At 60.6% G+C, this 111,471-nt stretch carries 114 protein-coding genes, 2 tRNA genes and 2 pseudogenes (2 of these 118 running past the window's edge); 43 read left to right on the plus strand and 75 right to left on the minus strand.

The window, feature by feature from the left end:
* The 6 genes in view from TM49_RS17010 to TM49_RS17035 are tightly spaced (at most 22 nt apart) and all read right to left on the minus strand, a layout consistent with a single transcriptional unit that may run on beyond the window.
* Positions 1 to 137 carry the 5' portion of an anhydro-N-acetylmuramic acid kinase gene (locus TM49_RS17010; protein ID WP_045685392.1) on the minus strand. It extends 991 nt beyond the left edge of the window, so the window shows 137 of its 1,128 coding nt (coding positions 1-137); it begins with the start codon at positions 135 to 137; the stop codon falls past the left edge of the window.
* Positions 137 to 1,138, minus strand: a complete 1,002-nt coding sequence (locus tag TM49_RS17015) for a serine hydrolase domain-containing protein (protein WP_425283255.1) — start codon at positions 1,136 to 1,138, stop codon at positions 137 to 139. The genes TM49_RS17010 and TM49_RS17015 overlap by 1 nt, the downstream gene beginning before the upstream one ends.
* A complete protein-coding gene (locus TM49_RS17020; protein ID WP_045683016.1) occupies positions 1,138 to 2,877 on the minus strand; it encodes an ABC transporter ATP-binding protein in 1,740 nt (579 codons plus the stop codon). Before TM49_RS17020 ends, TM49_RS17015 begins: the two co-directional genes overlap by 1 nt.
* A complete protein-coding gene (locus TM49_RS17025; RefSeq protein WP_045683019.1) occupies positions 2,874 to 3,713 on the minus strand; it encodes an ABC transporter permease in 840 nt (279 codons plus the stop codon). Before TM49_RS17025 ends, TM49_RS17020 begins: the two co-directional genes overlap by 4 nt.
* A complete protein-coding gene (locus TM49_RS17030) occupies positions 3,713 to 4,672 on the minus strand; it encodes an ABC transporter permease (RefSeq protein ID WP_045683020.1) in 960 nt (319 codons plus the stop codon). The genes TM49_RS17025 and TM49_RS17030 overlap by 1 nt, the downstream gene beginning before the upstream one ends.
* A 22-nt stretch (positions 4,673 to 4,694) precedes the next feature.
* Entirely contained in the window at positions 4,695 to 6,218 is a 1,524-nt protein-coding gene (locus TM49_RS17035) for an ABC transporter substrate-binding protein (RefSeq protein ID WP_045683022.1), read from the minus strand.
* Between the two features lie 404 nt (positions 6,219 to 6,622).
* On the opposite strand from TM49_RS17035, the gene TM49_RS17040 reads away from it, so the two are divergent.
* Positions 6,623 to 7,480, plus strand: coding sequence for a MurR/RpiR family transcriptional regulator (locus TM49_RS17040; RefSeq protein ID WP_045683024.1), 858 nt, complete (start codon positions 6,623 to 6,625; stop codon positions 7,478 to 7,480).
* A gap of 4 nt (positions 7,481 to 7,484) precedes the next feature.
* Here TM49_RS17040 and TM49_RS17045 read toward each other — a convergent pair whose 3' ends face one another.
* Complete coding sequence (locus TM49_RS17045) at positions 7,485 to 8,378, minus strand: LysR family transcriptional regulator (protein WP_045683027.1); 894 nt, start codon at positions 8,376 to 8,378, stop codon at positions 7,485 to 7,487.
* Between the two features lie 199 nt (positions 8,379 to 8,577).
* Here TM49_RS17045 and TM49_RS17050 point away from each other — a divergent pair, with 199 nt between their 5' ends.
* A complete protein-coding gene (locus TM49_RS17050; protein ID WP_244464745.1) occupies positions 8,578 to 9,318 on the plus strand; it encodes an SDR family NAD(P)-dependent oxidoreductase in 741 nt (246 codons plus the stop codon).
* A 48-nt stretch (positions 9,319 to 9,366) separates the two neighbouring features.
* On the opposite strand, the gene TM49_RS17055 is transcribed toward TM49_RS17050, so the two are convergent.
* Positions 9,367 to 10,215, minus strand: a complete 849-nt coding sequence (locus TM49_RS17055; RefSeq protein WP_045683028.1) for an AraC family transcriptional regulator — start codon at positions 10,213 to 10,215, stop codon at positions 9,367 to 9,369.
* Positions 10,216 to 10,383: 168 nt separating this feature from the next.
* Here TM49_RS17055 and TM49_RS17060 point away from each other — a divergent pair, with 168 nt between their 5' ends.
* The 3 genes from TM49_RS17060 (at position 10,384) to alaS (ending at position 16,136) form a co-directional block, all read left to right on the plus strand.
* Positions 10,384 to 12,036 (plus strand): SulP family inorganic anion transporter, encoded by a 1,653-nt coding sequence (locus TM49_RS17060; RefSeq protein ID WP_045683036.1) that lies wholly within the window; start codon positions 10,384 to 10,386, stop codon positions 12,034 to 12,036.
* 187 nt (positions 12,037 to 12,223) lie between these two features.
* Complete coding sequence (gene recA, locus TM49_RS17065; RefSeq protein WP_045683038.1) at positions 12,224 to 13,315, plus strand: recombinase RecA; 1,092 nt, start codon at positions 12,224 to 12,226, stop codon at positions 13,313 to 13,315.
* A gap of 163 nt (positions 13,316 to 13,478) precedes the next feature.
* Positions 13,479 to 16,136: an alanine--tRNA ligase gene (gene alaS, locus TM49_RS17070; RefSeq protein ID WP_045683040.1), complete on the plus strand. Its 2,658-nt coding sequence runs from the start codon at positions 13,479 to 13,481 to the stop codon at positions 16,134 to 16,136.
* A gap of 112 nt (positions 16,137 to 16,248) precedes the next feature.
* Here the strand turns inward: alaS and dusA are convergent, their stop codons facing one another.
* Together dusA and TM49_RS23685 are read right to left on the minus strand one after the other, a co-directional pair.
* Positions 16,249 to 17,268 carry a tRNA dihydrouridine(20/20a) synthase DusA gene (gene dusA / locus TM49_RS17075; RefSeq protein ID WP_045683042.1) on the minus strand — a complete coding sequence of 340 codons (1,020 nt, stop codon included), beginning with the start codon at positions 17,266 to 17,268 and terminating at the stop codon, positions 16,249 to 16,251.
* A gap of 360 nt (positions 17,269 to 17,628) precedes the next feature.
* A complete protein-coding gene (locus tag TM49_RS23685) occupies positions 17,629 to 17,805 on the minus strand; it encodes a hypothetical protein (protein ID WP_158498654.1) in 177 nt (58 codons plus the stop codon).
* Positions 17,806 to 18,050: 245 nt separating this feature from the next.
* Between TM49_RS23685 and TM49_RS17080 the strand changes: the two genes are divergently transcribed.
* Entirely contained in the window at positions 18,051 to 18,929 is an 879-nt protein-coding gene (locus tag TM49_RS17080) for a formate/nitrite transporter family protein (protein WP_045683044.1), read from the plus strand.
* Between the two features lie 77 nt (positions 18,930 to 19,006).
* Positions 19,007 to 19,576, plus strand: coding sequence for a hypothetical protein (locus TM49_RS17085; protein WP_045683046.1), 570 nt, complete (start codon positions 19,007 to 19,009; stop codon positions 19,574 to 19,576).
* Between the two features lie 5 nt (positions 19,577 to 19,581).
* Here TM49_RS17085 and TM49_RS17090 read toward each other — a convergent pair whose 3' ends face one another.
* The gene (locus TM49_RS17090) at positions 19,582 to 21,267 is read right to left on the minus strand and encodes a putative bifunctional diguanylate cyclase/phosphodiesterase (protein WP_158498655.1); all 1,686 of its coding nucleotides are present in this window, start codon (positions 21,265 to 21,267) and stop codon (positions 19,582 to 19,584) included.
* Positions 21,268 to 21,527: 260 nt separating this feature from the next.
* Here TM49_RS17090 and TM49_RS17095 point away from each other — a divergent pair, with 260 nt between their 5' ends.
* Entirely contained in the window at positions 21,528 to 21,791 is a 264-nt protein-coding gene (locus tag TM49_RS17095) for a DUF4031 domain-containing protein (RefSeq protein ID WP_045685396.1), read from the plus strand.
* A 21-nt stretch (positions 21,792 to 21,812) separates the two neighbouring features.
* Here TM49_RS17095 and TM49_RS17100 read toward each other — a convergent pair whose 3' ends face one another.
* From TM49_RS17100 to TM49_RS17110, 3 genes are all read right to left on the minus strand, one after another.
* The gene (locus tag TM49_RS17100) at positions 21,813 to 22,253 is read right to left on the minus strand and encodes a hypothetical protein (RefSeq protein WP_045683047.1); all 441 of its coding nucleotides are present in this window, start codon (positions 22,251 to 22,253) and stop codon (positions 21,813 to 21,815) included.
* A gap of 107 nt (positions 22,254 to 22,360) precedes the next feature.
* The gene (gene dgt, locus TM49_RS17105; protein ID WP_045685397.1) at positions 22,361 to 23,683 is read right to left on the minus strand and encodes a dGTP triphosphohydrolase; all 1,323 of its coding nucleotides are present in this window, start codon (positions 23,681 to 23,683) and stop codon (positions 22,361 to 22,363) included.
* A 39-nt stretch (positions 23,684 to 23,722) separates the two neighbouring features.
* A complete protein-coding gene (locus TM49_RS17110; protein WP_045683049.1) occupies positions 23,723 to 24,358 on the minus strand; it encodes a J domain-containing protein in 636 nt (211 codons plus the stop codon).
* A gap of 427 nt (positions 24,359 to 24,785) precedes the next feature.
* Between TM49_RS17110 and TM49_RS17115 the strand changes: the two genes are divergently transcribed.
* From TM49_RS17115 to proX (TM49_RS17130), 4 genes are all read left to right on the plus strand, one after another.
* A complete protein-coding gene (locus tag TM49_RS17115) occupies positions 24,786 to 26,012 on the plus strand; it encodes a quaternary amine ABC transporter ATP-binding protein (RefSeq protein WP_045683051.1) in 1,227 nt (408 codons plus the stop codon).
* 20 nt (positions 26,013 to 26,032) lie between these two features.
* On the plus strand, positions 26,033 to 26,944 hold the full coding sequence (locus TM49_RS17120) for an ABC transporter permease (RefSeq protein WP_045683053.1): 912 nt from the start codon (positions 26,033 to 26,035) through the stop codon (positions 26,942 to 26,944).
* Between the two features lie 101 nt (positions 26,945 to 27,045).
* Entirely contained in the window at positions 27,046 to 28,053 is a 1,008-nt protein-coding gene (gene proX / locus TM49_RS17125; protein ID WP_045683056.1) for a glycine betaine/L-proline ABC transporter substrate-binding protein ProX, read from the plus strand.
* Positions 28,054 to 28,198: 145 nt separating this feature from the next.
* Positions 28,199 to 29,200, plus strand: coding sequence for a glycine betaine/L-proline ABC transporter substrate-binding protein ProX (gene proX / locus TM49_RS17130; protein ID WP_052699904.1), 1,002 nt, complete (start codon positions 28,199 to 28,201; stop codon positions 29,198 to 29,200).
* Positions 29,201 to 29,286: 86 nt separating this feature from the next.
* On the opposite strand, the gene TM49_RS17135 is transcribed toward proX (TM49_RS17130), so the two are convergent.
* On the minus strand, positions 29,287 to 30,702 hold the full coding sequence (locus tag TM49_RS17135) for a hypothetical protein (RefSeq protein WP_045683058.1): 1,416 nt from the start codon (positions 30,700 to 30,702) through the stop codon (positions 29,287 to 29,289).
* 323 nt (positions 30,703 to 31,025) lie between these two features.
* On the opposite strand from TM49_RS17135, the gene TM49_RS17140 reads away from it, so the two are divergent.
* A complete protein-coding gene (locus TM49_RS17140) occupies positions 31,026 to 31,517 on the plus strand; it encodes a hemerythrin domain-containing protein (RefSeq protein ID WP_082074789.1) in 492 nt (163 codons plus the stop codon).
* Between the two features lie 57 nt (positions 31,518 to 31,574).
* Here TM49_RS17140 and TM49_RS17145 read toward each other — a convergent pair whose 3' ends face one another.
* The 7 genes from TM49_RS17145 to hemN all read right to left on the minus strand — a co-directional run bounded on the left by TM49_RS17145 (position 31,575) and on the right by hemN (position 38,553).
* Positions 31,575 to 32,552, minus strand: coding sequence for a lipid A biosynthesis lauroyl acyltransferase (locus TM49_RS17145; RefSeq protein WP_045683061.1), 978 nt, complete (start codon positions 32,550 to 32,552; stop codon positions 31,575 to 31,577).
* Entirely contained in the window at positions 32,549 to 33,586 is a 1,038-nt protein-coding gene (locus tag TM49_RS17150) for a zinc-binding dehydrogenase (protein ID WP_045683063.1), read from the minus strand. Before TM49_RS17150 ends, TM49_RS17145 begins: the two co-directional genes overlap by 4 nt.
* Positions 33,587 to 33,766: 180 nt before the next feature.
* Positions 33,767 to 35,050 (minus strand): beta-ketoacyl-ACP synthase, encoded by a 1,284-nt coding sequence (locus tag TM49_RS17155; protein ID WP_045683065.1) that lies wholly within the window; start codon positions 35,048 to 35,050, stop codon positions 33,767 to 33,769.
* An 11-nt stretch (positions 35,051 to 35,061) separates the two neighbouring features.
* On the minus strand, positions 35,062 to 36,270 hold the full coding sequence (locus TM49_RS17160) for a beta-ketoacyl-ACP synthase (RefSeq protein WP_045683067.1): 1,209 nt from the start codon (positions 36,268 to 36,270) through the stop codon (positions 35,062 to 35,064).
* 1 nt (position 36,271) lies between these two features.
* Complete coding sequence (locus tag TM49_RS17165) at positions 36,272 to 36,760, minus strand: ApeI family dehydratase (protein WP_045683071.1); 489 nt, start codon at positions 36,758 to 36,760, stop codon at positions 36,272 to 36,274.
* Positions 36,761 to 36,813: 53 nt separating this feature from the next.
* Positions 36,814 to 37,101 (minus strand): acyl carrier protein, encoded by a 288-nt coding sequence (locus TM49_RS17170; RefSeq protein WP_144409593.1) that lies wholly within the window; start codon positions 37,099 to 37,101, stop codon positions 36,814 to 36,816.
* A 96-nt stretch (positions 37,102 to 37,197) separates the two neighbouring features.
* Positions 37,198 to 38,553 carry an oxygen-independent coproporphyrinogen III oxidase gene (gene hemN / locus TM49_RS17175; protein ID WP_045683072.1) on the minus strand — a complete coding sequence of 452 codons (1,356 nt, stop codon included), beginning with the start codon at positions 38,551 to 38,553 and terminating at the stop codon, positions 37,198 to 37,200.
* A 198-nt stretch (positions 38,554 to 38,751) separates the two neighbouring features.
* Between hemN and TM49_RS17180 the strand changes: the two genes are divergently transcribed.
* Entirely contained in the window at positions 38,752 to 39,480 is a 729-nt protein-coding gene (locus tag TM49_RS17180; RefSeq protein WP_045683073.1) for a Crp/Fnr family transcriptional regulator, read from the plus strand.
* Between the two features lie 188 nt (positions 39,481 to 39,668).
* Here the strand turns inward: TM49_RS17180 and TM49_RS17185 are convergent, their stop codons facing one another.
* From TM49_RS17185 to TM49_RS17205, 3 genes are all read right to left on the minus strand, one after another.
* Positions 39,669 to 46,379 (minus strand): autotransporter outer membrane beta-barrel domain-containing protein, encoded by a 6,711-nt coding sequence (locus tag TM49_RS17185; RefSeq protein WP_052699905.1) that lies wholly within the window; start codon positions 46,377 to 46,379, stop codon positions 39,669 to 39,671.
* A gap of 869 nt (positions 46,380 to 47,248) precedes the next feature.
* Positions 47,249 to 47,325 (minus strand) — tRNA-Pro (locus tag TM49_RS17200).
* A gap of 107 nt (positions 47,326 to 47,432) precedes the next feature.
* Positions 47,433 to 48,863 carry a sensor domain-containing diguanylate cyclase gene (locus TM49_RS17205; protein WP_045683080.1) on the minus strand — a complete coding sequence of 477 codons (1,431 nt, stop codon included), beginning with the start codon at positions 48,861 to 48,863 and terminating at the stop codon, positions 47,433 to 47,435.
* Between the two features lie 385 nt (positions 48,864 to 49,248).
* Here TM49_RS17205 and TM49_RS17210 point away from each other — a divergent pair, with 385 nt between their 5' ends.
* The 4 genes from TM49_RS17210 (at position 49,249) to TM49_RS17225 (ending at position 51,807) form a co-directional block, all read left to right on the plus strand.
* Entirely contained in the window at positions 49,249 to 49,554 is a 306-nt protein-coding gene (locus TM49_RS17210; protein ID WP_045683081.1) for an ETC complex I subunit, read from the plus strand.
* 61 nt (positions 49,555 to 49,615) lie between these two features.
* A tRNA-Arg gene (locus tag TM49_RS17215) sits at positions 49,616 to 49,692 on the plus strand.
* A 600-nt stretch (positions 49,693 to 50,292) separates the two neighbouring features.
* Positions 50,293 to 50,634, plus strand: coding sequence for a hypothetical protein (locus TM49_RS17220; RefSeq protein ID WP_045683082.1), 342 nt, complete (start codon positions 50,293 to 50,295; stop codon positions 50,632 to 50,634).
* A gap of 984 nt (positions 50,635 to 51,618) precedes the next feature.
* Positions 51,619 to 51,807 carry a hypothetical protein gene (locus tag TM49_RS17225; RefSeq protein WP_045683084.1) on the plus strand — a complete coding sequence of 63 codons (189 nt, stop codon included), beginning with the start codon at positions 51,619 to 51,621 and terminating at the stop codon, positions 51,805 to 51,807.
* Between the two features lie 987 nt (positions 51,808 to 52,794).
* On the opposite strand, the gene TM49_RS17235 is transcribed toward TM49_RS17225, so the two are convergent.
* From TM49_RS17235 to TM49_RS17280, 10 genes are read right to left on the minus strand one after another with little or no spacing between them, the layout of a single operon-like run.
* Positions 52,795 to 53,118 carry a hypothetical protein gene (locus tag TM49_RS17235; RefSeq protein WP_045683086.1) on the minus strand — a complete coding sequence of 108 codons (324 nt, stop codon included), beginning with the start codon at positions 53,116 to 53,118 and terminating at the stop codon, positions 52,795 to 52,797.
* A 10-nt stretch (positions 53,119 to 53,128) separates the two neighbouring features.
* Positions 53,129 to 53,551 carry a hypothetical protein gene (locus tag TM49_RS17240; RefSeq protein WP_244464747.1) on the minus strand — a complete coding sequence of 141 codons (423 nt, stop codon included), beginning with the start codon at positions 53,549 to 53,551 and terminating at the stop codon, positions 53,129 to 53,131.
* On the minus strand, positions 53,548 to 54,489 hold the full coding sequence (locus TM49_RS17245; protein WP_045683087.1) for a glycoside hydrolase family protein: 942 nt from the start codon (positions 54,487 to 54,489) through the stop codon (positions 53,548 to 53,550). Before TM49_RS17245 ends, TM49_RS17240 begins: the two co-directional genes overlap by 4 nt.
* Before the next feature lie 44 nt (positions 54,490 to 54,533).
* Positions 54,534 to 54,890 carry a hypothetical protein gene (locus tag TM49_RS17250; protein ID WP_045683088.1) on the minus strand — a complete coding sequence of 119 codons (357 nt, stop codon included), beginning with the start codon at positions 54,888 to 54,890 and terminating at the stop codon, positions 54,534 to 54,536.
* A complete protein-coding gene (locus tag TM49_RS17255; RefSeq protein WP_045683090.1) occupies positions 54,883 to 56,034 on the minus strand; it encodes a phage head spike fiber domain-containing protein in 1,152 nt (383 codons plus the stop codon). Before TM49_RS17255 ends, TM49_RS17250 begins: the two co-directional genes overlap by 8 nt.
* Positions 56,035 to 56,037: 3 nt before the next feature.
* A complete protein-coding gene (locus tag TM49_RS17260) occupies positions 56,038 to 56,304 on the minus strand; it encodes a hypothetical protein (protein ID WP_045683092.1) in 267 nt (88 codons plus the stop codon).
* Positions 56,305 to 56,308: 4 nt separating this feature from the next.
* The gene (locus TM49_RS17265) at positions 56,309 to 56,953 is read right to left on the minus strand and encodes an XkdW family protein (protein ID WP_045683093.1); all 645 of its coding nucleotides are present in this window, start codon (positions 56,951 to 56,953) and stop codon (positions 56,309 to 56,311) included.
* Entirely contained in the window at positions 56,953 to 57,810 is an 858-nt protein-coding gene (locus TM49_RS17270) for a hypothetical protein (protein ID WP_045683094.1), read from the minus strand. Before TM49_RS17270 ends, TM49_RS17265 begins: the two co-directional genes overlap by 1 nt.
* Complete coding sequence (locus tag TM49_RS17275) at positions 57,807 to 61,004, minus strand: TipJ family phage tail tip protein (RefSeq protein ID WP_052699906.1); 3,198 nt, start codon at positions 61,002 to 61,004, stop codon at positions 57,807 to 57,809. The genes TM49_RS17270 and TM49_RS17275 overlap by 4 nt, the downstream gene beginning before the upstream one ends.
* Positions 61,005 to 61,019: 15 nt before the next feature.
* On the minus strand, positions 61,020 to 61,616 hold the full coding sequence (locus tag TM49_RS17280; protein WP_045683095.1) for a tail assembly protein: 597 nt from the start codon (positions 61,614 to 61,616) through the stop codon (positions 61,020 to 61,022).
* An 82-nt stretch (positions 61,617 to 61,698) separates the two neighbouring features.
* On the opposite strand from TM49_RS17280, the gene TM49_RS17285 reads away from it, so the two are divergent.
* From TM49_RS17285 to TM49_RS23130, 3 genes are all read left to right on the plus strand, one after another.
* Positions 61,699 to 61,926 carry a DUF4160 domain-containing protein gene (locus TM49_RS17285; RefSeq protein ID WP_045683097.1) on the plus strand — a complete coding sequence of 76 codons (228 nt, stop codon included), beginning with the start codon at positions 61,699 to 61,701 and terminating at the stop codon, positions 61,924 to 61,926.
* Positions 61,901 to 62,374: a DUF2442 domain-containing protein gene (locus TM49_RS17290; protein WP_045683099.1), complete on the plus strand. Its 474-nt coding sequence runs from the start codon at positions 61,901 to 61,903 to the stop codon at positions 62,372 to 62,374. Before TM49_RS17285 ends, TM49_RS17290 begins: the two co-directional genes overlap by 26 nt.
* A gap of 135 nt (positions 62,375 to 62,509) precedes the next feature.
* Positions 62,510 to 62,860 carry a HigA family addiction module antitoxin gene (locus TM49_RS23130; RefSeq protein WP_244464873.1) on the plus strand — a complete coding sequence of 117 codons (351 nt, stop codon included), beginning with the start codon at positions 62,510 to 62,512 and terminating at the stop codon, positions 62,858 to 62,860.
* Here TM49_RS23130 and TM49_RS17295 read toward each other — a convergent pair.
* The 9 genes from TM49_RS17295 to TM49_RS17335 are packed head-to-tail and all read right to left on the minus strand — an operon-like array spanning position 62,795 to position 68,279.
* On the minus strand, positions 62,795 to 63,490 hold the full coding sequence (locus TM49_RS17295) for an NlpC/P60 family protein (RefSeq protein WP_045683101.1): 696 nt from the start codon (positions 63,488 to 63,490) through the stop codon (positions 62,795 to 62,797). The genes TM49_RS23130 and TM49_RS17295 overlap by 66 nt on opposite strands.
* Positions 63,491 to 63,503: 13 nt before the next feature.
* Positions 63,504 to 64,259 carry a phage minor tail protein L gene (locus tag TM49_RS17300; protein WP_052699908.1) on the minus strand — a complete coding sequence of 252 codons (756 nt, stop codon included), beginning with the start codon at positions 64,257 to 64,259 and terminating at the stop codon, positions 63,504 to 63,506.
* Positions 64,256 to 64,624 (minus strand): spike base protein, RCAP_Rcc01079 family, encoded by a 369-nt coding sequence (locus TM49_RS17305; RefSeq protein ID WP_052699909.1) that lies wholly within the window; start codon positions 64,622 to 64,624, stop codon positions 64,256 to 64,258. Before TM49_RS17305 ends, TM49_RS17300 begins: the two co-directional genes overlap by 4 nt.
* Positions 64,621 to 64,968, minus strand: coding sequence for a phage tail protein (locus tag TM49_RS17310; RefSeq protein ID WP_045683103.1), 348 nt, complete (start codon positions 64,966 to 64,968; stop codon positions 64,621 to 64,623). Before TM49_RS17310 ends, TM49_RS17305 begins: the two co-directional genes overlap by 4 nt.
* Entirely contained in the window at positions 64,968 to 66,953 is a 1,986-nt protein-coding gene (locus TM49_RS22720) for a phage tail tape measure protein (RefSeq protein ID WP_052699910.1), read from the minus strand. The genes TM49_RS17310 and TM49_RS22720 overlap by 1 nt, the downstream gene beginning before the upstream one ends.
* Positions 66,950 to 67,180 (minus strand): phage tail assembly chaperone, encoded by a 231-nt coding sequence (locus TM49_RS24075; protein ID WP_082074791.1) that lies wholly within the window; start codon positions 67,178 to 67,180, stop codon positions 66,950 to 66,952. The genes TM49_RS22720 and TM49_RS24075 overlap by 4 nt, the downstream gene beginning before the upstream one ends.
* Complete coding sequence (locus TM49_RS17325) at positions 67,177 to 67,584, minus strand: hypothetical protein (RefSeq protein WP_045683109.1); 408 nt, start codon at positions 67,582 to 67,584, stop codon at positions 67,177 to 67,179. Before TM49_RS17325 ends, TM49_RS24075 begins: the two co-directional genes overlap by 4 nt.
* Complete coding sequence (locus TM49_RS17330; protein WP_045683110.1) at positions 67,584 to 68,000, minus strand: phage tail tube protein; 417 nt, start codon at positions 67,998 to 68,000, stop codon at positions 67,584 to 67,586. The genes TM49_RS17325 and TM49_RS17330 overlap by 1 nt, the downstream gene beginning before the upstream one ends.
* Before the next feature lie 27 nt (positions 68,001 to 68,027).
* Entirely contained in the window at positions 68,028 to 68,279 is a 252-nt protein-coding gene (locus TM49_RS17335; RefSeq protein WP_045683112.1) for a spike base protein, RCAP_Rcc01079 family, read from the minus strand.
* A 391-nt stretch (positions 68,280 to 68,670) separates the two neighbouring features.
* Between TM49_RS17335 and rnk the strand changes: the two genes are divergently transcribed.
* Both rnk and TM49_RS17345 read left to right on the plus strand, forming a co-directional pair.
* On the plus strand, positions 68,671 to 69,090 hold the full coding sequence (rnk, locus tag TM49_RS23140) for a nucleoside diphosphate kinase regulator (protein WP_082074793.1): 420 nt from the start codon (positions 68,671 to 68,673) through the stop codon (positions 69,088 to 69,090).
* Between the two features lie 133 nt (positions 69,091 to 69,223).
* The gene (locus tag TM49_RS17345; protein ID WP_045683117.1) at positions 69,224 to 70,120 is read left to right on the plus strand and encodes a DMT family transporter; all 897 of its coding nucleotides are present in this window, start codon (positions 69,224 to 69,226) and stop codon (positions 70,118 to 70,120) included.
* 125 nt (positions 70,121 to 70,245) lie between these two features.
* Here TM49_RS17345 and TM49_RS17350 read toward each other — a convergent pair whose 3' ends face one another.
* From TM49_RS17350 to TM49_RS23145, 21 genes are all read right to left on the minus strand, one after another.
* Positions 70,246 to 70,710 (minus strand): hypothetical protein, encoded by a 465-nt coding sequence (locus tag TM49_RS17350; RefSeq protein WP_045683118.1) that lies wholly within the window; start codon positions 70,708 to 70,710, stop codon positions 70,246 to 70,248.
* On the minus strand, positions 70,710 to 71,045 hold the full coding sequence (locus TM49_RS17355) for a head-tail joining protein (RefSeq protein ID WP_045683121.1): 336 nt from the start codon (positions 71,043 to 71,045) through the stop codon (positions 70,710 to 70,712). The genes TM49_RS17350 and TM49_RS17355 overlap by 1 nt, the downstream gene beginning before the upstream one ends.
* Entirely contained in the window at positions 71,042 to 71,491 is a 450-nt protein-coding gene (locus tag TM49_RS17360; RefSeq protein WP_045683123.1) for a hypothetical protein, read from the minus strand. Before TM49_RS17360 ends, TM49_RS17355 begins: the two co-directional genes overlap by 4 nt.
* Before the next feature lie 60 nt (positions 71,492 to 71,551).
* Positions 71,552 to 72,583, minus strand: a complete 1,032-nt coding sequence (locus tag TM49_RS17365; protein ID WP_045683125.1) for a major capsid protein — start codon at positions 72,581 to 72,583, stop codon at positions 71,552 to 71,554.
* A 40-nt stretch (positions 72,584 to 72,623) separates the two neighbouring features.
* Positions 72,624 to 72,980, minus strand: coding sequence for a head decoration protein (locus tag TM49_RS17370; protein WP_045683126.1), 357 nt, complete (start codon positions 72,978 to 72,980; stop codon positions 72,624 to 72,626).
* Between the two features lie 4 nt (positions 72,981 to 72,984).
* On the minus strand, positions 72,985 to 73,530 hold the full coding sequence (locus tag TM49_RS17375; RefSeq protein WP_045685408.1) for a hypothetical protein: 546 nt from the start codon (positions 73,528 to 73,530) through the stop codon (positions 72,985 to 72,987).
* A gap of 25 nt (positions 73,531 to 73,555) precedes the next feature.
* Positions 73,556 to 74,440, minus strand: a complete 885-nt coding sequence (locus TM49_RS17380) for a S49 family peptidase (RefSeq protein WP_045683129.1) — start codon at positions 74,438 to 74,440, stop codon at positions 73,556 to 73,558.
* A 4-nt stretch (positions 74,441 to 74,444) separates the two neighbouring features.
* Positions 74,445 to 76,202 carry a phage portal protein gene (locus TM49_RS17385; protein WP_045683130.1) on the minus strand — a complete coding sequence of 586 codons (1,758 nt, stop codon included), beginning with the start codon at positions 76,200 to 76,202 and terminating at the stop codon, positions 74,445 to 74,447.
* On the minus strand, positions 76,199 to 76,432 hold the full coding sequence (gene gpW / locus TM49_RS17390) for a gpW family head-tail joining protein (protein WP_144409596.1): 234 nt from the start codon (positions 76,430 to 76,432) through the stop codon (positions 76,199 to 76,201). The genes TM49_RS17385 and gpW overlap by 4 nt, the downstream gene beginning before the upstream one ends.
* 15 nt (positions 76,433 to 76,447) lie before the next feature.
* Positions 76,448 to 78,502 carry a phage terminase large subunit family protein gene (locus TM49_RS17395; RefSeq protein WP_045683132.1) on the minus strand — a complete coding sequence of 685 codons (2,055 nt, stop codon included), beginning with the start codon at positions 78,500 to 78,502 and terminating at the stop codon, positions 76,448 to 76,450.
* Entirely contained in the window at positions 78,499 to 79,161 is a 663-nt protein-coding gene (locus TM49_RS17400; protein WP_045683133.1) for a hypothetical protein, read from the minus strand. The genes TM49_RS17395 and TM49_RS17400 overlap by 4 nt, the downstream gene beginning before the upstream one ends.
* Positions 79,162 to 79,302: 141 nt before the next feature.
* Positions 79,303 to 80,043 carry a hypothetical protein gene (locus tag TM49_RS17405; RefSeq protein ID WP_052699912.1) on the minus strand — a complete coding sequence of 247 codons (741 nt, stop codon included), beginning with the start codon at positions 80,041 to 80,043 and terminating at the stop codon, positions 79,303 to 79,305.
* A 240-nt stretch (positions 80,044 to 80,283) separates the two neighbouring features.
* Positions 80,284 to 80,919, minus strand: coding sequence for a transcription termination/antitermination protein NusG (gene nusG, locus TM49_RS17410; protein ID WP_045683134.1), 636 nt, complete (start codon positions 80,917 to 80,919; stop codon positions 80,284 to 80,286).
* Positions 80,916 to 81,647 (minus strand): hypothetical protein, encoded by a 732-nt coding sequence (locus TM49_RS17415; RefSeq protein WP_045683135.1) that lies wholly within the window; start codon positions 81,645 to 81,647, stop codon positions 80,916 to 80,918. The genes nusG and TM49_RS17415 overlap by 4 nt, the downstream gene beginning before the upstream one ends.
* Positions 81,640 to 82,080: a hypothetical protein gene (locus TM49_RS17420; RefSeq protein ID WP_045683136.1), complete on the minus strand. Its 441-nt coding sequence runs from the start codon at positions 82,078 to 82,080 to the stop codon at positions 81,640 to 81,642. Before TM49_RS17420 ends, TM49_RS17415 begins: the two co-directional genes overlap by 8 nt.
* Complete coding sequence (locus TM49_RS22725) at positions 82,064 to 82,894, minus strand: YdaU family protein (RefSeq protein WP_052699913.1); 831 nt, start codon at positions 82,892 to 82,894, stop codon at positions 82,064 to 82,066. The genes TM49_RS17420 and TM49_RS22725 overlap by 17 nt, the downstream gene beginning before the upstream one ends.
* The gene (locus TM49_RS17430) at positions 82,891 to 83,631 is read right to left on the minus strand and encodes a hypothetical protein (protein ID WP_045683138.1); all 741 of its coding nucleotides are present in this window, start codon (positions 83,629 to 83,631) and stop codon (positions 82,891 to 82,893) included. Before TM49_RS17430 ends, TM49_RS22725 begins: the two co-directional genes overlap by 4 nt.
* Complete coding sequence (locus tag TM49_RS23505; protein ID WP_144409599.1) at positions 83,628 to 83,909, minus strand: hypothetical protein; 282 nt, start codon at positions 83,907 to 83,909, stop codon at positions 83,628 to 83,630. Before TM49_RS23505 ends, TM49_RS17430 begins: the two co-directional genes overlap by 4 nt.
* Positions 83,906 to 84,475: a hypothetical protein gene (locus TM49_RS22730; protein WP_144409600.1), complete on the minus strand. Its 570-nt coding sequence runs from the start codon at positions 84,473 to 84,475 to the stop codon at positions 83,906 to 83,908. Before TM49_RS22730 ends, TM49_RS23505 begins: the two co-directional genes overlap by 4 nt.
* Before the next feature lies 1 nt (position 84,476).
* Positions 84,477 to 84,959: a hypothetical protein gene (locus tag TM49_RS17440; RefSeq protein WP_045683140.1), complete on the minus strand. Its 483-nt coding sequence runs from the start codon at positions 84,957 to 84,959 to the stop codon at positions 84,477 to 84,479.
* 172 nt (positions 84,960 to 85,131) lie between these two features.
* Entirely contained in the window at positions 85,132 to 85,344 is a 213-nt protein-coding gene (locus tag TM49_RS23145) for a transcriptional regulator (protein ID WP_045683141.1), read from the minus strand.
* An 83-nt stretch (positions 85,345 to 85,427) separates the two neighbouring features.
* Here TM49_RS23145 and TM49_RS17450 point away from each other — a divergent pair, with 83 nt between their 5' ends.
* Both TM49_RS17450 and TM49_RS23150 read left to right on the plus strand, forming a co-directional pair.
* A complete protein-coding gene (locus TM49_RS17450; protein WP_082074794.1) occupies positions 85,428 to 86,219 on the plus strand; it encodes an XRE family transcriptional regulator in 792 nt (263 codons plus the stop codon).
* 386 nt (positions 86,220 to 86,605) lie between these two features.
* A protein-coding gene (locus tag TM49_RS23150) for an IS5 family transposase (protein WP_144409601.1) occupies positions 86,606 to 87,366 on the plus strand; the annotation gives its coding sequence in 2 pieces (ribosomal slippage) (positions 86,606 to 86,933 and positions 86,933 to 87,366; 762 coding nt in all).
* Between the two features lie 13 nt (positions 87,367 to 87,379).
* Here the strand turns inward: TM49_RS23150 and TM49_RS23510 are convergent.
* Complete coding sequence (locus TM49_RS23510) at positions 87,380 to 88,048, minus strand: hypothetical protein (RefSeq protein ID WP_144409602.1); 669 nt, start codon at positions 88,046 to 88,048, stop codon at positions 87,380 to 87,382.
* A 698-nt stretch (positions 88,049 to 88,746) separates the two neighbouring features.
* Between TM49_RS23510 and TM49_RS17465 the strand changes: the two genes are divergently transcribed.
* The 10 genes from TM49_RS17465 to TM49_RS17510 all read left to right on the plus strand — a co-directional run bounded on the left by TM49_RS17465 (position 88,747) and on the right by TM49_RS17510 (position 96,639).
* Positions 88,747 to 89,172: a hypothetical protein gene (locus TM49_RS17465; protein ID WP_052699917.1), complete on the plus strand. Its 426-nt coding sequence runs from the start codon at positions 88,747 to 88,749 to the stop codon at positions 89,170 to 89,172.
* A gap of 2 nt (positions 89,173 to 89,174) precedes the next feature.
* Positions 89,175 to 89,417 carry a hypothetical protein gene (locus TM49_RS17470; RefSeq protein WP_052699918.1) on the plus strand — a complete coding sequence of 81 codons (243 nt, stop codon included), beginning with the start codon at positions 89,175 to 89,177 and terminating at the stop codon, positions 89,415 to 89,417.
* Positions 89,404 to 89,907, plus strand: a complete 504-nt coding sequence (locus tag TM49_RS23810; protein WP_201777011.1) for a hypothetical protein — start codon at positions 89,404 to 89,406, stop codon at positions 89,905 to 89,907. Before TM49_RS17470 ends, TM49_RS23810 begins: the two co-directional genes overlap by 14 nt.
* 114 nt (positions 89,908 to 90,021) lie before the next feature.
* A complete protein-coding gene (gene istA, locus TM49_RS17480; RefSeq protein ID WP_045684868.1) occupies positions 90,022 to 91,281 on the plus strand; it encodes an IS21 family transposase in 1,260 nt (419 codons plus the stop codon).
* Positions 91,278 to 92,156: an IS21-like element ISRel3 family helper ATPase IstB gene (istB, locus tag TM49_RS17485; protein ID WP_045680329.1), complete on the plus strand. Its 879-nt coding sequence runs from the start codon at positions 91,278 to 91,280 to the stop codon at positions 92,154 to 92,156. The genes istA (TM49_RS17480) and istB overlap by 4 nt, the downstream gene beginning before the upstream one ends.
* A 113-nt stretch (positions 92,157 to 92,269) precedes the next feature.
* Positions 92,270 to 92,800, plus strand: coding sequence for a tyrosine-type recombinase/integrase (locus TM49_RS17490; protein ID WP_052699920.1), 531 nt, complete (start codon positions 92,270 to 92,272; stop codon positions 92,798 to 92,800).
* A 276-nt stretch (positions 92,801 to 93,076) separates the two neighbouring features.
* Positions 93,077 to 93,283: a helix-turn-helix domain-containing protein gene (locus TM49_RS24080; protein ID WP_425283257.1), complete on the plus strand. Its 207-nt coding sequence runs from the start codon at positions 93,077 to 93,079 to the stop codon at positions 93,281 to 93,283.
* Positions 93,276 to 94,610: a DNA cytosine methyltransferase gene (locus TM49_RS23155; RefSeq protein ID WP_082074795.1), complete on the plus strand. Its 1,335-nt coding sequence runs from the start codon at positions 93,276 to 93,278 to the stop codon at positions 94,608 to 94,610. Before TM49_RS24080 ends, TM49_RS23155 begins: the two co-directional genes overlap by 8 nt.
* Before the next feature lie 11 nt (positions 94,611 to 94,621).
* Positions 94,622 to 95,698 carry a hypothetical protein gene (locus TM49_RS17505; protein WP_144409603.1) on the plus strand — a complete coding sequence of 359 codons (1,077 nt, stop codon included), beginning with the start codon at positions 94,622 to 94,624 and terminating at the stop codon, positions 95,696 to 95,698.
* 5 nt (positions 95,699 to 95,703) lie between these two features.
* A complete protein-coding gene (locus TM49_RS17510) occupies positions 95,704 to 96,639 on the plus strand; it encodes a hypothetical protein (protein ID WP_045683148.1) in 936 nt (311 codons plus the stop codon).
* Positions 96,640 to 97,178: 539 nt separating this feature from the next.
* Here TM49_RS17510 and TM49_RS23160 read toward each other — a convergent pair.
* Both TM49_RS23160 and istA (TM49_RS17515) read right to left on the minus strand, forming a co-directional pair.
* Positions 97,179 to 97,298, minus strand: a pseudogene (locus TM49_RS23160) (ATP-binding protein); the annotation flags it as partial.
* Positions 97,291 to 98,405 (minus strand): annotated as a pseudogene (gene istA, locus TM49_RS17515) (IS21 family transposase); the annotation flags it as partial. The pseudogenes TM49_RS23160 and istA (TM49_RS17515), both read right to left, overlap by 8 nt.
* A 172-nt stretch (positions 98,406 to 98,577) precedes the next feature.
* Between istA (TM49_RS17515) and TM49_RS17520 the strand changes: the two are divergent.
* Positions 98,578 to 99,057 (plus strand): hypothetical protein, encoded by a 480-nt coding sequence (locus TM49_RS17520; RefSeq protein WP_052699921.1) that lies wholly within the window; start codon positions 98,578 to 98,580, stop codon positions 99,055 to 99,057.
* A gap of 128 nt (positions 99,058 to 99,185) precedes the next feature.
* On the opposite strand, the gene TM49_RS17525 is transcribed toward TM49_RS17520, so the two are convergent.
* From TM49_RS17525 to TM49_RS17545, 4 genes are all read right to left on the minus strand, one after another.
* Positions 99,186 to 99,770, minus strand: a complete 585-nt coding sequence (locus TM49_RS17525; RefSeq protein WP_201777013.1) for a 3'-5' exonuclease — start codon at positions 99,768 to 99,770, stop codon at positions 99,186 to 99,188.
* A gap of 607 nt (positions 99,771 to 100,377) precedes the next feature.
* Entirely contained in the window at positions 100,378 to 101,349 is a 972-nt protein-coding gene (locus TM49_RS17535; protein ID WP_045683151.1) for a SphA family protein, read from the minus strand.
* 47 nt (positions 101,350 to 101,396) lie between these two features.
* On the minus strand, positions 101,397 to 102,203 hold the full coding sequence (locus tag TM49_RS17540; protein WP_144409604.1) for a transporter: 807 nt from the start codon (positions 102,201 to 102,203) through the stop codon (positions 101,397 to 101,399).
* Between the two features lie 89 nt (positions 102,204 to 102,292).
* On the minus strand, positions 102,293 to 103,828 hold the full coding sequence (locus TM49_RS17545) for an arylsulfatase (protein WP_052699922.1): 1,536 nt from the start codon (positions 103,826 to 103,828) through the stop codon (positions 102,293 to 102,295).
* 429 nt (positions 103,829 to 104,257) lie between these two features.
* On the opposite strand from TM49_RS17545, the gene TM49_RS17550 reads away from it, so the two are divergent.
* Positions 104,258 to 105,433: an anaerobic sulfatase maturase gene (locus tag TM49_RS17550; RefSeq protein ID WP_201777014.1), complete on the plus strand. Its 1,176-nt coding sequence runs from the start codon at positions 104,258 to 104,260 to the stop codon at positions 105,431 to 105,433.
* A 32-nt stretch (positions 105,434 to 105,465) separates the two neighbouring features.
* On the opposite strand, the gene TM49_RS17555 is transcribed toward TM49_RS17550, so the two are convergent.
* From TM49_RS17555 to TM49_RS17565, 3 genes are read right to left on the minus strand one after another with little or no spacing between them, the layout of a single operon-like run.
* A complete protein-coding gene (locus tag TM49_RS17555) occupies positions 105,466 to 105,681 on the minus strand; it encodes a hypothetical protein (protein WP_045683157.1) in 216 nt (71 codons plus the stop codon).
* Positions 105,682 to 106,521 carry an anti-sigma factor family protein gene (locus TM49_RS17560; protein WP_045683158.1) on the minus strand — a complete coding sequence of 280 codons (840 nt, stop codon included), beginning with the start codon at positions 106,519 to 106,521 and terminating at the stop codon, positions 105,682 to 105,684.
* Positions 106,518 to 107,033: an RNA polymerase sigma factor gene (locus TM49_RS17565; protein ID WP_045683160.1), complete on the minus strand. Its 516-nt coding sequence runs from the start codon at positions 107,031 to 107,033 to the stop codon at positions 106,518 to 106,520. Before TM49_RS17565 ends, TM49_RS17560 begins: the two co-directional genes overlap by 4 nt.
* 187 nt (positions 107,034 to 107,220) lie before the next feature.
* Between TM49_RS17565 and TM49_RS17570 the strand changes: the two genes are divergently transcribed.
* The 6 genes from TM49_RS17570 to cobU form a co-directional block, all read left to right on the plus strand.
* Positions 107,221 to 107,619 (plus strand): DUF4168 domain-containing protein, encoded by a 399-nt coding sequence (locus TM49_RS17570; protein ID WP_158498657.1) that lies wholly within the window; start codon positions 107,221 to 107,223, stop codon positions 107,617 to 107,619.
* A 78-nt stretch (positions 107,620 to 107,697) separates the two neighbouring features.
* Entirely contained in the window at positions 107,698 to 107,895 is a 198-nt protein-coding gene (locus tag TM49_RS23165) for a DcrB/PsbP domain-containing protein (RefSeq protein WP_045683163.1), read from the plus strand.
* Positions 107,896 to 108,076: 181 nt separating this feature from the next.
* Positions 108,077 to 108,247, plus strand: a complete 171-nt coding sequence (locus TM49_RS23690) for a hypothetical protein (protein WP_158498658.1) — start codon at positions 108,077 to 108,079, stop codon at positions 108,245 to 108,247.
* A 336-nt stretch (positions 108,248 to 108,583) separates the two neighbouring features.
* Positions 108,584 to 109,897: a GGDEF domain-containing protein gene (locus tag TM49_RS22745; protein ID WP_052699923.1), complete on the plus strand. Its 1,314-nt coding sequence runs from the start codon at positions 108,584 to 108,586 to the stop codon at positions 109,895 to 109,897.
* A gap of 352 nt (positions 109,898 to 110,249) precedes the next feature.
* Entirely contained in the window at positions 110,250 to 111,254 is a 1,005-nt protein-coding gene (locus TM49_RS17585; protein ID WP_045683165.1) for a glycine betaine ABC transporter substrate-binding protein, read from the plus strand.
* Positions 111,255 to 111,455: 201 nt separating this feature from the next.
* On the plus strand, positions 111,456 to 111,471 hold the 5' portion of the coding sequence (gene cobU / locus TM49_RS17590; RefSeq protein WP_045685428.1) for a bifunctional adenosylcobinamide kinase/adenosylcobinamide-phosphate guanylyltransferase. Its footprint extends 518 nt past the window's final position; the window shows 16 of its 534 coding nt (coding positions 1-16); it begins with the start codon at positions 111,456 to 111,458; its stop codon lies beyond the right edge, outside the window.

Genomic DNA, 111,471 nt, shown 5'->3' on the forward strand with positions numbered 1-111,471 from the left:
TAAGGCGCCAACGTATAGGCACCGAAGGCCTCGACGCTGACGCCGTCGGTCTTCAGCAGCGCAACATCGATATTGCCGTCGAGCACGGTGCCCGTCATCAGGCCCACCGCCCAGACCGGCTTGAAATCCTCCGCCATCATTCTGCTCCGTTTATGAAATCGCTGACGGCGCGGCGCAGCGCCATGATGCCGCTGTCGAAATGGCGGCTGGGGTGAACGCGGTTGGTCAGCAGCGTCCACGCATAGCCGCGCTCGAAATCGATGCAGAGCGAGGTGCCGGTGAAACCCGTATGGCCAATCGTGGAGGCCGAGCACAGCCCACCGCCATGCCAGCCCTCATAGGGCCGCTCCCAGCCATGAGTACGACGCTCGGACAGCGGCTCCTGCATCAGCTTCACAGCCGGATCGCCGGCGAAATCGCGTTCCATGAGGCGCCCCGCGAAGCCGAGAACGGCATCGACCGTGCCGAACAGACCGGCATGACCGGACCCCTGAAGCGCGTAGCAGTTCTCGTCATGCACCTCGCCGCACATGACCCGCCCGCGCCAGTGGCAACGCTCGGTCGCGGCCGTCTCGTCCGGATCGCCGGAAAAGGCAAAGCCCCGGCCGGGATCGAGTTCGCGGAGCGGCCGGCCGGAAAGGCGCTCCAGCACAATGCCGAGGAGGATGAAATTGATGTCGGAATAGACGGGCGTTTCGACCTTCTGCCATTCGCGCTGAAGGATGAAGGCGCGCAGGCGCTCCGGGTCGTCGCCATAGGTATAGATCGGCTCGACGCCGGGAAAATGCGTCTGGTGGCCGAGGCACTGGCGGAAGGTCACCTGCCTTTCCCAGCAATTCGGGTCGTACTGGCGGAAATCCGGGATGACGCTGGTCAGAGGGGCGTCGAGATCGATGAAGCCTTCGCTCGCGAGCGCCAGAATGCGGCTGGTCGTGAAGATGACCTTGGAGAGCGAGGCGAGGTCGAACCATGTGTCGACGCTCATCGGCCGGCGTTCCGGCACGATCGCGGCGGAGCCCACGGCGCGGGTCATCCGGTTGCCCTCGAAATCGACGACACCGAGAACGCCGCCCGGAATGCGACGGGATGCAACCGCTTTGTCCAGTGCATCAAACGCGCGCTCGAACCGGCCCTCCATCATCCCTCCGCCCTCGCCTTGTGATCATCGCCAAAGGTCAGCCATTCGGCCTTCGGCGGTTCGTAGCCCGCCGGGCGCACCAGCGACGGCACGTCGGTGGTGTCGATCCGGTAATCCTGCCGGCGGCGATCGATGTTCGGCACAGCCGATATCAACCGCTTCGTATAGGAATGCTTCGGCGAGGATAGCACGGAAGCGGCATCGCCGATCTCGACGATCTGGCCGGCATAGACGACGGCGATGCGATGGGCGATGCGCTCGACCACGGCCATGTCGTGGGTGACGAACAGATAGGAGAGGTTCATGTCGCGCTGCAGCTCGGTCAGGAGCTCCAGCACCATGGCCTGCACCGAGACATCGAGCGCGGAGACCGCCTCGTCCAGCACCACGACGGAGGGTTTCAGCATCAGCGCGCGGGCGATGCAAAGCCGCTGGCGCTGCCCGCCGGAGAACTCGTGCGGATAGCGCATCAGCGCGTTTTCGGGCAGACCGACGCGCTTCAGAAGTTCGGTCATGCGGGCGCGGGTTTCGGCATTCAGCCGCCCGCCGGTTGCAATCACCGGTTCGGCAAGGATGCTGTCGACGCGAAGGCGCGGATTGAGCGAGGCATAGGGGTTCTGGAACACCATCTGGATCGGGTCGCCATGGCCGGTGACGCGACCACCCTCGCCCAGCGAGAACGTGCCGCGTGTTGGCTTCGTCAGTCCCATGATGGCGCGCGCCGTCGTGGACTTTCCGGAGCCGCTTTCGCCGACGATGCCCAGCGTCTCGCCCGGCATCAGGTCGAAATCGATACCATCGACGGCGTGGACGGCACCCGACTGCTTCTTGAACAGCCCGGATGTAACCGGGAAGCGCACCGTCAGGTTTTCGACCGCCAGGGCTGGTGCCGCCGCTGGCCTGCGGGAAAAATCGCTGCGCACGGCGCGGCCGTCGGCGAAATGCGGCACGGCCTTCAAGAGGTGCCGGGTATAGGCATGCTGCGGATTGTCGAGCACATCGTCCGTCGCGCCCTGCTCCACCACCTCACCCTGCTGCATCACCATCACCTTGTCGGCGATGCCGGCGACGAGGCCGATGTCATGGGTGATGAAGATCAGGCCCATGTCGCTTTCGCGCTTCAGCTCGGTGAGCAATGCCAGGATTTGCGCCTGGACGGTAACGTCGAGCGCAGTCGTCGGCTCGTCGGCGATCAGCAGGCGCGGATTGCAGGAAAGCGCGGTCGCGATCATCACCCGCTGCAGCATGCCGCCGGAAAGCTGGTGCGGATGGTATTTCAGCCGTCTTGCGGCATCCGGGATGCGGACCCGCTCGAGCGCGTCCTTCGCGGCATTCATCGCCTGCTTGCCGGTCAGGCCGTGATGCAGCCGGAAACTTTCCGCAATCTGCTCGCCGATGGTGTGCACCGGGTTCAGCGAGGTCATCGGCTCCTGGAAGATCATGCCGATCTCGCGGCCGCGAATGCCTGTCAGCCGCTTTTCCGGGAGGCTTGCGAGATCGACCGTGCTGCCATCGGCAAGCGTGTAGTCGATCCGCCCGCCGGTAATCCTGCCACCGCCGAAATCGACCAGACGGTTGAGGCAGAGCGAGGTGACCGACTTTCCGGAGCCGCTTTCCCCGACGATGGCGAGCGTTTCGCCGGCCTCAAGATCGAAGCTGACGCCGCGGACAACCTCATTCTTTTCCGGGGCCTTTCCGAAGCCGACGCGGAGATCGGAAACTGAAACAAGCTTCTTCATGCCTCTGCCCTCCTCGAACGCGGGTCGAGAATGTCGCGCAGCGCATCGCCCAGAAGATTGAAGCCGAGAATGCCGAGCATGATGGCGAGCGCCGGGAAGATCAGCAGCCAAGGCGCCATTTCCATCAGGTTGCGGGCATCGCTCAGCATCAGGCCGAGCGAGGCCATCGGCGGCTGGGTGCCGAGGCCGAGGAAGGAAAGCCCCGCCTCCGTCAGCAGTGCCCAGGCAAGCGCCAGCGTCACCTGCACGGTGAGCGGTGCCACCAGATTGAGCAGCATGTGGCGAGACAGGATGTAGGAGCGCGACGAACCGAAGGTGCGGGCCGCATCGACGAATTCGCGGGTCTTCAGCGACAGCGCCGGGCCGCGCACGACGCGGGTGAAGATCGGCGTGTAGACGAAGGCGATCGCCATCACGCTGGTCCAGGTGCCGGGGCCGACAATGGTGATGATCAAAAGTGCGAGCAGGATCGCCGGAAAGGCGAGCAGCACATCCATCAAGCGCATGATCGTGCCGTCCCAGCCCGCGCCGAACCATGCGGCGGCAAGGCCGAGCACGATGCCGGCAATGGTCGCAAGCGCCACGGAAGCGAAAGCAACAATGAACGACTGCGCGATGCCGATCATCAGCCGGCTCGCGACATCGCGGCCAAGAAGGTCGGTGCCCATCCAGTAGGTGGCGGAGGGCGCGTGCAGCCGGTCGATGCGGAACTGCATCAGCGGATCATGCGGGGTGATGCCGACGAGGCCGAGGATCGCGATCACGATATAAAGCCCGACGATGGCGCCGCCGATGCGGCCGCTCGGATGAGCGAAGATGGAGCGGATGAGAGCCATCAGTTGCCTCCCAGCCGGATACGCGGGTCGAGCGCGGCATAGGCGAGGTCGACCAGAAGGTTCACGATCATGAAATTCAGCGCGATGAAAAGCACGCTCCCCTGCACCAGCGGATAGTCGCGCTGCAGGATGGCATCGAGCACGGTGCGACCGAGGCCCGGAAGCGCAAAGACCTGTTCGACGATGACGGCGCCGCCGAGGAGATAGCCGAACTCGACGCCCGAGACGGTCACCACCGGGATCAGCGCATTCGGCAGCGCATGGTGCCAGATCACCTTGCGCGCTGGCACGCCCTTGGCGCGGGCGGTGCGGACATAATCATCGGAAAGGATATCGAGCATGGCCGAACGCGAAATGCGGGTGACGGCGGCGGCAAAGGCAAAGCCCAGCGTCAGCGCCGGCAATATCATCTGCGCGAGGTTCTGCAGCGGATCCTGCCAGAGCGGCGTGAAGCTTCCCATCGCCGGCAGAATGCCGAACCAGACCGACAGCGCATAGATCGCGAGAAGGGCCACGACGAAACTCGGCGTCGACTGGCCGATCATCGCGACGATGCGGACGATGAGGTCGGAGGGCTTTTCCGCATGGGTGGCCGCGTAAATGCCGGCCGGAAGCCCGACGGCGAGCGCGACGATCATGGACAGCAGTGCCAGCTCCAGCGTCAGCGGAAACACCCGGAGAATAACCTCCAACACGGGTTTACCATAGGTGACGGAGATGCCGAGATTGCCATGCAGCGCGCCGCCAAGCCATTGCCAGTACTGGGTGAACCAGCTCTGATCCATGCCGAAATAGGTTTCGAGCGAAGCGCGCTGGGCCGGTGTCAGCAACCCGGCCTCGGTTCCCAGCATCGCCGTTATGGCGTCGCCGGGAACCAGCCGGATCGAGATGAACACGAGGACGGATACCCCGAGCATGACCAGAGGAAAGGTCACCAGTCTTCGGGTCAGGTAATTCATGGGGTATGCGCCTCCTGTCGGCTTATTCGCCGACGGTCACTGCGGAAAGACCGAAGAGCGAACCGGTCGGGTCGGCCGTGAAGCCCTGCACCTTGTCGCTCGAAGCGGTGTAGCTGTAGCCGGTGTAGAGCCAGATCCACGGCGACATCTCGGTGATGTGCTTGGAGAACTCGGCGAAGATTGCCTTGCGCTTGGCCGGATCGGTCTCGACGCGACCTTCCTGCATCAGCGTGTCCAGCGTGTCGTCGCCATAATGGGCGACATGGGCAAGATTGCCGTCCTTGGTCCAGTAACGATTGTACATGGTATAGGGATCGGTGCGGCCGCCGTTCAGCGCCACGGCCATGTCGAAATCGCCCTTCAGCCAGCGGTCGACATAGACGTTCAGCTCCATCATCTCGATATCGAGCTTGATGCCGATCTCGGCAAGCTCAGACTGGATGACCTGCGCTTCGGAGGCTGCCGTCGGCGGCTCGCCGGTGGCGGCGATCACCTTGGCGGAGAAGCCGTTCTCGTAACCGGCTTCCTTCATCAGTTCCTTGGCCTTGTCGAGGTCCTGGGTGTAGCAGAACAGCTCGGACGGATCGGTGGCGTAGGCCGGCATCGTCAGCGGACCGGTCACCTTGCCTTCGCCGAGAAGTGCGGCGTCAAGCACATCCTGACGGTCGATGGCGCAGGAAATCGCCTGGCGGACCTTGAGTTCCTTCATCGCGCCTTCATCGGCGTTGAGCTGGAGGACGTGATAGGACAGCACGGGTTCGCGGTTCAGCGTCAGGTTCGGATTGTTCGGAACAAGCGTCGCCACCAGCGGATCGTTGATCAGCGCGAAGTCGACCTGGCCGGTGCGCAGCGATGCCAGAATGGCGGTCTCGTCAGGCAGGACGGAAATATCGATGCCGTCGACCCCGACTGTGCCACCGGCCCACTCCGGGTTTGCCTCGAGCACTTCCTTGGAATTCGGATCCCAGCTCTTCAGCGTGAAGGGACCGGAGCCGATCGCTTCAGTGCCGATCGTGCCGGCCTCGATGGCGCTTTCGGGAACGATCGCGGCATTGATGGAAGACATTGCCGTTAGCAGCGGCACATCGGGCTGCGACAGGTTGAAGACGACGGTTTCGTCGTCCGGCGTGTCGATGCTTTCGATGGAGAGAAAGTTGGAGCGCGCCGCGGCACTCGTTGCCTCATCCAGAATGCGCTCGAACGATGCCTTCACATCCGACGGCATCACCTTGTCGCCATTGGAGAATTTTGCATTCGGATCTAGCTTGAAGGTGAGCGTCTTGCCGTCCTCGGAAAATTCCCAGGACGATGCAATCGCGGGCGCCAGATTGAGCTCGCTGTCGGTGCGCAGCAGCGGTTCGTAAACGAGTTCCAGAAGGCGGATCGAGGAGAAGGCCGTCTGCTTGTGCGGATCGAGGCCGGTGGCGTCCTGCGACCATGCCATCTTCAGCGTGGCGGCCGCTGCCGGCATCGCCATGCCCGTGAGACCGAGTGCCGTGGCAACGGCGAGCGCCGAAACCAGATGCTTTCCGAAATGTCTGACCATCATATCACCCTCTGATAAACGCCGGCGCGCCGCCGGTCTCTGGTTGGATACTCAGTATTGTCTGCCGGGATCGCAAAACGCGCACGCAAGTGAGCGCGAACGGACCGCGCCGCTACGCTTCGCCAAAACGTCACTATCGTGTTCGATGACTCGGTGTGCCACTGTGCGTTCCCCTGCAGCGACAGGTGTTTTTATGGTTAAGAAGTCGCCGCGAATTATGCTCTGCGATCAAAGTTATAATTGCAAATTCCATCTGTCAAATGGATTTAAGAATAATTTATTCCAAGCAAGCATGCCCGTTTCGAGCCTGCGTCGGCCCTATGGCTTTTCCAAAAATTCCATTGTATTCCTGAATTCAGGAATTTATTATTCTGAAGCCATCCCGGCTCCGCGAAAGGAAACCCGTGTCCGTTCTCAAGGTGATCGAAGCCCAGCTTGAAAGTCTGGCACCGGCCGACCGGCAGATCGGCCATTTCATTCTCGAGCACCCGAACGACGTGCTGCGCCTTTCGTCTGCAAGACTGGCGGAAAAGACCGGCCGCAGCCAGTCGAGCGTGGTTAAATTCGCCCAGAAGCTCGGCTTTTCCGGCTATCAGGACATGAAATTTGCCGTCAGCAAGGCCCAGGCTCAGGAATGGCGGGCGCCGGGCGCGCTGCACAGCACGATCGAGCTTGGCGACAGCCACGCGACGATCGCGCAGAAGCTCCTGTCTGGCAAGATGCAGGCCATGCAGCAAACGCTTTCGGCCAACGACGAGCGCGACATTGCCCGTGCGCTGGAGCTGACGGCTGATGCCAACCGCATCCATATTGCCGGCGTCGGTGCCTCCTCACTGGTCGCGCGCGACTTCGGTTACAAGCTGCAGAAGCTCGGCCGCTATGCGCTGCATGATTCCGACAGCCACGTACAGATGGCGAATGTGTCGGCGGCCAGGCCCGGCGACGTGCTGTTCGCGCTTTCCCACTCCGGCGTCAGCATCGAGACGGTGCGGATCGCGGAACTGGCGAAGGATCGCGGCGCCTCGGTGATCTCCATCACAGGCCCGCAACAGAACCCTGTCGCCCGCGTCTCCGACGTCAACCTCTACACCATCGCCGACGAAGACCGCGTCCGCTCTTCGGCCATCACCGCACGTGACGCGCAGCTGATGCTCACCGACTTCATCTTCATCCTCCTGATTCAGCGTCAGTCGGATGCCACTGATTATATTGACAATAGTGGTGACGCGGTATCCGCGCTGAAGCTCGGCGGCGACAAATAGCCTTTCAGTTCCGGCCCGAGCGGCGGAGTGCGGCAACGAAGGCCTTGAGTGCGGCGGATGGCTGCCGGCTGGAGGGATAATAGAGGCACAGACCGCCGAAAGGCAGGCACCATTCACCAAGAACCTCGATAAGGCGTCCGGCCTTCAGTCCATCTTCGGCAACCGGTTGATGGACATAGGCGACCCCGAGCCCGTCCATGGCGGCCATTGCCGCCTGTTGCGAACCGCCGACGATGAGACGACCGCCAACCCGCACGGTCAGCATGTCGCCGCCCCGCTCGAATTCCCAGTCGATCAGCGCGCCGCCCGGAAGCCGCGCACGAATGCATTCGTGGCTCTTAAGCTCCTCGGGGTTCTGCGGAGTGCCATGGCGCGCCAGATAATCCGGCGAAGCCGCGACGACAAAGCGCTCCTGGCCGCCGAAGGGCACCGCGATCATACCCTTCGGGACGGATTCGGCGAGCCGCACCCCGGCGTCGAAACCGGCGGCGACGATATCGACGAAGCCGCCGTCGTTCACGAGATCGATCCGGATATCCGGATAGCGCTTCATGAAGGCGAGGACGAAAGGCATCAGCCGCTCTGCCCCGCCCTCCGAAGCGTTGATGCGCAGCAAGCCGGAGGGCGTGTCGCGGAAGCGCGCTGCCTCCGATACCGCATCATCGATATCCCTCAGAGCCGGCCGCACCCGTGCCAGAAACGCCTCGCCGGCGGCAGTGACCGAGACGCTGCGTGTCGTGCGGTTCAACAGCCTGACGCCGATGCGGCGTTCCAGCGCGGAAATCTGGTGGCTAAGGGAGGACGGCGAGATATCGAGCTCTACGGCGGCTGCGCGGAAGCTCGCGCGCTCGGCAACCGTCGCCAGCGCCTGGAGTTCGCCAAGGGTCATGCCGGACATTATACGGTTTCCATCAATAGAGCATACGGCATTGTGCCAGTTATCGTCATAACGCTCCTAACCTATCTCGTGGCCGGACAACAGGTCCGAACGAACGAAAGGAACAGGACATGACGAAAACCGTCCTTATCACCGGCTGCTCCAGCGGCTTCGGCGCCGCGTTCTCTTCGCCGAGCATGGCTTCAACGTCGTCGCCACGATGCGCCGGCCGGAAAAATCGCCCGACTTCTCGGCCTATCCCAACATCGCCGTCGAGCGTCTCGACGTTCAGGATCGTGGCTCGATCGAAACCGCCGTCGCCGCGACCATCGCACGTTTCGGCGCCATCGATGTCCTGGTCAACAATGCGGGCTATGGCCTTTATGGCGTCTTCGAGGGCCTCACGCGGGCGGAGATCGACGACCAGCTCTCCGTCAATCTCATCGGCGTGATGGACCTGACGCGCGAAGTCCTGCCGCACATGCGCAAGGCCGGCTCCGGCGTCATCGTCAACATTTCATCCGGCGCCGGCGTCTTCGGCCTGCCGCTGACCTCGCTCTACAATGCCTCGAAATTCGCGCTGGAAGGCTTTTCCGAAGCGCTGACTTATGAGCTGGAAGGTCTCGGCATTACGGTGAAGCTGGTCGAGCCCGGCGGCGTGCACGACACCAATTTCGTCGCCCGCGCCGGTGTCGGAGACTTTGCGGCCAACTATCCGGACGACTACGCGCCCTTCGTGGAGCGCACCAAGGCAACCTTCGCCGCCCTATCGCAAAGCCGAGCCGGTGCAACGAGCCGCGATGTCGCGGAAGTGATCTTCGAGGCCGCCACCGATGGAACCGACCGGCTGCGTTATCTCGGAACCTCGCAGATCAAGCCGCTGGTCGATGCCCGCCGCTCGACATCCGAAGAGGAATACATGGCGCTGATGCGCGCCTCGATGCGCCCGAAGGCCGACTGACAGGATCCGGCCCCGCGATCCATGGCCGGGGTCGGCTCTTCCACGCCTTCAGCCTTTCAGCGGAACGCAGATTTCGGTCAGCAGCGCCTCCGGCGCCACCTCGCGCGGATTGTTAAGGTAGACCTCCATCGGCGGCGCATCGCCGGGTTCGTGGCCCTTCACCGGCAGCCAGCTTCCGTAGAACCAGCTATAGGCCTTGTGAAGCTCGGCATAGGGGCCCTTGTGGGTCAGGACGGCATAGAGCCCGGCCGGGGCTTCATACCGCTCCAGACCCTGCGGCAGATCGGCATCGGCCGGAACTGTGAGGCCGGCAAAGGAGCGCAGTTCCTTTTCGGCGACGATGCTCGGATCATCGAAATAGACGCCCGTCATCTGCATGTCTGGGGTGAATTTCCCACTCGCCATCATCAGGCCGACAGCCTGTCCGAAGGCCTTGTCGACCTCCATATAAGAGCCGCGGTGGGCCACCCCGCCAAGCACCCGACCCTTCATGTTGCGCAATTCGATATCATACATGTCACGTGTCTCCTTCGACGCCGGCAGGTCGAACCGTGTGTGGCGCCCGTCGTGCCGGTAAGCGGCCGGCGCCATGCCATAGGTCGACTTGAACTGGCGCGTGAAGGCGGCAACGCTTCCATAGCCGGCACGTCCTGCAATGTCGGCGATCGGCCCTCGTGAATTGACGAGTTCGCCAGCCGCCCGGTGAAGCCTGAGTCGTTTCACCGTCGCATGGATGGTCTCGCCGTAGACACCGCGATAGATGCGATGCCAGTGCCATGGCGAAAGGCACGCAATATCCGCCAACGTCGCAAAATCCAGTTCATCATCGAGGTGGGCATTGATATGATCGCTGACACGCATCAGGCGTTGCTGATAGGTTTCGAAAGCGGCTGTCATCGTGTCACCTCATCTCCTGTTGGCAGCCCGTTGAAGCACGGGCCGGATTGACAAATCTTGCTGACTTGCGGCCGGTGCGACATTTCTTCCGGCGCGCGGCGCTTGCCGCATGCCATCCATCTGTTATGCCCGGACCATTGCTGCCCACACTCGCCAGGTATCGCCGCCATGCCAACCCGCCTCGTTCCCAAGACCATCAGCGTCCTTCAGGAAGGATATTCGCTTTCTCGCCTCAGATCCGATGCGATCTCCGGCCTGACCGTCGCCATCGTCGCGCTGCCGTTATCGATGGCGATTGCGATCGCCTCCGGCGTCTCGCCCGACCGCGGGCTTTTCGCGGCGATCATCGGTGGCTTTTTCGTATCACTGCTTGGCGGCAGCCGCCATCAGATCGGCGGGCCGGCCGGCGCCTTCATCGTGCTGGTGGCCGCCTCCGTCGAGCGCAACGGCATTGACGGGCTGCTGATTGCCGTCATGCTTTCCGGCCTGATCATGATCGCGGCCGGCTATCTGAAGCTCGGCGCCTATATCCGTTTCATCCCCTATCCGGTCACCGTCGGCTTTACCGCCGGCATCGCCATCATCATCTTTGCCAGCCAGCTTTCGGCCATCTTCGGCCTCAACCTGCCCGGCAAGGAACCCGGCCCCTTCGCCGAGAAGATCGCCTATCTTGCGCAGTATGCCGGCACCACGAACGTCGCCGCGCTGTCGCTCGCACTTGTGACCATCGCCATCATTATCGCCCTCAAGCGCATCCGGCCAGGCTGGCCGGGCATGCTGATCGCGGTCGCCGTTGCGAGCCTCGCATCATTTGCCCTGCAGCTTCCGGTCGATACCATCGGCAGCCAGTTTGGCGGCCTGCCACGCGGGCTGCAGGCGCCCGCCCTGCCCGCCTTCTCGCTCGAAAAAGTCATCGCGGTTCTGCCAGATGCCTTCGCCTTCGCCCTGCTCGGCTCGATCGAATCGCTGCTTTCAGCGGTCGTCGCCGACGGCATGACCGGCCGGCGGCATCGCTCCAACATGGAGCTGATCGGCCAGGGCGTTGCCAACATCGCCTCCGCACTTTTCGGCGGCATCTGCGTGACCGGCACGATCGCCCGCACCGCGACCAATGTGCGCGCCGGCGCGACCAGCCCGTTTTCCGGCATGCTGCATTCGGCCTTTCTGCTGGTGTTCATGATCGTCGCCGCGCCGCTTGCCCGATACATCCCGCTCGCCGCACTTTCGGGCGTGCTCGCGGTCGTCGCCTGGACCATGGTCGAAAAGGCCGCTTTCCGCACGCTGCTGAGATCGTCGCGGGGCGACGCCGTGATCCTGATCGTGACACTGCTGCTGGTCGTCTTCCGCGACCTCACCGAGGGCATCGTCGCAGGCCTTGCGCTTGGCGCCGTGCTGTTCATCGATCGCATGGGCAAGAATGTCGCCGTGAACCCCTATGCCGATTACCATGAGAAGGCCGAGCAGCCGATCGTCAATACCGACCCCGACACCGTGATCTACCGCATCTCCGGCGCCTTCTTCTTCGGAGCGGCTGCGACCGTCGGCTCCGCGCTCGACCGTATCGCCGACGGCGCCCGCAACTATATCATCGACCTTTCCGACGTGCCCTATCTCGACTCCACCGGCGCGAATGTTCTCGATGGCACCGTTCGCAAGACGACCCGCGGCAATGTTCGTGTACTTTTCGCAGGTGCTTCCCCGCAGGTGCGCTCCACACTTGAGAGCCATCATATCGATGAAGGTCGCGTGACCTACTGCGAAACCCTGGAGGCCGCGATCGCCGCCACAAAGGCTGCCCCACCGCAAAGACAGGAGACGTGAGACCCTCCAAACAGGGCTTTCACGTCGTCCACATGTCAGAAAACATTCGGACAAAAACGGAACATTAAAGACTTTTCATAGCAATAACAATACGATAAAACCTTGTTGCAAGAACGGAACAAATGAAGTACAAAAAAGGCAGTTCTTCACCTCGCCTAGGCGGCGGGCGCAACAAGGGATAAAGTCGATGGCACAGAACTCACTCCGACTCGTCGAGGAAAAAACGGTGAACAAGAGCAAGGCGCTGGAAGCAGCACTTTCCCAGATCGAACGCTCCTTCGGCAAGGGCTCCATTATGAAGCTCGGCGGGCAGGACAGCATCGTCGAAATCGAAACCGTATCGACCGGCTCGCTTGGCCTCGACATCGCGCTTGGCATTGGCGGTCTTCCGCGCGGGCGCATCATCGAGATTTACGGGCCGGAAAGCTCCGGCAAGACCACGCTCGCCCTGCAGACGGTTGCCGAAGCCCAGAAGAGCGGCGGCATTTGCGGCTTCATCGATGCCGAGCACGCGCTCGATCCTGTCTATGCCCGCAAGCTTGGGGTCGACCTGAACGACCTTCTGATCTCCCAGCCCGATACCGGTGAACAGGCGCTCGAGATCGCCGATACGCTGGTGCGCTCCGGCGCGCTTGATGTGATCGTCGTCGACTCGGTGGCGGCATTGACGCCCAGGGCCGAAATCGAGGGCGAAATGGGCGACAGCCTGCCGGGCATGCAGGCCCGCCTGATGAGCCAGGCGCTGCGCAAGCTCACCGCGTCGATCTCGCGTTCGAACACCACCGTCATCTTCATCAACCAGATCCGCATGAAGATCGGTGTCATGTTCGGTTCGCCGGAAACCACCACCGGCGGCAATGCGCTGAAGTTCTATGCTTCCGTCCGTCTCGACATCCGCCGTATCGGTTCGGTCAAGGACCGGGACGAAATCGTCGGCAACCAGACCCGCGTCAAGGTCGTCAAGAACAAGATGGCACCGCCCTTCAAGCAGGTCGAATTCGATATCATGTATGGCGAGGGCGTTTCCAAGACCGGCGAACTGGTCGACCTTGGCGTCAAGGCCGGCATCGTCGAGAAATCGGGCTCCTGGTTCTCCTATAACAGCCAACGTCTCGGCCAGGGTCGTGAGAACGCCAAGCTGTTCCTCAAGGAAAACCAGGCGATCGCCTCCGAAATCGAACTTGCGCTGCGCCAGAATGCCGGCCTTCTTGCCGAAGGTCTTCTCGATGGCAACGACGAAGACGACGGCGAAGGTTCGACCGGCACGAACGACGATTGAGTTCCGGCGGGCCCTGAGCCTGTGCGGTCGTGACCCCGGTCACACACTCCGAAATGATTTGCGGCGGCTTTGACGAGCCGCCGTTTGTCTTGTCTGGACAGGGGCAGTCAGCATCGTTAAAAGCCGCAGAAACAGACAGCGATGACAAAGGGTGTGGCGCAGCATGAGTGGCGTGAATGAAATCCGGTCGACCTTTCTCGACTTCTTCAAGAAGAACGGCCACGAGGTCGTAGCCTCGAGCCCGCTCGTTCCCCATAACGACCCGACGCTGATGTTCACCAATGCCGGCATGGTACCGTTCAAGAACGTCTTTACCGGTCTTGAGACCCGCCCCTATTCGCGTGCCACCACCGCGCAGAAATGCGTGCGCGCCGGCGGCAAGCACAACGACCTCGACAATGTCGGCTACACCGCACGCCACCACACCTTCTTCGAGATGATGGGTAACTTCTCCTTCGGCGATTACTTCAAGGAAGAGGCGATCACCCATGCCTGGAACCTGATCACCAAGGAATTCGGCCTGCCAAAGGATCGCCTGCTGACCACCGTCTACCATGAGGACGACGAGGCGTTCGAGCTGTGGAAGAAGATTGCCGGCCTTCCGGAAGATCGCATCATCCGCATCAAGACGTCGGACAATTTCTGGTCGATGGGCGATACCGGCCCCTGCGGCCCCTGTTCCGAAATCTTCTTCGACCATGGCGACCATATCTGGGGCGGCCCGCCCGGCTCGCCGGAGGAGGATGGCGATCGCTTCATTGAAATCTGGAACCTCGTCTTCATGCAGTACGAGCAGATTTCCGCCGATCGGCGCGAAAACCTGCCGCGTCCATCGATCGATACCGGCATGGGCCTCGAGCGCGTTGCCGCCGTGCTTCAGGGCAAGCACGACAATTACGACATCGACCTGTTCCGCCGGCTCATCGACGCCTCGGTCGAGCTGACGGGCGTAAAGGCCGAGGGCGATCAGCGCGCCAGCCACCGTGTGATTGCCGATCACCTGCGCTCCTCCGCCTTCCTGATCGCCGATGGCGTGCTGCCGTCGAACGAGGGCCGCGGCTATGTTCTGCGCCGGATCATGCGCCGCGCCATGCGCCATGCCGAGCTGCTCGGCGCACGCGAGCCAGTGATCTACAAGCTGCTGCCGGTGCTGGTCTCCGAGATGGGCCGTGCCTATCCGGAGCTGCAGCGCGCCGAGGCGCTGATTTCGGAAACGCTGAAGCTTGAGGAGTCGCGCTTCCGCAAGACGCTCGACCGCGGCCTCTCGCTTCTTGACGAGGCCAGCCGTGACCTCTCGAAGGGGGACAGCCTTGACGGCGAGACGGCATTCAAACTCTACGACACCTATGGCTTCCCGCTCGACCTGACCCAGGATGCTCTGCGCACTCGCGGCATCCATGTCGACATCGGCGGCTTCCAGGATGCGATGCAGCGCCAGCGCGCCGAGGCCCGCGCCCATTGGGCCGGTTCCGGCGACAAGGCGACCGAGACGATCTGGTTCGAACTCGGCGAGAAACTCGAGGCGACGGAATTCCTCGGTTACGAAACCGAAAAAGCCGAAGGCGTTGCGCTCGCCCTCGTGAAGGATGGCGGCAGCGTCGATACGGCTGTCACCGGCGACGAAGTCGCGGTCATCGTCAACCAGACGCCGTTCTATGGTGAATCCGGCGGCCAGATGGGCGACACCGGCACCATCACCACCGACACGGCGACCTTGCGTGTAACCGACACCCAGAAGAAGGGCCGCGGTCTCTTCGTTCACCATGCCGTGGTCGAAAAGGGCGAGATTGCGGTCGGCACGGCCGTCACACTAGAGGTCGACCACGCCCGCCGCTCGCGGCTTCGCGCCAACCACTCGGCCACCCACCTCATCCACGAGGCGCTGCGCGAAATCCTCGGCACCCACGTGGCACAGAAGGGCTCGCTGGTCGCGCCCGAGCGCCTGCGCTTCGACGTATCGCACCCGAAGCCGATGACGGCGGAGGAGCTGAACGTTGTCGAGGACATGGCAAACGAGATCGTGCTGCAGAATGCCCCGGTCTCCACACGCCTGATGAGCGTTGATGATGCGATTGCCGAAGGTGCCATGGCGCTCTTCGGCGAGAAATACGGCGACGAGGTCCGGGTGGTGTCGATGGGCAAGGCAACCCATGGCGACAAGGCCGGCAAGACCTATTCGCTGGAACTTTGCGGCGGCACCCATGTGCGCGCCACAGGCGAGATCGGGCTCATCCGCATCGTCGGCGAAAGCGCCGTCGGCGCCGGTGTCAGGCGCATCGAGGCGCTGACCGGCATCGATGCGCGCCACTACCTGACGGAACAGGACGAGAAGATGAAGGCGCTCGCCGCTGCGCTCAAGGTGCAGCCGGATGAGGTCGCCGGCCGCGTCGCTGCTCTGACGGACGAACGCCGCAAGCTTGAGCGCGAGCTCGCCGACGCTCGCAAGAAGCTGGCGCTCGGCGGTGGCACGGGGACAAGCGAAGAGGCCGAAAAGATCGGCGATGTCAGCCTGGTTGCCAAGGTGCTGCCCGGCGTCGCCGCCAAGGAGCTCAAGGGCCTTGCCGACAGCGCCAAGAAGGACAAGCCGGCCACCGTGGTCGCCTTCATCAGCGTCGCCGAGGACAACAAGGCGAGCGTGGTCGTGTCGGTGACGAACGACCTCACCGATCGCTTCTCGGCCGTGGATCTGGTGCGTATCGCAGCGGCGGCGGTCGGTGGCAAGGGCGGCGGCGGTCGCCCGGATATGGCCCAGGCCGGCGGGCCGGATGGCCTTCAGGCCGAAGCCGCGATCACGGCCATCCGTCAGGCTCTCCAGGCCTGACGCCAGTTTCGCGAAAGACTTTCATTTTCGCGAACAAGGCACTGAAAATAAGATGTTTTAACAGGACGCTTAACGGCGTCCTGTTTTGCTTCGAGCTCTATCAATGCCGCTCTCAGGCGACAGCCGCTTCCAGCGCGACGGCATCGAAGGCGCGGGCGATGACCTCCGGTCCGGCGCCGGGTTTCGTCGCTTCGGTCGACAGGATCTGGCGGTAGCGACGCGCGCCCTCCATGCCGCTGAAAAGGCCGACCATATGCCGCGTGACCTGCGACAGCCGGCCGCCATCGGCAATCTGCCGCTCGGCATAGGCCATCATCGCATCGCGCAGCGCGAACCAATCAACCGCCTCCGCAGCATCATCGAAGAGCCGCGCGTCGACCTCCCCGAGGATCGACGGCGTCTGGTAGGCGGCCCTGCCGAGCATCACCCCATCCATATGGGCAAGCTGCGACTGCGCCTCGTCGAGGGAGCCGATACCGCCATTGATGCCGATGAAGAGGTCCGGATGAAGCGCCTTCATGCGCCACACCAGCGGATAGTCGAGCGGCGGGATCGTGCGGTTTTCCTTGGGGCTCAGCCCCTTCAGCCAGGCCTTGCGGGCATGCACCCAGATCGCCTCGGCCCCCGCCCCCGCCATGCGCTCGATGAAGTCCGGCAGCACGATGTCCGGATCCTGCTCGTCGACGCCGATCCGGCACTTGACGGTCACCGGCACGCTGACAGCCTTTCTCATCGCGCCGACCGCCCGCTCGACGATTTCCGGCGACAACATCAGGCAGGCCCCGAAGGTTCCGGATTGCACCCGGTCCGAAGGACATCCGACATTCAGATTGATTTCGTCATAGCCGAAGGCTTCACCAATGCGGGCGGCCTCGGCAAGCTTGTCAGCGTCCGAACCACCGAGCTGCAGCACCACCGGATGCTCGACAGGATCAAAGCCGAGCAGCCGCTCGCGGTCGCCATGGATGATCGCATCGGCGACGATCATCTCGGTATAGACCTGCCCGCGCCGCATCAACTGCCGGTGCAGATACCGACAATGACGATCAGTCCAGTCGATCATGGGTGCAACCGCGAAGCGTCTGGATTCGACAATATTGTTTTTATTTGCTTTTTCCACGATCTCGCTCATTGATCTCGGATCATGGTCCCGTTCTTAACCCTTTCGGGCCGCGTTTGGAATGGGAGCGCCGCAATTTGGCGCTGTGCCTGCATCGACCATGTGCGGCTTGCCCGAAGTGTCTCGGGGAACGCTTGATGAATATCACAAATCGCTTATATTGAAACCATTAAGGCCTCGGGCACAAACCGCGATCCTGTATCACGGAAGCTGGGCCAATAGAGCCCTGGAAGTCCGGTCGACGCTTCGATCATCCATTGCATCAATTTTCTTTCAGACGCTTGCTTCATATCCCTTTTTGAAAATTTCCTCCCTTCGCTGAGGATCGATTATGAGAATTTTCCACTGCCACCATTGCGGTCACTATCTGCGCTACGGAACCGGCCGGTGTACCCGATGCTTCCAGCCGACGCCTTTGGTCAACAGGATCACCTTTGCCATCTCGTCGGTCGTGGTCGGGTTCGTCGCCGTCGGCAGCTTTGTATTTTCGATGCTGAGCTGAACGACCGGCAGCTCAGCATTCCAGTTGAGGTGACAAGAGCGTCGCATTCCCAGTCGTTGCCGTGAGCCACATGGCTTCGCACTACACGACGTCGCTTTCGCGCGCTCCCCAGAGCCGCGTGACTCGGCGGCGCTCTCGCCATCAGCTTCTCCCGTGACGGAAGAATCCGGTGCTGCGCCGGTGCGCCATCGCCAAATTCCGTCGGGTGACGCGAACAGGTGGAACTTTCTTTCGGCTCTGCGGTTTCAGTCCAGTCTCCGAATCCCCCCAGACCATTTACGGACAGGAAGTCATGACGGACCAGCAATCCGAAGAGGATGCCATTGCCAACAAGGAGGAGCGCGAGAACGCAGCGATCGAGGAGGCCACGCCGATCTCGGCGCCCGCCGTCTTCGAGGCGATCCGGCGATCGGGTGTGGAGGAGCTTCAGCGTCCGACATCCGCACTGGTTCTCTCTGCGCTCGTGGCCGGGCTGGCGCTCGGCTTTTCCGTGCTCGGCAAGGCGCTGATGCATCGCTTTCTGCCCGATGCCCCGTGGCGCCCGCTGGTGGAAAGCCTCGGCTACAGCTTCGGCTTCCTGCTGGTCATCATGGGCCAGATGCAGCTCTTCACCGAAAACACCATCACCGCGGTCTGCCCCTATCTCAGCGAACCAAAGCCGAAAGTCCTGAGGCGCCTGGTGAGGCTGTGGGTGCTGGTCTTCGTTTTCAATGTGGTCGGCGCCATCCTGCTCGGCCTCGCACTCACCCAGTTTCGCCATGTCGAACCCGAAACCTTCGAGGCGATCCGCGCGACTGCCAACGAAGCGCTCGGCTTCACGGCCCATCAGGTCTTCTGGCTTGGCATCGGCGCCGGCTGGTTGATTGCGGCGCTCGTCTGGATCATGCCGAATTCGGGCTCCGCCAAGGTGCCGCTGATCATCATCGCGACCTGGTTCCTGTCGCTTGCCGGCTTCTCCCACGTCATCGCCGGAAGCTGTGAGGCGGCGTTCCTGCTGGCTGTCGGCGATATCGGCTTCGGCAGGGCGATCCTCGGCTTCACCCTCCCCGCACTTGCCGGCAATGTCGTCGGCGGGACCGTGTTCTTCACCATCCTGATGTGGGGACAGATCAAGGTGGAGCGTGCCCGCCCCGAGCCGGATTTCAGCTACGAAACCTTCTGGAAGCAGTAGCACGCCCAGCAAACCGCTTTGCCAAACATCAATTCTCCCTGTACCGAGGCAGGACGGGAAAGTTCAGGGGAACGGAAATGGATGCTTACGGACACTTGCGCATACTGGTGAGCCTTATACTGGGGCTGGCGATCACCCGTGTCCTGTCCGGCCTCTCCCGCCGCCTGCAGGAGCCCGCAAAGACCGGACGCATGCATGTTCAGATCGTCTGGTCGTTCGTTCTTCTGCTCGGCGCCGTCCACTTCTGGTGGTGGGAGTTCGCGCTTCGCTTCATCAGCCACTGGAACTTCTGGATCTACATCTTCGTCCTTTCCTATGCCTCGCTGTTCTTCCTGATGTCGACGCTGCTTTATCCCGACCATCTCCATGAGCATACGGACCGCGAGGATTTCTTCATCCGGCGCAGGAACATCTTCTTCGTCCTCTTTGGGCTTTCCTTTGCTTTCGACCTTGTCGACACCTTGATCAAGGGCCGGGAGCATCTCGCGGCGCTCGGCATCTGGTATGGGGTGCGGCTCGTCGCCGGCATCGGCGTCGCCATATTCGCGGTGAAGACGGAAGACAGCCGCAGGCTCACATGGCTGGGCATTGCCTGGCTTGCGGGCAACATCGTCTGGATCACCATGCTTTACGGTGGTCTGGACTGAGCGCCTCAGCGTCTTTCCGCGATGAACCTCTTCACGCGGTCGACGGGCATCGGCCTTCCCAGATGATACCCCTGCGCAAGCGCGCAGTTCATCGAGGAAAGCCATTCCGCCGTCGCGGCGTTCTCCACGCCCTCGGCCGTGACATCAATACCGAAACCCTTCGAGATCGTAATGATACCTTCCACGATCGCCTGCTGACTGACGCTCTCTGTCAGGCCGATGATGAAGCTCTTGTCGATCTTGATGTTGTCGACCCTCAGCTTCCGCAGGTGGGACATCGATGCGTTGCCCGTCCCGAAATCATCAAGTGCGACCCGAATGCCATGCCGTCGCAGACACTCGATCTTCTCTTGCGCGACGTCTTCGTCGCGATTCAGAAGCACATCTTCGGTGATCTCGACCTCGAGCATTTTGGCGGGAATGCGGTAGTGTCTCAGTCCCGAAATGATGGCGCTCGCGATCTTCGGATGCGCAAAGGCAATCTCGGAGATGTTGAATGCGATGGTACCCGGCTGCACACCCGTATCCATCAGATACCGCAAGTCGTGCATCACCCTGCGAAACAGGTAGATCGTGATCCGAAGGCCGATCTGGCGGCTCTCAAACGCCGGCCAGAAGGCTGCCGGGGTCAGAATGCCGCGCTCGGGATGGAACCAGCGCGCGAGCACCTCGAAGCCCGATATGGTGCCCGTCCGAAGGTCAAGCTTCGGCTGATAGAAGGGATGGATCTGCCCGTAGCGGATCGCCTGCCCGACCTCTCGCAATATCCACTGGCGATCCGCAATCCTCTTTGCCGTACCCGCGTCGTAGATGACGATGCGGTTTCGGCCGCGTTTCTTGGCCTCTGACAAGGCGATATCCGCCGCCTTCATCAGGGCTTCGGGCGTCTCAGCCTGATCGGGAAATCGGGCCACGCCGATGCTGGCCCTTGCCCAGAAGGACGTACCAGCAACCTGAACGGGCTTCGTCACAAGTCCGGCGATGCTGCGGGCGCATTCAAGCTCCGCCGAAGCATCGATATTCTCGACGGCAACCGCGAACTTGTCGCCGCTCAAGCGCGCAAACGCGGGCGCGTCCTCGCGAAGGTCGCGCAGGCCGGCAGCCACCTCCCGAAGAAAGCCATCGCCCGCCTCGTAACCGTAATTGTCGTTGATTTCCTTGAAATAATCGAGATCCAGAAGCATCAGGCTGAGGGACGATCCACCCGCGGGCTGCTTGGTCAGCCGTGCCATTTGTTCGGAGAAGAACAGCCGGTTTGGAAGTCCCGTCAGCTCGTCGGTGCGCGTCAGCTCATGATTCTGCTTCTCGATGTTCTTCTTCTGGGTGATGTCGAAACTGATGCCCAGAAGGCGTTCCGGTGAAACGCGGCGCGCCCGAGAACCGACCCAGACTTCCCTACCATCGGCCGTGTAGGAGCGGAACTCGATCTCCTCGATCTTGCGGGTCCGGCCGAATTGCCTCCGCACGTCCCGGTCGTCGGGATGAATGTGCTGAAGCAGATCATCAAGCGTTCCCGAGCCGAGGCCAACCGTTCGCTCGGAATTATCGGATCGCGTGATGAAACCGGTGACAAGGTCTTGTTCCCAGGCCACGATGCGCCCGGCATCCAGAGCGAGGGTTAACCAATCGGCGTCCTGGCTGAGCTCCTCGCCAAGAAAATCATACCGGGGAGGTAGATTCTTGCCAACCATGAGCAGGGCCTCCATCCCTGATCCAAGGTTAACGTGAGCGTAGTCTTAATTACAAGCAAACTTTAAGATCAATTAGTTGAGACCGTTGTAATTATCTTTCGTCAAATATGGCTTCTGCCAGGCGCGCCAGTGTAACCGCCACCCGCCACATCATGCCGCGCTTGCGTTCGCGCGCGAACCTCACCGGCCGAAAGTTGACAAGCCCGGCAATTCGAATATGACGGCGGGCTTGCTTGAAGGATATGTGACTGAGCTGAATGATGGCCGTCTACGTCGATGATATGAAATGGCCCTTCAAGGGCATGGTCATGTGCCACATGCTGGCCGACACGACCGAGGAGCTGCATGCGATGGCCGCGCTGCTGGGCATGGAGCGCCGCTGGGTGCAATATCCCGGCACGCCAAAAGAACATTACGACATTCCGATGCAGCGCCGGGTTCTGGCCGTGGAGGCCGGTGCGATCGAGGTCAACTGGCGGTTCGTCGTCGGCCTCATTCGCAGCCGACGCGACGACGCGACCTAAACGCGGAAATCTTCAGCCGGCTTAACGATCGAGCTTGCGCGCCATCCAGGCATAGCTGTCCGTCACCACATGGACCGGGGCAGTCAGAACCGTCCGCACCTGTTTCCGGCTCGGAATGAGGGACCCGACCGAATGCACCGCGCCGTCCGCAAGGTCGGCGACCCGGCTCTGCGAGGAAGGTTCCATCTGCTGCACACTGCCGGCGCCATTGTCGGCCACCGCGACCGGCAACCCCTGCACATCAGCACCGCCAAGCGCTTCAGCGATCGGCTCGCCCGGCGTCTGGCACACTGCGACCACGCTCGGAAACTCGGAATATTTATAATATTCAAGGTCCGTCGCCAGCGCGTCGTCACACAACTCGACCGTCGCATAGCGCTCCGGCGCCGTATCGATGTACCGGCACTGGCTGAGACTGTCGTCACAGCCGAGAATGGTCATGGCTATCAGGGCCGCGGGCATGGCATCTCCTCTGGGATCGGATACGGGAGCGACTTGTCATAAGGGCACTGAATATGCGGCGACTAAGGCAGACGTATGGTGGCGGCTGCCCTCTCCGCCAGTCATTCTCAGGCGCGGATGATGCCTGCCACCTTCACCGCATAGCGGTCCGTCATGCCGGAGACATAGTCGGCGAGCGTGTGAAGTGCGCCATAGCGATCCTTCGCCGTCCTCAGGTCGATACCGAGCGCACGGCGAAGCTGGGAGGGATAGCCCGTCAGCCGGCTTTCGTCCCATTCCGCAGCCTCCAGCGCTTCGAATACCGGCAGCACGCCGTCAAGGACCCGGTGCACGAGATTGCGCCCCATCACCTCCAACTCGGTCTTGCGCGGCGAGGTGAAGATGCGCTCGCTCGCCAGTCGGCCGATCTCGGCAAAGGGTCCGGCAAGCGCCGAAGCCTCGATCAGGCCGCCGCGGAACCGGCCCTCCATGATGGTGTCGTGGTTGGCCGCGAAGGCTGCGCTGCAACTCTCGAAGGCGCGGCCGATGGCAACGGCGCGCAGCAGCGCGATCTTTTCCTCGGCCGTGTCACCGCGGTCCTCGCGCGGCGAGAAACCCGCAACCTCCGACAGCAGCGGTGCCACATCGCCATAGGCCAGGTCGCGCGCGGTGAAGGCATCTTCGAGGTCGAGGATGTTGTAGCAGATGTCGTCGGCCGCCTCGACGAGGAAGACCAGCGGATGGCGGCGCCACCAGGTCCCGCTCTGATCGCCGGCGATCATGCCGGTGCGGGACGCGACTTCCTCAAGCGCGCTGCGCTCGGTCTCGAACACGCCGAATTTCTTCAGGCCGCTCTCCCGCGCTCCGAGCGTATTGCGTGTGGCTGCCGTGACCGGATACTTGATGAAGGCGCCGAGCGTGCCGTGCGTCAGCCGCATGCCGCCGCGGCGGTTCATCTCGAGACTGTTCAGAATGCGGAAACCCTGTGCATTGCCCTCGAAGGCCTCGAACTCTGCCGCGAAGCAGCCCTCGTGATCTGAGAAGAGACCCTCCCCGCGATCAAACTTCTCGGCAAACCAGGCGCCGATCGCATCCTCCCCGGAATGGCCGAAGGGCGGATTGCCGATGTCATGCGCAAGGCATGCGGCGTGGACGAGACCGGCAACGGCCGCCTGTCCGCCCTTCTCGACCTTGCCCTCCTGCTCCAGCCACCAACCGACATCGAGGCCGAGCGACCGCCCGACGCTTGCCGTCTCGACGCTATGAATCAGCCGGTGGTGGATGTGGTCATTGTCGTAGAGCGGGTGGACCTGCGTCTTGTTGGCAAGCCTGCGAAACGGCGCGGAAAAGCTGATGCGGTCGGCATCCTGGTCATAGGCCGGCCGGCGTGGATCCGCCTGATAGCCGGGATTCCAGAGCCGGTCGAGATCGAGCAGTCTGCTCCAGTCCATCGGGGCCATTGCCTCAGCCTTTCGGGGGTTCTGCTGCCGTCATTCCGCCGCGTCGTCGCGGCGATCCTCGCCGGCATCGTCTTCCACATCGTTGCCGGCGTCGGCGCGGTCAAGCTCGTAGGAATAGTTCTCGAGCATGCTGTAGGCCTGCTCGATGGCGTCGATCTGGGTTTCGGCGTTGCGGATGGCTTCGGCAATCGATTCGCTGCGCGAGCGCAGCATCGAACCGAGCACATCCGAGCCGGCGCTTTCGCGGCTCTTTCGGGCTATCCTGTCCATGTGCTTGCGCACCCGGGCCCGATGACGCTCCAGTTCGAGAATGTGGAAGCGGCTTTTCAGGATATCGTCGGAAAGCTTGCGACGCATTGCCGCAACCGGATCGAAACTGCCCGGTTCACGTTCGTCGAGGATCATCTCGTTGACCAGCGGCTCCAGCAGCATCAGGCCCTTGAGGTCCTTCGGGTCGGCAAGCTCCGGGTCATAGCCGGTATCGTCATAGACCTTGCGGCGGACGGGGTCCTTGAGAAGATCGTAGGATGACTGCAGCGCGGCGAATTTCTCGCCATCGCCGCCGCTGTCGGGATGAGCGTCCTTGGCAAGCCGCCGATAGGCAGCCCGGACAGCCTTCTCATCCGCATCGCGGTCTATGCCCAGTACTTCATAAGGGTCGATCAAGACTTCACCCGTTCCAGCGTCAAAACTGCCATGAGACCTACTCCCCCGGCGCCCGCGGTTCAAGCCGCTGGCCGCCGCTGTGCACGGCTTCGCGCCCCTGCCGGGGCTGTTTCCCGGCAAAAGCCGTCACCGGCGCCAATTCAGGCCGTGAATTTGACATTGCTTCGCCACAATCCTACATAGCGGGTGCCGCGTCTTGGTCAGCTTTGACAACGCTTGGTGCGGCTTATCGGAGCCCGTTGCGGGTTCCACGGGATTTTGCGGGTTGGCGGGGCCGGTTTCGACCCTGCACTTCTGCACGCTTGCAGGAGTTGCCGCATCCGGGCGCCGGGCGCCCTGTGTCCCTTGGCGTGCTTGAGCGCGCACGAACGCCAGCGAAGACGAACCGCCATCGGGGAGAAATCCCTGATCCGGACAAGGAAAAGGTATGAACGTCAAACTGACTGCGAAAAACGTTTCCAAACTATTCAATGACGATACGGGCGAAGGTGCCCGACGCCTGGCAGCAGGCGAATCCAAAGACGAAATTTTCAAGGCCACGGGTGTTACCGTTGGCATCGACAATGTCAGCTTCGAGGTGCAGGAAGGCGAAATCTTCGTCATCATGGGCCTTTCCGGTTCCGGCAAATCGACGCTGGTGCGCACGCTGAACGGCCTCATTCCGCCGACCTCCGGCGAAATCATGATCGACGAGGTTGATGTCGCCTCTTGCAGCAAGGACGTGCTGCGCGATGTCCGTCGTCAGAAAATCACCATGGTTTTCCAGCACTTCGCGTTGTTTCCTCATAAAACGATTTTGGATAATGTCGCCTTTGGCCTGAAGCTCAAGGGGATTGGCAAGGAAGAGCGCCAGAAGGCAGCCCTTGCCTCGCTCGCCAAGGTTGGGCTCGACGCCTATGCCAACAGCTATCCGAGCCAGCTTTCCGGCGGCATGCAGCAGCGCGTCGGCCTCGCCCGCGGGCTTGCCAACGATCCGCAGATCCTGCTCATGGACGAGCCTTTCGGCGCGCTTGACCCGCTGATCCGGCGCGAGATGCAGGACGAGCTGATCGTGCTGCAGAAGGAACTGAAGAAGACCATCGTCTTCATCACCCACGACCTCAACGAGGCCATGATCCTCGGCGATCGCATCGCCATCATGAAGGACGGCGCGTTTGTCCAGGTGGGCACCGCCCAGGAAATCGTCTCCGAACCGGCCGACGACTACGTCCGCGCCTTCGTCTCGGATATCGACCGCAGCCGCGTGTTCAAGGTCTCCGACATTTCCAGCGACGCCGCCTGGGTGAAGGTGGACGCGACGGCCGCCGATGCGCTTGCCGTCATGGACAAGGCCAAGTCCGACCTCGCCTATGTCGTTGAAAAGGGCGTTCCGGTCGGCCTGTTGATGCGCTCGGATGCCATGGAATGCCCGCGGACAACGCCAGTGCGCGATGCCATGATCGCCGAGCCGCCGACCGTGCCGGAAGAAGCCTATCTGAACGAGGTCTATGGCGCCGCCCAGGCTGGCGTGCCGATGGCCGTTACCGACGAAAAGGGCAAGCTTGTCGGCGTCGTCTCGCAGGAGGCGATCTTCGAGCAGCTTGCCGTTGCAGAGGACGAAGAGACGCCGAGCGTCGAAGAGCCCAAACCCACCACACCCGGTGAGCCGGCGTAAAGCGTTTCAGGAGACAAGACTTGTTCGATCCCTCCCAATATTTCACCATTCCCTTCGACAGCTGGGTCAACGACTTCGTCCGCGGCTTCCTGGTGCCGAACTTCCGTCCGTTCTTCCGGGCGTTGCAGGTTCCGGTTAACCAGGTGCTGCAGGCCTTCGATGCCGTGTTCGCCTGGATCCCGATGCTCGTCGTCATGTTGATCTTTGCGCTTCTGGCGTGGCGGATCGTCGGACGAACGATGGCGATCATCACGATCGTCGGCTTCCTGTTCGTCGATCTCATCGGCCTCTGGCCGGAGACCATGACGACGCTGTCGATGATCCTGACCTCGGTGCTCTTCTGTACCATCATCGGTGTACCCGTCGGCATTCTCGTTGCCCGCAGCGACATGGCTTGGAAGATCGTGCGACCGATCCTCGACGTGATGCAGACGGTACCGAGCTTCGTCTATCTGGTGCCGATCGTGATGCTCTTCGGCGTCGGCATGGCGCCGGGCATCATCGCCACCATCATCTTTGCCCTGCCGCCGATCATCCGAATGACCAATCTCGGCATCCGCAACGTGCGCACCGATCTGATCGAGGCCTCCGAAGCGTTCGGCGCTACCTATTCGCAGACGCTGTTCGAAGTGCAGCTTCCGCTCGCCATGCGCACGATCATGGCGGGGTTGAACCAGACACTGATGCTAGCCATGTCGATGGTCGTCATTGCCGCGCTGATCGGCGCCGGTGGTCTCGGCCAGGTGGTCAACACCGGTCTCGGCCGACTGGATGTCGGCGGCGCGACCGCCGGCGGTGTCGGCATCGTGGTTCTTGCCATCGTGCTCGACCGTATCACCCAGGGCCTCGTCGAACCGGGCGATCCGAACCGGATGACGTTCCGACAGGCGCTTGGCACCCTCTTCCGCGGCCAGAGCAAGGCCGCCGAATAAGAACGGGAGCGGCCCCTGGGCCGCTTTCAAGGGATCTCCGATCCCGTCGCCAAGGTGACCGCAGCGCGGTCGCCGCAACACGTAGACACGGAGAAACACTCATGAGACATAATCTCACGAAACTCACTGCCGCCCTGATGCTCGGCGCCGCCAGCCTTGTGCCGGCGACTGCCGCTTTCGCGCAGGAACCCGGCGATGGCAAGACCATCAACATGGCCCAGGCCGACTGGGACACCGGCTGGTTCCAGGCCGAAATCTACAAGCAGATGTTCGAGGACCTTGGCTACAGCGTCACCGGTCCGATGACGCTCGCACCGTCGGCTTTCTACCAGGCCGTCTCGCAGGGCGATGTCGACCTCTGGGTCAACGGTTGGTTCCCGCTGCACAACACCTACGAATCGACCTTCGGCGGCGAAGCCAAGATCGACGGCGCAGTTGCCAAGGGTGGCGCGCTGCAGGGCTATCTCGTCGACAAGAAGGCTATCGAGGAGTTCGACATCAAGACGCTTGACGATTTCAAGCGTGACGAAGTCAAGGAAGCCTTCGACCGCGATGGCGATGGCAAGGCCGATCTGGTCGCCTGCCCGCCGGGCTGGGGCTGCGAACTGACGATCTCGCAGCACATGGAAGACTATGACCTCGGCGATGCGATCAACCCGATCAAGGCCGGCTACTCCGCTTCCATGGCTGACGCGATTGCGGCCTACCAGAACGGTGAGCACATCCTGTTCTACACCTGGACGCCGAACTGGACCGTTGACCAGCTGAAGCCCGGTGAAGATGTGATGTGGATCGAAGTTCCGCAGAAGGAAGGCGTTGAATCGCCGGCGCCGGCCGAAGGCCTGGCAACCTGCGTTGCCGATCCGTGCCACATGGGCTTTGTCGCCAACGACATCGTTCCGGTCGTCAATGACGACTTCATCGCCGACAATCCGGCCATCGACACGCTTCTTCAGGAAGCCTCGATCCCGCTGCCGGATATCTATGCGCAGAACTCGGCCATGAACAATGGCGACGACGACGTCAAGGCGCAGGCCACGAAGTGGATCGAAGACAACCAGGACACGGTTGACGGCTGGCTCGAAAAAGCCCGCGAATCCGCCAGCTAATTGGCGCTGAAACCTTGGCCGGAGGGCTGGCTTGGCCTCCCTCCGGCCTTTTTTTGTGGCCTCACGCCCGCAAGGGGCGCGCGACAGGCCGCCGGGACAAGCGCCAGACCGCCTCTCCCGACACAAGAGACCCAAAGAGATTTTCATGAAGACGATTATTCGTACGCTGGCGCTTGCCGCCACGGTCGGCGTCGCTGGCCTTGCGCCGGCAATGGCTGCCGAAAACCCCGGCGACGGCACCACCATCAAGATGGCCCGTGCCAGCTGGGACAGTGGCTGGTTCCAGGCTGAAATCTACAAGCAGCTGCTTGAGGATCTCGGCTATGACGTCGGTGAACCGATCACGCTCGACGTCCCGCCATTCTACCAGGCCGTCGCCCAGGGCGATGTCGACCTCTGGGTCAATGGCTGGTTCCCCGCCCAGGATACCTACAAGCCGGTGTTCGAGGACCAGGCCGAGGTCATCGGCATGGTTGCCGACAGCGGCGCCCTGCAGGGCTACATGGTCGACAAGGCGGCGGTCGAGGAATTCGGCATCACGTCGCTCGCCGATTTCTCCCGTCCGGAAGTGCGCGACGCCTTCGACCGCAATGGCGATGGCAAGGCGGATCTGGTCTCCTGCCCGCCCGGTTGGCTTTGCGAACGCGTGGTTCTGGAGCAGTTGGAAGACTTCGGCCTTGCCGATGACATCGCGACGACCAAGGCCGGATACAACGCCGCCATGGCCGACACGATCGCTGCCTTCAAGGACGGCGAACACGTGCTCTATTACGCCTGGACGCCGAACTGGACCGGCTACGAGCTGAAGGCCGGCGAGGACGTGATGTGGATTCCGGTTCCCGAGGTCGAGGGCGTCGAAACGGTCCCGCCGGCAGAGGGCCTGGCAACCTGCGTCGCCGATCCGTGCCATATGGGTTTCCCGCCGAACGATATCCGTCCGGTCGCCCGCAAGGACCTTCTGGAAGATAATCCCGCGATCGCCTCGATCCTCAACGAGGTCTCGATCCCACTCGACGACATCTTCGCGCAGAACGCCGCGATGATCGATGGTGACGACGATATCGAGGCGCAGGCAACCGCCTGGATCGAAAACAATCAGGATGCCGTTGACGGCTGGCTGGAAGACGCCCGCGCGGCCGCAAACTGAGCAGAGACCAAATGCCCGGCCTTGTTCGCGAGACCGGGCATTTCACTGATCAGGGCGATCGGCCATTGCGAAATCGCCGCTGCGCCTCAGGACAAAGTGACCATATAGCCTTGCGGCTTTGAAACGATGGGCGTCATTGTTCCGTTATCCGGAAACTGGGAGACGAGGTTGAGCGTGTCGCCTTTCTCAAGTGCCGAGGGAAACAGATACCGGGCTGCAAAATCCGTACCATCGAAGAGGCCGATCGGCGGCAGCAAAGGGCAGTCGACCACCAACTTCCCGTCGCTCGACCGCCAGCCCTTGATGACCTGACCAGGCAGCGGCGCTTTGCCCTGAACCAGAGTGTCCGTCACCGCCGATATAAACAGGCAGCCTGGCTGGTAGGAGCCGAGTACCACGACAAAGGCATCGGATGGCGGGCCGGATAGATCTTTCATGGCCGAGGCCGAGAGGATGGTGCCTTTGGTGAGCGTGGTATCGACCGTTACGCACCATGCGCCATTTGTATTGGCGCGGGCCGGATAATGGCTTATCGGTCCGTCGCCTGTGTCCACGGACAGGCTGACATAATCGCCAGGTCCCGCCCGCCCCGAGACGGTGTTGCTCGATTCGGCGCCGACGTTCACCGTTGTTGCCGTATAGATGGATCGGGTGAAGCTATCCTGCCAGACGGCCCGGATACCGCCGGCATCGCCACAAAGGCCCGGCGAGGCGCTCGTCCTGGCGCTCCCCAGAAGCGCCTGTCCTGAAAGGCCCGTCGTCGGTGTTCCCGCGGCCATCATGACCGAGGAACTGCCAGCCACCTTCCATGCGGTCCAGAGCTGCTTGCCATCGCTTGCGAGCGCCGGCGCCGCATCGGTGTCGATCCCCAACGTCGTCGGAGATCCTGTCCAGCCGGATGAGAGCTGGCAATAGCCGACGGGGCCGCCGCCGGGAAGACAGACGGCGCAATAGAGCGTATCCCCGAGGGCGGCGAGCGCCGGGCCAAAGCTGATGGCAAAGCCGGTCTTCTGCGGCGCGCCCCACTCCGTCCCGTCAAACAAGGCATAGGCCAGCGTCGCCTCTGCGGTGCTCCACGCCAGGTAAAGCCGGCCGTCGCATGCGGCAAGTGCCGGCGCATCGCTCGTCTGAGCACCCACCACAGCGCGCGGATCGCTCCAGTCGTGGCCATCATGGACCGACCACATGACATTGTTGTTGACGGCGTTGCGCCAGACGACGTGGATATCGCCATCATAGGCGGCGATCGCGGGCGCCGAGCGGGCCTGAACATTGAACCGTTGAGGATCGCTCCATATGCCGTCGGACCAGTATGTGTACCAGATGACGCAGATATCGTTATAGAAGCGCGTGCTCCAGACGATCCAGTCGACGCCGTTGAGGCGCGCGCAGCGCGGACCGTCATCGGTGATGCCAGACGCAACCTGAGAGGGTGGACCCCAAAGGGGTACCAATGCGCTGTCAGCGCCTTCCGCTTCAGCCAGCGCCACCGATTCTTCCATCACTCGCACCACGACCCATGATAACGACGCGCCAACACTACCGCGCAAGAATACTTACCATAGGTTGTTATTGAGTGCTATCTTACACCGGTTGCCACCGGAGTTTCGGTTGCCTGGCGCGGCGTTCAGGCCGAACGCGTTTGCGATCAGTGGCACGGCGACACAAGCCGGCGCAATTCGGGCGCATGGAAGAGCAAGATCGTCGCACTTTATCGGTAGCCCCCGGCGAACGTCTCATTCCAGTCTTGACCTAAGTCAATGAAACGCGACCCCGTTTGCCGGCAAATGAACCGCAATACGGTCGAGTCATCAGGGAGGAACGTATGACGGCCGAAACTTTAACCACCGGGGCGAGGAGCAAGACCTTGAACCAACCGCTGCCAGCGCCGCCTGGCGAGCCCGCCGGGGCGCTTCAATCTACCCACCGTGCAGTCGACCGCCTCTGCGACATGCTGGAGGCGGTTGCGGATTCGCTGCCGGCCCACGTCGACCGACGGCTCTGTCACCGGCTCGCCGACGAGCTTGCGCCGTCGCTGAAGGCGGCGCAGGAGTTTGAAGAGCTGCAGATCTTTCCGCCGCTGCGTACCGCCGCGATGGGGCGTGCATCGGTTCTGGCCGTATTAGAGCGGCTGGAATACGAGCATTTCGAGGATCTGTGTTTTGCCGAGGAAGCCAGCGAAGTGCTGCGCCGGCTTGCCAATGGCGGTCAGGTCAACACCGAGGCACTTGGCTACATGCTGCGCGGGCTGTTCAGTGCCTTGAGGCGCCATATGATGTTCGAACAGGAATTTGTCCGGCACGGCGCGCACGGCTGACCCCCGCGCGCGCAAATTTCCGCCGTTGCGGAAGGTGGATCGCGAGAAGCGGTCCGCCTATTTTTTTCGCCTGTTCTTCTTTTCGTTCTGCTCGCGATAGCGCTCTGCAACGGTTTTGCGGCGGCTCCAGCGGTCGTGATACCAGAGCCACTGCTCCGGATATTCACGCACCCAGCTCTCCACCTTGTCGTTGAGCAACTGGGCGGTCGCGGTCACGTCGATGCGCCCTGTCCCGTCACGCGGCAACGTCACCTCCGGCTCGAGCACCAGGCGGAACCGGTTGTCCGGAAGGCGGATGCAGCGGGCCGGATAGACCGTGCAGTCGAACTGTCGGGCAAGCTTTGCCAGCAACGGATTGGTCTTGACGTCCTGATTGAAATACTGCGTGTCCGTGCCGCGGCGGAATTTCTGGTCGACCAGGACGCCGACGCCCTCCCCCTTTTCAAGCGCGCCGGCAAGCGCGAAGGCCGACCCGGCATGCGACGGCACGAGACGCCCCATGCGCTTCTTGCGGAAGCGGAACACCTTATCGGCGACATAGGGGTTGTTCGGCGGGCGGAAAAGCACCGTCACGTAGAGACCGAAAGACGCGGCCGCGACGGGCAGGAGTTCGAAGTTGCCGGTGTGGGCGGTGAAGACGATGAACGGCTTGTCGCGGTTCAAGAGCTCCATGAAACGCTCGACGCCCTCGACCTCGATACGCCCGACACCGGGGTTTTCCGGATCGAAATCGAACAGCTTGTCGAGGAACACGTATTCCGCCGCCAGCCGGCCGATATGCCCCCAGCTTGCAACCGCGATCCGCGAAAGCTCCTCCTCATCCTTTTCAGGATAGGCATTGCGCAGGTTCTTCATGATCAGGTTGTGCCGGCCGAGCTTCGGCCCAAGCCGGCGCATGAAGCGATCGGCAAAGCGGATCGAGGCATCGGCCGGAAACAGCTTCAGGAATGTCAGCAGCGCGAAGAGCAGCTGCGCCACCGACCATTGCTGGAACTGCCGGGCTTTCAGAACGACGCGGGTGATGACCGATTTCAAAGGGACGGGTCCACTTTCAGGATGATCTTGCCGAAGATCTGGCGCGATTCCATCCGCGCGAGTGCGGTATCAATGCCGTCGAAATCGACGATGGTATCGATCACAGGATGAACGATACCCTGGGCCATCTTCTGCATCGCATCGGCCATGTTTTCCATGCGGCAGCCGAAGGAGCCGAGCAGCTTGAGCTGCTGCTGGAACAGCATCATCAGATTGACGTTGGTGGAAACACCGGAGGTCGAACCGCAGGTCACCAGCCGGCCACCACGTTTCATACACAGCATCGAGCCCGCCCAGGTATCGGCGCCGACATGCTCGAAGACGACATCGACGCCCTTCTTCTTGGTGAGCTTGCGTACGACGCCCTCGAAGCGATCCACGCGGTAGTTGATGACATGATCCGCGCCAAGGGCCCTGGCCTTCTCCATCTTGTCTTCGGAACCCACCGTCGTGATCACGGTGCAGCCCATGCGCTTGGCAAGCTGGATCGCGGCCGAGCCGATGCCCGAACCGCCGGCGTGAACGAGAATGGTTTCGCCCGGCTGCAGCTTGGCATTGTCGAACAGCATGTGCTCGACCGTGCCGAAGGTGACCGGCGCGAGCGCCGCGGCAACCGGATCGACGCCGGGCGGCGCGACGACCAGCTGGCGGGCCGGAATGTTGATCCTGTCCTGAGCGAAGCCATCGAGATGGAAACCATGAACGCCGCCCACATGTTCGCAAAGGTTGTCGCGGCCTTCGCGACAGGCCTTGCAATGGCCGCAGATGCGCGCGCCGTAGATCGAGACGAGCTGGCCGGGAAGCACATTACCGACACCCGGGCCGATAGCCTCGACGACGCCGGAAGCTTCAGCGCCGATGGTGAGCGGCAGCTTGCGCTTGGCGAACGCCATGCCGCGCCAGCCCCAGACATCGATATGGTTGAGCGCGACCGCCTGCAGCCTCAGCGTTACCTCGCCGGGCGCGGGCGCTTCCGGCGCGGGCACATCCCGTACCTCGATCTTACGGTCATCTGTCAGCTGCAATGCACGCATTCATCCATCCTCAGGCCAAAACGCACCGGACACCGATATCGGAAGCGATTTTCGGAAGATACGACGCGACATGATCGCGATCGGGGGCGTCCGTTTCCGGCCTGAATAGACGCGCGGCATGCCGCAGGTCAATAGCGAAGCGGCGCGATTGCGCGCCGCCCGCTTGAGCCATGCGCCCGGTCAGCCCGGTTCGCGGGTCATCACCAGGCAGGCATTCTGGCCGCCGAAGCCGAAGGAGTTCGACAGCACGGAGGAGACAGATGCCTCGCGCTTGACGTTCGGCACGACGTCGAGATCGATGGCCGGATCGGGCACCGTGTAGTTGATGGTCGGCGGCAGCACACCGGTGCGCATGGTCTGCAGCGAGAACACCGCCTCGACAGCACCGGCCGCCGTCAGCGTATGACCGATCATCGACTTGTTGGAGGACAGCGGAATGGAGCGCAGCCGCTCGCCGAAGACGGCGCTGAGCGAGCCATATTCCATCTTGTCGTTTTCCGGCGTCGATGTGCCGTGGGCATTGATGTAGTCGATGCCGTCAATGCCGAGACCGGCATCGGCAAGCGCGGCATGCACCGTCGCGATGGCCGGCGCGCCGTCCGGCGAGGAACGGGTGCGGTGGAAATGGTCGGCCTTCTCGCCACACCCCTTCAGGATGCCGTAGACGGTCGCGCCGCGGGCGACAGCCGATTCGAGCGATTCAAGAATCAGAGTTGCGGCCCCTTCCGCGATGACGAAACCATCGCGGCCCTTGCTGAAGGGCTTGGACGCCCCCTGCGGCGGGTCGTTCTGCGTGGAAAGCGCCGAAAGCAGGGAGAAACGCACCAGCGCCTCGGCACTGACCGAGCCGTCGGTGGCAACCGTCATCGCCCGGTCCGTGCGGCCCTGGCGGATCGCCTCGACACCGAGCTGGATCGCGGTCGCGCCCGAGGCGCAGGCCGTCGACAGCGTCACCGGCAACCCGCGCGTGCCGAACCGATCGGCAATCCGCTCGGAGATCGAGCCGAACAGCACCGCCTCGTGGAAGGCCGGATCGGCACGTTCGCGCATCGCCGCCAGAAAGCGGACATAGGCGTCGTTGTCCTCGACCGGCGGACCGGCGCGGTCCGCAAGCTCGAAGCGCATGCTCCATTCCGGCTCGACCGGTGGGGCCGCGAGAAACAGCGGGGCATCGAAATCGCCGGAAAGACCGGCGGCCGCCAACGCTTCCTCGATGGTGGCCTCGGCGAAAGCATACGAGCGTGCGACCGGATTGGGCTCTGAGGGAATGAAATCCACCGTGCCTGCAATGCGCGTCGAAAGATGCTCGGTCGGAAACCGGGTAATCTCGTGAATACCGGAAACGCCGCTCGTCAGCTTCTCCCAGTTGTCCTCAAGGCCGCGGCCGAGCGAGGTCACGACGCCCATGCCGGTGACGGCGACAAGCGGGCGGCCCAGATGGTCGGTATAAGCGTTGCTCATCATCGGGTCCTTTCTCACACGTCGCGCGACAGGACGGCGACGCCCTCGCCGCGCTGATGGCCGATGGTCGTGACCGCGATCTTGTCCGGCGCGCCGGAAAGCGGCTTCTCGTGGCCGCCGGCATTGAACACCGGCATCACGGCACCCTGTTCAAGCGCGAGCGCCGCAAGGCCGATACCAAGCGTAAAGTTCGCTTCCATAGAGTGGCCCGTGACGCCGGTAAATCCGCGAAGACCGGCGTGCGGGAAATGTTCCTCGACGAAGGCCGCCTCGCGCAGCGTCAGATCGCCGCGGCCGGTGGCGCCGGAAAGCACGACATTTTCCGAAGCATCGGCAAAACAGGCATCCGAAAACAGCCGTTCAAGCCGCTTTTCGAGCTTGCCTTCGTCGCGACGGCCGCGATCACCCTCAACGCCATTGAGCACGGCGTAGATGCGGGCCCCACGCTTTTCGGCGTGCTCACGCGATTCGAGCAGCAGGAAGGCACCGGCGGTGCCCATCACCATGCCGCCGTCATCGGCATCCGGGCGATCCCAGAGCGGCGACCACTCGCCGCGCGAAAGAGAATGTGCCGATTCGAGCATCAGCAGCATGTCGCGACGCTCGGCAATGAAGGAAGCGCCGACAAGCGTGTGGGTCGACTGGCCTGCAAGAATGCGCGCGTAGGCGGTTGAAACCGCCGAGATGCCGGCTGCTTCTTCGCCCATGAAGGTCCGCGACGAACCGGTGACCTTGTGAACGATCGAGATATTGCCGGCAACCAGATTGGCAAGCTGGGCGAGAAACAGCGTCGGGCGCAGTTCGGTGGTCAGCTTCTGATTCAGCAAAACCTCTCGGTTGTTGCTCTGCAGGCCTTCATTGACGATCATCGTGTCGACGGAAATGTCGCGCTCGCCGCCACCGGCGGCAACGATCATGTCCATGCTCGAGCAGATTTCCTCGTTGCCCTTGACGCCGGCATCATCGAGCGCAAGGCCGGCGGCATAAACGCCGAGACGCTGCCAGTTTTCCATCTGGCGCTGATCGCCACGACGCGGGATCTGCTCATTCCAGTCGATCTCGACCAGCGGATGCACCGGATAGGGCGCGCAGACCGCGGTATCGACGTTGACCTTCGGTGCCTCGCTGCCGGACAGGAGCGTCACGTGCGGCGCTCGGCCGACGCCGAGGCTCGTGGCAAGCCCGATACCCGTTACAACGACATCATTGGCGGATTTCGCCATCTCACGATCCTTCCCCGGCCCCGGCGCCGCCGATGGCGGCGAGAAGACCGACTTCCTCGGCACGCTTGCGCACCAGCGGTGCGAGCTCATTGTCTTCGAACGACAGCGTGCGGAATTTCAGCTGGGCATCAGCGATCGCCTTGCCCTCGGAGCGGATTTTCGCCTTGGTCACGGCAAAACCGGAGCCTTCATGCTCCAGTTTCGCTTCGATCTCGAGCACAGCTCCCGGCCCGACGAAGGTCCGCATCTTGGCGCTGTCGACCATCATCAGGAACGGCATCGCCGTCAGGCCATTCAGCCCGAGCAGCAGCATGCCGGAGGTCTGGGCCATGGTCTCGATCAGAAGCACGCCCGGCACAAGCGGCATTCCCGGGAAATGCCCCTCGAACACCGTGCTTTTGTCAGGAACGGTCGAACGCGCGACAACGGTCCCGGCGGCGATATCCGCCGAGACGATGGTGTCGACCATTTGGAAATATTCCAGCAGCATGACTTTCCGCCCGTTTCATTCAGTACGAAGGACCGGGCCCGGCCCGGGCGAAATCAGGCTTCCTTGGCCGCCCGGAGCTCGTCAATCTTCGCACAGAGGTTCTTCAGGATGAAGTACTCGTCGGCGTCGACCTTGCCTTCATTGACTTCCTGAGTCCACTTTTCGAGCGGAATCTTGATGCCGAATTCCTTGTCGATGGCGAACACGATGTCGAGGAAATCGAGGCTGTCGATGCCCAGATCGTCGATCGTGTTGCTTTCCGGCGTAATCTTGTCGCGGTCGATCTCGCTGGTTTCTGCGATGATATCGGCAACTTTGTCGAATGTAGCGCTCACGCCCATACCTCTTTATCTGTCAAATCCGCCTACCTCATAGGCAAAGATTGGCGAAATGCCAATGGCTGCAGGGTAACGGATCAAGCTTTTTTCATCGTTTGCTCACACCGCCGAGGAGTGGCGTCCCCGCCCCACCCCTAGATAGGTATCGAAAATCGCGGCAACAGAGCGGGCAAAGGGAAAGGCCTCCCTTTCAAGCCGGAAGCCCAGAGGATCGAAACGACAGAGTGCCGGATTTTGCCGCGCATAGGCCCGCGCCTCGGCAATCACCGGCTCGGCCGCTGCGGCAAATCGTGCCCTGAGCTCGGCTGCCGAGAAGCCATAGTCGCACATGATCTTCTCGATCACATGGCCGCGTACGCGATCGTCCTGCGAAAGTCCGATGCCGCGGACCACAGCGAGCGTGCCGGCTTCCGCCATGCGCCGATATTCCCCGGTCGCCGGCATGTTCTGCCAGTAGCCCTGCGGCAGTTCCGAGATCGAGGATGCGCCGAGGCCGATCAGCGCGTCGGCGCCGTCGTCGGTATAGCCCTGGAAGTTGCGCCTCAGCCGCCGCTCCCGGGCGGCCACGGCGAGGCTGTCATCGGCAAGCGCGAAGTGGTCGATGCCGATTGCCTGGTAGCCTGCCGCAGCAAGCATGTCGCCGGCCATCGTCATCTGCTCGAACCGCGCCTCCGCATCCGGCAGCGCCGCTTCGGGAATCAGCGTCTGGTGCTTCTTCATCCATGGCACATGGGCATAGCCGAAGAGCGCCAGCCGGTCCGGCCTCAGCGACAGAATGTCGTTGACGGTGCGCTCCAGCGTTTCGAGCGTCTGATAAGGAAGGCCGTAAAGCAGGTCGCAATTGACCGAGCGTATGCCGCGCGCGCGCATCGCCGCGATCACCGCCGCCGTCTGTTCGAAGCTCTGCAGCCGGTTGATGGTCTTCTGAACCTTTTCGTCGAAATCCTGCACGCCGAGGCTCGCCCGCGTCAGGCCGATCTCCGCGAGCGCGTCATAGCGCGCCTCGTCGAGGTCGTTCGGATCCATCTCGACGCTGATCTCGGCATCGTCGGCAAAATGGAAATGGGCGCGCAGACAGTCCATCAGCCCGCGCATGTCTTCCGGTTTGAGCATGGTCGGCGAACCGCCGCCCCAGTGGAGCGCCGTCACCCGCACCCCGCCATCGACCATGGCGCCCACAGTGGCGATTTCCTGCTTCAGGCTTTCCAGATAGGCGGCGATCGGCTCGTATTTCAGCGTGTGCTTGGTGTGGCAGGCGCAGAACCAGCAAAGCCGGTCGCAATAGGGAATGTGTACATAGAGCGACAGCGTCTGGCCGGCCTTCAGCGCGCCGATCCATGCCGCAACGCTCTCACCATCGATATCGCCAGTAAAATGGGGCGCGGTCGGATAGCTCGTATAGCGGGGAACCGGCTGCGAAAACATCGCAAGCAGTTCCCGGTTGCGCGGTTCCATGGGCACTTCCCTTCCGTCAATTCCGATAAATGAGCGATAAGGCCTTGAATGCGCCACGGCTTTGACTTTAATCAAAAGAAGGATCACAGTCTGGGCGTCTTCAGCGCGAAAGCGGTTGCGAAGGCATTGCCGGACGTCTAGACCGGACCGCGCGTCTGACGCAGAGGCGCGACCACTATCGATCGAACGGGTGCGGCCATGGATGATAAAGTCGATATTGCCAATGACGAGAACGTCATGCCCCATGTCTGCCGGGCATGCGAGGCACGCCACGGCGGCATCTGCTCGGTTCTGTCCGGCTCGCAGCTGGCGGCGCTCTCCAAGCATTCGACCCGCAAGACGATCAATGCCGGCACGGAAGTGGTCGGCCAGGGCGAAAGCGTCGGCAGCTATTCCAACATCCTGCGCGGCGTGGTGAAGCTGTCGAAGATGATGGCGGACGGCCGCCAGCAGATCGTCGGCCTGCAGTTTGCGCCCGACTTCCTTGGCCGCCCGTTCTCGCCGGAAAGCTCGCTGACCGCCGAGGCGGCGACAGGTACGGAAATCTGCGCCTTCCCGCGCGCCGTGATCGAACGCATGATCGCCGACACTCCCGGCCTGGAACATCGCCTTTACGACCAGTCGCTGAAGGAGCTCGATGAAGCGCGCGACTGGATGCTGACGCTCGGACGCAAGACCGCGCGCGAAAAGGTCGCCTCGTTCCTCTACATGATCGCGACCCATATCGATCCCTTGGCAGACGATGGCTCGGCCTTCGACCTGCCGCTGTCACGCGCCGATATCGCCGACTTCCTCGGCCTCACCATCGAGACGGTGAGCCGGCAGATGACAAAGCTGCGCAACGACAAGATCATCCACGTCGAAAACAACCGCCACGTCACCGTGCCGGACATCGAGCGCCTGAACGAGGCAGCCGGCAACGACTGACTTGCCTCCTGGGCTAAATGCTCTGGGCAGAGCTGAAATGCGGGCCGCGGCTTCGGCAAGCGATATGTCGGCAGCCTCGTCGGCATTCCCCAGCAAGAATACCGCGAAGATGATTCAACTTGGCCGGCGCTCTGCGCCGGCCAACTTGCTTGGTCCTGCATTTCCTGGTGTCAGTCGACGCCTGCCTATCAGAACGGCACGCTGAGGCGCACCTTGCCGGCGCTGGATGTCAGCTTGTCGGAGAAATGTCCCTCATATTCCAGGCGGAGATCGACATTCTTCAGGGTGGTCAGCTGGAAACCGGCTGCAACCGTGGCGAAGGTGTTGTCGTACTGCAGCGAGGTCTCGAAGCTGTTGCCGGCACCCGACCAGCTGGTGAACTGCGCTGAGGTCTGCCAGTCGTCGCCTGACATGAAGGTCATTCCAAGTCTTCCATAGAGCCTCAGCGTCTGGCCACTATCGAAATTATAGCGGCTACCAATTTCGATATTGGGCGAAGCGGCGAAGCTCCACTGACCATGACCGTCGACCCGCAACCCGTAAGTGCCGCTCTCGGTGTAACCGTCCTGCCAGGTGTAGACCGCATCGAGGTCGACATAGGGCTTGAGGTAGACGGTATCGAGATCGATCATCTTCGCGATACGGCCAGTGAAGGAGCCCGCGGCAACCTCGGGCGAGCTCGAGACGACCTCGGAAACATACGGGATGTTGATCGCGCGGTCGATATCGTAGCTGCCATAGCTGCCGGAAAGCGCGCCGGCGAAGGTCCAGCCATCAATCTCATGCTTCAGGCTGACGCCCGCATAGCCGGCATCGCCGTTTCCGCTGACGGAGCCCGAATCCTGCGACAGCCAGCTCTGCTGATAGGCAAACGAACCGCCGAGGAACCAGCCGGGGGTGAATTCCTTCTGCCCGCCGAACTGGAAGGTCAGCGTGTCGAGATCATAGCTTGCCGCATTGGCGACGGCCGCACGCTGGTCGTTGCTGCCCGAAACCGAGGCCCAGGCACAGCTTCCCTCTGTGACCTTCACGGTGGCACCCTCGAATTCCGGGCAGCTCATCAGGCTCGCGCCGAATTCCAACATTTCGAAATTCTGTTCCACGGCCGTTGCAAAGGCTGCACGCGGGCGAAGCTCATCGAGCGTTCCGGCGTATTTCCCCGGAGCCCCATCAGTCTGGGTGGCGAAGGCGCCGAACAAGTTGCCGAAGGCATTGTTGCCGCCGCCGTCCCAGATTTTCTGCAGCGTCGTTGCAAGCTGATGCTGATCGCTGTTGAGGTTGGTCACCGAGGCCGGGGTGAAATCGGCGCCGGTGACGCTGAAAAACATCTCCTGGCCTACGGTATCGATCTGATAGTCGAACAACGTCGAATCCCGGGGCGTGAGCCCGCCGCTCATGTCACCGGCAACCGTGAGGAAGCGGGCGGAGCGGTTCGGCAGCAGGCTGATCGCGTTGAGGCCGAGCGTTCCGTCGAGCGCGGCATCGCCTTCCAGCGAAAGCAGATCGGCATTGGAATGGTTGAGGTCGATATCCGGGATCAGCCAGCCCGTCGCCCCCTGCTCGAAATCCCCGGAAACCACCGTTGTTCCGGGACGACGGCTGCGGCCGATTTCGAAGGTGCCGTTGTTGACGATATCGGCGTCGTAGATATAGCCGTCCGTTAGCGTACCGTTGACACCGTTGGTAATCGAGATTGCCTGAGCCTCGACGTCGCTCGTCTGAGAGGCATTGCTGACGCTGCCGCTGATGCTGCCCGACCCCTGGTTATCGACCGTCAGCGATGCGCTGCTCGCGCCGTTGGCGGTGTAGTAAACGGCAAAGTTGGAATTATAGTCGTTGCCTGTTGCCGAGGCGCCGGACTGGATGCTGGCACTGTCGGTCAGCGTGAGCGTGTTCTCGGTACCGCCGACGACCCAGACCGCCGCAGCGTCATCGCTATGGCCACCGGAAACCTTGCCGCTTCCGCTGAGGTTGATCTCAACCTTGTTGTTGCCGGAAATGCCCTCGCTCTGCGCAAAAATGCCAACGCCATGCGTTCCCGTCGCCGATACGGTACCCGACGAATTGATGGTGATCGCGCCGCCCGTGCCGGAGGTCGCCGTCGAGGACACGCCGGCGAAACCGGACCCGTTGCCCTGGCCGCCAAAGCCGCCGCCGCCGCCCAGTGACTGTGCGAGAATGCCGAAAGCCTCGGCACCGGTCGCCACCAACGGGCCGTTCAGCGTCAGACCGATGGCACCGCCATTGCCGGTTGCGCCGCCGGAGGCCTCGGTGTTGATCGGCAGCACGGTGAGAATGCCACCGGTCGCATCGCCGCCGATACCGCCGCCGCCACCGATCGACTGAGCGACAAGTGCATGCGCCCCGGCGCCACTGGTCTCAATGCCCTGACCGGAGGACGCGGCGAAATTGAGCGTCAGCGCCTTGCCGTCGCCGCCCGCTCCGCCCTGGCCGCCGATTGAGAGATCGAGCCCACCGGCGACCGTGCCGGTTGCCCCGATGCCGCCACCGCCGCCGATCGACTGCATCAGCAGGCCGAAGGAGCGATCGCCATAGGTGACGATGTCGGTTCCGGTGCCAAAATCGAGATCGACGGTTCCGCCGTCGCCGGCCACACCGCCCTTGCCCCCGATCGATACGCTGAATTCGGCACTGCGGATGCGGGTGGCCTCAGTGCTGTTGCCGGCACCGCCCTGGCCGCCGCCGCCGCCAATCGATTGCGCGGCGACCCCGATCGCGTCGGAACCGTTCGTAACGATGTGGGGCGTACTGACATTCGAGGTCGCAACCGCACCGCCATTGCCGCCGCCGCCGCCGGTACCACCGCCATCACCACCGATCGCGAGCGTGCCGGTCTGGCTGTCGGAGCCATCGCCGCCCTGGCCACCGCCACCGCCGATCGACTGAGCGAGCAGTCCATAGGCAGCATAACCGTATGTATGGATGTAATCCGAGCCATAGGGTTCGAAATAGAAATCGACCGCACCGCCGGCGCCGCCTTTTCCGCCCTTGCCGCCGACGGCGACCTCGACATTGGCCGTGATCGAGCTGCCCGAGGCGACGGAAGAGCCGCCCTGGCCACCACCGCCACCAACGGACTGCAGCACGGCGCCATCGGCCCAGTCACCCATCGTCGTAACCTGGCCTGTGAAGTTGAGATTGACAGTTTTGCCATCACCGCCGCTGCCGCCGGATCCGCCAACGTCGACGCTGAGTTCATAGGTATTGCCGGCATCGGTCAGCCGGCCGATCTGATCTTCCACGTTGCCGATCAGATCGAGGATCTTGTGCGAGGAGGCGTCGCTTCCGAGCGAGCCGCCAATACCACCGCCACCGCCGATCGACTGCAGCACGATCGCATCGGCGTCACCACCGAAGGTCTGCACGCCGCCATAAATGTTGGCCGTCACATCGCCGCCATCCCCACCGTCGCCGCCCGACATGCCGACACCGACATTGAGGCGGCCGTCATAGCCCTTGGCGTCGCCGGCGATATAGAGCGTACCGCCCTGCGAGGCGCCGCCACCGCCACCGATCGATTGCGCCACGATCGCCTTGGAACCGGAACCCTGGGTCTGGATGTTGAAATCGCCGTATTCATTGACGGTCACGCTCCCGCCGATGCCGCCCTGGCCGCCCTTGCCGCCGAGCCCGATATCGGCTTTCAGCGAGACCACGCCGCCCTGGGAGTAGGCATTGCTGTTGCCCATGCCACCGTTGCCGCCACCGCCGCCGACAGATTGCGCCAGAATTCCGTAGGAGCTGTCGGAATAGGTCAGCAGTGTGGCTGCAGGCGTCGGACCGGCGATCCTTGCGGTTGTGTCGGAAATCGCGGCGCCGCTGCTCGACGAGCCGAGATCGACGGAAACCACGCCGCCACCGCCACCGCCCGCGGTGCTGAAGAAATAGTTGCCGTTGGTGCCCTTGATGCCATCAATTTTGCCGCTCAGGATATTTCCCGCGCCGCCGCCCAGAGCGACGCTTGCCGTCACTTCGACGGTATCCTCGTCGCCCAGCGTCGTCGAAAGCACGGAAGAATCGCCGCCATTGCCGCCACCACCGCCGATCGACTGGGCGATGATGCCGTGCGAACCGTCGCCAAGCGTCGTCAGCCGCGACTGGGCATCGAGCGAAACATTGACATCGCCGCCATTGCCGCCCGTGCCGCCATTGCCACCCGATGCTGCCTGATAGTTGAATGCGACCGGAACGCCCGTGCCCGTTGGCGCGGCAATCACGAAATCCTTCGCCGAGGTGGAGCCACCATTGCCGCCGCCACCGCCGACAGACTGGGCGATGATACCGGCTGAATCGGCGGGAATACTCACATCTCCGCCCTGAAGGGCGGCGCCGGTGAAGATGGTGGCGTTGCTGAGGTTCACATCGACGCTCTGGCCAGCTCCGCCAGAACCGCCGCTGCCACCCAGGATGAAGGCCGCGTTGAAGCCGGCAGTCGCATTGAAGTAGCTGGCGTTGCCGCCCGTGCCGCCGCCGCCGCCAACGGACTGGGCAATGATGCCGGGAGCCTGTGCACCCGACGTGGTGATCTGGAGGTTATTCTGCTTGATGCTGACCATGCCGCCCTTGCCACCGTCGCCGCCCCTGCCACCGGTCTGCAGGGCAAAGAAGGAAGCGACGCTGTAGTTCTTGGCGCTACCGCCATTGCCGCCGCCGCCGCCGACCGACTGGGCGATGAGGCCGGGCGAAAAATCGCCAAGGGTACTGATGACGGCGTTACCGGCGCTTGATGCCGCCATCAGCGAGGCATCATAGGGAACAAAGTCCTGGTTCGAATCCGTGTAGCCGCATTGCGCGGTATTATCGACACAGATCGTCCCGCCATCGCCACCCTGCGCGGCGAAGCCGCCAAGGCCGATCGATGCGATCGCGGAGAGCGTCAGCACCGAGCCGCCGTTTCCGCCGCCAGCACCGATCGATTGGACGATCGCGCCCGGAGAATAGTCCCCGGAGGTGTTGATCCCACCGAGGTTGGAAACCGCAACGGTGCCGCCGCTGCCGCCGGCGGCGCCCTGCCCGCCAACCCCGGCCATGCCGAGCGAGTCGCCCCCCGAGCCGCCTCCGCCGCCGACCGACTGCGCCAAGATGCCGGCGGATGAATCGCCGCCGGTCGAGATTGTCGCCGTATTGGAAACCCCAACCGTGGCGCCATTCGCCGTTGTCTCGCCAGCGGCGTTGCCGCCGATGCTGACCAGACCGATCGATGAGCCCGAGGCGCCCCCACCGCCGCCAACCGACTGGGCGATGATGCCCAGCGAATTGTAACCGGCAGTCGTGATGTCACCCTGACCATTCACCGTGACCACGCCCGGCGTGCCGCCACCGGCGCCATCGCCGCCGAGGCTGACCAGCGTCGAGACATCGATGCCGCCCGTGCCGCCGCTACCGGCAATGGATTGGGCGACGATGCCGAAGGCACTATCGCCGCTTGTGGTAATGGCGAAGTCACTGTCCACGGTAACGTCGCCTGCATCGCCGCCATTGCCGCCATTGCCGGCCTGGCCGCCGAGCACGCTGACGAACTCGCCGCCCGTGCCGCCGCCGCCGCCGATCGAATGGGCGATGATGCCGGCGGCATAGTCGCCTGTTGTCACCAGTGTTCCGGCATTGCTGAAACTGAGACCGACGCTGCCGGCATTGCCGCCGAAGCCGCCACCGCCGCCCTGGCCTGCCAGCGCCGTTCCGTCACCGCCGTCTCCGCCCTGGCCGCCCAGGCTCTGGCTGATCACGCCGTAAACATAGTCGCCGGCAGTTCTGATCGACATCGCAGCGCCGTCGTTGCCCATCGTGATGGCGCCGCCGGTACCGCCGTTGCCGCCCGGCTTGTCCTTGGTCGGACCGGTACCGCCAATGCCACCGATGCTGCGCGCAGCCATCGCCGCGCTGATCCCCGAAGCGGTCCCGGCAACGTCCAGCGTGATGTCGTTCTTGCTCTTGACCGTGACACTGCCGCCGGCGCCACCCGCGCCGCCGGGGTCCGAGGCATCATTCTTGGTATTGCTGTAGCCGCCGCCGCCGACGCTCTGACCGGCAAGACCGAAGAGGCCATTGCCGCCGCCGGTGGCATTCCAGTAGATCGTGATCGTCGGCATGCCGGTGAGGGAAATCGTGCCCCCGCTTCCCGCATTGCCATTGCTGTAGCCGCCGCCGCCGGCGATCGATTCGGCGACGAAGCCGCCACCGGCGGCGGGTGCGGAGAAGCGCGCCGAGGACGAGCCGATGGTCGCCGTACCGGTGTCGTCGCCGCTGAGAGTGATCGCGCCGCCGGCGCCGCCAACGCCGCCATATTGGTCACCAGTCAGACCGCTGTTCTGATTGCCGCCAGCGCCGCCGACCGTAAGCGCATAGAGGAGTGCAGCACCACCGCTGCTGGAACCGTTTAGTGCGTAGTTTGTGCCGGACTTGCTGCTGAATGTCAGTGCTCCACCAGCCCCGCCGGCGCCGCCGCTCGACTTGTAGTTATTGTTGGTCTCATCGCCCGAGCCACCAATGCTTTCCATCCGGATCAGTGAAGCGAAGCTGTATCCGCTTGAAGCATCGACCGACCCGGTGAAGGACCCGCCGGTATTGTTCAACGTCAGCCAGCCGCCCGCGCCGGCCGCACCGCCATTATCGTCGCCGGCTGCGCCTTCGGAACCGATCAGCCAGCCGGAATTGTGCGTCGCGGAGCTGATGTTCAGCGTCTGCGTCGAGCCGCTCTGCGTGACCTGGATTGCGGCACCATCGTCGCCGGCGTCCACCGAGCTTGCAGTCACGTCAAGATTGGTGGAAGCGCTACTGGAATCGATCGAACAGGTGACGGGGTCGCCGCTGTAATCGCAATCGTCGGCTTGGGCGGCCGAAGCCGCCATCAGGCAGATGGCCGAAACGGAACCGAACATTGCAGTCCGCAGGCTTCGAGAGCGCGCTCCCGGACTTGAGTGTGCAGCCTCGACGCCCGGTGAAACGCGATAGATCATTCTCTGGAACTCCCGAAGTCTTTTGTTTTCGGTCTCCTGGATGGCCACAAAGGCAAAACGGCGACCGTAATCATGTTTTGACCTTCGTCAATAAACACACCCCAGCTGGTGTCATCTGCAATTCGACGAAAGCGTTGTTTTTATCGATGAATGAGCATTCGGCTGCCGCGCGATGGGCTCAGAAAAAGTGCAGCTCGCAGCCTACCCGTCAGCCGTGATCGCGATGCTGAATCAAGAGCAGTGCTCGCGAGGTAAATCCTGTCTCTGATCGTGTCCCGGTGCGTGGCGTAGCTTTGTCTCTCGCCGTGCCTTCAGGACAGAGCCGGGAATGGATCAGCCCGCGGCCAGCAGGCTGATGAGGGGGGCAGCGCTCATTGTGGCGATGGCCCGAATGGTCATGTAGGCGAGCACGCCCTTGAATGCGATGGGTAGGATCCGAAGCCGAAGAGCCTGAATGGCCGGCCGCTTACCCCGCTCAACATCCCGGCTAGGGGATGTTACACGCTCCGCCACTTCATGGCGACAAACATGCGCCGCGCCGACATCGAGGCTTCAAGAGAACAACGCTCCAAAAGGCTGGGCCACGTCATCGACGAGGTTTCAGAACACCAGACTGGTATGAAAATTTTGACCTGGACGAGCTCGAAGACCAGATGCGCGCCACCAAACCAATCATCGGGAGGCGGCAAAACCATACCCACAAAAGCCTCGTTGCTCCCGAAGCGCACTCACAGGGACCCCTAGGGGGCATCCCGATATCAGAAAAGTAAGAGAAATTTCAAAGGGATAAATGGTCGGAGTGGAGAGATTCGAACTCCCGACCCTCTGGTCCCAAACCAGATGCGCTACCAGACTGCGCTACACTCCGCCGTTCGGATCAGCCGGCGTCTGGCCGGCAATTGCTGAACTGCGGCCCGGATACACTGAAACAGGGCTCCGCCGCAACAGGAAAATCCCGGGTGGCTTTTGCTCCCCTCACGCGCCGGGTGCCTTGCGGGACAGGTGGGCGTAGAATTCGCGCTTGTGGCGGTACATCGCGATATCGGCGCGGCGCGCGGCCGATTCGAGGCTTTCGCCCTTCTCGCAGATGGCAATGCCGGCGGAAATGCTGATCGGCGCGCTCGAATAGAACTGGTTATTGATGTCGAGCACCTTGTGGATATCCTCCAGCGCCGCCTCGGCATCTTCCTGATTGGTGGACGGCATGAGGATGGCGAATTCGTCGCCGCCGATGCGGGCGGCATAGTTCGGCAGCTTGATTGCCTCGTTCAGCACCTCACCGAGACGCCGCAGCAGACTGTCGCCAGCATCATGGCCAAGCGTGTCGTTGGTCTCCTTCAGCCCGTTGAGGTCGATGACGATGACACCGACGGGCCGCACTGCCTTGCGCTCGAGCCGGTTCATCTCGTCGGTGTAGAAGGCGCGGTTATAGAGCTTGGTCAGCACATCGTGCTTGCCCAGATATTCGAGATAGGCCTCGGCCTTCTTGCGCGCGGTGATGTCGGCGAGCGAGACCTGGACCAGCGACCAGTCATCCTCCCTGCCCGGAAAGATGTTGAATTGCAGCAGGACATAGCGCTCCGTACCGTCGAGCGCGTAGTTCATCACCTCGTGGGTGTGCTGCAGCCGCCCTTCCCAGAGATCGATGAGCTGCTCGCGGAAATAGTCCTGCATGTCGTTTCGGAAGATCGCGTGCTGGTTCTGCAGCAGCGCCTGGCGGTCCGGCGCGCGGAAGAGGTCGAGCGTGGCGCGGTTGACGTCGATGACCCGGATCTCGCTCAGACACTGGGCGACAAATTCCGGGTGGACATCGGTAAAGGTCCTGAGATCGACGATGCCGCGCTCGCGCAGATCGTCCATCATCAGCTTGATGCGGCTGAAATCCTCGACCCACAGAGACACCGGCGAATGATCGAACAACCCCTTGGCATAAAGCGTCTGGGCACGTTCGGCGCGGCGGGCAGCCTCGCGCTCGGTGACATCCTCGGTAGTAAGCAGGATGCGGCCGAGGTCGTCCTCGTGCCCCGGCAGAACCGAGCCGCGAAGCTGGATATCGAGCCGGCGGCCGGAAAGCGTGTAATTGACGGTGTCGCTCGAAAAATGCTGCTTGCCATCGAAAAGCTGGGCGAGCTCGATGACGTGGGTCTGCAGCATGTCGTCGCGAAATACCTGGCCGATATTATCGACGAGATGCTGAAGATCGCGCGCTTCGAACAGGCTCAAGGTCCGCTGGTTCACCCTCAGCACCCGGATCTTGCGCGTGCAGGCGGCGACGCGGGAAAGGTCTTCCGCGAGAAACGCCCGGATGTCGGTCACGCCTTCGTCTCGCCAGCGATCGAAGAGCGCCTTGACCCCACTGAAATCCTCGATCCACATGGCAATCGGCGCCAGTTCGAACATCTGCATTTCAGACGATAGCTCGTTCAACGTATTCCTCGCTTGCTGAAGCCACGTTTGCGGCCCGTGAAACCGCGACCACGGGCCTCGCCGGCAACACTGCCGATGCATGAGGCCCGCTGATTCCCGCACTATAAGCAAATTTCAGGCGCCGCGAGAAGCCTCCGCCGCCTTGGGCCGATACGCCCCATCACGGCAGTGCTCCATTCCCCATAGCTTCGGGCCGTCGATCACTGATCCACAACGCCCGCCAGGGCGTTTTGTTCAGCGAGCACAGGGGCGATGCATTCATGCCGTGACTTGATTTTTATTGCCGCCGCGCGAAAATTGGCTATGTAGGGAACGAAATGCCGCGCGCGCGGCGAGGCTTAAGCAACGGAGCGGAGCAGAGAGCATGACGGCGAAGATCTATCGTCCCGCCAGAACGGCGATGCAGCAGGGCCAGGCCAAGACGCACGAATGGGTGCTCGAATTCGAACAGGAAGTGCCGCGCAAGATCGACCCGCTCTTTGGCTATACGTCCTCGTCGGACATGCTGCAGCAGGTCAAGCTGCGGTTCCCGACACAGGACGAGGCCGAGGCCTATGCCCGTCGCCACGGCATCGCCTACCGGGTGATCGTGCCGAAGGAAACCAAGACGAAGGTCGTTTCCTATTCCGACAACTTCAAGCCCGACCGCGTCCAGCCCTGGACGCACTGACCGCGGGTACTGGCGCCATCCGTCAGGCCTCACCGCACCAACGGCACGCCACGTGCCGCCCGGCCCCTTAGCTCAGCTGGATAGAGCACCGGCCTTCTAAGCCGACGGTCGCAGGTTCGAATCCTGCAGGGGTCGCCAATCTTTTCAGAGACTTAGCACCCGGGACAAACCCCAAAACTCTGTCAGTTTACGCCCTGGTTTACACTTTTGTTCCTGAAACCTTCCAAAGTAGGTCGGAGCTGACCATAGCGACATGTCTAAATCGGCCTGAATGGGTGATGTCGGGGAGCGCTTCCAACATGGCAGCTGCACCTCTGTATCGGCTGGATAGATCCGGCGGCATTGAAGTGACGAGGCTTCATGCTGCCCGTCGTACCTACTCTCGCATCAGAGCAAAGGGGAATTCCGTTCCTACATGTCATCGGCATGATCAACGATGATCACTTCGACCGCCGGTATCTGCACGCCTTCGCCGATTGATAATAGCTACAACTGAATGGGCACCGCGACTTGTCGGGCCATCACCTGGAAATAAAGTGGGATAGGCAGACGATCGGTGGATCACGCAGAGAGCGATGACTATGGCCGGGCGACGCGTAGTCTCGATTTGAAACGCAGTCCAACCAATTCTGCTCCCCAGACCTTCATAGTACAGATTTTGATTGCGGCTAATAATCCCGATTGTCTAGTATACTCTCTTGAGGCGATCAGGGGGATCGTCGGCAATTGGGGGACAGGATGAAAAGCTTGATAATTTGGGTCGGTGTTATCGCTACCGTACTCAGCGGTTGTGCACGTCGGCCAGATGCTATCATTGCAACAAGCATTCCAATGGAAGCCTATTCAGGGGACGGGTGCGCGGCCCTCACGCAACAGCTGAAGGCCGAGAAAGACAACCTGGCTGCACTTTCAAAACAACAGAACGAAGCAGCTAACGGCGATGCATTCGGCGTGTTTCTGATTGGCGTGCCGATGAGCAGCCTTACCGGAGGCGATAAGGAAGGCGAAATCTCAAATGCCAAAGGTAAGATCAACGCCATGGAGGCAGCGATGCACAAAAACAAATGCAGCGGCTACTAGGCCTGCGTCGAGAAAATCCTGCAATGAAAAATCCAAAGAAATGGATGCTATTGGCCGCTGCGGTCGTAAGTCTCGGATGGACGCCAGCGCTAGCTCAAAACTTTCAGCAAACATACAATTTTTGCCGGATAGCACAGACGCTTGCGCCGATTTTCTTACGAGGCGGACAAATATCCGGTCAATCAATATGCTCAGCAAGTGGAAGACCATCCTACGATTGCATCGGCGCAATTTCTTTGGGTCAGGGAGTATGCCTGGCAGGCGGACGGCCTTCGTATGACTGCATGGGCGTCGCCTCTCTCGGTCAGGGTGTTTGCTTGGCAGGCGGGCGACCTTCGTATGACTGCACCGGTGTCTCCTCGCTAGGTCAGGGTGTCTGCCTCGCAAGTGGAAGACCTTCTTATGAGTGCACTGGCATCGCCTCTTATGCCCAAGGCGTCTGCCTTGCGGGCGGCAAACCAACTTACGACTGCGCTGGAGTTAGATCACTTGGGCAGGCAGTTTGCCTCGCAGGAGGCAAGCCGACCTACGATTGCACGGGTATCGGAGATAACGACTTAGGAAAAGGAATCTGCATGGCCTTGGGCGGTAATTCCTACAGCTGCGCATCGGCAAGCGTTCACGAAGCGATCTGCGGTTTCACTGGCAATTGCCAAGGCTACGATGCTGCATCAATCGCGATTTCGTTGGCCGAAACTTGCGGCGTAGAAGTTTTGCACTACAGCATCGGTCACTAGGCTGCCCCGATTTGCCGAGGCGGCGATAGACAACGACGCTTCGATATACCCATACGTCGACATCCGCTTTCCGCCCCCACCGAGAACGATCGCGAGAACTTTCGGAGATACTCGCATTCCTCGACGGGACTATGTTTGGCGACTGAGACCCGTCGCTTGCAGCCGTGGCGGGCTGCAGGCCGCCCGGGATCCAGGCAGAGAAAAAGGCCGCTGAAGTGTTCGCTTCATCGACCTGAATTGATCCGATGTGAGCAAGATCGACTTCAACCTCCCCGGAACCAGCCGTCAGTTCGGCGCGGACCTTCTCGCCGTCGTTTTCGAGTGCGGCACGTTTCGCGACCAGATCGATGGCGCGGTCGACAATGCCGCCCGCGCCGAGTCTCGGTCATTTATTGGCCTGGCCCTTCTATTGCTTCAGCCTGGCTCCACCGTATGAACCAGACGAAGAAGATCGCAGACAGAGCGCACGCACCTCCATACGCCCATAAACGCCACCCAGGGGACGAAACCAAATAGGCGATCCAGAAGAGGATGGCGCCGATCTCCGTTGTTATGAGGAGAGAAGCACAAACGGCGTCCAGCATCGTGTTGGCGCGCGTATTCCTGTGGCTCTTGCGCAGCTTCATTAAAGAAGCCCTCCGCAATTGCCAAACGAAGCTGAACGGCTTGTGCGTTGGAAGTCGTATCGTTGAAAACCGCGTGGAGGTGCGCGGCGGGCGGCGGAAGCCACCGCTGCTGAATAGCTTAACAGCATGGTATCAATTCCCGTAATGTAGTGAGAGCTGCGAGCAGCAGCCGTTTATAACGACGACTGCCCCGTATTTAGGCATCGTCTCATACGGGGAACGGAGGGGCGCGCGGGCGATAGGACGCGAGTGCCCGCCTGGCGCGTGAACCGGCCAGAATAAACGGGCAGCGCAATACCAACAGGAGGCAAAAAACTGGAGGCCTGAATTCGGCGCTACCATCGCCGGCCCATCCGCCGTGATTGTCCACCTTGCCAGAGACCGGATGCTCCTGCGAACGCAGGATCATATCGGAGAGGTGACTTGTCGCGGCAATGGCGGCTCGGTCAGGAGACATCGAGTGGACGTCGGCAATGCCCCGCCCAAAGTTCACCTGCCCCTGGTTCACCTCCCATGATAGAAAGGCTACAAGAAACGCGAGAAGCAGAGAAAGAGCCTTGCCGGTCTCGCGTAACCTAATCATTTCGGGCCGTCAGGCAGCGCAAAGGTATCATCCTCACAAGTTCTGACTGTGAGAGATACCTTTATGCGGAATGCCTGACAATAGAAGTCTTCAATGCCTAAGCCCCTTTCATTCGATCAAACATAGTGCAATCGAAAAATAGGCGAGGCAGCTACATATTGATCAAGCGCAGCGATACAATTCTGGATACTAATTTTACAGATTTCTCGTTTAGTTACCCCCCTTTTAAAGCCTTGAGCGCCTGCATCAGGCCGTCTGAGAGCCACACGCCAAATCCCGTTCCGGCCATTGCCGCCCCCAAGATGTAGCCGCGACCGATCTGCTTGATCTTCTGATACTCAGCGACGAATTCCTCCGTCTCGCCGAGGCGTTCCGAAAGTGCCTTGTTCTGTTCGATCAGGCGCTCGTTCTGGTGCTCGACTGTATTCAGGCGATGATGAATTTCGTCATGGCTGGTCCGGTTCTCGTCCACCTTCTGGATCAGGGCATCCAGCTTGCCCTGAACCTCACCCAGATGCCGCGCCAGATCGACTGTCATCCCCTGCCCTCTATTTCAGAATTGCGCGAAGCCCGGCGACGCCGGAACCGATGTAGAAGACCCACTGGATCATGCTCCCCGCCCAGTCATCGAGGGGCGATGGAAAGGCCGCGATTGTCCATGACTGCGCATAGATGCAGTCCGGACACCACAGCATGTTGTAGAGGCAGATTGCCGCCCACCAGATCGCAAGCGGCACGAGGAAGAGTGAAGCGAACAGCCAGAACCATGGAACGGAAAGCTTTTCCGTATTGAGAGTAGCCATCTCCCGCGTCTCGGCGACGACCTGCTTCAGGTATTCAGCCGTCAGTTCGGCGCGGACCTTCTCGCTGTCGTTTTCGAGTGCGGCACGCTTCTCGACCAGATCGATGGCGCGATCGACAATGCCGCCCGCGCCGAGCTTCGCCAACCACGTCACAAGGGCAGCGATCATACTTCCACCTCATGGCCGATAGCGGTGTTGATACGACGAGCCACAACGTCACGGTATCGCCAGACGAACCAGCAAACCGAAACCGCAATGACGCCGGCGACAATCCAGCCAACCGGCAGACCTGAAGCCCAGGCAAGAACGCCGGAGGCAGCGGCCGAGGCTCCGGACTTCTGCGCTGCATCCTTCAGGGCTGCCATGTCGCGGCGCAGCTGGGCGATCGTTGCCGGGCCAATGATCCCGTCGTTCACGAGATGCGGATGCGCCATCTGGTAGGCCAGCACAGCTTCCTTTGTCTTCTCGCCGAACCAGCCGTCGATCGCACCTGGATCAAAGCCGCGCCTTTTCAGCATGGTCTGGACATCGCGCACGACGGGATCGCCAGCGTCCGGCGCGGTGTTTGACGCGTCACGGGGAACGCCCTCCGGTGCGGTATCCACGCCGGTGTAGACGCCCTGTTCGAACAGCAGCGCCTCTTCCTGGCGCCGGCGGACAAGGCCGGGCAGCTTCTTGCCCTTCGAGGTATTGTAATGCGTGGCGAGATAATCGGCCGCCGCCTTCAGCTTGCCGGCGCGCCAGAGGTTGCCGAAGCGCCATGTGCTGACCACGCGACCGCCGAGATTATAGGCAGCACTCGTCGCCGCATCGAGCTGGTACTGCGTCCGATCCGCCGGCGAATTGGCGACGACTTCCTTCGCGTAGCCCTGATTGAGCACGGCGCGGAAAATCCGGTCGCCATCTGCAACTGAGATTTTCGTCTTGCCGGGGACGATCTTCGTGATTCCGATCTTTGCTAGCTCCAGCCGGCAATAGGGTGAGTTCATGGTAAAGCCGGCAAAGAGCGTCGGCGTGCCGGTCGGGTCGAGGTAGGCGACCGTGGGCGCGCCCTCGTGCCCGCGCACGAAGGCTGCCCCCGGTTCGGAAACCGTGGTGATATCCATCTTGGTTTTTCCTTGGATTGTTCGCCGGTCAGGCCGGCAGTCGGTCAGGCGAAGCGTTCGGCCGGCGTCGCCGGCTCGGGCGCGACCTGAACGGCCGCAAGCTCGCTCGGCAGCGCTACGCCGTCAGCCATACGGATGTTGACGTGATAGCCATCAACGGCCGTCATCTCCGGATACTCAACGCCGTCCTCACCCGTCAGCATCTTGCCAGTCGGTGCATAAACGAGACCATCGCAAGCAGCACCGACAGGCTTGAGCGCCAGCATGCCTGCTGGCAGGTCCGTATCGAAATAGGTTAGCCGAACAGGCTCAACCTCTCCGGCTGGACCCGTCACACCCACGGTATTGAGAACGACCAACGCCTCAGCATGGTCGGAGAATTTCAGAAAGATGTCACGCATAGGGCACCGCCTTTGCCTGGAGGTCATCGTCGGTGACACGGAACGGCCAGATTACGAGTTGATCATACCAACCCTGGGCATAATACCCGGTAGCATTCCTTCCTAAAAAAGAGGGAGCCAGCTCTGCTTCCTGAGTTGACGATGTGGATACGGGCGCGAAGCCATCAAGTGCCCCGCTCTTGCCGTTTGTGTCCCAGGACACGCCTACCCCCATACTCGGTGTAGGCGCTTCATAGATGCTGATGACAATTGAAGGGTATCCGATGACCATCGCGTTATTATCTGCCCTGAGCAGTATGGCGAAATCGGCATTCTCGTAGCCACCAAGAATTACGCCGTTTACGGTCCCAAGGGGCGTTACCTTTTCCCCGGAAACCACCACACTAGCTTCGCCCCGCTGCAACAAAGCCGCAACCGGCTCCGTCAATTGGGCCTTGTCAGCCGGACGGGTGACTGCCGTCCCAGAAGTCGGAATATAGGAGGATGCAAAATCGCTTGCTTCCACCTGCGGCCCCCAAACATAAAAGGTCTCTTCCGCGCCCTCGAAGGCAGGCAATCGGGCCACTTCAGCATCCGGAATGGCCGCGACATAGAACGTCGAGAATGCCGTGGCAGCTGGCAAGCCTGTCATGGAAACCCGGTACCACCCCGATCCGACAGGCGAAATGCCGGCTGAACAATTCGCCTTACGCAAGAGCGTTCCCGCCATCAGATCAAAGTTTGCAAACGACGTGTTGTTCACACCGAACGAGTATGCGAGCTGCACGATGCCTGACGTACCCGCCTTGACGAAGACACTCACCGTCGTGGCGGTCGCAGCAGTAAAATTCGCCGTCATTTGCGCGCACTGGACACCCTGATCAGGCCCCGCAGTAAACAATCTGGCGTCATCACCGCCGGCCGGGTCCAGCTGTCCCGCCGTCATCGTCGAATGCTGTGAACCACCGGATCCGTTGAATGCCGCGCTATTGCCTGTGGCAGTATTTGTCGCCGGCCCCTCCAGCAGCAACTGCCGCCGCCCATTGGTATAATCAAACCGCGGCACATCGGCCGCGGCGATACGGATCATCCCGTCGGCATCGACATAGGTCGCCGTACCCGGCCGGGTAAAATCAATCATCTCCGCAAAACCTGCGTTTCGCATGGTTCACCTCGCATATCTGTCAGAGGAAAAATCAAGAATGGCGGCCGGCGGCTTGCCGATCCCGTTAGTATTGACCGCCGCATAAGCCGGAAGTTCCCACCAGCCTTCGGTGATCGCATAGCGATTGCCGCCAAAGTCCAGAATGGCGGCCGGGCCGAGCGTCAGACCCGTATCGATGTCAGTGACCGGAAAGGCGGCAGACGCCCACCAGCGCCTGCGACCTGGTGGCCGATTGGCCGCAAGGCTCAGTCCGATTGTCAGTGATGGCATGGTGCTACTCCGGCCAGTTTCTGTCGGCGGCAAAATCAGCCGGGATCGGTAACAGATCCTTCAGCGCCCGGGCAGCGAAGAGGTGCGCCTGCTTGTGGGCAAGTGCTGCCTGGCCAAGCGCATACATGGTCGCTGCATCCATCTTGTGCGTGCTGTTGTCGGCTGCGATCCAGACAAAATCGCTGGCGCCGCCATGCCAGCGATAGTCGCCCGCCGCAGCACCGTTGATGATGGCGCCAAGGGCGGCCGTTGCCGCGCCGGCAATGTTCTCCCGGTCCTCGGCCCGGGATTGATACATTACGCCGCTGAAGACAAAACCTGCCGCAATCCTGAGGTCGCGTTCGGCATCGATAGCATGGCGCAGAGCGCGGTTTGAACGCTCCTGGACGAAGGCCTCGACCGCATCGCGATGTGCATCGAACAGGGCATGAAGATCACCCGGCGCTGGAAAGGCCGCATCGATCTGCCAGTCGAGAATCACGGCCGAACCGACGCGCTCGCCGGTCTCGTCATCGACAATATGGCCAGTGCTAAAGTCCCTGCCCGGTTCTGCGCCGGGATAGGCCAGCGAGAGCAGATATCCGAGCGCATCGTGGTCGAGATCCGGATTGAGCGCATTGGCGCTGTCGGGCGTGATTGTGGTCGCCATTATTGGTTCCTCGCATATTTGGCCCGGACATAGATCTCGCGCACCGCCCAGTCATAGTTCTGACAGCGCAGGCCGGTGATGAACATGCCGTCCGGGCAGTCGACCGTGTTGCCGGTGGTCTGGACCGTGCCGATCTCGTATGTGCCGCTGTCATGCTGCACGCGGGCGCCGGCGGCGGCGCGGCTGTTGGCATAGGCGGACGCCCTGCTTTCGATCCGGTCATTAATGGCCGAATAGGCATCCGACCGGCCCCAGTTGTTCCAGACGGAACCGCTGACATTGCCATCGGAATGAATGGTCCAGCCGGCGCCGGCGGCCAGATCGCCATTGCTGCGGAACGAATACTCCATGCCCCGCGACCAGATGAAGCCATCGCCATTGTTGCGCTGACCGACCTCGACATAGCTGTTACCGCCATTGTTGGAGCGGAACTCGATCCGGGCGTCGTACTGGCCGCTCGCCTGGAACGATGCCAGCGTCGCGCCGTCGAACAGCACCCGGACAAAGCCGGTGAGCGTTCCGCCGTTCGTTGCGTAAGCGCCGAGCTTGCCGCGGGCATCTGCCGCATCGCCGGCCGTCATCAGGTCATTGGTGAAGGCGGTTCCGCCGGCACTCAAAAAACCGTGCCCGTCGGGATCCACCTCGCCGATCGCGACATCGGCCGCGCCGTCGAAGACAAAGAGCTTCCACGGTTTGGAAGCGGTGCTGATCCACATTGTGCCGCCGGTGGCGTAGGTAGGGCGTTCCACACCGCTATGCAGCGAGAGCGTTGCTGTGCGCCAGCTGTTGATATTGGCCGCGAGCTGCGAGCCATTGGTGACGGTCGGGTCGATCGTCACATTGTTATGCTGTGTCATGCATGCACCTTTCCGTAGCCGGCGGCGACATAGTCGAACGACCGTTCGACAGGCGTGCCGGACTGGTCTTTGAACACGATGTCAAAGCCGCTCTCGTCTTTGTTTGCGATCTCGTAGAAGTCACCGAAGCGCAGGCCCTGGGCCGAGACCGAAAGTCCGGTCAGGCCGAAGTAAGGCGGATCGAAGCCAATCCGTCTTCCCTGCGAGGGCACGGCAAGATTGTTGCCGCTCAGGATCCTGTCGGGCATGTCGACCGTCAGCTCGGCCCGCGCGACGATCGGCGTGATGTTGTCATCGACCGAGGTGAGGACCAGCCTCATCTGATAGGCTCTTGCTGCCACGTCGCCGGTCGCCGCCTCACGCCAGTCTGACCAGAGAGCGCCGGCACTTTCCGGATCGTCATCCGTGGTGCGCATCTCCATGACCGCATTCCACTTCGACGCATCCGCACCGACAATGCCATCCAGCGCGCTCAGCACCGGCCATTTGACCATGGTGTCATCAACATCCTGCCCATAGACCGACAAGACCGGCGTCACGCGGGAGGTATAGACCGAGCCGAGATCGATCGTGCGAGAAGACACGTAAGTGCCGGAGGGTAACAGCCCGCCGTCTTCCGCCTCGTCAAGCCGCAGCCCCGGCTCTCCCACCCGGCAACCGTCAAACGTTCCGGACCAGTCCGGCTGTTCGACAAAGCGTTCCACGGCGTTCATCGGCGTGGCGCCGACTGTCGTCTGGATGATCGTCGCAAGCGGGCTTTCCACCCCCTGCCGCGTCACAGCCTTGATCAGATAGGTGCCAGGCCGCGTCGGGATCTGCACGCTTGTGGCATCGACATGATCAAGCTGCGCGCCGGATGACCGCCAGGACACGCCCGTCAGTTCCGGCGAATAGCGGATCACGTAATGCGACAGGTTGAGCGCCGCCACCGGCGACCAGGTCAGCGTCGCGACATCGCCAATGACAGCAATATTGAAGTGCTCAACATTGGAAGGCGGCGACAGCACGCTTGCGAGATAGACTGCATCCAGCGTTGCCCAGGGCGAGCGCTGGTTGAGCGCGGCAAAGACCGAGCGAACCCTGAAACTATAGATCCCCGGATCAAGATCCTGCAAATCGATCGACACGCTTTCCGTTGTTCCAACAGCAAGCCAGATGCCGCCCTGCTCCTGATACTGGACCTCATAGAGCGTTGCCCTTGTGTCATTCGGTGCGCTCCAGCCAATGCTGACGGCGCCACGTGCAGAGACGCCACCGGCGAGATAGAGATATTCCGCGACCGTGACATTCGACGGCGCCAGAAGCGGACCGGTCGGATAGGTCGAGAAGGACGGCGGCTCGAGCTCCAGTCCCTTCTCGACGCGATCCCATTTGGTCGCATCATAGATCAACGCCGAGACATCGAACTGGTGCTTGTCGTTTTCCGTGATCGACAGCACCCGGAACGGGCGTGGCGCCGCATCCGAACCCGTCAGGATCCACATCGCACCGGTAACAGGGCGATCTGGAAGGGCCGAAGACAGGGCGAGTGTTTCCGTTTCCCCTGCCCCGGCCGTCACCGTTCTGTCTGCGAGACTGCCGTCCGGCATGACAACAGTCAGCGTATAAGCATCGCCGTCTGCCAATGTCACCGGCGCATCGAGCGTGACCGATGCAAGATCTTCGGATACCGCCTTCACCCGCCCGCCATAGCGCACGCCGGCATAGGAAGGATCGGCGACCAGCACGACATCACCCGGCGCGACATCGGCGTGATCGAGCCCGGCCCGATAGGTCACGACCTCGGTCGAGTTCTGTTCGGTATCGAGCAGCCATGCGCCATAGCGATGCGCCTGCCCGCGCGAGCAGCAGCCGATCGCCTGGATCTCGGTCTGGCGCGAGCCGTAACGTGCAACGGCATCGGCATCCTCGACCACTTCGATGGCCGGCATGTAATTGTTGGCCGGATCGAACCAGCGAACAAGCACTTGCGTGTGGCGGGCCGAGAGCGCCGATCCCTGATAGCTGAATGTGCCATCGACCACATTGGCGGGCGTCACCAGCTTGACGGGATCGGCAGGCTTGTCACAGACCGCCGTGACCGCGCCCGTGCCCCAGTAGACCATGCCACGGAACACACCGGCAAAAGCCGTCAGGACATTGATCGCCTCATCACGCGACGTGATCGCGCCATTGAACGTATAGCGCGGTTCCTTACCCCCGAACCCGTCATCGACCGCTTCGTCGCAGTATTGCGCGATCTCGTAGAGCGCCCATTTGGACACCTGCCCGACATCGACATACTGGCCGAGGCCATAGCGGTCATTGACCACGAGATCATAGAAGATCCAGGCCGGGTTATCGGTGACCGCGCGTTTGAACGTGCCATCCCAGACACCGGCATAGCTACGCGCCTCCGGATCAAAGTTCGACGGCACGGCAATCTCGATCCCGGCCCAGTCGACAGAGACCGTCGGAATGGCACCGCCGCCGAACTCGGCTGCATCAAGCGTCACGCCCATCACCGCACTGTCGGGATAGGTCAGCCGGTAGTCTTCAATCACCGTATAGGAGGACCAGTAGGTCTGGTTGTTCGACGTGGTGCCGTTGGCATCTTCGGAGAGCCGACGCACGCGGATATACCATGGCCCGGTTCCCTCAAGCGGGATCCGATAGGCCCGGACATAGGGCGAGGTGCATTTGCCCGAGATCGTATCGGTGCGGACCTCTTGCCATGTGCCTTCCTCGGTTCGGCGATCGATGGCGATATCAACCGAATTCTCTTTGACATTGCCATTGTCGGGATCGGTGAAGATCAGCTGCGGCACCTGAATGGAAACGCGCACCGCCGTTGCCGCGAGATTGGTGATGGCACGCGTTGCCGACAGATCCTTCTTGATCTCGACGCCGACGCCCTGTTCGTTCTCGACAGCCGGAAAGCCGGACAAGGCCGCCTGGTCGGGAAAGCCATTGCGGGTTTCGAACGAGCCGCCTTCGAAGTTGAGCGTGCCGTCGCTATTCTGTACCGGCACGTCATCGAAGAAGATCGACTTCGCCCCGTCCTTCAGCCCGCCGGTGACGCCTTCGCTGACCAGAAACAGAAGCCGCAGCGTCTGTTTGGAGCGCAGCGTGTTCGCCGCTTCGCTATAGCCGCCCGAGCCACCGCTCTTGCCGCCCTTGCCGCCGCCACGGCCGGAGATACGCATATCGTGCATGATTGTCTCCGAAACTCAGATGGCCACGTCTTCGGTGGAAAGTCCGGCGGCGATCAGCACCGGTTTGACGCGGAACCCGCGCCCATAGACCAGCGGCACGGGACCGCCTTCGGTCGTGACGTTGGCGCCACCGCTGAAGAGATAGGAGGACTGGTCTTCGCCGCTATTGGAATTGATCTTCGGCGCCGGCGACAGCATCTGCCCGAGCCCGCCCATGGCGAGCGCCACGCCAAGCCCCTTCATCGCACCGCCGATCGTCGAGCCGCCGATGCCGATGCCGGTAATGGCGCCCGGGAACATAAAGGCCGCGCCGATCAGGAAGACGCCGGCGATGATCTTGCCCAGGCCGCGATTGCCCGCGCCGGCGATGACCGGAACGATATGCAGATCCGAATACCCGAGCTGAAAGTCGAGATCATCCGGCCCGAGCGCCATGCCGGTGTCGGGATCCCCGCACAGAACGCGGAAGTTCCTATCCGCCACATATTGCCGGAAACCCGGCACGATAGCGGCAAGCGCCTGCCCGGCCTCCCCGGCGCTCGCGACGTCGATTTGGTAGACGGGGGCGAACCGCTGCGCGAGATCGCCGTGGAGGTGGATTTTGCGTAGCATTCCGGCACCTGGAAATAAGAAATAGTCATCATTGAAATAGTGCAAGCTGTGCACTATATTGACGAGGAATGCGGGGACTGGAATGCCGACCATCGTCAAAATCGGAAACATCGCTATTCAGATTTATGCCGATGATCACAACCCGCCCCACTTCCATGTGGTCACGCCGGACCATGAAGCGGCCGTCCTGCTGGACAGTCTTGAGCTCATGGTCGGCAGCATGGACAGGAAGAGCCTGAAAGCCGCACTTGAATGGGCACGCGACAACAAGGAGCAACTCATCAATGAGTGGAACCGCCTCAATCCGTGACGACGACGTGGTTTCGGTCGGCCGCAGGCTCCCGCGCCTTGCAGCCGTCGAGCCGCGCGAGGGCCGCAAACTGTTTGTCCGGTTTGACGACGGCCGGGAAAAGACAGTCGATCTCGCCCCGGCTCTGGAAAGCCGGCGTTTCTACAAGCCGCTGCGCGAGGACGATGCACTGTTTCGGTCCTTCCGAATCAATGAATATTGTAACGCCATCGAATGGAACGACGAGCTCGACTTCTCCGCCATGTGGCTGGAGGCGCTGCCGCCGGCAGAGTTTACCAATGACGATTTCCGCAGCGCCATGGAGCAGCTGGACCAGACGCTCGACGGCATGGCGCGCGCGCTCGAACTCTCCCGGCGGCAGGTTGCCTATTATGCCAAAGACCGTCCCATCCCGCGCCATGTCGGGCTCGCCGTGCGCTATCTGCTCGAACACAGACATTCGGCGTGAATGCCAGGGGAGCGCCCGTCAGAGGGCAGAAGCTTGACACCGCCAAATTTGGGCTTAAATTTTCCGACATACGAAAGGACTGACTAACCTAGCTTTGGGAACTTGCCAGATTGTTTGGGGAGTAGAACAATGGATATGACTTTGCCTGCCGTTCATCCGGGCGAGATTCTTCGCGAAGAATACCTGGTTCCTCTCGATATTAGCGCAAGACAGATCGCCAAAACCCTTAGGGTTTCTCACGAGAAAGTCGATAACCTCGTAAACGAAACAGGCCCTGTCACGGTTGAGCTTGCGCTTAAGCTTGCTAAATACTTTCGGACCAGCCCGGAATTTTGGATGCATGCCCAGGCCGCATACGATCTTCATATGGGCTATTCAGAGGTCGCTGATCAGCTTGCAGCTATAAGCGAGTTCGAGAACCTAGCCGATGTAGCGAACGCAATGGGTAACGCGTCTCAACCACGGCCCGATGGGCTCGCGCCGTGACAGCCGCCCGTCGAGGTGATGCAGGCAAAGGCCATCCGCGAGCAGAATGCCGGAATGGCACGGCACTTTCGATACGAGCCGCATGAAGAACACATCGCCGGGCTGAGCTTCCGATGCATCGACTGCCCGGAAGCCCGCCTCCTCAAAAAGATCGGCAAGCAGGTTTTCGCCCTCTTCCCACCAGCTCTTTGAGCGAGCAAAGTCAGGGAGGCGAATGCCGCGTTCCTGCCAGTACCAACTGCGCACAAGTCCGTAGCAATCAAACACGCCCGGCACGAACGACCGCCCGGTCAGCGGCACATCCAGGCAGTGATCGCCCCACCAGAGAATAGGCGTCGTTACCTCGCCGTCGCAGCTCACGATCCCGAAGGGAACACGCGCGGCGATCTGACTTTCCATATCGGCTTTTGACGGCCAGTGCGGATGCACTTTGGCATTGTGGCTATGGATAACCGCCTCCGGCTTGAACTTCAGCCAGGTTTCGGCCGGCATCTCGAAGCCGTTGTCCGGATCGGCTGCGATGTTTTCGACGCGGATATAGCGACCGCCAGACACCACGCCGCAAGCCTCTTCCGGCCATGCCGCAAGCGCATGCGCCCGGGCCTCCCGGGCGACATCATTACCAAACATGATTGCTTATCCTTCAGGTGTTTGCTCGGCCGATGCCGGGAAAGGCCCGGGTCGGCAGATCGCCATGGCCGAAGCGCCTGACGCAGCCCGATTGCAAAAGCTTGCTGCAGCGATCCTCCGACGCCGAAACCGCATCGCCCTTCGCATCAAAACAGGCCGACCCCGCATAGGGGCATGTGGCCCTCGAATAGTCGAAGGCACCGGTCTCCGGATCGAAGCGGCGATAGGTATGCGTGCAGGCGCTCTGGATGACCTGACGACCGGGCAGTTTGCGCCCCTGCTGATCGATGGCGGCGGCAAGCGTCCACTCGATATAGACACGGTTCTGGTTGGTCTTCTGCTCGATACGATAGACATCGATCGGGAAATGCGCATCCGGATCGGCATCCTCCATCCCGTCCAGAAACCGCCGGAAGGTGCGGATGCGTCGGAAGGTCGCCCCGACCAGATCGCCAAACTCGTTGACCACGGCCGACAACACGCCCGAGACATTCGCGACCTTCAGCGTCGGGCGCGGCATGGTGCCCTGCGACGACATCTCCCAGCCATCGGTCTCGATCGGTGTCGGCGCATAGACGTTGCCGCCGAAACTCACCGGCGCTTCCTCAAAGGCCGATGACGTAAAGCGATAGATGCCGCCGCCGATCGCCGATGCGTCGAGCTCGTAGAGGTGGATGACATCATCGCTCACCAGCCCCTGCGCTGTCTGCGACAGGCCGTTTCCCGCCTGCTCGATAACCAGCATCGTGCCATAATGCGATCCCGTCATTTGACCAGCGCCACGATCTCGGAGGCCGTCGTGCCCGTCGCCAGCACCTTGTGGGCCGCGACAGGCAAAAGCGTGCCGCTCTGGCAGTGATAGACGGCCACACCACCGCCTGCCTCGATCGCAACCGCACCGCCGAAGCCGACAAAGACCGACACGACATCCTCCAGCACCGCGTCATCGGATGGCGTCACCGCCTGATGCCGACGCGCCGGCGTGACGATCTCCACCGCTTCGCGGACGGCTTCCACCAGCGCCGCCGCTTCATCGGAGAAGCCATGGCGAGGGCTGATCGAGCCATCCGGATTTGTCTCGGCGGCAATCGGGCGCTGGACGCCCGTGGCGTCATAGACTTTCAGCTCCGTCATAGATCGAAGACCCTTTCAATGGTCGCGTTGATCGTGTCATGCCCGCCACCTGCCCCGGTTCTGGTCCAGGTCTTGCAGCGGTAAAGTCGCGCCTCCTTGTCGCGCGGCAGCTTCCATTCGAAGGCATGGAAGCCGCGCAGCGACAGGAAGAAGCTCTCGATCCGGTCTGCCTCGTCCAGTGTCAGACCGGGCCAGATCGCATTGAAGGTCACACCCGTCGTGTTAAGCCCGTCACAGCTGCGCTGGGTATAGCCATCGCCAAACCGGCTCTCCAGCGTGCGCAGCTCGACCGATTTCGTGCTGGTGATCGCCGGGCATGCCGGCGGTTCGAACTTTTCGGCCATCAGAACGGCCCTCCTGCAAGCATGCCCCGCGCCCGGGCGTTTTCCTGAAGCCGCTTGTCGACGAATGCGTCGATCTGTTTGCGGAACTCCTTGCCCATCGCGACGGCATCCTTCGGATCCGTGCCTTCGGGAACCGCGACGTTGATATCGCCAATGCTGACCGAGCTGATTACCGAACCCGAAGACGTGGATGAACTGACCGCCCCAAGCCGGTGATTGGGAATAATCTCACCGCCGCGCGGCAGGTTCAAAATCTCCGGGCCACGCTCGCCGACCAGCGCCATACCACCCTGGGTGAAGCTCGTGCCGGTCGCATGCGCCGGGACAAGACCGCTCAGCAGGCCGCCGCCAAACAGGCCTCCAAGCGGGCCGTCACCGAACAGCGCCGCCTGTGCAGCCGCTTCGATCAGCTTGTTGATCAGCGTGTCGAGCGCGTCGTTGCCTGTTTCGATTGCCGGGATCAGCGACATGAAGCTGTCACGCGCGGTATCACGAAAGAAACCCGCCGTATCGGCCGCCTGCTGCTGCTTGTCCTTCTGGTCTTCGATTGCGAGCGTCAGTTCGCGGATGGAGGCTTTCTCGCTGTCGGTCGCGGCTGCACCGGCACGACGAAGGTTTTCGAATACCTTCTTCTCTTCGGCCCCCATTTCGGTCATCTGCAACTCGTCGCGCAGCGCTTGAATAAGCTTTTCGACAGCTTCACGCTCGCGGTTCACCGACGCCGCGGAGCCGCCGCCGCCTGCTTTGCCCGCATCGCGACGGCGCCCGCGTGCATCAAGACGGGCCTGCGCCTGCTGACGCACCATTTCTTCCGTCGGCGCACCGCCAGCATCCTCATACTGCTTGCGGACAGCCGCCATTTCCTTTTCGAGCGCGATCTGATCCGAAGTCAGGCCATTCTGGCGCTGCAGCTCGGCCGTCACCTCGCGGTTTGCGGCAAGCTTCTGCTCGAGGATCTCCCGACCGGCATTGTAGTCGGCGTAGTCATCCGCCTGATTGCGTGAGACGGTGACATCGACCGGCGGAAATTCGGTCACGTCATTGCCGGCGTCATCCGAGGGTACCCAGCCCTGCCCGTCGACCCAGACCATCTTCTGGCTCATGTCGACGCCCAGTGCACCGCCAAGCTTTGTCCATATGCCCGCATTGCCTGCCTTCTGCAGCGCCTGGTCAAGCATCGTCATGAACGCGCCGAGATTGCTGACGAGCCCCGAGACGAGGCCGGCCACTTCCACAAGGCTGGATTTGACACGGGTACCGATGACAAGCGCCATCGCCTCCCATTCGGCATTGACGTCCTCTGCCTTCTGCAGAAGCTCTTCATCCATCACGGCGCCCATATCCCGGGCTTCCTGCCGGGCATCGGCGATACTCTGGCCAGCCTCATCCATCAGCGCTGAAAAGTCCTCGGCAGCCGTGCCGCCGAAGATCTCGTCGAGAACGCGGATCTGTGCTGCCCGGTCGAGCTGACGGATCTTGCCGATCAGGGTTTCGAACATCGATGCCGGATCATCCAGCATGCGCGTGAGCTGACGGGCAGAAAGACCGAGACGCTGGAAGGATTCGGCTGCAGAACCTCCACCGGTTTTGACAAATTCATCGGCCCGGAGCTGCATTTCTTTGAGGCCGTCGGTCAAAGCGTCGACGCCGATCTTGCTCTTCACGGCGGCGTAACGCAGCTCCTGAAACGCTTCAAAATCGACGCCAGCCGTCTTCGCCGCCTTGCCGAGATCCGTCACGGCATCGACGGCCTGTTGTGTTGCAGCCACGAACGACCCGAGGCCGAGCGAGGCAGCAAGACCACCCGGCCCGCCGGCCAGCATCCCGACCAGCGAATCCGCCCCGCCGATCTTCGATTTGATCGACAGGAACGAACTCGCCGTATCGTTTGCCGCCGTGCGCGCCTGCATCCGGATCCGGGTCATCGCGCCTTTGAACTCGCGATCGTCGGCCCCGATCGTGACGGGAATATCCGGTCTGCTCATTGCGGTTCAGCTTTCCTGCGGATGGACTTTTGAGAGCCATGGCCGGCGACGATCTCGCGAATGCGCGTGCGGCTGACAGGCGAGGCCTGCGAAGACCTGCCCGTTACACCAGCGATAGCCATGGAGAGTTCGGAGGGCGTTGCGGCCCAGAAGGTGGCCGGCGACCAGTGCAGCCGCTCGGAAGCGACGGCGAGCTCGAACAGCGTCCGGACGTGGTCGGCGATCAGGACGCTGACGGGGGCTTTTTTCCGGTGACGGCCGCCTCCACGTCTTCAAGAGGCGACGCGGTTTTCCGCACGCGATTGCCAGCCTCAATATGGGCGGTCAGCGCCTGTTCGATGCCAGTGCGCCAGTCCGCCTGGTCGGCAGCCGAGATGTTCGTGCCCGACAGCACCCGGGCGGCAATCTCCGCCCTGCCCTCGTCGTCGTCGGCAACAGCAAGGCAGCGGACTGCGCAGGAGACTGCGAAGGGCTCGAAGCCAAGAAGCCGCTGATAGACCTCGTCCATAGTCCGGGCGCCGATCGCCTGTGACAGACGCATCAGCCCGGCGAAGGTGACGGCAACGGCGAAGTCTTCCTTCCCGATCGTCACCGCAGCCTCACCGCGGAGCTCATTTGCAAACGCCGTCATCAAGCCGCCGCTTCGAAAGCCACGTCGCCGTCAAAGACGCCGGAAAGATCGCAGGTCAGCTCTCCGGTCTTGTCACCCTGGAAGTTTGCCGACAGGAGCCGCATGGGCCCTTCGAAAACCCCCACTGAGGGCACGGTTACCTGATATTCGGCGAGTGTCTGGGCGAGGATATCCTGAAGCACCAGCGCCTGTGTCGCCGAGCTGACATAGGCGCCGGAACCGGACCAGCGGACAGACTGCACGCCGCCGATGGAGGAATAGCGCAGAACCCCGCCCGGATTATCCGCATTCGGCTTCGTGGTGTCGACCTCCTCATTGTTGATGTTGAGCGAGCGCTGTTCGACCACACAGACAATGTCGAAGTTCTCTGTCGCGTCGCTCTTGCGCTTGATGATCAGTTCGCGGCCCAGTGCCATGGCAAAATCCTTTCAGGGAAAGCGCGCTCACCAGAGCGCAACGATATCTTCGGCTGTCGTGCCGGTGGCTTTGACGCGGGCGAAGACGCCCAGGACATAACCGACGGGATGATTGCGGAGCGTCACTTCCGTGCCGCCCATCGTGATGCCGCAGATGTCTCCCTCGGTCCCGATGTAAAGCGTCGAATTCTGCGGCAGATCGGTGTCGTCATCCGGAACGACAGGCGCGCCGAAGCGAAAGGGCTGGTCGAGACCGCCCGGTTTTGAGGTGGGGTTCATGGGAATATTCCTTTTCCGTCGGGTTCTGACGAACCGTTGCTATCATTGTGTCTCTGAGTGGATGGAGACACGCGGCAGCAGCACGAACGCAATGTCAGACACTTCGACGCACCGCTCTCCAATCGAGTCAGCTTGACTTACGATCAGATCAGAGACACACCTGTGCACATGAACAACACGCGCGCCCATCTCCGCTCTCAACGAGTTTGCCTCATCGTAGGCAAATAGCCCCCGGCCTGGTCGCGTCGCGCCCCGGTCGAGGGGCATAGGCAAGTTTGCCACCAGGCGTTCATGCAAGCGCCGTTCAAGCGACACAAAATCCCCAGCTACAGAGACAACGATCGCTGCCGCGACGTTCATTTTGCTGAAGATCTCAGCAAGGAGATATTGCGTGCCAACCACTCAGAAAAAGTTACGTAAGCCGGCAATTGCTCTAACGAAGACTGATCACAAGCGCCTCTCGCTGCTTGCAGAACAATTTGCGGAGAAGAATGCCGATCTGGCCGATTTCCTTCTCAGCGAACTCGAACGCGCTCGCATTGTAGAAGACGAACGCATCACCTCCGATGTGGTGCGCATGGGATCGTCTGTTCATTTCACGACCGACCTCGGTGAAGACAGGGAAGTGACCCTTGTTTACCCCGCAAAAGCAGATATCGCTGAAGGCAGGATCTCTGTTCTCACTCCGATCGGCTCGGCGCTGATTGGGCTCAAGATCGGGCACTCAATTGACTGGTCCACACGAGACGGCCGGTTGTGCCGCTTGACAGTGAAAGCAGTCAGCCAATCGCAGGACGCAACGGTCCGCTAAGCCACCCGGTCTCGGGAAGAACATCGATGATCTGGCGGTCGATAAACGACCAATGGCCCCTGCTTCAACTGCGAACTGCCTTCTCGCAAAGCCCCCACCAATTGACGCTCTTTCGAGCGAGGACAGAGATCCAATGTCTGCCAAACTTAATCTCGATCAGCCGCGCAGCCGTGCGGAATTCACACAAGGCCTGATATGGGTCGCACTGAGCATGGCCGCCTTTATCGGAATGTCTGTCGGATCCCGTGAACTCGCGACGTCACTGTCCATCAGGCAAGTCCTGTTCTTCCGAGCTCTCGTCGGCCTGGGCATCATCATCATCTTGGCAAAACAATTCCTGCCCGAGCTAAGACAGGCAAAAATGGTCCGGTTACATATCTTGCGGAATGTCATCCATTTTACAGGACAATATTTCTGGACAATCGGCGTTGTGCTCCTGCCGCTGGCATCGGTCTTTGCCCTGGAATTCACAATGCCCATCTGGGTCGCTTTCTTTGCCTGGCTGTTCCTCAAGGAAAAGCTGACACGACCGCGTATGCTGGCCACGATGGGCGGTTTCATCGGCGTACTGGTGATTGCTCGGCCCGGCCTTGGAATGATCGATCCGGCGGCCGGTCTCGTATTGCTGGCAGCAGCATTCTACGCTTTGGCTTTGATCTGCGTGAAAGAGCTGACGCGCGAGTGCTCTCCCGGTGTGATTGTCGTATGGATGATTCTTATCCAGCTGCCGCTGGGTTTCATTGCCGCTCTGACAGACTGGCACCCAGTCAGTGTAGCAGATGCGCCATGGATGCTTCTTGCCGGCGTCGGTGCGCTCAGCGCTCATTTCTGCCAAGCGCAAGCGCTCAAAAGGCTCGAAGCATCCGTTGTGATACCGATCGACTTTCTTCGCGTGCCGCTGGCGGCAATCGTTGGGTACTACGCCTACGGAGAAGCCATCGACCTTTGGGTATTCCTGGGCGGAGCAATAATTCTTCTCTCAAACTACCAGGCCGTTCTCAGGGAACGCAGCAGATATAGCAAGCCGTAGTCCCTGCGCATCGTCGGCAGTCTGGTCGTCCTATGGTGTTCACCTCGAAAAGCTTCCAGAGACTGCCTCGATTTGACGATCACGCGCGAGTTTTCAGGACTGTGCCCTGAACTGAGAAACGCGCTTCAGGGCGCCTCAGCGCCCGGGGCCCCCGCCATGGTCTTGTAATCCGCCACAAAGGTCATCGCCCCGACCCCGAGCGCTATCCCGGTCGCGCGATCGATAAAGCTCCGACTTTCCGACAGCGTCAGTTCGATCACCAGCCCGTCGAGCTTGATCGCCTGCCCGAGGCCTGCCTCGATCAGAACAGCAATCCGGTCAAACTCGATATCCGGCTCCTCTGCCTGGAAATGCGCGATCACATCGATCGGTAGATGCCGGTCATAGCCAACCTCGCCGTTCGGCCCGGCGCAGGGCCGAACCTCCGCCGTCTCCTGATGCTCCGCCCATGTCACGGTCAGGGCCGGAAGCAAGCTCTCCCGAATGGCGCTGGTGCGGGCTCGCTTCACCTTGCCCTCGCCGGAGAACTCCGGAATGGCGGAGAGCCGCGCGAGGATCGCGTCAAAGATTTGCGTTCGAAGGTGCGCCATCAGATATCGCCTTTCAGCCAGAGCTTCAGCATCGCCCGCCCATCATCTGAGAGGTTCCTGATGCCATAGAACGTGCCATCAATATTGACGGTATCGCGTTCGCTCTCGAGCTCCTCCAGCCCCGTCGCCGGAACCGAAAGCACATGGGTGACGGCCTCGACATCCTGTCGGCCGAATTCATCGGCAAGCTCGAGTTCGCGCTTCTGCCGGAGGATCCCGCGCACCGGATCGGACAGCGCAACGCCATCGATGGTGAAGCGGCAATCGACATTACCGAACGTGCCGGCGAATGCATCGCCCATTGCGGCGAAGATCGCCGGCCGTTCGATCCTCATGCCTTGTCCTCCTCGTCATCATCTTCGTCATCGCCTTCGTTTTGGGCTGCCGCCTGAAGCTTCTTCAGTTCGTCGGCAAGCGTGGCATTGTCCTCGGCGAGCTGGTCGCGATCCTCGGTGAGGTCCTTCAGCTTGTCGTTCAGTTCGGTAATGCCCGCCTTCAGATCAGCAACATGCTTGCCGTCGTCGGTGGCTGCGGCCAGTGCGTCGCGCTCTTTGGTCAGCGCCTCGACCTTGTCAGCGAGTGCATCGCGCTCTTCGGTCAGAGCCGATACACGCTTGTCGACCGTATCGTCTTTCGGCTTGCGCCATTTCCCGAACACCTGTTCGAGGTTGTCAGCATCGGCTTCGCTGAGACCGTTTTTCGAGACCGGCACGTCCTCCCCAGCGGCATAGGACTTCGCTCCGATCTTCACCGTCGTGTTGAACTTCCGTGTATTTGCCATTGTTATCGCTTCCATTTCTGTCGTTAGATGTGGGCGGGTTTGTTACCCGCCCGGCACGGTTCAGCGAACGAGCGCAAACAGGCTGGCGTTCGGTTCCGGCGCGATCGGCAGCGGTGCGGCCTGCGTCTGGATGATGGTGCGCGAGGGGTTCTTCTCCCGCCACATATCGGGGAACCGCTCCATCGGCACGAGCGCCTGATCGTCCAGGATGGCGCCATAGCCGAAGTGCCCCATGAAGCCCTGCGGATCGAGAACGCCGACACCATAGGTGGGCCAGAAGTTGCTCTTTACCCCGCCGACCGTGTAGCCCTGCGAATACTGGATGAAGGTGATCTCGCCGATCTGGCCGAGAACGGCCGAGTACTTGCCTTCGGCGCCTGTCGACACCGGGCCGAACTCCATCGCGCCGGATGCCTGACGGCGGTTGTCGAGCATCTTCTGGAAACGCTCGGAGCGCTTCAGGAACGTCGCAGCCCCCGGCCCCAGCGTCACCTCGCGGGCGGTAAAGCCATCGGTGTTCGCCAGCAGTGCAATCCAGTCCTCGATATCGTCATAGGGATCGACACCGCTCTCACCCCAGCGGGCAGCACCCGACAGCGCGATGGTCAGCTCCGCGGCGCGCTGATAGTTGACGGTCTGGGTCGGGTAGTTCTCGCCCTCGACCACCACCTGCCCGGTGCGCAGAACCTCGGAACACATGTGCTCCTCGCGGCGCGTGATCCTCATGTCCTGATCATCGATGATCTGGGCGATGTTATATGCGTAGCGCTGTTCGGGCGAGACCGCACCGCCGATGTTCTCGCCAGGCATGCGGATCAGGTTACCGGAAGGCCGCAGCGTATTCTGCGGCTTCAGATAGGCGGGCTTCAGGCTGGTGGCCTGGAAGCCGCGATTGGCCGCATCCTTGCCCGGAACGTCCGGATGAACGAAGGGGGCAAGCTCGCGATCGGGCAGGATCCGGTCAAAGACGATTTCCTCCTGTTCGGAGAGAACCGTGGTACCAAAGTAACGATTGCGGAGAAAGGCTTCAGGCCGGTCGCGCGGCGGCAGAACCGTAACCAGTTCCGCCGTATTGAGAAGAAGTTCACTCATAGCATTGAATTCCTGTACGTTTCAGGATTGACGGAAAGGCTCAGTCGAGGGCGCGCACGTACAGAGCAGCGCCCTTGCGGCGGAAGGCCCGCTCGACACTGGCTGCATCATGGCCGGCGCCGATGGTGAGCTTCGAAGCATCGACGGCCGCACCGAAATAGGCCTGTGCATCGACATCGCCGCCGGTGGCATCCACGTCGAAAGCCAGAATGCAGCTGGGTTCTTCGGAACCATCGTCGGCGGCAGCGAGCGACAGCGTGTGTCTGCTGCTTGCGGTAATCTCGCCCAGCACCGCGCCACGGCTCAGGATCTGACCGCTGGCAATGGTGACGGTGCGAGTGATGACCTGGACGTCGCCGACGATCAGGTCATTGGGGGCAAAGCTTGCCGTTTCCATAGGATCAGTCTCCGGTGTTGCGGCGGCCATGCCGCGCGTTGATGGCGCCGCCGACAGCAGCCAGCAGCGATTTGCGTTCCGAGGTGGCAGACGGTGCACCGCCGGCGCCGAGCTTCGGGGTCTTGCCCGCCATGCGACCGGCAAGGCGATTGCCGCCGCTTGACGCCGACGGCGTCGAGGCATTCAGGATGGCGCTCGCTTCCTTCGCCGAATAAGCGGTGTTGAACGCCAGATGGTTGGCGAGCTCGGCATTGGCCGAAGCCTTCGGGTGGGTCAGGATCGCCTGGATCCGGGAGCGTTCATCGGCACGGGCCGATGCCTTGGCCGAAACCGGCTTTTCATCATCGCCTTCCGGATCATCGCCGGGTGCGCCCTCGCCTTCCGCGTCTGGATCGGTCTCTTCGCCTTCGGCATCCGGGTCCCGGTTTTCCTCTTCGAGCTCATCCGGCGAGGTTTCGTTCTCCGGATCGTCTTCCATCCGGTTTCCGGCCCTGCCGCCGCGCATGGCGGCGAGCACGCTCGCGGACAGGCCGCGCGTGACATTCGACATATCGATATCCTTTTGGTTGGTCGTTTCAGGCCGCACGGCCCAGTTCAGCCCCGAAGGCGGCAAGCACCTGTGAGGGGCGGGCAACAGCATCGGCAAGCCCTGCCGAGACCGCCTTTGCACCGCGATAGACACCCGCCTCCGAGGCCAGCGCCTGGTCCTTCGAAAGCCGCCCGGCGCGGAACCGGGCAACCGTCTCGGCAAATTCGACGCGCAGCTCTTCCAGTTCGGCAAGCTCGCGCGCCAGCACATCCTGAGGGATGGCCTCATAGGGATTGAGATCGGCCTTGTGTTCGCCGGCCTTCAGGATGGTGACGTTCAACCCTTCCTTCTTCAGCCAGCCGCTGACATCGACATGAACCGAGACCACACCGATCGAGCCGCAAAGCCCGGTCGAAGGCAGCACGATCTGCCGGGCGGCAGATGCCAGCAGATAGCCTGCCGAGCAGGCATGGTCTGTCAGCACCGCGATCGTCGGCTTAACCTGCGACAGTTCGAAGATTTTCTCCGCACAGTCGAAGGCGCCGGTCACCTCGCCGCCAAAGCTGTCGACCTCGATGACGACGGCCTTGATGCTGTCGTCCGCGCGGCAGTCATCGGCCTGGATACCGATCCCCTCATAGGAGGTCATGCCGCAGGATTTGCCGATCCACCGGCCCTTATTGACCAGCGAGCCCTCGATCTCGATCAGGCCGATGCCTTCCATCGGCCGATCGACACCGCGATAGGTCTTCTCACCCCACATGTCGGTGTCATCGCGCAACTTCTCGCCGATCAGTCCCATCTGCCCGGCATCCGCTTCCGGCAGGCCGAGGACACGCGGGGCAAACGCCCGGGCGATCGTGTCGGCCTTGGCCGGCTGCAGCATCAGCGGCGTGTTGAACATGCGGCTGGCGATTTCGGGATAGTTCATGCTCTCAGCCTTTCCTGCCGATTGCGGGAATGCCCAGCGGATGACGACGGGCAGAACGGGCGCTCTTCCGACCGTTCACGCTGTCCTCGATCTCGGTATCCTGATCGCCCTCATCGAGCGACGGGCCACTATTGTGGCCGGTCGTGTCGCTTTCGGCCTCCGCCGGGTGCTTCAGGCCGAGACTGCGGTAGTAGCGGGCCTCGCGTGCGAGCTGATCGGCATCCATCTTCCAGTCTCTGCCCTGCTCCGCCGATTCCTGCTGCAGCGTCGTGAGCTTACGGTCGAGCCGTTCGCCGGCTGCCTGCGCTTCCCGGAGAGGATCAATCCAGCCGCGGCCCGGGCCGATCCAGTCGGCATGACACCATGCCGCCGGGTTTTCTTCGAACGTGATGGCGCCTGCCGGCAGGTCGATCAGGCCGCTGTCAAAAATCTCTTCCAGCCAGGCCCGATAGATTGGCGCCATGAACTGGGAGGCAAAGCTGCTCTTCTTGGCAGTGAAGCCACGCCAGATTTCCAGAAGAGCTGCCCGCGCCGAGGAGTAGTTCACCTGGCTCCAGTCCATGGTGAGCTGCTCATAGGTGAGCCCCACGGCAGACGCGATCTTTCTCAGTGCCGCGTTGACGAACACCTCGAAATTGGCGTTCGGGTGCTCGGGCTTGGTCAGTTCCGCCTTTTCGCCGGGCAGCAGCGTATTGATCCGAACACCGGGAAGGTTGATCGGAGCGGCCCCATAATAGGCCTTCTGGGCTTCCGACATCTCGCCGTAGATCCTGCCCAGCGCCCCCTCGCCGCCATCGGCGTCGAGCGCTGCCATCATCTCTTCCGGATCGAACGGGGTTTCGATAAAGGCGGCCATGATCGCATTGAGCATCGCCGCCTGGCTTTCGAAGTCCTCGTAATCCGTGGATTGCTTGATGGAGCGCATGACCGGCGCCCAGTCGGAAGCCCCCCGCGTCATGCCCGGTCGTTTCGGATCGAAGGCATGAACAACGATCGGCCGGCCCCATTCGGTCGACCGCCTCACATATTCCCATGACCAGAGTTTCGTGTTTCCGGCATAGACATCGCCGGGATGGCTCTTGCGAAAGTGATAGCCAACGGGAGCACCGTAATCGTCGATCGCCACACCATCGCGCAGAAATTCGCTGTCGAGCGTGCCCTTCGGGTTCGAACACCGCGCCGGGTCGATCATATGCACCGCGGTCGAAAACAGCGGCGCATCCTCCTGCCAGACGATGACACCGAAGGCCTCGCCTTCAGGCCCGAAGCGGTTGCGCGCGGCAAGGCCGAGGATCCCGGCCATGTTCTTGGTGCGCTCTGCGTCGCACCACATATCGACATCCTGCGTATAGTCCCGCCACAAACCCTCAATTCTGGTGGCGATCTCTTCGGCCTGGTCGAAGGTCAGGTTGAGCGTCGTGTGGTTCGGCCGGGCGGCAAGCTTCCATCCGGCGCCGATGATGTTGTCGACAAGCCGCGACGTCCCGGCCGCACCCCAGCCGTCATTGCGGGCGACATCGTTGAGGCGATCAACCAGCGTCGAGCGAGAGACGCTCAGGGCCGACTGACCGGAATAGTTGCCGGCATGCCAGCCGGCAAAGCTCGGATGATTATAGGATGCACCCTGATAGGCTGCCCGCGTCACGGCCTCGCCCGACACGGTCGCGGCCATTTGCCGGTTGCGGGCAGCCTGCAGGCGGGCCGCATTGCGCACATCAGCGGAAAGCGGCCGGCTGTCTGGTCCGAGAAGTTCGACTGTCATCCGAAGCTCACTCCCCGCCCACGCGGCCGCGACGAGCGTCTGAGCCCGAGTTTCGTTTCGAGGTCGCGAATATAGGACCGAAGCGAGGCCCGATCAGCGCCGCTGTAAGTGACGCTCTCGCCGTCATAGGACAGCGTCACCGCATTCTGGCCGATCTCCAGCCTGTGAAGCGCAAGCTTCGCCTCGCCGAGCCGGGTTTCCAGCGTCAGCCGTTCGTCTGTCGAAACCATGATGTCTGTCCTGTGTTAGCTCGGCCGGGCGCGTTGCGCGGCCCGCTCGGCCCGACGCATCGCTGCCGCGACACGGTCGGAGATCCTGTTGTCAGGCGCGGCGGGTTTGGCTTCGCTGACGGCCTTCACCGCAACGGCCAGAGTGCCAATCAGATCCTCAAGATCGCCTTGTGCTTCCGGTTCCTGCCGGGCGAGTTCTTCCGCACGGGCATCCCATTCGTCATCCGACCAGTAGGGAACGTTCAGCCGGATCGCGGCCGCCCGTGACTGGTTGAGCATGTCGAGCACTTCGTTGCGCTGCCCCTCAGGCAGCTTCCACACCCAGCGGGGATAGCCGTTGCGGTCCTTTTCCTTGATCCGCACCTCGGCCGTTGCCTGCTGATAGAAGGTATCGCCGAGGCCGATCGCAAAGCTGATGAAGCCCGGTTGCTCCGGATCATCTTTTCGGAAGTCACGGTAGATTCCCATCTTCATCACCGAGGCGTTGAAGTTATAGAACCGCGTCGACCATTTCTGCTTCTTCGGCTTGCCGCGCTTGTCGTATTCGCGGACCTGACTGAGGAGCGGCGCGGCATCGCGGTTGTCACCACGGACCATGATCACTTTCGAGCGCGGATGACGCCGGGCCCAGAACCAGACATCCTCCGTATAGGCATTGCCGTCGATCGCGACACGGTCGACATCACGCATGCGCCCATTCTCATCCGGCCAGCGCTTGGCAATCAGCCGGTCAAGCGCCTCCATGACCTGGTATTCCGAGATATGGCCTGAGTGCTCGCGATAGCCCGGCAGGTGGCTGCCAGCCCGGCAGTCGATCACACCGTAGTCGATGACAGCACTTGTCTTGTTGCGACCCCAGCCTCTGAGCAGCCATTCGACGCGGTCGCCCTGGACGTCAATACCGATCGTCAGCGCCAGCATGCCAGCCGGCACGATGCCGCGGCGGAATCCGGTCTCCTCGGCGCGGTCGCGCAGGTCCTCCCAGGCGATCGCCTTGTTGTCGGCCTCAAACGCAAGGCCGAGCATATCGTTGAAGAACACCTGTTCGGCGCCGGCGCCCTTTTCCTTATCGTCGGCGCCACCGGCCTGCACCTTCAGCCAGGCCCGGGCAATCGCCTCCCAGCTTTCGAGCGGGGAATACGGCACCCAGATATGGAACGAGCGGTGATAGCGTGCCCGCTCCGGATATTTGGCCACCCACTTTGCGCCGTTTGCGGGATCCACCATCCATTGACGATGGTGTTCCCGGATCTCGCATCCGCAATGGACACAGACGAAGTGCGCCAGTTCGGGACGCTGCGGATCGAGGTGATCGCGCATGTTTTCCCATTCGAGCGGCTGCAGCTCGTGACAATGCGGACACGGCACATGGTAGCGTTCCTGTGTGCCGGCCAGATAGTTGGCAGTGATCCGACACCCCGGCGCAATCAGCGGCGTCGAGATCTTGAAGACCTTCCGGTTGAAGAATGCCTTCGAGCGGCTGTCGGCCTGGCTCTCCGGATCGCCCGCCTCGTTATAGACCCACTTTGCAAGGTCATCCTGCACCTGTGCGCGCGGCGAGATCATCGAGAGGCCCGCAGCCGAGTTGGCGCCCGCCGCCTGGACCGCGCCGCGTCCGTCGGTGCGTTCCTTGTAGAGGATCGAATTGCCGCCATCGCGGCCTGCTTCGGGAAACAGCGCCCGGACAGACACGGTTTCCCGCAAGAGCGGCATCAGTTTGGTCTTCGACCAGCGCGAGGCGTTTTCCTCGGTCGGATGGACGTACAGGAAATCGCAGGGGTCGAGGTCGAGCGTGCCGAGCAGGAAGATGTTCGCCAGCACCGTGCCGCCCACCTGGGCGGATTTGGCAAGCGAGACGATCGAGCACGGATCATCCGGCGAAAGTGCCCTCAGGATCTCGGAGAAGAACGGGAACATGTCTTCGCGGTAAGGTCCCGGAAACGCCGAGATCCGTTCGGAGAACACGATGTTCTTCTTCGCCCAGCCCAGATAGTCGACGGGAGGCGGTGGCTCGCAAGCATTCGCCAGCGCTTCGAACATCAGCCGCGCCGGATTGAACAGCATGCTCATGCGTCGTCGGCCTCTTCCTCAGTCAGTTCGGGCTCTTCGTCCCGGCGCACGCGAAAGGCCTCGGCAGCCTTTTGCCGGATGTCGCGCCACTTGCGGGTCAGCGTCTTCTGGATATCCCGCTGTGGCAGATTGAAGTCCTCGGCAAGCGCGCCGGCGAGATCGGGTATCCCCTGCTCCATCACCTTGAACGCCTCGGATGACGTCCGCCCGATCTCACGGCGGACATCCTCGGTTCGGGTATAGATTCCCTCCTCTGCCTTTTCCTGCCGTTCCATCTGAGCGGTCTTGTATTTCTGTTGCTGGAGCCGCTCCCGGGCGAGCTGCTCGGCGAGATCCTCTTCCTCGTCTTCGACGGGCAGCGGGCGCAACGGCAACTCCGCCGCTGCGCCCGCCCGCCGTCCGGCACGGGGGAAATCAGCCTGTCTCTTGCATGATGCTGTGGAGGCTTTCCCGTTGGCGCCGAAGCCTTGACAAGGATCGATGGTGAGGCCGAGCTGAGCGATCGCGACATCGGGGCGGATGCGGGCAAACCGGCCCTCGCCCTCAATCGCCCGGCCATGGATCTGGCCCGCGCTCAGATATTGCGAGACGCGGCCCGCCGAGACCGAGATCAGCGATGCGAACTCGGCCTTGCTCATGCTGTCCTGCATGGTTTCCATGGTGGCTAAACTCACCCAACTTTAATTTAGGCTTGGACTTTAGGCTTCTGTTTCGGGCTCAGACTGGCCAACCCGCGCGGTGCCAAATACCCGCATGGCCACGGGCCCAGGTAAGGACCCGCAGAATTTTGAGACGCGCGATCAACGCTGAGGGAAGACCGTCTTGAAGGCCCGGGCAAACGTCCGGTCCTTCTTCTGCCGAACCAGATCGGAAACGATCTCGTTGAGCTTCAGCCGTTCCGAATAGGACGTCGCCTTCACGAACAGGATGACGGGATAGAATTCTCGCTCGCCGCGTCCGGAGAACCAGACACCGGGAAACAGATCGGCCCTACCCTGCGGCACGAAGAACTGGTTGGGTTTGACCTTGCGTTTGGTGCGCTTCGATCCGGTCGAAACCCGCGAGGCACCGGCGGTGCGATAGTCGATCCTGAGATCCCGCATCACGCGGTTCAAAAAACCTTGTGTCATGTTGCCGTAACGGTCGAGCGGTGTCCGGTCAGCAGGCACCGCCACCTGATTGCGGGCCATCAGCCCCCGGCCGATCAGCTGTTCTTCGAACGACTTGTGCCTCCGCATGCCGCCATGGATTTCCGGGCCGAGATAGGCCGCAGCCGGCAGTCCGCCCTTGCGCCCCGATCCGCCGACAACGACGGCGGAAACCCGGCTGGCCTCGCTCGCCTTGTCGTAGACGATGCCGCGAATGGCCCGCTGCGTCGGCCGGTCGAACACGACCTTCATCTTCGCCCGCACCGCCCGCATGCCGTCATAGGCCAGCCAGTTCAGTGCCAGCACCTCAGCCTTCGGCAGGTCACGGCGCTGCACCGAGGTCAGCTTTGCCTCGAAGCGGGACAGGTCGATGTCGATATGGGCTGAGATCATGGGCAGAAAAACCTCTCTGCCCTGAAACGCGAAAGGCGGACCGCTCTCACGGTCCGCCTTTGACTGCCTCAAACGAGCGCGCACCCGCCCATCGGCACCAACAGAATACTATCACTTGGAGGGGAAAGACATAGCTCACGCTTCAGCCCTTAGTCGCATTGCCGATCGGCTATCGTAAGGGCGGGGTCCGGGCGTGAGAGCAGGCTCCACTGAGAACCGGATCAACCGGGCGCCATAGATTCACAGTTTTTCGAGCATTGCAAGGGGTAAAATCACCGGCGTCTTCTGGCCGAACATCTCGACCTCGACCACGACATCGCCCTTCCCCTGCCCGTTCGGCGTTATCACCACGGCATCGTTGCCGCCAAAAAGCCCCTCAGAAATCCTCACCAGTTCGCCCGCCCTCACGGTGATGCTGCACTCCCGATCCCAGTCATACCGCCCGCCGGATGCCTTGCCGATCAGGTCCTGCACGCGACCCGCCGAAACTGGGAAGGGACGCTCCCAGCCACCAAGCACCCCGACCACACGCTCAAAGCTCATCAACCCGCTCATCGCTTCCGCGGTCCCGGCAGTCCGCACCAGCACGTATCCGACCATCAGCACCTCGTCGACGGCCGGCAGAATGCGCCCGCGGCGCTTCCTCTGCTTGCCTTTGCGCATCGGCACGAGCACCTCCGCACCGCAGTCCCGAACGGCCTCGCCCGTTTCCTGCTCCCGCCCGGTCTGCACGCAAAGCACGTACCACGGCGCATCGTCCGGCAGCGCCTGCCCAAGCACTGCCCGCCCCGCCATGCGGATGCGCCGCATCCGGTCCTCGAATTTCTCCCGGAAAATCACAGTTTCGCCACCGCCGATGTGCTCGTCGAACCTCATTCCGCTGCCTCTCTCTGCCTCAAACCATCAAGCTTTTCGAAGAAAACCGAGAGCACGTCTGCGGGCGTTCCACCGTCGAGCCGCGGGAAGTAAACCCACTCCTGCCACCCTGTCTCCGGCAACCACGGCCAGCCGCGCCGCTCGTGCTCAGCCTGCCATTCGGTCCAGTTACCGCCGCCGACGCGAACCGCCTCGAAGTCCGTCGCCAGCAGTGCAATCTCACCGGAAACCCGCATGCCCTTGCCGGGGCTGCGCAACGCCTGCTCGTTCATCGCGTTGACGGCAGGCCAGCCCATCTTGCTCATCCGTTCGCGCCAAAGCGCCTTACGGTCAGCCCGGCCCTCGGCGATCTCCAGCTCCTGAAACCGCGTCAATGGCGGCATCCGCTCGCAGGGTGCACCGAGCCTTGCAAAGCGCTCCGCCATCCAGGCCTTGCCGAAGGTCGCCGCGATCACAGATCCTCCTGCGCCTTCCAGCCCCTCCGGCAGGCCCGTCCAGCGCTGTTCGCGCAGGTAGGTGCTTGCGGCAAACCGAACTGTCCGGCCGTTCATGGCCTCGAACGCCAGAAACGCCGGCAGCATCGTGGCAGCCGCGCCACGTTCTTCCGGCGTCAGCGCTTGCCATTCGGCAAACGCCCGTTCATCGCTGTCTTCACCGAAGGCCGGCCATTGCCGATAGAATTTCAGGAAGGCGCGGCGCACGGCCTTGCGGGTTTCGGCCTCAGTCATCGCCGCCTCCGCTGTGTGCCCCAAGCGCCTTGCCGAGCATCGCATTCACGGCAGCGACCTTGCGGCGACGGCGTTCGCGTTCTGCCGGGTCGATGTTTCGGTGCGCCCTCTCCGCCTGCCGTTCCCGGGCCGCTTCCGCCTTGTCGTGCTCGATACGCAGTAGATCGCGGTCATGCCGCGCGGCATCGTCCACCAATGCCGAAAGCTCGGCGGGCTTGGGCAGGAACGACTGGAATTTCGGGTATCGGCCCAACCTCAGGTTCTCGAAAACCCGGCGAAGCGCCCCGATGGGCTTGCCCCGCATCACCTCGGCGTAGAACTGCCCGGCCTTCTCGGCATTGACGCTGTCGGGGATCGCAAATCCACGGTCCATCAGGGCGTCGAGCATGATATCGGACTGCCTTTCGTTGGCCGGCTCAAGAGCCTTGCGCAACCTTCCAATCTCGCTGGGTGATGTCGATAATTTTACGATCTTCGCTGCCATCGTCCTGTCCCATCCGTTTGCGCAAACCGTCCCGAGCGCGCTGATTGTGATCCCTGATTTCGTCGCCACGTGATGGCTTGGCCGGCGATGCCCGGGCGCTCTGCTGCCGCTCCGCCATCCAGCCCGGCTCGAATCCCTGCCAGCCTCGGCCGATCATGGTTTCCGCCGCAGCATCCGGATCCGGCATCAGCGCAAACCGCTTCGCGAGCAGTTCTGCAGCCCGGACGGTCAGGTTTCTCCGCAGTGCTTTGCGATGTTCGATGACGGCGTCGGCAACCTCCGGCGACAACACATCGCAGAGAACCGATTTGGGCGATTTCTTTGGTGTTCCTTTAGGAACACTTTCTTTCTTAACTCTGGCTTCTGGCTTATGCATTGCAGCTGCATTGCAGGTGCTATGCATCTGCATGCTCGGGCCATTGTTTTCGTTATCTTTTTTCCAGCGTTTTTTCGCAGCCTGTTTTTTGTCTTCCGAACTTTTTCCGCGAAATTGAAATTCTTTTTCGACGCGGCGGTTCCAGAGACCACCCCTGTCATGGACGATTTTCCCGTCTTCCAGAAACACCTCGAGATACTGCGAAAACACCTTCTTCGTGCAGCCGCACTGCCGGGCAAGCCGTTCGTGGTTCTCCGTCAGGGGTTCGCCACGCTCATACATCAGCGCCAGCAGCGTGAAATACACACCCATTTCAGCCGCCTTCATCCCGCGCGTGGCGGAAAGCCAGTCAGACATGTAAAAGCGGACATACGGCATCTCGCTCATGACGCCACCTCCAGTACATCATTCAGGGCAGCGGCAGCCGACAAGGCCGCTCCGCCCCATTGGTCGGCCATTGCGCCGGCAATGCCCGGATATGTTCGTGATCTCAGCCGCCAGCGGTCAGGCCTCGGCGAGGCCCGATGCACGATCGACCATTTCTTGTGTTCGTCCGTGCCCGGTTTCGGCGGATCCAGCCGATCTGTTTCGGTCAGGGGCGGCAGCCCGCGCAGGTAAAACGAGGTCGCCTTGAACGCACGGTTGCCAAACCACCATGGTTGCACGGTCTGGGCCGGCTTCTGGTAGTTGACGATCCGCTCTTTGGCATGGCGGTGCATCACCGGGTTCTCAATCGCCACCCGATCGACCGGCGCATTCCAGCAGGCGGAGAACAGCGCCGCGCCTTCATCCAGCAACCGCCACATAATGGCCCGGCGCTCAGCCACGGAAAGAACTGGCCACGCCTGCTTTTCCGCAAGGGTCGCCTCGTTCGGCGCATTTTTCGGCGGGCCGGAAAGCCAGCGCACCCCGCTGTTGCAAAGCCGCGTGCACGGCGGATGCATCACGGCCAGCAGATCCCAGCCATCATCGAGAATGTCGCGGATATCGCAGACGATGTGCCGATTGCTTCCGTCTTCGGCCGGCAGAATGTCGCACGACCAGACATCGTGGCCGCATGCGGCAAAGGCGCGACGGACCACGCCGGAAGTCTCGCAGCCGACAAGCACTCGCAGCTCGGTCATCCCGTTGCCCTCCGACGCGCCCGCCAGGGCGGCAGCTCCTGCAGCAGCTCATAAATGCCCTCGGCAATCGCCGCGCATTTCCGCTTCTGTGGCCACGATAACTCTCCGGCGCCATTGGCGTCAGACATGCGTCGTTGCGCGATGGCATAGGCACGGGCATCGCCGGCCGAGATTCGCTCATTGCCGCAGCACACCGGGCAGCGGCGGCGGTCACCGGCCAGATAGCCCTGCCCCGCACAATGCGGGCAAAGAATTCGGGTAATCTTCACCGCGCTCACAGCCTGCACTCCCGAACGATCCGGTTCTGCTGAACGCCGATTTCCTCGGCACGGCGCTGCAGATCCAGCGCGGTATTGTGGAGGCGCTTGCCCTCCGCTTTGTGAGCCGCCAGCTCGGAGCGGAATTTCTCGTAGTCGGCCTTCCATTCCGAGTGGACGCGCCGGTATTCGGCGAGCTTCGGGTTTTCGTTGGCAGGCCCGAACATGAAATCGCGCACCTCCGCGACCCATGCGCGCGGCACGCCGAGATCCTGCGCCACCAGATCATCCGTCCACGGTGCGATATAGCCCTCGTCATCGTAGACATCGGCAATCTTGTCGGCGACGATGCGCCTGTCCTCGCGTTGCATCTGAGGCGGCGGTTCCGCCCGCTTGGCCGCCGTCATTGCCGTTTTCGTCTTTCGTGTCGCCATCGCTTCAGAACCTTCCGTCGTTGTCAGGTCGACGCAGGCAAACGGCCTGTCGTCGTAGTCATTGCCGCCGCAGCGGTTGCAAAAGGAAAAGCCGCACACTGAAATGATCCGGCAGCGGCTGGTGTCTCGCGGGCTTTGCATATCGATGGTCATCTCAAACCTCGCCTTCGCATCCATGCGTCTTGCTCTCCACGGCGTGAGCAACCCGCATGAAGTTCGCGTATTTTTCGAGGATTTCGGCCGCTTCGCGCGGATCGACCTTGCCGTCGGCAACGGCCTGGATCATGGATTGCGACAGCGCGTGGAAAGCTTCCTGAAATGCCCCGATATCGGCAATGTCCAGCCCGCCGCCGGCGCTATCGACCCCGTCATCGCGCACAAGCCGATATCCCAAGAGCCGCGCCATCTCGCTGACGATGACCGGCGCACCGGCCTCCATATCGGCCTCGACAGCAACGTCGATCGCCATCACGGTCTGGCCTTTTCGGCTGGGGTCATGGCTCCAGCACTTGGAAATCAGGCTCTGTTTCACCCGCGTGGAATATTGAAATTTCTCCGGCCCGCCGCCCTGCACGACCGAACGGCGGGAAGCCTCGCGCAGGCCATCGACAGCCCTCTGCGTGAGCAAACGCTCCATCACAGCACCTCTTTGTGAGAATGATTTCGGGGGAAGCATTCACGGCGGACGACCGATCGCGGTGCTATGCCAGAGAAGTCGAGAACAGAGACCAGATCGGAAATAGCCAACGGTGAAACGAGTAAGAGAGAACCCGAGTGCTTCGCCTGAATTGATAGCTGTTTGCGGGGTGTTAGCATTCGTCCTCCTCCATAGGAGGAGCGCCGAAGATATCCGGCCGCAAATGGTGGCGCGATATTCCGACGATGCGTTCGAGTTCGAGAACACGGCCAACAGGCACGCGTTTCCACTGAGAAACCGCCTGAGGCGAAACGCCGCCTATCGCCTTTGCCAAGGCTACCGGCCCGCCTGCCTTCTGCTTCGCGAGTTTACAAAAATGCTCCATACGGCACTTGTAAGCATTTCTTGCATTTACATGCAAGCATATCTTTCGATGAAAGATAAGCTTTCATCGGTCATAATTCTCCCATGATGACCAAACGGAAAATCGACAAAGCTCGCGGCGAGCGCATTCGGCACGTCCGATCTGAGATCCTGAAGATCGGTTCTCAGGAACAGTTCGCAAAGCTCTTGAGCCAGTACGGGACACCAGTCACGCGCGGGGCTGTTGGCAATTGGGAAACCGGAAAAGAAGTCGGCATCGAGAATCTCAGCCGGATATGCAAAGTGGCTCAAGTGAACCTGGATTGGCTCGCATATAATCGGGGCCAGCCGAAGGGATTGGCGATTGCTTCATTCGATCCGGACAGCCCAGACGATGATCCTTTCGAAGCAGGTTATACCCGTGAGCACTGGCAAGGGTCGCAAGAGGGCGCCATCCCCGAGATCGATGGCAAACTGGGAGCCGGTCAAGGGCAAGTCGGTGAAGTGATAAACCTTCCGGTCGGAAAAAACGCTATTTCCGGTCACGCAGTGAAAGCTGAATGGATACTACCGATCGAATACCTGAGAAATGAAGCCAAGGCCTCACCCGCAAAGACGATCGTCATGGAAGTTGTAGGTGACTCAATGTCACCAACCTACCAGCCCGGGGATCGTGTTCTCGTGGACCTCTCGCAAGACACCATGACTTCCGACACTGTCTACGCCATATCTGACGGAGAATCGGAGCCGCAGATCAAGAGACTGCAGCGCGTACCGTTTAGCTCGCCGACAGAGGTAATCATTATCTCCGACAACGAGAACCTTCAGGATTTCACGGTTGAATTGAATCGCCTGCAGATACTTGGTCGCATTTGCGGCGTTATCGCTCGCCGGTGAACAGATTTGCATGGTATCGCGATAGTGATGCGGCGAGTGGGCGATTTAAAATGAAGCATTCCGCGCCCTTCAGTCGGCCAACTTCCTAGCTGCAGGGAAGACTGTGCCCGGAAGCAATAGTGTCGATCAAGCTGCGAGTCTGGTTTCGTTGAAAGGCGGGCTTACTCGAAATTGCAAAAAAGGCACAATCTCATTGAAGGTACTCGAACAATCGCTTGCGGTGCAGGTTGCTGTATTGGGCTACCTCGCTGTCTTTTTCGCTTTCTTCCCGTTCGCTATAGACTCAAATTTGCTCATCACAAGCTACGTGCGGTCTAGGCCGTGTGGACTCTTGGTGTTTCCAAGTTTGAGCAAATCAGATTCAAGACTGTCTTTTGGAGGCAGTCATGGGTGTTTTGGATCGGTTGATCCTTCGGGATGATCAGTGGGCTCGGATATCGGCGCATATTATTGGCGATGATCGAACGCGTGGCTCGTCGGGCCGCGACAATCGGATGTTCGTGGAGGCCGTGCTTTGGATCGTGCGTACCGGCTCGCCGTGGCGCGACCTGCCCGAGGTGTTCGGCGAATGGAACAGTGTCTTCCGCCGCTTCAGCCGGTGGAGCCAGAAGGGTGTCTGGTGGCGCATGTTTGCAGCCATGTCGGACGATCCTGATTTCGAATACCTCATCGTCGATTCCACCATCATCCGCGCCCATCAGCATGCTGCGGGGGCAAAAAAGGGGCTGAAGATCAAGCCCTTGGTCGCTCTCGCGGCGGCCTGAGCACCAAGATCCACATGGCTGTGCGTGGCCTCGGATGCCCGGTCCGCTTTGAACTCACCGCAGGCCAGAAGGGCGATGCACCGCAAGCCGAGGCACTGATCGAAGGATTGCCCGCCGATGTCGTCATGGCCGACACTGCCTATGACAGCGATTATCTGCGTGAGGCTATCGCTGACAAAGGCGCTGTGGCAGTCATCCCAAGCAACCCATCCCGCGCGTGCAAATACCCGCTGGACAAAGACCTCTATGGTCTACGGTACTTGATCGAGTGCTGTTTCTCAAAACTCAAGCAGTTCCGCAGAGTGGCGACCCGATACGAAAAAACAGCCCGAAACTATCGCGCCGTCGTAACAATCGCCGCTATAGTCCTATGGATCAGATAACTGTCCACGCAACCTAGAGCTTTCTGGTGAAGCATGAAATCTTCGGATTTTCACCCGATGCATGAAAATCAATCGAGTTCACGTTTGCTGTGGAGACTTCTAGGATGAAGTCTGTGTCGGGAGCTGAGCCATCATTAAAAATATAAGGGTAGTGCGTGTGCCCCGTTAGTGTTTCTCCATTGCCTGTGATTATTGAGTATGTGCTGATCCCGCTTGCGCTAGCTGGCCCCGTAATTATCACTTTCTCATAGTATGGTGTTTTTATATCCGCGATACCGCCATACTCGTCTAATCTAGAAAATCCATCTACAACAACTGTCCTTGAAGTAGCCGTGCCGTCTATGATTTTAAGAAATCCCTTTGCCTTTATCGAAACGACATAATCACCATCAGAATTTAATATCGTTCCCTGCCTAAGGCTATTTACCTTACTTCCAAATTGGATATCTGAAAGAGATTTTCGTGATATACTCAGTTTATCACTTTTATCTATTTGAGCCGACAGCAGCCTTAAGTTGTCACAACAAATCATTATTATGATTCCAGGATCCCATCCTTTCGGTGCACATTTAACATTGAGATCAAATGTTAGGCTTCCCGTTGATTGATCGATATCGCCAAGCCCCGAAACTTCTAGGTATGCTCCTTCAATGACGCCAGTCATTAAATAGTCGACCTTCATAGAATTTTCCTTTCTCGTGTTTTCAATCCTATAATTGCAAGCCAATTGAATTATGCATTATTTTTCTAATTTCTCTAAGTTTTTTTCATACTGTTATTTTCGCAAATTATCCACATCATAAATAGAGCTACATTAACTTGAACTATATGATATATCTATGAAAATTGATATTCATCAAAACTGTAGCATCTACCATGTGGCCAACTAGTCTTCTGAATCTGAAGTGACGCAAAAACCTTTACGCAGCATTTCAGCCTAGTTGGCTATGCTCAAAGCTGAAGCCAAATGATGCGTCACGCTCTCCTGTTGTCGGCTTCTCAGCCCGTACCAGCAAACCCGCTGGAGACTTCCCTTCAAACAGGCGCAACGTGACAGCATTGCTTTCATTTTCAAACGCTGATATGAAAGCAAATCTTTCATAGCAGCGTACCAAAAGAGCATATGACCATCGACCACATTATCGGGTTCTTTTGCGGGACCTGCATTGCGATCACAGCCTACTCTTTGATTGGAGGTATCGCGATGCGTCGCTCCCTCAAGCGAACAGAAGCAAGCCTCTCCAACGAGAGGCCCAGAAACCGATGAGACCAGCTTCTGCCAAAGATCGCCTCAGCCGCATTCGCGAACTGGTCGCGAGCGCAGCCCCGATCGCCCATGTAACTTCTGATGTCGAAGGTCTCCACCTGGCGTCAGACAGCATGGAACCAGCCGAACGCGAAATCATCGGGACGATCCCGCAAGCGTGCCCAGTCTCAAACCGCGAACTATTGCTCAAGCATGTCGAGATACCGGCCGACCTGATCCGCATGATTGACGCAGCTGCCAAGCTCGACCGAAGGCGTCGGACCGAAATCGAACGCTTGCAGATGGAGCTGGAGGCAAGAGGCGGCAGGCCGGCAAAAAACTATGCCGCCGAATGCGCCATGAAATGCAGCGAACCCGCCTTCAAGGCGTTCATGGAAGCCCGGCACGCCCTCGCCCGCCCGCTGACAGACGATCGCGTCGCCGCGCGCGTGCGATCGGTCCTCGCCATTTCAAGCCGAACCGAGCTGAACACAAGCAACGAAGCCGCCGCGCGCTGGCGTGAGATGGTCAAAGACTTTGACGTATGGAGGAAAAGGTAGCCATGGGACGCAGAACCATTCCATTCACACTGGACGCCGTTAAGCGCGCCATCATGGCCGTCAAAGCCGCCGGCATTGATGTCCGCACTGTCAGTGTTCGCCCCGATGGCACGGTTGTCATCAACGGCGATAACGGGAATAATTCGGAAGACGATCTGGTCGATCGGTCTCAGCCGGAAAATCTGAATAGTCTGGATGACTATTTCGCATGGAGGGAGAAGGATGCACGTCGTGACAGAGCTTAAGGGCGTGCACAAGGTCAGGAAGAAACTGGCCAGCGGAAAGATCGTTTACTACTACTACGCATGGCGCGGCGGCCCGCGCATCCACGGGGATCCGAAAACGGAAAAGGACGCCTTCATCGCCCAGTATCGGCAGCATATGCTGACCGCATCGACTGATGGCGTCCTGACACTCGAAGGCCTGATCGACCTGTTCACCGGCTCGGAAAAGAAGCCGAATCCCGACTTTCTTGCGCTATCCGCGTCAACCCAGCGCGATTACCTGTATGCGTTCCGACTCATTCGACAGCGCTGGCCCCGCCTGCCCGCGCGCCTCACCCAGCAGCGCGGCATGAAGCGCGATATCAGGGACTGGCACCGATCATTTGCGAAAAACCCTCGGAAGGCGGACAAGCTTCTGTTCGCACTCTCCAAGGTTTTTTCCTATGCGATCAAGCACGAGTACATCGAAAAGAACCCTTGCTGTCATCGCCGGAGCAATACTCCCCAATAGTGCCGTTTGAATCTTCCCCATGCGCTGCTGCCGCCGGTCTTCCGGGGCGAGCCCCGGAAGACCGGCGGCGCGTCATCGCCGATACTTCTTCCGATGGTCGGAAGGGGGATTTTGGTGATCAAGCTGAGGGAGACAATTATGATACTGGATCTGCATCAACAGGGGCTGACGGTGTCGGCCATTTCCAGAGAAACGGGCATCGACCGCAAGACGGTGCGCAAATACATAGAGCGCGGCCTTGAGGCTCCAGCCTATGGCCCCAGAAAGCCTCGGGCAACGGTGATCGATCCGTTTGCTTCTTATCTGCGGGAGCGCGTGAAGGCCTACCCCGGCCTGACCGGGAGCCGGTTATTTCGAGAACTGCGCGAGCGAGGCTATAAGGGCGGCTACACCGCCGTGACGGATTTTCTTCGCGATGCGCGGCCTCCGGCCAGCCAGGGTTTCGAAGTGCGCTTTGAGACGCCGCCCGGCGAGCAGGCCCAGGTCGATTTCGCCCAATTTCATGTCATATTCACCGACGAACCAATGACGCCGAGGATTGTGTGGCTGTTCTCGATGGTGCTGGGGCATAGCCGCCTCATCTGGGCGCGCTTCGTCATGCATCAGAACCTGCCGACCGTCCTGCGCTGCCATATCGCTGCGTTCGAAGCCCTTGGCGGCGCTCCAAGGGAGGTGCTTTATGATCGGATGAAGACTGCCGTTATCGGCGAAGGGCAGACGGAGGGCATCATCTACAATCGTGCGCTCATCGATCTGGCACGCCACTACGGTTTCCATCCCAAGGCATGCAAACCTTATCGTGCCAAGACGAAGGGCAAGGTCGAGCGGCCGTTCCGTTATATCCGAGAGGACTTCTTCCTGGCCCGCTCGTTTCGCAATCTCGATGACCTGAATGCCCAGTTGCGGCACTGGCTGGACACTGTTGCCAATCCGAGAAAGCATGCCACGACCCTTCGCGTCGTCAACGAAGCCTTTGCCGAAGAGCGGCCGCACCTGCGGCCGTTACCGCTGGCACCGTTCAAATCCGTTCTCAAGCTTGAGCGCCGCGTGTCGCGGGAAGGCATGGTCAGCGTTGGTGGCAATGCCTATAGCGTCCCTGATGCCACGCGCAGTCGGACGGTTGAGGTCCATTCGTTCGCCGACGAGGTCCGGATCTTCGAGAACGGCACCCTGATCGCAGCTCATCCCGTCTTGGAGGGCCGTAAGCAGCGCCGGGTTCATCCGGATCATCGGCGATCCATTCACCCGCAACTCCGGCCGGGGGCACGGCAGGAATCCCATATTGTCAAACCCGCCGGCGACATCGTGCTCCAGCGGTCGCTCGCCTTCTATGATGCCGTTGGCAAGGTGCTGGCACAGGAGAACCGGCCATGAGCGCGACCCTCGATCCTGTTCCGTCGATGATCGACCGTATCCGTCATGATCTCGTCGGACTGAAGATGCCGCGCGCACTGGAAGCGCTCGACCATGTCGTGCGTCGCCTCGAACACGGCGAGCTGTCGGCACTTGAGGCCATCGATATCCTCTTGTCGGAGGAACTGACGCTGCGCGAGAACAGCCGCATCAAGACGGCTCTGCGCATGGGCAGACTTGCAACCATCAAGACGCTCGCCGGCTTCGATTTCACATTCCAGCCTTCACTCGACCGCGATCGCATTCTGACCCTGGCCCAGCTCGGCTTCGTCGACCGTCACGAAGCGGTGCATTTCCTCGGCCCTCCGGGAACGGGCAAGAGCCATCTCGCCACAGCGCTCGGCGTCGAAGCCGTGAAGGCCGGAAAGAGCGTTTACTTTACCACACTCGCAGACCTGATCGCTTCGCTTGCCAAATCTGAACGGGAAGGCAGGCTGCAGGAGCGCATTCGCTTCTTCTGCAGGCCGAGCCTGCTCATCGTCGACGAGATCGGCTATCTGCCGGTCGTCCAGGGCGGCGGCAATCTGTTCTTCCAGCTTGTCAACGCCCGCTATGAACGCGGCGCCATGATCCTGACGTCAAACCGCGGCTTTGCAGAATGGGGCGATGTCTTCGGCGATCCCGTCGTCGCAACGGCACTGCTCGACAGATTGCTCCATCATGCCGTCGTCATACAGATCGAAGGCTCCAGCTACCGGCTGCGGCAGCACGCTGAACTCATGCCGGAACATGTCCGCTCGAAAGCGCTGATCGCGCCGCCCGCATTCACACCACCTCAAAAGCCGCGAGGCCGACCCCCGAAAAATCCTCAAGCCATGTCGTCGACAGCGGCATAACTGGGGAATTTTACTTCGGCACTTCTGGGGAAATTTCACGCGGCATTGACACTTGCGCTGGCATAGACCGACTCTATCGCGGCTCAAGACGGGAATTCGTCTGGACCGACGCCATGATCGACAAGGTTCGCAGAGAAGGCAAGCCGCACATCGTCGCCGCGATGGAGGTCGCCGTCTACACCGGCCAACGCCAGGGCGACATACTCGCGCTGAAATGGCCCCAATACGACGGCACCCACCTATCGCTGCGACAGGGAAAAACCGGCAAACGCGTCAAGGTCAGACTCCACAAGGACCTGAAAGCCCTGATCGACCAACTCAAACAGGTCGCCGAAGACCGGAAGGTCCGCTCGGCCAGCATCCTGGCAAACAGTCGCGGCCGCCCCTGGACACAAGACGGCTTCCAAACCTCATGGCGAAAGGAAATGGCCCGCCTCGGCATCGAGGGCGTCACCTTCCACGACCTGCGCGGCACCTTCATCACCGCCCGCCGCCGCGAGGGCTCTACCGTAGAGCAAATCGCCAGCATCTCTGGCCATACCATCTCCGAGGTACGCTCGGTGCTTGAGAAGCACTACTTGGCCGACGATCAACAGGCGAGCGATGCAGTGATCCTGCGGATGGAGGCAGGCATAAAGGTATAGGATGGGTGTGGCCACCGACTTCGATTCCAATTGCTGTGTTATTCGCCCAACGATAGGCCGATACAGCGTAAGCAATCGATCCGCGCTCTGCATATTAGAGTGCCCAGGGGCTAGAATGCCTCTGCGGGTTTGAGCGTCTCGCGAGGAGACTGCTCATTTTAAACGATTGTTCATCAAGAAAAGCATTCCCGTTCGCTCAAGGTTCTGGTATTCAACTGATGTCTGTCGCTAAAACCAACATTGGAGAGCGTGGTGCTGAGTCCCTGCCAGTGCAGAATGGCTAGAGCGGCAGTTGGATTGAGCCGCCCAGAGTTCGCAGCTAAAGCCAACATATCCGTTGCGACCCTTGCTGATTTCGAACTTGGCAAGCGCACGCCTTACGAAAGAACCCTCCGCGACGTAAAGGACGCCTTCGAGGTGCTTGGAGTAACCTTCCTTGAAAACAACGGAGACGGCGAGGGAGTGCGCTTGAAGAATGAGTAGTAATCGATTGAAATTTATAGATTTGTTTGCAGGTCTCGGCGGATTTCATGTCGCGATGTCTCGTCTGGGCCATGACTGCGTCTTTGCTGCGGAAATCGATACTGACTTACAAGACCTATATTTCGAAAACTTCGGTATGAGACCTGCCTCAGATATACGCTTCAGTTGGAAAGACGTGCCCGAGCATGACATTCTATGCGCTGGTTTTCCCTGCCAGCCGTTTTCGAAAGCAGGAAGCCAAACCGGTTTCTCCTGCCCTGACTCTGGAGACCTATTCGAGTATATTTTGAAGATTGTTGATCGACGAAATCCCAGGTTTCTCCTACTCGAAAATGTGCCAAACATTTTGCGGCATGCCCAAGGAGAAACTTGGCAGCGCATCCGTGACAGCCTCCGCGTCCGTGGTTATGCTGTCAAAGCCAAGGAAATCTCTCCTCACCAAATCGGCGTGCCCCAGATACGAACCCGTGCAATCATAGTTGCTTGCCGACCAAGTCTTAATGGATTCGAGTGGCCAGAGTTTGCATCCACCACTTCCAATTTGCACATTTCTTCCGTCTTGGACGATACGCCAAATCAATTGGACGTTCTGCCGGAAAACTACGTAACGTATCTCAATGTGTGGCAAGAATTTCTAGACTTGATCGGATCGCAGACAAAGATGCCATCCTTCCCGATTTGGGCGATGGAGTTCGGCGCGGACTATCCGTATGATACACAGAACCCAACCACCTATTCGCAGCAGTATTTGGCAAAATTTCATGGCGCGTTCGGCGCCCCAATGACAGGAATATCAAAAGGCCAACAAGTCGCACTTTTGCCGCCTTACGCGAGGGACGAGAGCCCAGCCTTTCCGCGTTGGAAAGTGCGCTTCATTTCGCAAAACCGAGAGTTTTATTCTGAACACCGACAGAAATTGCAGCAGTGGCTTCCGAAGGTGCGCGCGTTTCCTCCAAGCTTTCAAAAATTCGAATGGAATTGGCAAGAAGGCCGACGAACATTATGGGATAAAGTTATCCAGTTTAGAGCCTCAGGGATAAGAGTGAAAAACCCTGCCACAGCACCGTCTCTTGTGGCACTAACTACTAGCCAAGTTCCAGTCATCCCTTGGCAAAAACGATATATGTCTGTGCGTGAGTGCGCTCGCTTACAAAGCCTAGGAGACCTGAAGCATTTCCCCACGTCAAAGACCCGCGCATTCAAGGCGCTTGGAAATGCCGTAAACGCTGATGTCATCGAACTCGTGGCTAAGTGCCTTCTAGAGCGCTCCATAGATGACCCGGCAATCACACCAGAAGACCAGCCAGACGCTCTCGCAACTGGCTGATGGAGAAGAAAATGGCAGGTCAGATCCAGTACGCAAAGCTTTCAGAATTCTATTTGGACCCTCTGAATCCCCGCTTGGGCCGCTCGGCGCACCGGGCGCTGCTTCCCCCGGATGAAGTTTATAACAGAATGCGTGACTGGTCGCTGGAAGAGTTGGCAACTTCGTTTTTAGAAAGCGGGTTCTGGCCGCACGAAGCCGTCCTCTGCGCGACTGAAGAAATCGATGGGGAAGACAGGCTAGTAGTCATTGAAGGCAACCGGCGCATTGCCGCCCTCAAAAGGCTGAAAAAGTCTTACGAAGGGGAAGAGCGATCTAAAACGTGGCTGGAGTTGATTGCAGGTACTGTAGAACCCAGAGATCTTTTCGAGAAAGTACCTTATATCCAACTCACCAGCCGCAAGGAAGTGGATGCCTTTCTGGGTTTCCGACATGTAACGGGGATCAAAGAGTGGGCACCCCCGGAGAAAGCGCAATTCATCGCCAAGCTAATAGATGAAGGCGGTTTAAGTTATCGCGAAGTAATGCGCAAGATTGGCAGCAAGACACCTGTAGTGGAGCGGAACTATATCGCCTACAGCATACTTACGCAAATGGAGACCGTTGAAGACCTCAGTATCGAAGAGGTCGAGAACCGATTTAGTGTCCTTTTCCTCTCACTTCGTTCCAAGAACGTACAACGGTTCCTTGGCGTTCAAGACAAGTTCGGCATTGAACCAAGAAACGTAAAGCCGCCAGTTCCAGATGACAAGATAGAGCACCTTATAGAGTACTCAAAATGGCTGTTTGGCGATGAAGAGAGCCCACCAGTGGTCAAAGACTCTCGCGAGGTTGACCGTTTTGCAACAGTATTGGCCTCTAGTGATGGTTTGGATTACCTTCGCAGTGTAAGAATGCCAAGCTTGGAAAAGGCATTCGTCATCGCGGGCGGCGACCAAGAAGAGGTATACGAACTAATCTCAACAGCCGCATACAACCTCCAAGAAGCCCTCTCATCCATTCATCTCTATAAAGAAGATGAACGTTTGATTACTATATCTAAAAGACTGGTAGCGAATGCGGAACAGATCAAAAAAACTCTTGAGATTTAAAACAGATGCTTCAGATTCCGCAGTATGGTTTCCAGCGATCCGTAAATAAGTCAAATGTGGATCGAATTCCACTTGGTGATTGGCTCGAAGGCATCGTCCTTTTCGACCAAAAGGAAGTCACGAAGAGTGAAGTGGTGGACGCCCTTATCGAGTATCAGATTTGCCCAGATGAAGCACAAGACTTGGCGCACGACATTGCGTCAGATGGATGGGATGAACTGCGTCAGAGAAGAGCTTGGGGCGGCCTTCCAGAAAGTACAACCATTTCGACAAACCGCTTAGAGGAGAATGTCGCTTGGGAAGCACAGCCCGTTCGCTCATTCTTTTTGCTGCTATCATTATTCCAGATTTTTCCGGATTGGGCAAAGGACGTTCGCGACAATGTAACCCAAGGGAACTTGTTCGAAGAAGTAGTCGAATTGATTTGCCCGGCAATTCTTCCGGGTTGGAATGTTTTTCGGGCCGGCTGGTCGCCAGAGAATGCAAAAAGCGTTCCCGATATAGTTGCAGAATTATGCGAAAAGCTCTTCGTTAATGGCGCCACAAATATGGATGATTGGCACGCCCCCGATGCCAAGGATGGTGGGTTGGATATTGTTTGCTACCGTTCATTTGCAGATCAACGCGAAGCGATGCCGGTGTACTTTCTACAGTGCGCTAGCGGGAAGAACTGGCGGAACAAAGTAAACACCCCAAATGCAGATCTATGGCAGAAGCTCCTTGACGCAGCTGTTCGCCCAAGCACGGGTATCGCAGCACCTTTTGTAATCGGCAACAGAGAACTGAAGATCGCCGGATTGACTGGACAGATCACAGTACTGGATCGATTAAGGCTTCTTGGATCAGCAACCGTTGCCGGCACTGAATTTCCGGAGGATCTCACCGAACGACTTGTAAAGTGGATGCGCGACCGAATCGGCTCACTGCCGAGGGCAACATGAATACATTTTCCGACAGCCGCAAAATCCATGACCTACATTGAATTTCTGATAGGCCCTGCCTATCACCTGTCCCTGACGCCCCGAAAAACGAGCGATCCCAGCAGACCATATGTCTGCTTTCCAGTTCAACTCAACTGACTCGATCCGCTTGTAGTGGGCAACATCTTAACTGCTTGCCGTGGGACAAAACTCAAAAATCATGTTTACGGCGCAAACCGTTCGACGTGCTCCGGCCGAGTATCTATCGGCTGCATGTCGCTGCTGACGAATCAGAAAGAACGCAAGCGAAACAGAAACTGTAAACCGGATCGTAAACCAGCAACTAATTACGCAGAATATTACACCTAACCCCTTGACGAGCGACCCCTGCAGGATTCGAACCTGCGACCGTCTGTCAATCAGCGTTGTAATGGGACCCCATTTAGGCGTCCAAAAGGAACCCCTCCCTTGGGTTGCACTCGGCGATCAGCGCGCGCAGGCCCGGAGCCATCAATTTAGCGTAGAGGCTTGCGGGCGCGGGTTGTTTGGCTTCTTCGGCTTTAGCTTTGAGAACGGTTTCTGAAGCGCCAGGATTCGTTTCCGGTTTCGATGATCTCGCAGTGGTGCGTGAGCCGGTCGAGGAGCGCAGCGGTCATCTTTGCGTCGCCAAACACGGCCGAAGCAGCGCTCATGCTGACCGATCTCGACGCCATCCTGGCGAATGACGATGTGCTCAGCGTATGCGTGGATCTCGGCCGGACGGCCCACAGCGGTCGACAGTACGGAATACTTGTTGTTGTCGAAGCGGACGAGGCAAGTCTTGCCGATCGCGGCCTGAACAGCATGGAAGCCATCGAACTTGCCCGGGTATCCGATCAGATTGGATCGCTCTTCCTCGAAGACGTCCCAGACCGTGCGCTGTGGCTGATCGACATGTTTGTGGGCACGGGCGTAATTGATGCATTTGTCCAGCAGCCACCCGTTCAGCTCCCCATAGGACTTGAAGCGTAGTCTTGGTGTGAAGAAGCGCTCCCTGACCAGGTTAACCTGGTTCTCGACCTGTCCCTTCTCCCAGCCGGACGCCGGCGTACAGGCCACTGGCTCGACAAGGAAATGACTGCACATCTGTGAGACAAACGGCGGTTGTATTGCCTTTCCTTGCCGACAAAGACCGTCTCCACCGCGGTCTTCATGTTGTCATAGATCCCGCGCGTACAAGCCCCGCCGAAGAAGGCGAATGCCCGGTCATGGGCGTCGAAGACCATCTCCTGTGTCTCTCGCGGATAGGCCCTTACATACATCATCCGGCTGTGGCAGAGCCGGACATGCGCCACCTTGATGGTTGTCGTCACGCCGTTCAGCACGACAATCTCGTGGCTCCAGTCGAACTGGTAGGCCTCACCGGGTGCGTAATAGAGCGGCACATAGGCTTCTGTCGAAACAGAACCGCGCTCCTTAGACCATTTGCGGGCATAACGCCGGACGGCATCGTAGCCGCCTTCGTAACCTTGATCGCGCAGATCTTCATATATCCGGATGAGCGTCAGCCGTTCGCGCGACGGCTTGGCATCATTGGCGAGCAGTATTCCATCGAGCTGGTCCTGCCACGGTCCAAGCTTCGGGCGAGGCTGCGTCGTGCGCTCATAGGAGAACGCTGTCTCACCACCGCGCAGAACCTTCCGTACCACTTTACGCGAAATGCCCAATTCCCGGCAGATCGCTTTGATCGGCATGCCTTGCGTCAGGGCAAGCCGGCGTATCTTCGCAATTGTTTCCACAACAAGCATCCAAATAAAAAGCCTCCGAGATAAACCGGAGGCTGTTGTAACCCCTGTGCCAGAAGGGGTCCCTTTTGGAAGCCGATCACCCCTCTAACGGGGTCCTTATTCCACGCCTAATCACAAAGAAACGTTCCGCTACCAGTCGGTCATCAATGAAGCTGACTTTCCACCCGTCGATATGTTGCACTTCCTGCTGATCCGCCTCCGTCTGGGCCGTCATTACAAGGGCATGTTCCGCGTCACCTCCGAAGGCAAAGATCTCGCGGCACATCCCGGCCTGCTGTTCAAACGGCTCATACCCTTTTTCGTGCTCAATATCGACCACGCGGCCTATTCCCGCCTCGGCGAAGGCGTTTTCGGCAAGTGGGATGTCTGGCTCAATGTCATGAATGTCGAGATCGAAGACGGGGCGAGCGAAGACAACCTGTTCAGCTGCTTTTATGGCGAGGCAGGAGACGGTACTGACCGGCGCTGGCGTGAAGTTCATGCATTCAGTGCTTGCGTCCTCAAGCCTCTGGAATGGAGCGGCTTGATCACCGTGCAAGAGCTTCGCGACCAGGATAACAAGCTGGAATACATCGTAACGAAAACAGCCCTGTGGCGCTCAGGCCTGAAACTCGAGACGGACGACCTCGTTCAACCCATGACACGGCACTGAGAACGATTGAGGTGCATCCTTCTGGACGAAAAGCCGGTCGATTTCTGAATACTATCGTTCAGAATGGCTGCCTTCGGCAGACCTTCCGATCTCACCCTGCAAATCGGCAACCGCCGCGATTCGAGGGATTATCCAGATTTCTGTTGCTCGCGTACCTGCAAGGCCTTGAGCCAACCCGAAGCCAGGCGAGCACTGTCGGCGCCGGCCCGATGAGGCACACGCATGCGCTCAAGCTTTTCGTATAGAAAATCCAGGGCGAGGCCATCGAAATGAGCGAAGCTCACAGCATCGTAGTCTTCGACGGTGATCGCTGAAGGTGCCCAGCGTGCGGCGCCAAGAAGACGGCTCAGCCAGTTGGTTTCGAGCCTTGGAGCATCGGAAACCAGAATAAAGCCCTCGATTTTGGGCATCAACTGTTGGGCGACGTCTTCAACGGTCGGGGCGGTCTCCAGATCCGACATCGAAATCCCATGCACAGCTTCGCTTTGCTTCGACCAATCCGCACGATTCCAGACCGATGCTGGTCGTATCAGCGACGACCATGTCTGAACCTGGTTACCTTCAATCCATGATATGCCGATTTCGATGGGCCAGCTCTCTACCGATAGAGATGAGGCTTCGAAATCCAGGGCCATGAGTGTTACGATATTTTTGCCGGTCATCGATTTCATGTGAACTGTAGCAGTATCCAGTTTTCTGCTGAGCGAGGTCAAGCATGTTTCCATCATTGAAGGCCAGATCGGGACCATTGCAAATAAATGGGATCGCGTTTGTGAAGAGGCGCGATTGAGCAATTAGAGACTGTTCGCTGGACGTCAGGTTTTGACCCATACTGCATCAATGGCCTCGAAGAAAGTAGCGCATTGAGGGTGGCGATAAGTAACAGCACAGCGGCTGACTAAAATGGGGCCGACAGTAGACTGACTGTTTTCGGTCCAGCATAATGTCGAGCAGTCATCACAGCCGTAAATGATTCAACGGTACGAATGGACCTACTATTTGTTTAGAGATTGGACGCGTCAACCACGGGGGCAGTGGTACACAAACGGACGGGGGCTGGTCGAATTCGATGGCACAATTCAGTTTGTTCGGAGAGGCAGCGGCAGAATCCTTCTCTCTTCCTGCACTGAACTATGGGCCGGTCAAAATGGCCATCGGCCAAATCCGAGCGCAGTTCAGACCCGCGGCGGAGATCGCGCTCATCCCTGATGGCCAAATCAGGATTTCGCCACGCACATTGGTACCCGCTTCGAGCACCAACGTGGCTTCATGACCACGATGTTGGCATGGACTGAAATATCTCCGGCAAACCTTGCTTGCCTAGAAGGGCAGAGACAAACTCAGATATCCGCTCGTGCCCTCCAGCCGGTTTTTGGCATCGAACTCGTGATAGATCTTGGCACGGAGAGAAATGGGCGTCTCGCCCGCCACAAAATTGTAGCCGACGGTCGCCCCAATCGCGGCGACACGCCCCTTGAAATCACCCAGTGAAGCGCCCGGGCCGCTGTCGGCGGTAAGTTGCTGGTAGTAGTAGCCGACAAGGCCTGCAGAGAGCTGCGATTCAAAGGTTTTGGTGAAGGCGCCTTCAAGATGGAACTCCGTCCCAGTCTTGTAGTCGGTTGCCGGGTTCTCACCATTGAAGGTAAAGCCGGCCGCAGCGGAGGCTTCCCATCCGGATGTGGCGTCCAGCCATGTTACCGCAGCATTCAGATCAGCCCCCCAGCGGTGAAACGCGACATTTGCGATCTCGCCTTCCTGGTAGTCCCCGATCGGAACGTTGACGAGCGTACCGGCCGTCCAGTGCCAGTTGCCGCTGTGCCAGCCCAGTGTGGCGCCGATAACGGGATCACCGATGGTGGAGACATTGTCGTCGATTGCAGTACCAAGGCCGCCGCCGGAAAGAGCCGCCGACGCATCCACCTTCTGGTAGCCCCATGGTACTGTCACGGTGAGACCGAGATTGCCGCCGGCCACGCCTTCCGGCAAGACCCAGAGGCCCGTTGCCAGGTCGATAACGGCCGTCGCATCAATGTCTGCGACAACACTGCCGCCGATTGGCAGGTCGACGCTCGCACCGGCCGAGCCGGAATAGAAATAAAGATCATTGGCGAAATAGGCGCCAGGCGGAGCGAGAACCCCAGCCATCGGCCCCTTCGAGCCAAGGAGATAGAAGCCAGTGCCGGACTCAGCCGCTTCCGCGCCCGCACCAGTGAGCAACACGGTGCTGGCAGCAAGGACCGACGCCACACTGGCGCTGATAGCAGGTGCCTGCTTTCGGTCTGTGACGTACATCCGGTTCCTCCGCTCTCAGTCTTCCAGTAGAGGCTTGCCAAGCGGCCTCATTGAGGGAAGACGAAATTCATCACAAAACGCGCTCCGAAGCCGCTCGCCCCCCCAGCCGGACTTTCTGCCCAGTAGCGCAGCCCAAGCTGGAAATTCACCGGCTGGCCGCCAAGCACCACAAGCTTTCCCACCGTGGCATTGAGGGGCACCGCCCAGCTGTCCGCCAGCCAGTCATAGGTTGCCTCTGTGTTGAGACCGAACGACCACGCGCCCGGCGTCGTGTAGGTCACGAAGGGCTGAAGGAAAGTGGCGTTGACGTCACGCCGGTCACTGTCGCCGGCAAACGACCAGATATGATTGGCAAGAAGGCCCACCGTCCAAGGCCCGCTGATATCGAGCACGGCGGCAGTCGGCCCGACGCCCCATTTTCCAAGCCCGGTCAGATCATCCGTGGCGGTCGGATACAGAAAAACCGGCCCGGCGCCCCAGGTAATGCCACTCTCCGTCGGATCTTTCGGCGACAGAAAGAAGCTTTGAACTATGTCACCCAGACCGAACTGCGAACCCGAGTACCCCGCCGCATCATGCTGCCATGTTACCGGTACGATTGTCCGGGTGATCAGGTTCCAGTTTTCGTTGAGCGAAAACGGAATGACTGGCTGGATATTGAGCACCATCCTGTCGCCTGAGGCGCTGCCGATGCTGCCATCATAGTTGAACTGAAACGGCACGCTAATCAGGTCGGCAACCGGATTCGCCAGTTGCTTGGCCAAGTCTTCATCGTCTTCGGCGTGCGCACGGTTGGCGACGACGGCCATGCCCGAAAAGGCAAGGATCAAAATCCAAGACTTCATGATAGGCATCATCGAAAGCCTCGAAGTTACTGATGTAATTTGCCAAAAACTTCAAAATTCAAGCGTATTTACGGAGCGCTTCAGGTCGATTTGCCGGCTCAGCGACTGCGTTGCGACATATCCATGATCATCTCCACCATCCCGGATGTCTTGGGGGAGAAGCTCGCCTGGCGAGGGGGAAATTCTTCGAACGATTCCACGAACTGGCTGACAACACCCATCGCCGGATTGATCGCCCAGGAGTGATTTTCCTGCCATTCGTCGAAGCCGCGCGCATCCTCGAACCGCTCGAAGGGATCGAGGTCAAGCCGTTCTATGACCGGCGAAGTGAGTTCGTCCTGGACACCGTTGAACCATTTGTCCTGCTTGGTGAAAAGGAACTTCCATTCACCATATCGCAACCCATGGAAGGTCGTTTCGGTAAAAAAGAAGAATTCCTTGCGATTGCTCGGCCCCGCCTGAGTGATTATCGGCGTCTGATCGTAGCCATCAAGATGAACGCGGTATTCTGTGTCGCCGATTGTTTTCCCCTCAAGCAGTTCCTGCTTAAGGTCCGGATCCCCGAGTTGCGCCATAATGGTCGGCATCCAGTCTTCCATAGACATCAACTCACCGGTGGTGGTGCCCGCCGGAATGATACCCGGCCATTTCACCATCATCGGAACTTTGAATCCGCCCTCATAGCCGCCGACGCCCTTTTGGCCTCTGAAGGGCGTATTGCCGCCGTCCGGCCAGGAATTAGAGGCGGCGCCGTTATCTGTCGAGAACATAACGAGCGTGTTGTCCGCAACGCCCAGTTCATCGAGAAGGTCCAGCAGCGAGCCGACGTCGTCATCGAACTCCACCATGCCGTCAGCATAGACGTTGCCCGTACCGGTGATACCGTCGTAGTGATCGTCAAGATTGGTCCGATAGTGCATGCGCGTGGTGTTGTGCCACACGAAGAACGGCTTATCCTCGTTGACCGCCTCGGTAATGAACCGCTCGCTCTCCTCCAGCACCTTCTGGTCAAGCGTCCGCTGGACCTCCTGCCCGAAGTTGCCAAGGTCTTCGATATCCTGCCCGCCATCAGGCCTTGCGAACGAATGGATGATGCCACGCTGCGCAAAAGGCCCTTTGCCGGCAAGTTCGATCGGATAGTCGTCCTGCTCGGGGTATTCGCCTGAGTTGAGGTGATAGAGAATACCGTAAAACTCGTCAAAGCCATGAGCAGTTGGCAGGAACTCGTCTCGATCACCGAGATGGTTTTTGCCGAACTGTCCAGTCTTGTAGCCTTCCGCTTTCAACAGATCGGCAAGCGTCGGGTCTTCCTGGCTAAGGCCAATCGACGATCCGGGAAGACCAACCGTCGAGAGACCGACACGAAGGGGATACTGCCCGGTAATGAACGCGCCCCGGCCCGCAGTGGACGAGGCCTGAGCGTAGTGATCCATGAACAACATGCCGTCATCGGCAATGCGATCGATGTTGGGTGTCTCGCAGCACATCATGCCGCGGTGATAGGCGGAGATATTCCACATCCCGACATCATCACCCCAGATGATCAGGATATTCGGCTTGCTTTGCTCCTGAGCAAAGACCTGAGGTACCGACGCGGCAAGAAGCGTGGAAGCCAAGAGAACAGAGCGCAGCATCAGTTTCCCCTCCTGATGAAAACCGCAACACCAAAGCGATCACGATCGTTTCACAACAAAAAAATATGTGAGGACAGAAACTAAAATTCCTCACAAAGCATCACCCTGAAACCTTAATTCGTAATTGTTGACTCAACATCCTTAATTAGTCAAATTGAAACTTATACGTAATACCTGTTTTATAACTTCAACTTTAGAAATTGATCGCATGAATAATATCGAAAATGAACCATGTTATCGCCAACAAATACTATAAATAATATTCGTCAATTATTGTGTTGACGACCCGAGGAATTGGAAACAGGCTTTCATTGCAAAGCCCCTGCATCAGACGAAAAACCATAGACCGATGAAGTCGCACAGAAGATGACACACCCGCTTCTACCGCCAAACCTGTCTGCACAGGATCATCGCAGGCGCTTTCACGCGATGCTGAAACCCTCGGGCGCGCAATGCAATCTTGACTGCACCTACTGCTTCTACCTGCATAAGGAAGGCCTGCTGCACCAGCCGAGAGCACCACGGATGAGCGATCAGGTTCTGGAACAGCATATCCGGCAGTATATCGAAGCGCAGAACAGCGATCAGGTCGTCTTCAGCTGGCAAGGCGGTGAGCCGACGCTCATGGGCCTGTCGTTCTTCAGGAAGGTCGTCGAATTTCAGCGGCTTTATCGCAAGGCCGGACAACGCATCGAAAACGATCTGCAGACCAATGGCGTTCTTCTGGATGACGAATGGTGCCGTTTTCTCAAGGAAGAGGGTTTTCTTGTCGGCCTCTCAATCGACGGTCCAGCGCATCTCCACGATCGCTATCGCGTCAACAAGGCGGGCCGGCCGACCTTTGCGAAGGTGCTGGACGCCGCCAGGCGGCTCCACCGGCACCAGGTGGCCTTCAGTGCGCTATGCGTCGTCAACAATGCAAATGCGGAAGAGCCGCTTGCGGTTTACCGCTTCTTGCGGGACGAGATCAGACCCCGGATGATCCAGTTCATTCCCGGGATGGAAAAGCAGGAATTTTTCAACACCGCCCCACAGCATTGGGATGCCGGTTCACTGCCCCCCGAAGATTCGCCTGAAGCGCTCCCCGGCTCAGCCGGATCGGCCGTTGCGGAGTGGTCGGTCAGCCCGCAACAATGGGGCAAATTCCTGACGGACGTCTGGGACGAGTGGGTCTCATGCGACTACGGAAAAGTCCATGTAGACCAGTTCGAGAATGTTCTTTCCATGCTGCTCGGCAAAGGATCGCAGCAATGCGTTACGGCGCAGTTCTGCGGCAAGGCAATCGCAGTCGAACACAATGGCGATGTCTATAGTTGCGACCACTTCGTCTATCCCGAATTCAAGATCGGCAATATCCTGAAGGACCACGAAGGCAGCCTTGCATTCAGCGACAGACAGATGAAATTCGGCTTCGACAAGTCGCGCAATCTGCCGAGAAAGTGTCAAGAATGCCCATATTTGCGCCTCTGTTGGGGGCACTGCCCCAAAGACCGCTTTCTCAAAACGACTGACGGCGAAGTCGGCCTCCATTATCTCTGCCATGGATTGCAGCACTTCTATCGACATGTCATCGAGACATGCGATCGTCTCGGGAGTAGACACTAGTCATTGCAGTGACCTCCGGCGCTCCTCAACGTTTAACCGCCGTTCAAAACCCTCAACGCCTGGATGATCCTTTCGGAGAGCCACAGGCCGAAGCAAGTTCCGGCCATGGCGGCGCCGAGGATGGAGCCGCGGCCGATCCGCTTGATCTTCTGATACCCGGCGACGAATTCTTCCCTTCCACCGAGGTGCTCCGATAGTGCCTTGTTCCGCTCGATCAGGCGTACTGCACAGACAGTACAGCCGGTCACTCAGTTTTCCAGTGTCGGCGCGACGAGGTCGGAGACGGGTGTGGTCTCGGCCGAAGCGGAAATCGTCGAAGCGGGCTTTGCAAAATGCATGTCGCCGATCGAATCCTCGAGGGTTTTCATCACGCCTTTCGCATCAAGATTGCCGCTCTCGGCCGTCACCCCGACCTCCATCGGCCCCACGGTCATATAGCGGGCCGTGCGGGCTCCATCGGATCGGGTCTCCGGTCGGCTCTTCTCCATGGTCCCGGACGGTTGCATGAAGACGTCAAGCGTCTCGCCGCCGGCATTGCGATAGACGAGGCGGACAATACCGGGAGCACCGGTGGTGGTGTCTTCGCGCGAGATCAGTTCGTAGCCCTCTGCGGAAAGATCGGGTGTGGGAAAGGCCAGCCAGAGCCACTTGTCGTGCGCGTCGACCTTGCCGGCCGCCAGTGAAAGCATGCCGGCGGGCGCGGCCGCGCCGGAGGAAACGGCCTCGATCAAGGAATTCGAGATCGATGCGCGCCCGGCCGCAAACTCGTCGTAGCGGCTTCCGACAACGCCGGCTGCCAGCAACGTGAAGGCGAAGACGGCCGCCTTCAGGACCGGTGCGCCCGTTCTTGGCCGCCGCTTCCAGACGGTATCCCTGAGGCGTTCGGGCACGGGACCGGCCTGACGATCGCGACAACAGAGCCGCAGAAGCGCATTCTGCTCGCGTATCTCCTCGACAAAAGCCTTGGCCGCGGGATTGGCCCGCAGGAAGGCCTCGACCTCCGCCTTGCGCGTCGGATCGTCGTCCAGCAATCCGTCGGCAAGCGCCAGCAGATCGAATTCCCTGATGTCATCTGATCGATCGTTCATTTCACGCGCCTCAGCAGGGTCGTCCTCGGTGATCGCGAGCGGGCCTCGCGAAGAGCCTCGCGTCCGCGGGAAAGTCTCGACCGAATCGTGCCGACCGGTACGTCAAGCAGTTCGGCAACCTCGTCATAGGCCATGCCATCCAGTGCGACGAGCAGGATCACCACCCGTTGTTCCGCCGGCAGCCGATCAAGAGCGCCGGCAATGCTTGCGCATTCGGCACGATCTTCCTGATCCGGCAACTGGACGGCGAGACGATCGATGATCTCCGGCTCGGCCGATGCCGTTTCAGGCTTCGCGGCCCGAACACGGTCGATATAGGTCCGGTACAATATCCGGAACAGCCACGATCGCAAACGTCCCTTGCGGCCGAAGAGGCGCCATTTCCGCAGCGCCCGCTCCAGCGTGTCCTGGACGAGGTCGTCGGCGTCATCCCGATTGCGCGTCAGCGCAAAGGCATAGCGGCGCAGATGCGGGATCTGCCTTTCGATCATCCATCGAAGGTCATCGCTCATATGTGTCCGTCCGGCACTGACAATGTCGTTTCTACAGACGGGCGCAGGCGGCGAAACGTTCCAAAGAAAATTCAGATTCTTTTTTTGGAACGAATGCGGCGCGGTTTCCGTCCGTTATGCGGCCAACACGGCAAACCGATCACATGGCGGCGGCGAACGATCTCCGCCGCACAATGAAAGGATCAAAATGACCTACGCAATTCGCAACAGGATCGTCGCTCCGATGATCGCCATCGCGGCCCTGGCGCTACCCGCGACATCGGCCTTCGCCCAGCAGGCAGAGGCCACGCCTCCGGCAGCACCAGGCTGGGAACAGAAGCCGGCCATCGACGCGGCAACGGTCGACAATTTTGCCAAGGCTTCGGTCGAGGTCCGCGAGGTTCTCATCAAGTGGGCGCCGCAGATCGAGAAGGCGCAGAGCGACGATCAGGTTCAGCAACTGCGCCAACAGCAGCAGGTTGAGCTCGTGGCCGCCCTCGACGCCAATGACCTTGATGTCGGCACCTATAACGCCGTCATCCAGGCTGCGAACAGCGACCCGGCGCTGGCGCAGGAAATCCAGGAAAAGCAGATGCAGCTTCGCTAGCGGCAACTGACGACGAATGCCCCAGCCCGGGCCCACAGTCACGTGGGTTCGGGCATCAAACATGAGAGGAGTGAAACCATGCGTAAATTTCTGGCAATTGCCTTTTCGGGACTGATGGTCATCGGCCTTGCGGCTTGCGACGACAGCGGCGGCGACAACGCCAGCGACAACCCGCCCGCGACCTCAGCGCCGGCAGAACCGGGCACGATGCCGGCCGATCCCGGCAACAGCACGGCGCCGGCTGAGCCCGGTGCGGGAACCACGACCCAGCCCTGATTCAAGTCGGCGTCACTCTCCCGGTCCATCGCGCGGCCGGGAGAGCGGCTCGTCCGGGCTGCTGCGGGCGCCGCAGCAGCCCTCCCTCGACCGCCCGATGGGATGGCCATACCCGGTCATCTTTTGGCGGTATTTTGGCACCACATTGGCTTTCGACCTGAAACTGTCGAGGAGGATTCCCGTGAGCAACCCTGAAGTCCGCGCCGTCGCGTTCCTTTCGACCCGCTGGTCAGTGAGGCCAACCGATCAGGCGAGCCGCGAAACCCGACTGGCCGCACAGCCGGATGCGCGGTCCGCAAGCCTGCTTCCGCCCCGCCCCGAAACCAAGCAGGGCCTCGTTTCAGACGGCTGAGAAGGGTTCGCGCCGCCCTGCCAGGCCTTCTTGCCATGCCGATCGCCTGAGCGCGCAGCGCCAGTAATGAAACGCGTTCTTCCCTTCATCCCGCAGCCCGCGGCTTCCCCCAATCCTACCACCTGACCACTGCCCTCACTGAGACCTGCACGCACTTGCGCTTCTTTAGCCTTTCTGCAGCGAAACAGTGTGCGTGAGGCTTTTTCTGTGGCAGATAGCGCAGCGTCGATTGAGAGGCTTTACGGCCCATCGATGACTGATGCCCTCGGAGTGCGGTCGTGCTACCCTCCAGAGGGAATGATCAGGTTTATCCTGCAAGAAGAAAAGGTGGGTCTCATGGGAAACAATAACGGGGAGGCAACTGGCCTGCGCCACTGGTATCGCAGCCTGTCGCTGAGGGTCTGGCTTTCGGTCGGCATGGCGGCTGCGATGATACCCTTCGTGTTTCTCTCGCTTTATGGCTTCACCGTCTACCGCAACGACATCGCCGAGCCTTTCCGCAATGTCCTCAATGCGCAACACCAGGTTCTCGTGCCGCTTGAACGCATCCAGTCGTCGCTCTGGGACATCTCGGCGGGCGTCATTGACTTTGCCGAGGAAGGTGACGAATCAGACCGCATAAATTTCGAGGCAACGGAACGCGAGATCACCGGCGAACTGAAGGAGCTCGAGGATGCTGCCGATCAGTTCCGCATCTACCGACCGCTGCTCGAGAGCATCGAGCAGGAATGGGGGCAGCTGATTGAAGCCGCGGCGGCGGTCCAGGCACCTGATAGCCCGATCAGCGATCCCGCGTTGCGCCGCTTCGAAGGCGTGATCGCCGAAACCGCCCGCCGCATGGGCGCCCTTGCCGAGGAAGTCAGGATCGACAGCGAGAAGAGCCACCGCGATGCCCTTGCCGCGATGCGCCGTTTCGACATCTTTGCCGCAACGGCGGGCGTCTTCGCCATCCTGTTCGCCGCGATCGGCATCTACATCATCGACCGGGCGCTGATCGCCAGTACCGACAAGCTCGTGGCCGGCGCGATGCGCTTTGCCGCAGGCGACCGGGAGCGCGAGATCGACGTGCAGGTGCCGCCGGAGCTCGCCTCCGTGGCCGACGCCTTCAATGTGATGACCAAGCAGATCATGCGCCAGGAGCGCGCGCTCGCAACGGCCGCAAGCACCGACAGCCTCACAGGACTTGGCAACCGTCGCGAATTCGACCGCGTGCTGGCCGATCAGATCGAAACCGCGCGCGATACCAGGCAGCCTTTCGCACTGCTGATGCTCGACCTCGATTTCTTCAAGAAGTTCAACGACGAGAACGGCCATCCGGCCGGCGACAGTGCGCTCGTGCAGATTTCCGAGGTGATCGCAGCCAGCGCCCGCGAGAGCGATCATGTCTTCCGTTATGGTGGCGAGGAATTTGCCATGATCATGCCGGCCATGCGCCACGACCGCGCGATCGCCGCCGCCGAAAGGCTGCGCAAGACGGTGGAGGATACCTCGATCATCCTGCCGAACGGCGAACACCGGGGCATCACCGTCAGCATCGGCGTCATGGTCTATGGCGCAGACGGCTCGCAATCCGAGGTGCTCGGCATGGCTGACCGGGCACTCTACGAGGCAAAGACGGGTGGCCGCAATGCGGTGAAGGTCGCCAGCTGAAGGGTCGCAGGTGAGGCAAAGGACAGTGTGGGGGAGCGTGTCATGCACAGGCATGCGGAGGTTGCGAACGCAATACTCGAAACGGCACCCCTGCCACGCTGAACTTACTGCCGGGGCTTTTCTGCCGTGCAACCTTCCGCTGGTCCGGTTCTAGCTGCAGAACGTTACTGCTTGGTTAGCGAACGCGAATAAAGACGTGAATACTCGCACTTGGCCACGAAAAAATCACCGCCCTGCCCGCTGTCAGCGGCTTCGGGCGATTCCATTCAGGCCGGAAAGCGGATAGACTTGACGAACGACAGAATAAGCCGCTGCGGACCGGCTGTGGCGGCAGATCGGGAGGATCGGGCAAATGAGGGCGCTACTGGCTGCGGCGGCATGTGTGGAGGTTCTTCTCGCATCAGCGGCGCTCGCCGATGAGACCGAGCCGCAATGCGGCACGGTGACGGAAGCGGAGCTCAACTGGGCTTCGGCCGGCATTGCCGCCTGGGTCGACAAGCTGATCATGGAAAATGGCTACGGCTGTACGGTCGACCTCGTCGAAGGCAATACCGATTCGACCCTTTCCTCGATCACCAGCGAAGCCACGCCGGACATTATTCCGGAATTCTGGTACGAGGGGGCGTCGCCCGAACTTGACGAGGCCGTCGCCGATCAGCGGGTTGCATTTGCCGCTGCCCTTCTCAGCGAAGGCGGTGTTCAGGGCTGGTGGATGCCGAAATTCCTGGCGGACGCCAACCCCGAGATCACCACCGTTCAGCGGGCGCTCGATCATCCGGAGCTGTTTCCCGGTCCCGATGGCTCCTCCGACGCGACCGTCTACAACTGTCCGCCCGGGTGGACCTGCCACATCTCGACCGAAAACCTGTTTCGCGCGCTCGGCGGCAAGGACAAGGGCTTCACCCTGCTCGATGCCGAAAACGGCCTCGGTCTCGAGCAATCGATTGCCCACGCCTTCGAGGAGAAGGTCGGCTGGCTCGGCTACTATTGGGCGCCGACGGCGATCCTCGGCAAATACGAGATGGTGAAGCTTTCTTTCGGCATCGAATTCGACAAGGGCGAATGGGACCGCTGCACCATCGTCCCCGATTGCCCGGATCCGAATCTGAACGCCTACCCCGTTTCCGCCGTCTACACGCTGGTGACGGGTGAGTTCGTCTCCGCGCACCCGGCGTTGATGGACTATCTCAATGCCCGTTCGTGGGACAACCGGACGATCAGCAGCGTGCTCGCCTGGATGGAGGACAATGACGCCAACAACGAAGCTGCCGCCCGCTACTTCCTTGAGAACCACCCCGAACTGTGGAAATCATGGCTCCCGGAAGATGTTGCGGCAAAGGTCGACGCGGCGCTCTGATTGCATCGTAGCCGGTGAACCCCTATATTGGCCCTGCGCCGGAAAGCGCGGACGGTGCTTCAAGGGCTTCAAGGGTGGTCTTTGCAGCACCAGCCACTCATGGCCCTGCCGGGCAAGCAACAGGGCGGACGCCTCTTTGTCTACGAATCGTCCGCTTTTGCCCCGCAACGCCTTTCCGGCGCATTTTCCGGCCCGCTGAACATGACCGAGCCCCATC

The sequence above is a fragment of the Martelella endophytica genome, assembly GCF_000960975.1.
GTDB lineage: Bacteria > Pseudomonadota > Alphaproteobacteria > Rhizobiales > Rhizobiaceae > Martelella > Martelella endophytica.

What these genes read in the sequence shown, in the direction of transcription:
- TM49_RS17015 (WP_425283255.1), bottom strand. Translation starts at nt 1,138, where the DNA reads ATGGAGGGCCGGTTCGAGCGCGCGTTTGATGCACTGGACAAAGCGGTT.
- TM49_RS17020 (WP_045683016.1), bottom strand. Translation starts at nt 2,877, where the DNA reads ATGAAGAAGCTTGTTTCAGTTTCCGATCTCCGCGTCGGCTTCGGAAAG.
- TM49_RS17025 (WP_045683019.1), bottom strand. Translation starts at nt 3,713, where the DNA reads ATGGCTCTCATCCGCTCCATCTTCGCTCATCCGAGCGGCCGCATCGGC.
- TM49_RS17030 (WP_045683020.1), bottom strand. Translation starts at nt 4,672, where the DNA reads ATGAATTACCTGACCCGAAGACTGGTGACCTTTCCTCTGGTCATGCTC.
- TM49_RS17035 (WP_045683022.1), bottom strand. Translation starts at nt 6,218, where the DNA reads ATGGTCAGACATTTCGGAAAGCATCTGGTTTCGGCGCTCGCCGTTGCC.
- TM49_RS17045 (WP_045683027.1), bottom strand. Translation starts at nt 8,378, where the DNA reads ATGTCCGGCATGACCCTTGGCGAACTCCAGGCGCTGGCGACGGTTGCC.
- TM49_RS17050 (WP_244464745.1), top strand. Translation starts at nt 8,578, where the DNA reads ATGCGCCGGCCGGAAAAATCGCCCGACTTCTCGGCCTATCCCAACATC.
- TM49_RS17055 (WP_045683028.1), bottom strand. Translation starts at nt 10,215, where the DNA reads ATGACAGCCGCTTTCGAAACCTATCAGCAACGCCTGATGCGTGTCAGC.
- TM49_RS17060 (WP_045683036.1), top strand. Translation starts at nt 10,384, where the DNA reads ATGCCAACCCGCCTCGTTCCCAAGACCATCAGCGTCCTTCAGGAAGGA.
- recA (WP_045683038.1), top strand. Translation starts at nt 12,224, where the DNA reads ATGGCACAGAACTCACTCCGACTCGTCGAGGAAAAAACGGTGAACAAG.
- alaS (WP_045683040.1), top strand. Translation starts at nt 13,479, where the DNA reads ATGAGTGGCGTGAATGAAATCCGGTCGACCTTTCTCGACTTCTTCAAG.
- dusA (WP_045683042.1), bottom strand. Translation starts at nt 17,268, where the DNA reads ATGAGCGAGATCGTGGAAAAAGCAAATAAAAACAATATTGTCGAATCC.
- TM49_RS23685 (WP_158498654.1), bottom strand. Translation starts at nt 17,805, where the DNA reads ATGCGACGCTCTTGTCACCTCAACTGGAATGCTGAGCTGCCGGTCGTT.
- TM49_RS17080 (WP_045683044.1), top strand. Translation starts at nt 18,051, where the DNA reads ATGACGGACCAGCAATCCGAAGAGGATGCCATTGCCAACAAGGAGGAG.
- TM49_RS17085 (WP_045683046.1), top strand. Translation starts at nt 19,007, where the DNA reads ATGGATGCTTACGGACACTTGCGCATACTGGTGAGCCTTATACTGGGG.
- TM49_RS17090 (WP_158498655.1), bottom strand. Translation starts at nt 21,267, where the DNA reads ATGGTTGGCAAGAATCTACCTCCCCGGTATGATTTTCTTGGCGAGGAG.
- TM49_RS17095 (WP_045685396.1), top strand. Translation starts at nt 21,528, where the DNA reads ATGGCCGTCTACGTCGATGATATGAAATGGCCCTTCAAGGGCATGGTC.
- TM49_RS17100 (WP_045683047.1), bottom strand. Translation starts at nt 22,253, where the DNA reads ATGCCCGCGGCCCTGATAGCCATGACCATTCTCGGCTGTGACGACAGT.
- dgt (WP_045685397.1), bottom strand. Translation starts at nt 23,683, where the DNA reads ATGGACTGGAGCAGACTGCTCGATCTCGACCGGCTCTGGAATCCCGGC.
- TM49_RS17115 (WP_045683051.1), top strand. Translation starts at nt 24,786, where the DNA reads ATGAACGTCAAACTGACTGCGAAAAACGTTTCCAAACTATTCAATGAC.
- proX (WP_045683056.1), top strand. Translation starts at nt 27,046, where the DNA reads ATGAGACATAATCTCACGAAACTCACTGCCGCCCTGATGCTCGGCGCC.
- proX (WP_052699904.1), top strand. Translation starts at nt 28,199, where the DNA reads ATGAAGACGATTATTCGTACGCTGGCGCTTGCCGCCACGGTCGGCGTC.
- TM49_RS17135 (WP_045683058.1), bottom strand. Translation starts at nt 30,702, where the DNA reads ATGGAAGAATCGGTGGCGCTGGCTGAAGCGGAAGGCGCTGACAGCGCA.
- TM49_RS17140 (WP_082074789.1), top strand. Translation starts at nt 31,026, where the DNA reads ATGACGGCCGAAACTTTAACCACCGGGGCGAGGAGCAAGACCTTGAAC.
- TM49_RS17150 (WP_045683063.1), bottom strand. Translation starts at nt 33,586, where the DNA reads ATGCGTGCATTGCAGCTGACAGATGACCGTAAGATCGAGGTACGGGAT.
- TM49_RS17155 (WP_045683065.1), bottom strand. Translation starts at nt 35,050, where the DNA reads ATGATGAGCAACGCTTATACCGACCATCTGGGCCGCCCGCTTGTCGCC.
- TM49_RS17160 (WP_045683067.1), bottom strand. Translation starts at nt 36,270, where the DNA reads ATGGCGAAATCCGCCAATGATGTCGTTGTAACGGGTATCGGGCTTGCC.
- TM49_RS17165 (WP_045683071.1), bottom strand. Translation starts at nt 36,760, where the DNA reads ATGCTGCTGGAATATTTCCAAATGGTCGACACCATCGTCTCGGCGGAT.
- TM49_RS17170 (WP_144409593.1), bottom strand. Translation starts at nt 37,101, where the DNA reads ATGGGCGTGAGCGCTACATTCGACAAAGTTGCCGATATCATCGCAGAA.
- hemN (WP_045683072.1), bottom strand. Translation starts at nt 38,553, where the DNA reads ATGGAACCGCGCAACCGGGAACTGCTTGCGATGTTTTCGCAGCCGGTT.
- TM49_RS17180 (WP_045683073.1), top strand. Translation starts at nt 38,752, where the DNA reads ATGGATGATAAAGTCGATATTGCCAATGACGAGAACGTCATGCCCCAT.
- TM49_RS17185 (WP_052699905.1), bottom strand. Translation starts at nt 46,379, where the DNA reads ATGTTCGGTTCCGTTTCGGCCATCTGCCTGATGGCGGCTTCGGCCGCC.
- TM49_RS17205 (WP_045683080.1), bottom strand. Translation starts at nt 48,863, where the DNA reads ATGCAGATGTTCGAACTGGCGCCGATTGCCATGTGGATCGAGGATTTC.
- TM49_RS17210 (WP_045683081.1), top strand. Translation starts at nt 49,249, where the DNA reads ATGACGGCGAAGATCTATCGTCCCGCCAGAACGGCGATGCAGCAGGGC.
- TM49_RS17220 (WP_045683082.1), top strand. Translation starts at nt 50,293, where the DNA reads ATGAAAAGCTTGATAATTTGGGTCGGTGTTATCGCTACCGTACTCAGC.
- TM49_RS17235 (WP_045683086.1), bottom strand. Translation starts at nt 53,118, where the DNA reads ATGACAGTCGATCTGGCGCGGCATCTGGGTGAGGTTCAGGGCAAGCTG.
- TM49_RS17240 (WP_244464747.1), bottom strand. Translation starts at nt 53,551, where the DNA reads ATGATCGCTGCCCTTGTGACGTGGTTGGCGAAGCTCGGCGCGGGCGGC.
- TM49_RS17245 (WP_045683087.1), bottom strand. Translation starts at nt 54,489, where the DNA reads ATGGATATCACCACGGTTTCCGAACCGGGGGCAGCCTTCGTGCGCGGG.
- TM49_RS17250 (WP_045683088.1), bottom strand. Translation starts at nt 54,890, where the DNA reads ATGCGTGACATCTTTCTGAAATTCTCCGACCATGCTGAGGCGTTGGTC.
- TM49_RS17255 (WP_045683090.1), bottom strand. Translation starts at nt 56,034, where the DNA reads ATGCGAAACGCAGGTTTTGCGGAGATGATTGATTTTACCCGGCCGGGT.
- TM49_RS17260 (WP_045683092.1), bottom strand. Translation starts at nt 56,304, where the DNA reads ATGCCATCACTGACAATCGGACTGAGCCTTGCGGCCAATCGGCCACCA.
- TM49_RS17265 (WP_045683093.1), bottom strand. Translation starts at nt 56,953, where the DNA reads ATGGCGACCACAATCACGCCCGACAGCGCCAATGCGCTCAATCCGGAT.
- TM49_RS17270 (WP_045683094.1), bottom strand. Translation starts at nt 57,810, where the DNA reads ATGACACAGCATAACAATGTGACGATCGACCCGACCGTCACCAATGGC.
- TM49_RS17275 (WP_052699906.1), bottom strand. Translation starts at nt 61,004, where the DNA reads ATGCACGATATGCGTATCTCCGGCCGTGGCGGCGGCAAGGGCGGCAAG.
- TM49_RS17280 (WP_045683095.1), bottom strand. Translation starts at nt 61,616, where the DNA reads ATGCTACGCAAAATCCACCTCCACGGCGATCTCGCGCAGCGGTTCGCC.
- TM49_RS17285 (WP_045683097.1), top strand. Translation starts at nt 61,699, where the DNA reads ATGCCGACCATCGTCAAAATCGGAAACATCGCTATTCAGATTTATGCC.
- TM49_RS17290 (WP_045683099.1), top strand. Translation starts at nt 61,901, where the DNA reads ATGAGTGGAACCGCCTCAATCCGTGACGACGACGTGGTTTCGGTCGGC.
- TM49_RS23130 (WP_244464873.1), top strand. Translation starts at nt 62,510, where the DNA reads ATGACTTTGCCTGCCGTTCATCCGGGCGAGATTCTTCGCGAAGAATAC.
- TM49_RS17295 (WP_045683101.1), bottom strand. Translation starts at nt 63,490, where the DNA reads ATGTTTGGTAATGATGTCGCCCGGGAGGCCCGGGCGCATGCGCTTGCG.
- TM49_RS17300 (WP_052699908.1), bottom strand. Translation starts at nt 64,259, where the DNA reads ATGACGGGATCGCATTATGGCACGATGCTGGTTATCGAGCAGGCGGGA.
- TM49_RS17305 (WP_052699909.1), bottom strand. Translation starts at nt 64,624, where the DNA reads ATGACGGAGCTGAAAGTCTATGACGCCACGGGCGTCCAGCGCCCGATT.
- TM49_RS17310 (WP_045683103.1), bottom strand. Translation starts at nt 64,968, where the DNA reads ATGGCCGAAAAGTTCGAACCGCCGGCATGCCCGGCGATCACCAGCACG.
- TM49_RS22720 (WP_052699910.1), bottom strand. Translation starts at nt 66,953, where the DNA reads ATGAGCAGACCGGATATTCCCGTCACGATCGGGGCCGACGATCGCGAG.
- TM49_RS17325 (WP_045683109.1), bottom strand. Translation starts at nt 67,584, where the DNA reads ATGACGGCGTTTGCAAATGAGCTCCGCGGTGAGGCTGCGGTGACGATC.
- TM49_RS17330 (WP_045683110.1), bottom strand. Translation starts at nt 68,000, where the DNA reads ATGGCACTGGGCCGCGAACTGATCATCAAGCGCAAGAGCGACGCGACA.
- TM49_RS17335 (WP_045683112.1), bottom strand. Translation starts at nt 68,279, where the DNA reads ATGAACCCCACCTCAAAACCGGGCGGTCTCGACCAGCCCTTTCGCTTC.
- TM49_RS17345 (WP_045683117.1), top strand. Translation starts at nt 69,224, where the DNA reads ATGTCTGCCAAACTTAATCTCGATCAGCCGCGCAGCCGTGCGGAATTC.
- TM49_RS17350 (WP_045683118.1), bottom strand. Translation starts at nt 70,710, where the DNA reads ATGGCGCACCTTCGAACGCAAATCTTTGACGCGATCCTCGCGCGGCTC.
- TM49_RS17355 (WP_045683121.1), bottom strand. Translation starts at nt 71,045, where the DNA reads ATGAGGATCGAACGGCCGGCGATCTTCGCCGCAATGGGCGATGCATTC.
- TM49_RS17360 (WP_045683123.1), bottom strand. Translation starts at nt 71,491, where the DNA reads ATGGCAAATACACGGAAGTTCAACACGACGGTGAAGATCGGAGCGAAG.
- TM49_RS17365 (WP_045683125.1), bottom strand. Translation starts at nt 72,583, where the DNA reads ATGAGTGAACTTCTTCTCAATACGGCGGAACTGGTTACGGTTCTGCCG.
- TM49_RS17370 (WP_045683126.1), bottom strand. Translation starts at nt 72,980, where the DNA reads ATGGAAACGGCAAGCTTTGCCCCCAATGACCTGATCGTCGGCGACGTC.
- TM49_RS17375 (WP_045685408.1), bottom strand. Translation starts at nt 73,530, where the DNA reads ATGTCGAATGTCACGCGCGGCCTGTCCGCGAGCGTGCTCGCCGCCATG.
- TM49_RS17380 (WP_045683129.1), bottom strand. Translation starts at nt 74,440, where the DNA reads ATGAACTATCCCGAAATCGCCAGCCGCATGTTCAACACGCCGCTGATG.
- TM49_RS17385 (WP_045683130.1), bottom strand. Translation starts at nt 76,202, where the DNA reads ATGACAGTCGAACTTCTCGGACCAGACAGCCGGCCGCTTTCCGCTGAT.
- gpW (WP_144409596.1), bottom strand. Translation starts at nt 76,432, where the DNA reads ATGGTTTCGACAGACGAACGGCTGACGCTGGAAACCCGGCTCGGCGAG.
- TM49_RS17395 (WP_045683132.1), bottom strand. Translation starts at nt 78,502, where the DNA reads ATGAGCATGCTGTTCAATCCGGCGCGGCTGATGTTCGAAGCGCTGGCG.
- TM49_RS17400 (WP_045683133.1), bottom strand. Translation starts at nt 79,161, where the DNA reads ATGGAAACCATGCAGGACAGCATGAGCAAGGCCGAGTTCGCATCGCTG.
- TM49_RS17405 (WP_052699912.1), bottom strand. Translation starts at nt 80,043, where the DNA reads ATGATCTCAGCCCATATCGACATCGACCTGTCCCGCTTCGAGGCAAAG.
- nusG (WP_045683134.1), bottom strand. Translation starts at nt 80,919, where the DNA reads ATGAGGTTCGACGAGCACATCGGCGGTGGCGAAACTGTGATTTTCCGG.
- TM49_RS17415 (WP_045683135.1), bottom strand. Translation starts at nt 81,647, where the DNA reads ATGACTGAGGCCGAAACCCGCAAGGCCGTGCGCCGCGCCTTCCTGAAA.
- TM49_RS22725 (WP_052699913.1), bottom strand. Translation starts at nt 82,894, where the DNA reads ATGAGCGAGATGCCGTATGTCCGCTTTTACATGTCTGACTGGCTTTCC.
- TM49_RS17430 (WP_045683138.1), bottom strand. Translation starts at nt 83,631, where the DNA reads ATGACCGAGCTGCGAGTGCTTGTCGGCTGCGAGACTTCCGGCGTGGTC.
- TM49_RS22730 (WP_144409600.1), bottom strand. Translation starts at nt 84,475, where the DNA reads ATGACCATCGATATGCAAAGCCCGCGAGACACCAGCCGCTGCCGGATC.
- TM49_RS17440 (WP_045683140.1), bottom strand. Translation starts at nt 84,959, where the DNA reads ATGGAGCGTTTGCTCACGCAGAGGGCTGTCGATGGCCTGCGCGAGGCT.
- TM49_RS23145 (WP_045683141.1), bottom strand. Translation starts at nt 85,344, where the DNA reads ATGGAGCATTTTTGTAAACTCGCGAAGCAGAAGGCAGGCGGGCCGGTA.
- TM49_RS17450 (WP_082074794.1), top strand. Translation starts at nt 85,428, where the DNA reads ATGATGACCAAACGGAAAATCGACAAAGCTCGCGGCGAGCGCATTCGG.
- TM49_RS23510 (WP_144409602.1), bottom strand. Translation starts at nt 88,048, where the DNA reads ATGAAGGTCGACTATTTAATGACTGGCGTCATTGAAGGAGCATACCTA.
- TM49_RS17465 (WP_052699917.1), top strand. Translation starts at nt 88,747, where the DNA reads ATGGAACCAGCCGAACGCGAAATCATCGGGACGATCCCGCAAGCGTGC.
- TM49_RS17470 (WP_052699918.1), top strand. Translation starts at nt 89,175, where the DNA reads ATGGGACGCAGAACCATTCCATTCACACTGGACGCCGTTAAGCGCGCC.
- istB (WP_045680329.1), top strand. Translation starts at nt 91,278, where the DNA reads ATGAGCGCGACCCTCGATCCTGTTCCGTCGATGATCGACCGTATCCGT.
- TM49_RS17490 (WP_052699920.1), top strand. Translation starts at nt 92,270, where the DNA reads ATGATCGACAAGGTTCGCAGAGAAGGCAAGCCGCACATCGTCGCCGCG.
- TM49_RS24080 (WP_425283257.1), top strand. Translation starts at nt 93,077, where the DNA reads ATGGCTAGAGCGGCAGTTGGATTGAGCCGCCCAGAGTTCGCAGCTAAA.
- TM49_RS23155 (WP_082074795.1), top strand. Translation starts at nt 93,276, where the DNA reads ATGAGTAGTAATCGATTGAAATTTATAGATTTGTTTGCAGGTCTCGGC.
- TM49_RS17505 (WP_144409603.1), top strand. Translation starts at nt 94,622, where the DNA reads ATGGCAGGTCAGATCCAGTACGCAAAGCTTTCAGAATTCTATTTGGAC.
- TM49_RS17510 (WP_045683148.1), top strand. Translation starts at nt 95,704, where the DNA reads ATGCTTCAGATTCCGCAGTATGGTTTCCAGCGATCCGTAAATAAGTCA.
- TM49_RS17520 (WP_052699921.1), top strand. Translation starts at nt 98,578, where the DNA reads ATGTTGCACTTCCTGCTGATCCGCCTCCGTCTGGGCCGTCATTACAAG.
- TM49_RS17535 (WP_045683151.1), bottom strand. Translation starts at nt 101,349, where the DNA reads ATGTACGTCACAGACCGAAAGCAGGCACCTGCTATCAGCGCCAGTGTG.
- TM49_RS17540 (WP_144409604.1), bottom strand. Translation starts at nt 102,203, where the DNA reads ATGCCTATCATGAAGTCTTGGATTTTGATCCTTGCCTTTTCGGGCATG.
- TM49_RS17545 (WP_052699922.1), bottom strand. Translation starts at nt 103,828, where the DNA reads ATGCTGCGCTCTGTTCTCTTGGCTTCCACGCTTCTTGCCGCGTCGGTA.
- TM49_RS17550 (WP_201777014.1), top strand. Translation starts at nt 104,258, where the DNA reads ATGCTGAAACCCTCGGGCGCGCAATGCAATCTTGACTGCACCTACTGC.
- TM49_RS17560 (WP_045683158.1), bottom strand. Translation starts at nt 106,521, where the DNA reads ATGAACGATCGATCAGATGACATCAGGGAATTCGATCTGCTGGCGCTT.
- TM49_RS17565 (WP_045683160.1), bottom strand. Translation starts at nt 107,033, where the DNA reads ATGAGCGATGACCTTCGATGGATGATCGAAAGGCAGATCCCGCATCTG.
- TM49_RS17570 (WP_158498657.1), top strand. Translation starts at nt 107,221, where the DNA reads ATGACCTACGCAATTCGCAACAGGATCGTCGCTCCGATGATCGCCATC.
- TM49_RS23165 (WP_045683163.1), top strand. Translation starts at nt 107,698, where the DNA reads ATGCGTAAATTTCTGGCAATTGCCTTTTCGGGACTGATGGTCATCGGC.
- TM49_RS22745 (WP_052699923.1), top strand. Translation starts at nt 108,584, where the DNA reads ATGGGAAACAATAACGGGGAGGCAACTGGCCTGCGCCACTGGTATCGC.
- TM49_RS17585 (WP_045683165.1), top strand. Translation starts at nt 110,250, where the DNA reads ATGAGGGCGCTACTGGCTGCGGCGGCATGTGTGGAGGTTCTTCTCGCA.